Annotated in this window: 102 protein-coding genes, 1 tRNA gene and 2 pseudogenes; 64 read left to right on the top strand and 41 right to left on the bottom strand. The window is 71.0% G+C overall.

Going from position 1 to position 113,899, the window contains the following annotated elements:
* Positions 1-252: 252 nt before the first annotated feature.
* The 5 genes from ACIRQ7_RS01980 (at position 253) to ACIRQ7_RS01960 (ending at position 5,933) form a co-directional block, all read left to right on the top strand.
* Positions 253-3,063, top strand: a complete 2,811-nt coding sequence (locus ACIRQ7_RS01980) for a nitrate- and nitrite sensing domain-containing protein (protein WP_404259147.1) — start codon at positions 253-255, stop codon at positions 3,061-3,063.
* Positions 3,060-3,554 (top strand): roadblock/LC7 domain-containing protein, encoded by a 495-nt coding sequence (locus ACIRQ7_RS01975; RefSeq protein ID WP_404259145.1) that lies wholly within the window; start codon positions 3,060-3,062, stop codon positions 3,552-3,554. Before ACIRQ7_RS01980 ends, ACIRQ7_RS01975 begins: the two co-directional genes overlap by 4 nt.
* Positions 3,551-3,949, top strand: a complete 399-nt coding sequence (locus ACIRQ7_RS01970) for a DUF742 domain-containing protein (RefSeq protein WP_401462973.1) — start codon at positions 3,551-3,553, stop codon at positions 3,947-3,949. Before ACIRQ7_RS01975 ends, ACIRQ7_RS01970 begins: the two co-directional genes overlap by 4 nt.
* Positions 3,950-4,043: 94 nt before the next feature.
* A complete protein-coding gene (locus ACIRQ7_RS01965) occupies positions 4,044-4,604 on the top strand; it encodes a GTP-binding protein (RefSeq protein WP_401463777.1) in 561 nt (186 codons plus the stop codon).
* 96 nt (positions 4,605-4,700) lie between these two features.
* A complete protein-coding gene (locus tag ACIRQ7_RS01960) occupies positions 4,701-5,933 on the top strand; it encodes a styrene monooxygenase/indole monooxygenase family protein (protein WP_401462975.1) in 1,233 nt (410 codons plus the stop codon).
* Here ACIRQ7_RS01960 and ACIRQ7_RS01955 read toward each other — a convergent pair.
* From ACIRQ7_RS01955 to ACIRQ7_RS01935, 5 genes and pseudogenes are all read right to left on the bottom strand, one after another.
* Positions 5,854-7,086: a coiled-coil domain-containing protein gene (locus ACIRQ7_RS01955; RefSeq protein WP_404259144.1), complete on the bottom strand. Its 1,233-nt coding sequence runs from the start codon at positions 7,084-7,086 to the stop codon at positions 5,854-5,856. The genes ACIRQ7_RS01960 and ACIRQ7_RS01955 overlap by 80 nt on opposite strands.
* Before the next feature lie 100 nt (positions 7,087-7,186).
* Positions 7,187-8,203 (bottom strand): annotated as a pseudogene (locus ACIRQ7_RS01950) (chitinase); the annotation flags it as partial.
* A gap of 405 nt (positions 8,204-8,608) precedes the next feature.
* Positions 8,609-8,872, bottom strand: a complete 264-nt coding sequence (locus tag ACIRQ7_RS01945; RefSeq protein ID WP_401462979.1) for a hypothetical protein — start codon at positions 8,870-8,872, stop codon at positions 8,609-8,611.
* A 10-nt stretch (positions 8,873-8,882) separates the two neighbouring features.
* A complete protein-coding gene (locus ACIRQ7_RS01940) occupies positions 8,883-9,623 on the bottom strand; it encodes a TetR/AcrR family transcriptional regulator (protein WP_401462981.1) in 741 nt (246 codons plus the stop codon).
* Between the two features lie 96 nt (positions 9,624-9,719).
* Positions 9,720-10,667, bottom strand: coding sequence for a diiron oxygenase (locus ACIRQ7_RS01935; RefSeq protein WP_404259142.1), 948 nt, complete (start codon positions 10,665-10,667; stop codon positions 9,720-9,722).
* Positions 10,668-10,837: 170 nt separating this feature from the next.
* On the opposite strand from ACIRQ7_RS01935, the gene ACIRQ7_RS01930 reads away from it, so the two are divergent.
* Complete coding sequence (locus ACIRQ7_RS01930; RefSeq protein WP_401462985.1) at positions 10,838-11,947, top strand: ferritin-like domain-containing protein; 1,110 nt, start codon at positions 10,838-10,840, stop codon at positions 11,945-11,947.
* Positions 11,948-12,027: 80 nt separating this feature from the next.
* Here the strand turns inward: ACIRQ7_RS01930 and ACIRQ7_RS01925 are convergent, their stop codons facing one another.
* From ACIRQ7_RS01925 to ACIRQ7_RS01915, 3 genes are all read right to left on the bottom strand, one after another.
* On the bottom strand, positions 12,028-13,296 hold the full coding sequence (locus ACIRQ7_RS01925) for a mannosyltransferase family protein (RefSeq protein WP_404259141.1): 1,269 nt from the start codon (positions 13,294-13,296) through the stop codon (positions 12,028-12,030).
* A 97-nt stretch (positions 13,297-13,393) separates the two neighbouring features.
* The gene (locus ACIRQ7_RS01920; RefSeq protein WP_404259140.1) at positions 13,394-13,843 is read right to left on the bottom strand and encodes a hypothetical protein; all 450 of its coding nucleotides are present in this window, start codon (positions 13,841-13,843) and stop codon (positions 13,394-13,396) included.
* Positions 13,836-14,333 (bottom strand): SigE family RNA polymerase sigma factor, encoded by a 498-nt coding sequence (locus ACIRQ7_RS01915; RefSeq protein WP_401463779.1) that lies wholly within the window; start codon positions 14,331-14,333, stop codon positions 13,836-13,838. The genes ACIRQ7_RS01920 and ACIRQ7_RS01915 overlap by 8 nt, the downstream gene beginning before the upstream one ends.
* 197 nt (positions 14,334-14,530) lie before the next feature.
* On the opposite strand from ACIRQ7_RS01915, the gene ACIRQ7_RS01910 reads away from it, so the two are divergent.
* Positions 14,531-15,094, top strand: coding sequence for a GNAT family N-acetyltransferase (locus ACIRQ7_RS01910; protein WP_404259138.1), 564 nt, complete (start codon positions 14,531-14,533; stop codon positions 15,092-15,094).
* A gap of 26 nt (positions 15,095-15,120) precedes the next feature.
* On the opposite strand, the gene ACIRQ7_RS01905 is transcribed toward ACIRQ7_RS01910, so the two are convergent.
* The 4 genes from ACIRQ7_RS01905 to ACIRQ7_RS01890 all read right to left on the bottom strand — a co-directional run bounded on the left by ACIRQ7_RS01905 (position 15,121) and on the right by ACIRQ7_RS01890 (position 19,538).
* Positions 15,121-15,903, bottom strand: a complete 783-nt coding sequence (locus ACIRQ7_RS01905; protein WP_404260056.1) for an ABC transporter ATP-binding protein — start codon at positions 15,901-15,903, stop codon at positions 15,121-15,123.
* 189 nt (positions 15,904-16,092) lie between these two features.
* Complete coding sequence (locus tag ACIRQ7_RS01900) at positions 16,093-16,596, bottom strand: HD domain-containing protein (RefSeq protein ID WP_404259136.1); 504 nt, start codon at positions 16,594-16,596, stop codon at positions 16,093-16,095.
* Between the two features lie 48 nt (positions 16,597-16,644).
* Positions 16,645-18,099: a penicillin-binding transpeptidase domain-containing protein gene (locus ACIRQ7_RS01895; protein ID WP_404259134.1), complete on the bottom strand. Its 1,455-nt coding sequence runs from the start codon at positions 18,097-18,099 to the stop codon at positions 16,645-16,647.
* Entirely contained in the window at positions 18,096-19,538 is a 1,443-nt protein-coding gene (locus ACIRQ7_RS01890) for an FtsW/RodA/SpoVE family cell cycle protein (RefSeq protein ID WP_404259132.1), read from the bottom strand. The genes ACIRQ7_RS01895 and ACIRQ7_RS01890 overlap by 4 nt, the downstream gene beginning before the upstream one ends.
* Before the next feature lie 447 nt (positions 19,539-19,985).
* Between ACIRQ7_RS01890 and ACIRQ7_RS01885 the strand changes: the two genes are divergently transcribed.
* The 5 genes from ACIRQ7_RS01885 to ACIRQ7_RS01865 all read left to right on the top strand — a co-directional run bounded on the left by ACIRQ7_RS01885 (position 19,986) and on the right by ACIRQ7_RS01865 (position 27,583).
* Positions 19,986-21,272 (top strand): cytochrome P450, encoded by a 1,287-nt coding sequence (locus ACIRQ7_RS01885; protein WP_404259130.1) that lies wholly within the window; start codon positions 19,986-19,988, stop codon positions 21,270-21,272.
* A 306-nt stretch (positions 21,273-21,578) separates the two neighbouring features.
* Complete coding sequence (locus ACIRQ7_RS01880; RefSeq protein WP_404259129.1) at positions 21,579-22,892, top strand: M64 family metallopeptidase; 1,314 nt, start codon at positions 21,579-21,581, stop codon at positions 22,890-22,892.
* 79 nt (positions 22,893-22,971) lie between these two features.
* Positions 22,972-23,475 carry a MarR family winged helix-turn-helix transcriptional regulator gene (locus ACIRQ7_RS01875; RefSeq protein ID WP_404259127.1) on the top strand — a complete coding sequence of 168 codons (504 nt, stop codon included), beginning with the start codon at positions 22,972-22,974 and terminating at the stop codon, positions 23,473-23,475.
* Positions 23,472-26,288, top strand: a complete 2,817-nt coding sequence (locus ACIRQ7_RS01870; protein ID WP_404259126.1) for an FUSC family protein — start codon at positions 23,472-23,474, stop codon at positions 26,286-26,288. Before ACIRQ7_RS01875 ends, ACIRQ7_RS01870 begins: the two co-directional genes overlap by 4 nt.
* Before the next feature lie 245 nt (positions 26,289-26,533).
* Positions 26,534-27,583, top strand: a complete 1,050-nt coding sequence (locus ACIRQ7_RS01865; protein ID WP_404259124.1) for a beta family protein — start codon at positions 26,534-26,536, stop codon at positions 27,581-27,583.
* Between the two features lie 249 nt (positions 27,584-27,832).
* Here the strand turns inward: ACIRQ7_RS01865 and ACIRQ7_RS01860 are convergent.
* Positions 27,833-27,904: transfer RNA gene (locus tag ACIRQ7_RS01860), tRNA-Arg, on the bottom strand.
* A gap of 221 nt (positions 27,905-28,125) precedes the next feature.
* On the opposite strand from ACIRQ7_RS01860, the pseudogene ACIRQ7_RS01855 reads away from it, so the two are divergent.
* The 25 genes and pseudogenes from ACIRQ7_RS01855 to ACIRQ7_RS01735 all read left to right on the top strand — a co-directional run.
* A pseudogene (locus ACIRQ7_RS01855) lies at positions 28,126-28,620 on the top strand (PleD family two-component system response regulator); the annotation flags it as partial.
* 239 nt (positions 28,621-28,859) lie between these two features.
* On the top strand, positions 28,860-29,951 hold the full coding sequence (gene nrtL, locus ACIRQ7_RS01850) for an ArgS-related anticodon-binding protein NrtL (protein ID WP_404259123.1): 1,092 nt from the start codon (positions 28,860-28,862) through the stop codon (positions 29,949-29,951).
* 26 nt (positions 29,952-29,977) lie between these two features.
* Entirely contained in the window at positions 29,978-31,369 is a 1,392-nt protein-coding gene (gene lysA, locus ACIRQ7_RS01845; protein WP_404259121.1) for a diaminopimelate decarboxylase, read from the top strand.
* A 140-nt stretch (positions 31,370-31,509) separates the two neighbouring features.
* Complete coding sequence (locus tag ACIRQ7_RS01840; RefSeq protein WP_401463013.1) at positions 31,510-32,802, top strand: homoserine dehydrogenase; 1,293 nt, start codon at positions 31,510-31,512, stop codon at positions 32,800-32,802.
* A gap of 8 nt (positions 32,803-32,810) precedes the next feature.
* Positions 32,811-33,896, top strand: a complete 1,086-nt coding sequence (thrC, locus tag ACIRQ7_RS01835; RefSeq protein ID WP_403666748.1) for a threonine synthase — start codon at positions 32,811-32,813, stop codon at positions 33,894-33,896.
* A 341-nt stretch (positions 33,897-34,237) separates the two neighbouring features.
* Positions 34,238-35,155 carry a homoserine kinase gene (gene thrB, locus ACIRQ7_RS01830; RefSeq protein WP_403666745.1) on the top strand — a complete coding sequence of 306 codons (918 nt, stop codon included), beginning with the start codon at positions 34,238-34,240 and terminating at the stop codon, positions 35,153-35,155.
* A gap of 371 nt (positions 35,156-35,526) precedes the next feature.
* Positions 35,527-37,662, top strand: a complete 2,136-nt coding sequence (gene rho / locus ACIRQ7_RS01825) for a transcription termination factor Rho (RefSeq protein WP_404259118.1) — start codon at positions 35,527-35,529, stop codon at positions 37,660-37,662.
* A 363-nt stretch (positions 37,663-38,025) separates the two neighbouring features.
* On the top strand, positions 38,026-39,150 hold the full coding sequence (locus ACIRQ7_RS01820; protein ID WP_404259117.1) for an LCP family protein: 1,125 nt from the start codon (positions 38,026-38,028) through the stop codon (positions 39,148-39,150).
* Between the two features lie 165 nt (positions 39,151-39,315).
* Positions 39,316-39,534: a 50S ribosomal protein L31 gene (gene rpmE / locus ACIRQ7_RS01815; RefSeq protein WP_404259115.1), complete on the top strand. Its 219-nt coding sequence runs from the start codon at positions 39,316-39,318 to the stop codon at positions 39,532-39,534.
* 159 nt (positions 39,535-39,693) lie between these two features.
* Positions 39,694-40,773: a peptide chain release factor 1 gene (prfA, locus tag ACIRQ7_RS01810; protein ID WP_404259113.1), complete on the top strand. Its 1,080-nt coding sequence runs from the start codon at positions 39,694-39,696 to the stop codon at positions 40,771-40,773.
* A gap of 108 nt (positions 40,774-40,881) precedes the next feature.
* The gene (gene prmC / locus ACIRQ7_RS01805) at positions 40,882-41,727 is read left to right on the top strand and encodes a peptide chain release factor N(5)-glutamine methyltransferase (RefSeq protein WP_404259112.1); all 846 of its coding nucleotides are present in this window, start codon (positions 40,882-40,884) and stop codon (positions 41,725-41,727) included.
* A gap of 70 nt (positions 41,728-41,797) precedes the next feature.
* Positions 41,798-42,445: an L-threonylcarbamoyladenylate synthase gene (locus tag ACIRQ7_RS01800; protein ID WP_401463029.1), complete on the top strand. Its 648-nt coding sequence runs from the start codon at positions 41,798-41,800 to the stop codon at positions 42,443-42,445.
* Entirely contained in the window at positions 42,442-43,119 is a 678-nt protein-coding gene (locus ACIRQ7_RS01795; RefSeq protein WP_404259110.1) for a protein-tyrosine-phosphatase, read from the top strand. The genes ACIRQ7_RS01800 and ACIRQ7_RS01795 overlap by 4 nt, the downstream gene beginning before the upstream one ends.
* A 106-nt stretch (positions 43,120-43,225) precedes the next feature.
* A complete protein-coding gene (gene glyA, locus ACIRQ7_RS01790) occupies positions 43,226-44,602 on the top strand; it encodes a serine hydroxymethyltransferase (RefSeq protein WP_404259108.1) in 1,377 nt (458 codons plus the stop codon).
* A gap of 110 nt (positions 44,603-44,712) precedes the next feature.
* Positions 44,713-46,050: an MraY family glycosyltransferase gene (locus tag ACIRQ7_RS01785; RefSeq protein ID WP_401463035.1), complete on the top strand. Its 1,338-nt coding sequence runs from the start codon at positions 44,713-44,715 to the stop codon at positions 46,048-46,050.
* Between the two features lie 289 nt (positions 46,051-46,339).
* Complete coding sequence (locus ACIRQ7_RS01780) at positions 46,340-46,777, top strand: hypothetical protein (RefSeq protein ID WP_401463037.1); 438 nt, start codon at positions 46,340-46,342, stop codon at positions 46,775-46,777.
* A 279-nt stretch (positions 46,778-47,056) separates the two neighbouring features.
* A complete protein-coding gene (gene atpB / locus ACIRQ7_RS01775; protein WP_401463783.1) occupies positions 47,057-47,854 on the top strand; it encodes a F0F1 ATP synthase subunit A in 798 nt (265 codons plus the stop codon).
* A 77-nt stretch (positions 47,855-47,931) separates the two neighbouring features.
* Positions 47,932-48,192, top strand: a complete 261-nt coding sequence (gene atpE, locus ACIRQ7_RS01770; RefSeq protein ID WP_227049434.1) for an ATP synthase F0 subunit C — start codon at positions 47,932-47,934, stop codon at positions 48,190-48,192.
* Positions 48,193-48,232: 40 nt separating this feature from the next.
* On the top strand, positions 48,233-48,799 hold the full coding sequence (locus ACIRQ7_RS01765; RefSeq protein WP_401463039.1) for a F0F1 ATP synthase subunit B: 567 nt from the start codon (positions 48,233-48,235) through the stop codon (positions 48,797-48,799).
* The gene (locus ACIRQ7_RS01760; RefSeq protein ID WP_404259105.1) at positions 48,796-49,611 is read left to right on the top strand and encodes a F0F1 ATP synthase subunit delta; all 816 of its coding nucleotides are present in this window, start codon (positions 48,796-48,798) and stop codon (positions 49,609-49,611) included. The genes ACIRQ7_RS01765 and ACIRQ7_RS01760 overlap by 4 nt, the downstream gene beginning before the upstream one ends.
* A gap of 209 nt (positions 49,612-49,820) precedes the next feature.
* On the top strand, positions 49,821-51,413 hold the full coding sequence (atpA, locus tag ACIRQ7_RS01755; protein WP_404259103.1) for a F0F1 ATP synthase subunit alpha: 1,593 nt from the start codon (positions 49,821-49,823) through the stop codon (positions 51,411-51,413).
* 20 nt (positions 51,414-51,433) lie between these two features.
* Positions 51,434-52,360, top strand: coding sequence for a F0F1 ATP synthase subunit gamma (locus ACIRQ7_RS01750; protein WP_404259102.1), 927 nt, complete (start codon positions 51,434-51,436; stop codon positions 52,358-52,360).
* 5 nt (positions 52,361-52,365) lie between these two features.
* Positions 52,366-53,808 (top strand): F0F1 ATP synthase subunit beta, encoded by a 1,443-nt coding sequence (gene atpD, locus ACIRQ7_RS01745; protein ID WP_404259100.1) that lies wholly within the window; start codon positions 52,366-52,368, stop codon positions 53,806-53,808.
* 108 nt (positions 53,809-53,916) lie between these two features.
* On the top strand, positions 53,917-54,300 hold the full coding sequence (locus tag ACIRQ7_RS01740) for a F0F1 ATP synthase subunit epsilon (protein ID WP_393896960.1): 384 nt from the start codon (positions 53,917-53,919) through the stop codon (positions 54,298-54,300).
* A 148-nt stretch (positions 54,301-54,448) separates the two neighbouring features.
* Positions 54,449-54,898, top strand: coding sequence for a DUF2550 domain-containing protein (locus ACIRQ7_RS01735; protein WP_401463051.1), 450 nt, complete (start codon positions 54,449-54,451; stop codon positions 54,896-54,898).
* 24 nt (positions 54,899-54,922) lie between these two features.
* Here the strand turns inward: ACIRQ7_RS01735 and ACIRQ7_RS01730 are convergent, their stop codons facing one another.
* Both ACIRQ7_RS01730 and ACIRQ7_RS01725 read right to left on the bottom strand, forming a co-directional pair.
* Positions 54,923-55,606 carry a response regulator gene (locus ACIRQ7_RS01730; protein ID WP_404259098.1) on the bottom strand — a complete coding sequence of 228 codons (684 nt, stop codon included), beginning with the start codon at positions 55,604-55,606 and terminating at the stop codon, positions 54,923-54,925.
* Positions 55,603-56,853 carry a sensor histidine kinase gene (locus ACIRQ7_RS01725; protein ID WP_404259097.1) on the bottom strand — a complete coding sequence of 417 codons (1,251 nt, stop codon included), beginning with the start codon at positions 56,851-56,853 and terminating at the stop codon, positions 55,603-55,605. Before ACIRQ7_RS01725 ends, ACIRQ7_RS01730 begins: the two co-directional genes overlap by 4 nt.
* Before the next feature lie 162 nt (positions 56,854-57,015).
* Between ACIRQ7_RS01725 and ACIRQ7_RS01720 the strand changes: the two genes are divergently transcribed.
* Positions 57,016-57,603, top strand: coding sequence for a hypothetical protein (locus tag ACIRQ7_RS01720; protein ID WP_404259095.1), 588 nt, complete (start codon positions 57,016-57,018; stop codon positions 57,601-57,603).
* Between the two features lie 18 nt (positions 57,604-57,621).
* Here ACIRQ7_RS01720 and ACIRQ7_RS01715 read toward each other — a convergent pair whose 3' ends face one another.
* The 3 genes from ACIRQ7_RS01715 to ACIRQ7_RS01705 are packed head-to-tail and all read right to left on the bottom strand — an operon-like array spanning position 57,622 to position 59,783.
* The gene (locus ACIRQ7_RS01715) at positions 57,622-58,194 is read right to left on the bottom strand and encodes a cob(I)yrinic acid a,c-diamide adenosyltransferase (protein WP_404259093.1); all 573 of its coding nucleotides are present in this window, start codon (positions 58,192-58,194) and stop codon (positions 57,622-57,624) included.
* Positions 58,195-58,204: 10 nt separating this feature from the next.
* Positions 58,205-58,960 (bottom strand): ABC transporter permease, encoded by a 756-nt coding sequence (locus ACIRQ7_RS01710; protein ID WP_404260054.1) that lies wholly within the window; start codon positions 58,958-58,960, stop codon positions 58,205-58,207.
* Positions 58,961-59,000: 40 nt separating this feature from the next.
* Positions 59,001-59,783 carry an ABC transporter ATP-binding protein gene (locus ACIRQ7_RS01705; protein WP_404259091.1) on the bottom strand — a complete coding sequence of 261 codons (783 nt, stop codon included), beginning with the start codon at positions 59,781-59,783 and terminating at the stop codon, positions 59,001-59,003.
* A gap of 97 nt (positions 59,784-59,880) precedes the next feature.
* Between ACIRQ7_RS01705 and ACIRQ7_RS01700 the strand changes: the two genes are divergently transcribed.
* The 4 genes from ACIRQ7_RS01700 to ACIRQ7_RS01685 all read left to right on the top strand — a co-directional run bounded on the left by ACIRQ7_RS01700 (position 59,881) and on the right by ACIRQ7_RS01685 (position 65,003).
* Entirely contained in the window at positions 59,881-60,522 is a 642-nt protein-coding gene (locus tag ACIRQ7_RS01700; RefSeq protein ID WP_404259090.1) for a TetR/AcrR family transcriptional regulator, read from the top strand.
* A 206-nt stretch (positions 60,523-60,728) separates the two neighbouring features.
* Positions 60,729-61,577 (top strand): 3-hydroxyacyl-CoA dehydrogenase family protein, encoded by an 849-nt coding sequence (locus ACIRQ7_RS01695; protein ID WP_401463066.1) that lies wholly within the window; start codon positions 60,729-60,731, stop codon positions 61,575-61,577.
* A gap of 158 nt (positions 61,578-61,735) precedes the next feature.
* On the top strand, positions 61,736-62,059 hold the full coding sequence (locus ACIRQ7_RS01690; RefSeq protein WP_401463068.1) for an STAS domain-containing protein: 324 nt from the start codon (positions 61,736-61,738) through the stop codon (positions 62,057-62,059).
* A gap of 298 nt (positions 62,060-62,357) precedes the next feature.
* Positions 62,358-65,003 carry an ATP-binding protein gene (locus tag ACIRQ7_RS01685; RefSeq protein ID WP_404259089.1) on the top strand — a complete coding sequence of 882 codons (2,646 nt, stop codon included), beginning with the start codon at positions 62,358-62,360 and terminating at the stop codon, positions 65,001-65,003.
* A 154-nt stretch (positions 65,004-65,157) separates the two neighbouring features.
* Here the strand turns inward: ACIRQ7_RS01685 and nucS are convergent, their stop codons facing one another.
* Positions 65,158-65,820, bottom strand: coding sequence for an endonuclease NucS (gene nucS, locus ACIRQ7_RS01680; protein ID WP_401463072.1), 663 nt, complete (start codon positions 65,818-65,820; stop codon positions 65,158-65,160).
* Positions 65,821-66,037: 217 nt separating this feature from the next.
* Here nucS and ACIRQ7_RS01675 point away from each other — a divergent pair, with 217 nt between their 5' ends.
* On the top strand, positions 66,038-66,430 hold the full coding sequence (locus tag ACIRQ7_RS01675) for an SCO5389 family protein (RefSeq protein ID WP_401463074.1): 393 nt from the start codon (positions 66,038-66,040) through the stop codon (positions 66,428-66,430).
* Between the two features lie 168 nt (positions 66,431-66,598).
* Here ACIRQ7_RS01675 and ACIRQ7_RS01670 read toward each other — a convergent pair whose 3' ends face one another.
* On the bottom strand, positions 66,599-67,648 hold the full coding sequence (locus tag ACIRQ7_RS01670; protein ID WP_404259087.1) for an LLM class flavin-dependent oxidoreductase: 1,050 nt from the start codon (positions 67,646-67,648) through the stop codon (positions 66,599-66,601).
* Positions 67,649-67,836: 188 nt separating this feature from the next.
* Here ACIRQ7_RS01670 and ACIRQ7_RS01665 point away from each other — a divergent pair, with 188 nt between their 5' ends.
* On the top strand, positions 67,837-68,154 hold the full coding sequence (locus ACIRQ7_RS01665; protein WP_401463078.1) for an ATP/GTP-binding protein: 318 nt from the start codon (positions 67,837-67,839) through the stop codon (positions 68,152-68,154).
* 18 nt (positions 68,155-68,172) lie between these two features.
* On the opposite strand, the gene ACIRQ7_RS01660 is transcribed toward ACIRQ7_RS01665, so the two are convergent.
* The 7 genes from ACIRQ7_RS01660 to mce all read right to left on the bottom strand — a co-directional run bounded on the left by ACIRQ7_RS01660 (position 68,173) and on the right by mce (position 78,985).
* Complete coding sequence (locus ACIRQ7_RS01660; protein WP_404260052.1) at positions 68,173-69,021, bottom strand: ABC transporter permease; 849 nt, start codon at positions 69,019-69,021, stop codon at positions 68,173-68,175.
* A 446-nt stretch (positions 69,022-69,467) separates the two neighbouring features.
* A complete protein-coding gene (locus ACIRQ7_RS01655) occupies positions 69,468-70,757 on the bottom strand; it encodes an ATP-binding cassette domain-containing protein (protein ID WP_404259085.1) in 1,290 nt (429 codons plus the stop codon).
* A gap of 142 nt (positions 70,758-70,899) precedes the next feature.
* On the bottom strand, positions 70,900-71,673 hold the full coding sequence (locus ACIRQ7_RS01650; protein WP_404259084.1) for an ABC transporter permease: 774 nt from the start codon (positions 71,671-71,673) through the stop codon (positions 70,900-70,902).
* A 2-nt stretch (positions 71,674-71,675) separates the two neighbouring features.
* On the bottom strand, positions 71,676-72,695 hold the full coding sequence (locus ACIRQ7_RS01645) for an ABC transporter ATP-binding protein (RefSeq protein WP_404259083.1): 1,020 nt from the start codon (positions 72,693-72,695) through the stop codon (positions 71,676-71,678).
* A 179-nt stretch (positions 72,696-72,874) separates the two neighbouring features.
* A complete protein-coding gene (locus tag ACIRQ7_RS01640) occupies positions 72,875-73,813 on the bottom strand; it encodes a cellulose-binding protein (protein ID WP_401463086.1) in 939 nt (312 codons plus the stop codon).
* 114 nt (positions 73,814-73,927) lie between these two features.
* Positions 73,928-78,118: a polarized growth protein Scy gene (scy, locus tag ACIRQ7_RS01635; RefSeq protein WP_404260050.1), complete on the bottom strand. Its 4,191-nt coding sequence runs from the start codon at positions 78,116-78,118 to the stop codon at positions 73,928-73,930.
* A 426-nt stretch (positions 78,119-78,544) separates the two neighbouring features.
* Positions 78,545-78,985: a methylmalonyl-CoA epimerase gene (gene mce, locus ACIRQ7_RS01630; RefSeq protein WP_404259082.1), complete on the bottom strand. Its 441-nt coding sequence runs from the start codon at positions 78,983-78,985 to the stop codon at positions 78,545-78,547.
* Positions 78,986-79,158: 173 nt separating this feature from the next.
* Between mce and ACIRQ7_RS01625 the strand changes: the two genes are divergently transcribed.
* Positions 79,159-80,334, top strand: coding sequence for an acetyl-CoA C-acetyltransferase (locus ACIRQ7_RS01625; protein ID WP_404260048.1), 1,176 nt, complete (start codon positions 79,159-79,161; stop codon positions 80,332-80,334).
* Between the two features lie 35 nt (positions 80,335-80,369).
* On the top strand, positions 80,370-81,329 hold the full coding sequence (meaB, locus tag ACIRQ7_RS01620) for a methylmalonyl Co-A mutase-associated GTPase MeaB (RefSeq protein ID WP_401463092.1): 960 nt from the start codon (positions 80,370-80,372) through the stop codon (positions 81,327-81,329).
* Positions 81,330-81,948: 619 nt separating this feature from the next.
* Here the strand turns inward: meaB and ACIRQ7_RS01615 are convergent.
* On the bottom strand, positions 81,949-82,674 hold the full coding sequence (locus tag ACIRQ7_RS01615; protein ID WP_404259080.1) for a PepSY domain-containing protein: 726 nt from the start codon (positions 82,672-82,674) through the stop codon (positions 81,949-81,951).
* Positions 82,675-82,784: 110 nt separating this feature from the next.
* Here ACIRQ7_RS01615 and ACIRQ7_RS01610 point away from each other — a divergent pair, with 110 nt between their 5' ends.
* Together ACIRQ7_RS01610 and ACIRQ7_RS01605 are read left to right on the top strand one after the other, a co-directional pair.
* On the top strand, positions 82,785-83,447 hold the full coding sequence (locus ACIRQ7_RS01610; protein WP_401463096.1) for a response regulator transcription factor: 663 nt from the start codon (positions 82,785-82,787) through the stop codon (positions 83,445-83,447).
* Between the two features lie 4 nt (positions 83,448-83,451).
* Complete coding sequence (locus ACIRQ7_RS01605) at positions 83,452-84,891, top strand: ATP-binding protein (RefSeq protein WP_404260046.1); 1,440 nt, start codon at positions 83,452-83,454, stop codon at positions 84,889-84,891.
* A 68-nt stretch (positions 84,892-84,959) separates the two neighbouring features.
* Here ACIRQ7_RS01605 and ACIRQ7_RS01600 read toward each other — a convergent pair whose 3' ends face one another.
* From ACIRQ7_RS01600 to ACIRQ7_RS01585, 4 genes are all read right to left on the bottom strand, one after another.
* The gene (locus ACIRQ7_RS01600) at positions 84,960-85,436 is read right to left on the bottom strand and encodes a MarR family winged helix-turn-helix transcriptional regulator (RefSeq protein WP_401463098.1); all 477 of its coding nucleotides are present in this window, start codon (positions 85,434-85,436) and stop codon (positions 84,960-84,962) included.
* A gap of 122 nt (positions 85,437-85,558) precedes the next feature.
* Positions 85,559-86,338 carry an AIM24 family protein gene (locus ACIRQ7_RS01595; RefSeq protein ID WP_401463100.1) on the bottom strand — a complete coding sequence of 260 codons (780 nt, stop codon included), beginning with the start codon at positions 86,336-86,338 and terminating at the stop codon, positions 85,559-85,561.
* Complete coding sequence (locus tag ACIRQ7_RS01590) at positions 86,335-87,000, bottom strand: AIM24 family protein (RefSeq protein ID WP_401463102.1); 666 nt, start codon at positions 86,998-87,000, stop codon at positions 86,335-86,337. The genes ACIRQ7_RS01595 and ACIRQ7_RS01590 overlap by 4 nt, the downstream gene beginning before the upstream one ends.
* Positions 87,000-87,638 carry an AIM24 family protein gene (locus ACIRQ7_RS01585; protein ID WP_401463104.1) on the bottom strand — a complete coding sequence of 213 codons (639 nt, stop codon included), beginning with the start codon at positions 87,636-87,638 and terminating at the stop codon, positions 87,000-87,002. Before ACIRQ7_RS01585 ends, ACIRQ7_RS01590 begins: the two co-directional genes overlap by 1 nt.
* 227 nt (positions 87,639-87,865) lie before the next feature.
* Between ACIRQ7_RS01585 and ACIRQ7_RS01580 the strand changes: the two genes are divergently transcribed.
* A complete protein-coding gene (locus ACIRQ7_RS01580; protein ID WP_401463106.1) occupies positions 87,866-88,210 on the top strand; it encodes a DUF3817 domain-containing protein in 345 nt (114 codons plus the stop codon).
* Entirely contained in the window at positions 88,207-88,515 is a 309-nt protein-coding gene (locus ACIRQ7_RS01575) for an MTH1187 family thiamine-binding protein (RefSeq protein ID WP_404259077.1), read from the top strand. The genes ACIRQ7_RS01580 and ACIRQ7_RS01575 overlap by 4 nt, the downstream gene beginning before the upstream one ends.
* A 48-nt stretch (positions 88,516-88,563) precedes the next feature.
* On the opposite strand, the gene ACIRQ7_RS01570 is transcribed toward ACIRQ7_RS01575, so the two are convergent.
* On the bottom strand, positions 88,564-89,550 hold the full coding sequence (locus tag ACIRQ7_RS01570; protein ID WP_404259076.1) for a DUF5937 family protein: 987 nt from the start codon (positions 89,548-89,550) through the stop codon (positions 88,564-88,566).
* A 232-nt stretch (positions 89,551-89,782) separates the two neighbouring features.
* Between ACIRQ7_RS01570 and ACIRQ7_RS01565 the strand changes: the two genes are divergently transcribed.
* From ACIRQ7_RS01565 to ACIRQ7_RS01550, 4 genes are all read left to right on the top strand, one after another.
* Positions 89,783-91,135, top strand: coding sequence for an MFS transporter (locus ACIRQ7_RS01565; protein WP_404259075.1), 1,353 nt, complete (start codon positions 89,783-89,785; stop codon positions 91,133-91,135).
* 43 nt (positions 91,136-91,178) lie between these two features.
* Positions 91,179-91,688, top strand: coding sequence for a MarR family winged helix-turn-helix transcriptional regulator (locus ACIRQ7_RS01560; protein ID WP_404259074.1), 510 nt, complete (start codon positions 91,179-91,181; stop codon positions 91,686-91,688).
* Between the two features lie 95 nt (positions 91,689-91,783).
* The gene (locus tag ACIRQ7_RS01555; RefSeq protein ID WP_404259073.1) at positions 91,784-92,116 is read left to right on the top strand and encodes a DUF3817 domain-containing protein; all 333 of its coding nucleotides are present in this window, start codon (positions 91,784-91,786) and stop codon (positions 92,114-92,116) included.
* Positions 92,117-92,597: 481 nt separating this feature from the next.
* Positions 92,598-94,298 carry a methylmalonyl-CoA mutase gene (locus ACIRQ7_RS01550; protein ID WP_403666687.1) on the top strand — a complete coding sequence of 567 codons (1,701 nt, stop codon included), beginning with the start codon at positions 92,598-92,600 and terminating at the stop codon, positions 94,296-94,298.
* Between the two features lie 67 nt (positions 94,299-94,365).
* On the opposite strand, the gene ACIRQ7_RS01545 is transcribed toward ACIRQ7_RS01550, so the two are convergent.
* Both ACIRQ7_RS01545 and ACIRQ7_RS01540 read right to left on the bottom strand, forming a co-directional pair.
* Complete coding sequence (locus ACIRQ7_RS01545) at positions 94,366-94,812, bottom strand: hypothetical protein (protein ID WP_404259071.1); 447 nt, start codon at positions 94,810-94,812, stop codon at positions 94,366-94,368.
* Between the two features lie 286 nt (positions 94,813-95,098).
* Complete coding sequence (locus tag ACIRQ7_RS01540; RefSeq protein WP_404259069.1) at positions 95,099-95,722, bottom strand: hypothetical protein; 624 nt, start codon at positions 95,720-95,722, stop codon at positions 95,099-95,101.
* 158 nt (positions 95,723-95,880) lie between these two features.
* Here ACIRQ7_RS01540 and ACIRQ7_RS01535 point away from each other — a divergent pair, with 158 nt between their 5' ends.
* From ACIRQ7_RS01535 to ACIRQ7_RS01525, 3 genes are all read left to right on the top strand, one after another.
* Positions 95,881-96,225: a hypothetical protein gene (locus ACIRQ7_RS01535; RefSeq protein ID WP_401463124.1), complete on the top strand. Its 345-nt coding sequence runs from the start codon at positions 95,881-95,883 to the stop codon at positions 96,223-96,225.
* A 79-nt stretch (positions 96,226-96,304) separates the two neighbouring features.
* On the top strand, positions 96,305-97,459 hold the full coding sequence (locus ACIRQ7_RS01530) for a hypothetical protein (protein WP_401463126.1): 1,155 nt from the start codon (positions 96,305-96,307) through the stop codon (positions 97,457-97,459).
* Positions 97,460-97,474: 15 nt separating this feature from the next.
* Positions 97,475-97,834, top strand: a complete 360-nt coding sequence (locus ACIRQ7_RS01525; RefSeq protein WP_404259068.1) for a hypothetical protein — start codon at positions 97,475-97,477, stop codon at positions 97,832-97,834.
* On the opposite strand, the gene ACIRQ7_RS01520 is transcribed toward ACIRQ7_RS01525, so the two are convergent.
* Together ACIRQ7_RS01520 and ACIRQ7_RS01515 are read right to left on the bottom strand one after the other, a co-directional pair.
* Entirely contained in the window at positions 97,831-99,231 is a 1,401-nt protein-coding gene (locus ACIRQ7_RS01520; protein ID WP_404259066.1) for a sensor histidine kinase, read from the bottom strand. The genes ACIRQ7_RS01525 and ACIRQ7_RS01520 overlap by 4 nt on opposite strands.
* Positions 99,228-99,992 (bottom strand): response regulator transcription factor, encoded by a 765-nt coding sequence (locus ACIRQ7_RS01515; RefSeq protein WP_404259064.1) that lies wholly within the window; start codon positions 99,990-99,992, stop codon positions 99,228-99,230. The genes ACIRQ7_RS01520 and ACIRQ7_RS01515 overlap by 4 nt, the downstream gene beginning before the upstream one ends.
* Positions 99,993-100,055: 63 nt before the next feature.
* Between ACIRQ7_RS01515 and ACIRQ7_RS01510 the strand changes: the two genes are divergently transcribed.
* Both ACIRQ7_RS01510 and ACIRQ7_RS01505 read left to right on the top strand, forming a co-directional pair.
* Positions 100,056-101,213, top strand: coding sequence for a UDP-N-acetylglucosamine--N-acetylmuramyl-(pentapeptide) pyrophosphoryl-undecaprenol N-acetylglucosamine transferase (locus tag ACIRQ7_RS01510; protein WP_404259063.1), 1,158 nt, complete (start codon positions 100,056-100,058; stop codon positions 101,211-101,213).
* 16 nt (positions 101,214-101,229) lie between these two features.
* Positions 101,230-102,273, top strand: a complete 1,044-nt coding sequence (locus ACIRQ7_RS01505) for a GDP-mannose 4,6-dehydratase (RefSeq protein WP_404259061.1) — start codon at positions 101,230-101,232, stop codon at positions 102,271-102,273.
* 47 nt (positions 102,274-102,320) lie between these two features.
* Here ACIRQ7_RS01505 and ACIRQ7_RS01500 read toward each other — a convergent pair whose 3' ends face one another.
* Positions 102,321-102,968 (bottom strand): TetR/AcrR family transcriptional regulator, encoded by a 648-nt coding sequence (locus ACIRQ7_RS01500; RefSeq protein ID WP_404259059.1) that lies wholly within the window; start codon positions 102,966-102,968, stop codon positions 102,321-102,323.
* A 398-nt stretch (positions 102,969-103,366) separates the two neighbouring features.
* Here ACIRQ7_RS01500 and ACIRQ7_RS01495 point away from each other — a divergent pair, with 398 nt between their 5' ends.
* From ACIRQ7_RS01495 to ACIRQ7_RS01480, 4 genes are all read left to right on the top strand, one after another.
* The gene (locus ACIRQ7_RS01495) at positions 103,367-104,335 is read left to right on the top strand and encodes a tetratricopeptide repeat protein (protein ID WP_404259058.1); all 969 of its coding nucleotides are present in this window, start codon (positions 103,367-103,369) and stop codon (positions 104,333-104,335) included.
* A gap of 600 nt (positions 104,336-104,935) precedes the next feature.
* Complete coding sequence (locus tag ACIRQ7_RS01490; protein ID WP_401463142.1) at positions 104,936-105,553, top strand: DUF6230 family protein; 618 nt, start codon at positions 104,936-104,938, stop codon at positions 105,551-105,553.
* Between the two features lie 135 nt (positions 105,554-105,688).
* Positions 105,689-106,264 (top strand): DUF6114 domain-containing protein, encoded by a 576-nt coding sequence (locus tag ACIRQ7_RS01485; protein WP_401463144.1) that lies wholly within the window; start codon positions 105,689-105,691, stop codon positions 106,262-106,264.
* A 67-nt stretch (positions 106,265-106,331) separates the two neighbouring features.
* Complete coding sequence (locus ACIRQ7_RS01480; RefSeq protein ID WP_404259057.1) at positions 106,332-107,567, top strand: hypothetical protein; 1,236 nt, start codon at positions 106,332-106,334, stop codon at positions 107,565-107,567.
* Positions 107,568-107,672: 105 nt separating this feature from the next.
* Here the strand turns inward: ACIRQ7_RS01480 and pyk are convergent, their stop codons facing one another.
* The 3 genes from pyk to pta all read right to left on the bottom strand — a co-directional run bounded on the left by pyk (position 107,673) and on the right by pta (position 112,521).
* On the bottom strand, positions 107,673-109,100 hold the full coding sequence (gene pyk / locus ACIRQ7_RS01475; RefSeq protein ID WP_401463148.1) for a pyruvate kinase: 1,428 nt from the start codon (positions 109,098-109,100) through the stop codon (positions 107,673-107,675).
* Positions 109,101-109,172: 72 nt separating this feature from the next.
* The gene (locus ACIRQ7_RS01470) at positions 109,173-110,393 is read right to left on the bottom strand and encodes an acetate kinase (RefSeq protein WP_404259055.1); all 1,221 of its coding nucleotides are present in this window, start codon (positions 110,391-110,393) and stop codon (positions 109,173-109,175) included.
* 34 nt (positions 110,394-110,427) lie between these two features.
* Positions 110,428-112,521 carry a phosphate acetyltransferase gene (pta, locus tag ACIRQ7_RS01465; protein WP_404259054.1) on the bottom strand — a complete coding sequence of 698 codons (2,094 nt, stop codon included), beginning with the start codon at positions 112,519-112,521 and terminating at the stop codon, positions 110,428-110,430.
* Positions 112,522-112,750: 229 nt separating this feature from the next.
* On the opposite strand from pta, the gene ACIRQ7_RS01460 reads away from it, so the two are divergent.
* Positions 112,751-113,776, top strand: coding sequence for an ATP-dependent 6-phosphofructokinase (locus ACIRQ7_RS01460; RefSeq protein ID WP_404259053.1), 1,026 nt, complete (start codon positions 112,751-112,753; stop codon positions 113,774-113,776).
* Positions 113,777-113,899: the final 123 nt, after the last annotated feature.

Raw genomic sequence — 113,899 nt, 5'->3', positions numbered from 1 at the left:
CGGAATTGTGCGCTGCTGCGGTCTTCGCGCAGGTCCGCCCCGCGAGCGGAGAGCGAGCCGGGTCCGCGACGCCGGATGGCGTGGGCAGGCGAGACAGGAATGCGAGCAGCGGTGCGGATGAAGCGGCTTCGGGGCGGCGCAGGGAAGCCGGGTACACCGGCCCGTTCGGTCTCGGGACCGGGTGCGGGCACCGGTGCGGGTCCGGGTACTTCGGACAGTGGTGACGGCAGCGCGGGACGGCACTCCGCACGGGTGCGCAACCGCCTCGTCGGGGCCGTGGCGGTCGTGGCCGCCGCCGTCCTCGGCGCCGGAACGCCCGCCGTCTTCACGGCGGCGGACCACGCACAGCAGACCCAGCAGCTGGTCGACCTCGCCGAGTTGAACGCGCGGGCCGTCGCCCTCGCGCACTCCCTCGCCGACGAGCGCGACGCCATGACCGAATACGTCGCCGCCGGGCGGGGCCGCCAGGGCGGTGCCGGGGCCGTGCAGCCGCCGCGCGCCCGGGTGGACCGGCAGGCCTCGGAGCTGCGCTCGGAGGCCCGGGACGCCGCCGGCGAGGCCGCCGTGTTCGGCGCCGCCGACAAGCTCCTCGCCGCGCTGCCGCAGACCCGTCAGAAGGCGCTGTCCGGGCCCGGAACGGCCGAGGACACCTTCGACGACTACACCCAGGTCGTGCAGTCGCTCGGTGCGATCAGCGACGACATCGCCCGCGGTCTGCCCGCGCGCGCCGACGCAGCCGACGCCGACACCCGCGCGCTGCCCGCCCTGGGCCGCGCCGCCGACCAGGCGGCCGGCACCCGCGCGCTGCTGCTCGCCGCCCTCAACGCCGGCGGCAGCCAGCCCAAGCTGACCGCCGCCGCCCAACTGGCGCATCTGCGCGAGCAGGGCGCGCTGGGCGACTTCGCGCAGTCCGCGAGCGAGACCGGACGGGACCGCTACGACCGCACCGTCAACGGCACCGACGTCACCACGGCCGAGCGCTATCTGACCCGCCTCACCGACCAGCCGCGCCTGGACGCCGCCGATCTGCGGCTGAACCGCGAGCGCGTCCGGTCCACCCTCACCTCCCGCGTCGGGCTGATGCGCGGTGTGGAATCCGCCATGGCCACCGCCGACATCCAGCGGCTCGGCGCCCTGCGCGACGACGATGTGACGGCGCTGGAGATCAGCATCGGGCTCGCCGGGCTCTGCCTGCTGCTCGCCGTCGGCGCCGGTGTCTCCGCGGCCCGTTCCCTGACCCGGCCGCTGGCCGTCCTGCGGATCGGCGCCCGGCGCGTCGCCGCCGACCCGGCCCACGAAGAAGCCATCACCTTCACCGGCCGCGACGACGAATTCGCCGCCGCCGTACGCTCCGTCAACGCGCTGCACGCCCAGGTCGCCCAGCTGGCGAAGAAGACCGCCGAACTGGAGGGCGAGCGCAAGCGGCTGGTCTCCGGACGGCAGCGGCTGGTCGCCGAGCGCGAGGTCCTCCAGGACCAGGGGGAATCGCTCAAGGAGGAGGTCGCCGACCTCACCGAGCGGCTCGCCGCGCTGCGTGCCGGTGTGCACGGCCGGTTCGTCAACCTCTCGGTGCGCACCCTCGGCCTGGTGGAGCGCCAGCTCGGCGTCATCGAGTCGCTGGAGGAGAGCGAGCAGGACCCGGAGCGGCTGGAAACGCTCTTCAAGCTGGACCACTTCGCCGCCCGGATGCGCCGCAACAGCGAGAACCTCCTCGTCCTCGCGGGCGCCGAGCACAGCGGCGGGCACGGCGGGCCGGTACCCCTGCTGGACGTGCTGCGCGCCTCGATCAGCGAGATCGAGCGCTATCAGCGGGTCCGTATCCAGTCGCTGCCGCCGCACTCCCAGCTCGCCGGGTTCGCCGCCGACGACATCAGCCATCTCGTCGCCGAACTCCTGGAGAACGCCACCGCGTTCTCGCCGCCGGACGCCCATGTCGAGCTGTCCGGCTGGCTGCTGGAGAGCGGCGAACTGATGCTCTCCGTCCAGGACGAGGGCATAGGGATGACCACCGACCGCCTGGAGGAGCTCAACGACCGGCTGTCGGACGCCGAGGCCGCCTCGTCGTCGGAGACGGTCGACGAGGCGCTGGGCCTCGGTCTGTACGTCGTGGTGCGGCTGGCCGCCCGGCACGGCGTACGGGTCCAGCTCCGGGCCCAGAAGCAGGGCGGCGTCACCGCCGTCGTCGTGCTCCCCCGCTCGATCCTGCCCACCCGCCCGGCGCCGTCCGCCGCGCCGACGGCGTCGTCGGACGAGCTGCCGCACACCCCGAGCCTGCCGGGCTCGGTGGCCGAGGCGAACTCCAACGCCCTGCCGAGCCGGGTCCCGAGGAGCCGCCCGGCGCCGGTGGCCGATGCCGTTGCCGACGCCCGTGGCCGCGCCGAATCCGACGCCGGCGTCGACGAGGCGCCGGCTCCCGTCACGCCCGGTACCGACCGGTTCGTCGCCGCCGCCGAGCGGGCGATCGACGCGGCCGGGCTCGGCGCGCCGGATGACGACGCGCACGCGCTCGCCGAGGACCGGCCCGCCGAGGACCGTCCCGCCGGGCACGAACCCGCCGAGGAGCCCGCCGGCCCCACCACGTTCACGACAGGCACCACGGCCGACCCGGCCGCCCCCGCCGCCGACCCGGTCGCCCCGCCCGCCGCGAGCCCGTACGGCCCGGCGTCGTCCGGCCCGTACGCCGTCGGCCCGGACGAGCACGCGCGGGCCGACGGCCCCGCCGCACCGGCGGACGCGTCCCCGGAGGCCGACCCGGCCGCCGGCACACCGACCCCCGCCGCGCCGCCTTCGGCGAAGCGGCGGACGACCGTCACCGGGCTGCCCAAGCGCACGCCCAAGGTGGTGGAGCAGCAGGCACCCGCCGGGCCGCGCAAGAGCGGAGCGGTCAACGCCGAGGCGCTGCGGCGCCGGCTCGGAGGGTTCCAGCAAGGGGCGCGAGACGGCCGCCGCGAGATCGAGGCCGAAATCGCGGAGACCACGGCGGAGCAGACCATCCCAGTGAAGGACACCGACGGAGCGGGGGCCCCGGGAGAGAGCCACGTTGTCGAGGAGGCACGCGATTGAACGCGCAAGCGCCCACTGCTGAAGGACACGGACTGAGCAGTCAGGCACGCAATCTGCACTGGCTGTTGACCAACCTGGTCGACGAGGTGCCCGGCGTCCGTTCGGTCGCGGTGGTCTCCTCCGACGGGCTGCTCCTGCTGTCCTCCGACCCGGACCGGACGGACGGGAGTGCAGAACCCGGCCGGAACGACGGCCCGAAGGGATCGAGCGCCGATCTCGCCACCATCGTCTCGGGGCTCGGCAGCCTCACCCAGGGCGCCGCGAAGCTGATGGACGGCGGCTCCGTCAAGCAGACGATGGTCGCGATGGACGAGGGCAGCCTGTTCGTCATGTCGATCAGCGACGGTTCGCTGCTCGGCGTGCACGCCACCCCCGACTGCGACATGAGCGTCGTCGCCTACCACATGGCGCTGTTCGTCGGCCGGGCCGGCCATGTCCTCACCCCCGAACTCCGCAGCGAGCTGCGCAAGTCGATGGAGAGCGCCCAGTGAGCAACCCCAAACTCCCCGTACGCGGCGGGGGCCGGAAACCCGCGCGCGTACGACCGTATTCGCTCACCGGCGGCCGGACCCGGTTCGGCCATGTGCTGCTCGTCGAGACGTTCGTGGCCGCGCTGGACGCCCCCGACGAACGGCGTGAGCTGACGTCCGGCGGCTGGGGCGACCGGGTGATGCCGGAGATGCGCGCGATCGTCGAGCTGTGCCGCCGTATGCGCTCGGTCGCGGAGATCTCCGCATTGCTCAAAATGCCGCTGGGTGTGGTCCGTGTACTGCTCAGCGACCTCGCCGACCAGGGAAAGATTCGCGTGTACGGGACCGGGCACGGCATCGGCCGTCCGGACCGCGCACTGCTCGAAAGGGTGCTGAGTGGACTTCGCAGGCTCTGACACGACAGCGGCCGGGCCGAGGGCGACCGCCGACTCCGTGGGACAGGCCGACGCCGTGGCACCGGGCGTCGACGCGGGGCTGCAGAGCTGGCAGATGGACCGTACGCGGGCGCCGGTCGCCACCAAGATCGTGGTGGCGGGCGGCTTCGGCGTCGGCAAGACGACGTTCGTCAGCTCGGTCTCGGAGATCACTCCGCTCCAGACCGAGGCGGTGATGACGCAGGCCAGCGAGGACACCGACGATCTGTCCGCCACCCCGGAGAAGACCACGACGACGGTCGCGCTGGACTTCGGGCGGATCACCCTCGACCAGGACCTGGTGCTCTACGTGTTCGGCACGCCCGGACAGCAGCGCTTCTGGTTCATGTGGGACGACCTGATCCGCGGGGCGATCGGCGCGGTCGTGATGGCCGACACCCGGCGGCTGGAGGACTGCTTCCCCGCTCTGGACTACTTCGAGAGCTGCGGGCTTCCCTACGTCGTCGCGGTCAACCACTTCGAGGGGACCGACGAGTACGCCGTGGAGGACGTGCGTGACGCGCTGACCGTGCCGCTGCACGTACCCGTCGTGATCATGGACGCGCGCAAGCGGATCACGGTGACCGAGGCGCTGCTCACCCTGGTCGGGCACGCCCTGGAGACCACGCCGGAATAGCCGGACCGGGCGGCCGGCGACGCCCGGCCGCCCACCGACACCGCCCCCCACGCCCCCCCCGTGAAGCAAGCAGCAGTAACAGAGAAGAGCACCGCCATGCGGAAGATACTCATCGTCGGAGCCGGTCAGTCCGGTCTCCAACTCGCCCTCGGTCTGCAGTCCCAGGGCTACGAGGTCACCCTCATGTCCAACCGCACCGCCGACGAGATCCGCTCCGGCCGGGTCATGTCGACGCAGTGCATGTTCGACACCGCCCTCCAGCACGAGCGCGACCTCCAGATCAACTTCTGGGAGAGCCAGGCCCCCCGCATCGAGGGCCTCGGCGTCTCCGTGGCCGCCCCGGACTCCTCGCGCGCCATCGACTGGGTGGGCAAGCTCGACGGCTACGCCCAGTCCGTCGACCAGCGGGTCAAGATGGCCGGCTGGATGGAGACCTTCGCGCAGCGCGGCGGCCAGCTCGTCATCCACGGCGCCGCCGTCTCCGACCTCGACTTCTTCGCGAGCCGCTACGACCTCACGCTGGTCTCCGCCGGCAAGGGCGAGCTGGTGTCCATGTTCGGCCGGGACGCCGCCCGTTCCCCGTACGACGCCCCGCAGCGCGCGCTCGCCGTCGCGTACGTCCACGGCATGGGCCCGCGGCCCGAGCACCCCGAGTTCGACGCGGTGCGCTGCAACCTCGTCCCCGGCGTCGGCGAGCTCTTCGTCATGCCGACGCTGACCACCTCCGGCCGCGCCGACATCCTCTTCTGGGAGGGCATTCCCGGCGGCCCGCTGGACGCCTTCCAGGGCATCAAGGACCCCAACGAGCACCTCGCCAAGACGCTGGAGCTGATGGAGACCTACCTGCCCTGGGAGTACTCCCGCGCCACCAAGGTCGAACTCACCGACGCGGGCGGCACCCTGGCCGGCCGCTACGCCCCGACCGTGCGCAAGCCCATCGGCCGGCTGCCCTCCGGCGGCCTGGTGCTCGGCGTCGCCGATGTCGTCGTCGCCAACGACCCGATCACCGGCCAGGGCTCCAACTCGGCCTCCAAGTGCGCCGCCGCGTACCTCTCCGCCATCGTCGAGCACGGCGACGCGCCGTTCGACGCGGAGTGGATGCAGGCCGCCTTCGACCGCTACTGGGAGACCGCCCAGCACGTCACGAAGTGGACCAACACGATGCTGGCGCCGCCGCCCGAGCACGTGCTGAACGTCCTGGGCGCGGCCGGCCTCCTCCAGCCGATCGCCGACCGGTTCGCCAACGGCTTCAACGACCCGTCCGACTTCGAGAACTTCTTCTACGACCCGGACAAGGCCAACGCCTACCTCGCCTCGCTGACGCAGTAGCGGGCAGGGCACGTCCCGCGGTGACCAGGCCCCTCCAGCCGGGCTGCTCGGCCTGCCCGGTCCGGCCCGGCGGCCCGGCCTGCGCGGCCTGGTGGGTCTGCCCGGCCTGCCCGAGGCCGTAGGCGGGGGCCGGGCCGCCGTCGGCCGGCCGGTCGCCGCGCGCGGTGTCCAGCCGGCTGAGCGCGGTGAGCTGCTCGGCGGAGAGCGAGGCGAGGAGCTTCTCGACCTCTTCGAGCCGGCGCCGCACGATGACGTACTGGGTCCTGGTCCTGACGGTGAGCCGCTGCTGCGTGCCGAGCGCGGCGCGGTCGCGCGCGGCCAGCGCGGCCGCCTGTTTCTCGGCGGTGGCGAGCCGGGCGACGGTGGCGGCCTGGTCCCCGGACGCCTCCCGGAGGTAGTGGGCCCGGTCCATCGCCTGCCGGGGGTTCTTCGCCAGCAACACCCAGAGCGAGGGGGACAGCTGGGCCGATGTCCTGCCCTGGTACTGGAGCCGCGCCAGCCGCCCGGCGTCGGCCCGCCCGCCGGCCAGCTCCGCACGGGCCCGCGCCAGCTGCACGGTGACGGTCCTGGCCTGCGTCCGGGCACGGCGGAGGTCCGCCAGCGTCGCCTTGTACGCCGCGGTGGACTTCTCGGTCTCGCGGTAGAGGGTCTGCAGCTTCTTGAGGAGCGCGGCCGGGCCGGGGCCGGCGGCGGTATCCGTTCCGGTGCCGCCGGTCGGGGGGCCGACGGACCGGACCGCCGTCCCGCCGTCAGGCGTCGGCCCGCCGCTGCTTTGGGCCGGCGGGCGGCTGGGCGTGGGGCGGCCCGTCGTCCGCGCACCTGCCTCGGCGCCGCCCGTATCGGCTCCCTCGGTGACCCGTGCCAGCTCCCCCTCACCGGTGTCCTTCGAGCCGGTGTCGGAAGTGCCGGTGTCGGAAGTGCCGGTGTCGGAGGTGCCGGTGTCCGTGGTGCCCGGAGACGGGGTTCCGGTGGGGGGTACCCCCGTGGCGGGATTCCCCGTGTGGGGTGTCCCCTCCCCGGGCGTCCCTCTACCGGACGCCCCCGGAGGCGGTTCCGGCCCCGGATCGGCCAGGACCGACGGTGCGCGCAGGGTCAGGGCCAGGGCGCCGGCGAGCGCCGCCGTGCAGGCCGACCGCAGAAACCGTCCGGACACCCATCCACCTCCGAAGCCGACGTCCGATGGATTCGGATCGTGTCACGCCGGTCCGGCAAATAGGATTAATGAGATGACGCGTGGCGGTCGGCTCACCCGTTCAGCCGCCGAAATAGGCGTCGAAGTTCTTCTGGAACTCCCCGTTGTTGTAGCGGTCCCAGTTGATCGACCAGGCCATCAGGCCGCGGAGACCCGGCCAGGCGCCGTGCGTCGTGTAGCTGCCGCAGTCGGTGGTCTTGGTCAGGCAGTTGAGCGCCTTGGTCACCTCGGCGGGCGAGGTGTGGCCGTTGCCCGCGTTCGGTGAGGCGGGCAGGCCGATGGCGACCTGGGACGGCTTCAGCGCCGGGAAGACGTGGTCCTTGTTGCCGGCCACCGGGAAGCCGGCCAGCAGCATGTCGGTCATCGCGATGTGGAAGTCCGCGCCGCCCATGGTGTGGTACTGCCCGTCCAGGCCCATGATCGGGCCCGAGTTGTAGTCCTGGACGTGCAGCAGGGTGAGGTCGTCGCGCAGTGCGTGGATGACCGGGAGGTAGGCCCCGGCCCGCGGGTCCTGGCCGCCGAAGGGCCCCGAGCCGTAGTACTGGTGGCCGAGCTGCACGAAGAAGGTCTCCGGCGCCATGGTGAGGGTGAACTTCTCGCCGTACGTGGCCTTGAGGCTCTTCACCGCCGAGATGAGGTGGACGATCGAGGGCGTGGTGGGCTTCGTGAAGTCGGTGTCGCCGTCGTCGAGGGAGAGCGAGTGCCCCTCGAAGTCGATGTCCAGGCCGTCCAGGCCGTAGCGGTCGATGATCGCGCCGACCGACTTCACGAAGGCGTCGCGGGCCGCGGTGGTGGTCAGCTGGACCTGTCCGTTCTGCCCGCCGATGGAGATCAGCACCTTCTTGCCGGCCGCCTGCTTGGCCTCGACCGCGGCCTTGAACTCGTCCTCGGACTCCACCCCCGGACACTCGGTGCGCGGGCAGAGCGAGAAGCGGATGTCGCCCGAGGTGGCCGAGGTGGGCTCGCCGAAGGCCAGGTCGATGATGTCCCAGCTCTCGGGGACGTCGGCGAGCCTGGTGTAGCCGGAGCCGTTGGCGAAGCTGCTGTGGAGGTAGCCGACGAGGGCGTGCGAGGGCAGCTCGGCTGCGGCCCGGGAGCGGGGGCCGGTGGCCGCGGCCTCGGCGCTGCCGGTGGCGTGCGCGGTGCTCGCCTGGGCGGTGATCCCCAGGACCGCCGCGGCGGTGACGGCGGCGAGGGCCGCGGCCGCCGCCCGGTGGCGTCGTTCGGCCGCGCGCCGGACGTGGTGGGCGGGGACGGGGCGGGGCGGACGGAGGCGCATGGGCTGCTCCTTGGGTCGACGGCGCGGCGTACGGGGGCGTACGCATGCGTGAGGCCGAGCGGGGGAGAGGCCGCCCCTGCGGGTCGGGCCGTGCCGGGGAGGCGCGGGGCGGGCCCCTGGGCAGGCAGCCAACAGGGCTGGACCACCACTGTCAATGGTCCGTACCAGACTCCGCCCGCGCGGGAAGCCGCACCGGCGAACAGCTCAACCCGACTTCGTCCAGGGCCACTTCGGGCCGCGCCGGGTCTCGCCCTCCGGGTCGTACGCGTACCTCCAGCCGCGCGGCAGACCCAGGCGGCCGACGGGGCCGGGGGTGCGGCGGTAGACGTACAGCGTCGGCGGGGTGCCGTCGTCGTGCGGCACCGGGACCTTGTACGTCTTCGGTGGCCTGCCGGTCGCGCCGACGAGCACGGGCAGGACCCGGCCGTCCAGGGGCCCGCCGACGAAGGGGGTGTTCTCGCTTCTCACGCCCTCAGTGTCACAGCAGGTGCGCGGCGTCGGCCACGACGGGGAGGATGCGGCGGGCCAGATCGCCCACCGGGCCGTCCGAGGTCTCCAGCCCGAGCGCCGCCCGCGCCACCGCGGCGGACTGCGGGTCCCGGGCCGCGGTCGCGGTCAGCAGCGCGATGAAGTGGTCGACGAGCCAGTCGCGCAGCTCGTCCAGGTCGGGCTGCTTGTCCTCGTCGAGCCAGATCAGCGAGGCGGCCTCGACGGCGGTGATCCACATCCGGACCGTCATCCGCAGTCGCAGGCCCGGCTCCGGCTCGCCCAGATGCCGCAGGATCTGGTCGGCGGCATTGCGCCGCACCTCGTCCACGATCGCGGACGTACGGGTGGTCTCCACGACGCTGCCGCCCTGCATCAGCGCGCTGAACCCGGCGTCGTGCTCATCGACGAACGCCAGATAGCGGTCCAGGGCGCGGGACAGCCGCCGGGTGAGCGGGCCGGTCTCCGGCTCGGCGAAGCAGCGTTCGAGGATGTCGGCGGCGCTGCGCAGCGCCGCTTCGTACAACTGCTGCTTGCCGCCGGGGAAGTAGCGGTAGACGAGCGGGCGGGAGACCTCGGCGGCGGTCGCGACATCGTCCAGGGAGACGTCCTCGGGCGCGTGCTGCGCGAACAGGCCCAGCGCGGCGGTGAGGAGTTGGCTGCGGCGCTGCTCGACGCTCAGCCTGCGGTAGGCGGGTCGGGGTACTGCTGGGGCGGTGCCGCTGCCGTTCATGAACAGCAGCGTAACCGCCCCGGATGCGCGCTCGCACAGGTGCGCGTACGCGGACGGGCGCGCCCCGGGAGGCGCGGCCGCCTGCGACCGCACTGTTCAGGCCAGCAGCCCCGAGCTCTTCCACAACTTGCGGCCCACGCCCCGCATCACGCCGATCTCGTCGAGGAAATCGGTCAGCCGCCGGGCGCCGTTCTGCATCACCTCGCGGCGGTGCCCGCTGGCCTTCACCTGGGCGAGCGCCTCGCGCCTGTCCAGCCCGACGTTGGAGTAGACGTCCGGGTTGACGAAGGCGATGGAGAAGACGCGGGCCGCCTCGCCGGAGCTGATCCGGGTCAGCTCCTGCTCCCAGCGGGGCGCCGTGACCATCTGGCGGCGCAGTTCCTCGCGGGCGTAGCGGACGTGCCGGGCCTCCTCGACGACATGGATGCGGGTCACCCCGCGCACGATGGTCTGCACCCGCTCGTCCGGGAAGGTCAGCCGCTGCATCCAGTCGAGGATCTCCTCGCCGAGCAGCGTGCAGGCGAACGAACCGGGTGTGGTGGAGACCGTCTTGAGGACGCGGGCGAGATTGTGGTTGAGGCGGGAGACGGGGTAGGTGGGCGCGCCGCCCTTCTGGATCATGCGCGCGAACATCTTGGAGTGCCGGCACTCGTCGGCGATCTCGGTGAGGGCGTAGCGCACATGCGCGCTGGTGACCGGCTTGTCGTAGATGTGCCGCACCAGGAGCTGCATCAGGATGATCTCGAACCAGATGCCCAGGGAGGCGAGCGAGGCAGCCTCGTGCCGGGAGAGGTCGCGCTGCTGCTCCTCGGACATCCGCTTCCACAGCGGTGTGCCGTAGAGGGAGACCAGCTCCGGGGGCCAGAACCACTTGCCCTCGTCGAGGGGTGCGTCCCAGTCGAGTTCGGTGTCGGGGTCGTAGGAGTGCTTGGCGGACGATTCGAGAAGCCGCTCGGCGACCTGCTCCCGGTCCTTGAGCAGTCCGAGGGCGTCCCGCAGGACTTCGGTATCCGTCACGGTCATTGCGGTGGGCGCGCTCGTCATGGCTGTGGCTACCTCGCTCGTGGGGTTACCGGCGGTCAGGGTTTTATGAGACTGCGTGTCAGTAAGCTCGTCAATCCCCCGTGCACGACTTATTGACCCGTCGGTAAGAAGCGTGTGAGCCTGCCAACCACCGCCCAGGACACAGCGTTTGGCGAACCGAGGAGGCGTCCGTGTCGACCAGAGATCTGTATGTCCAGGACCCAGGCGATCCCTTGTGGAAGGTGCCCGCCGCCGGATCCGCGCGATTCAGCTGGGAGTACGACGACGGACGCGACCGGCTGCTCGCCCTCTACCAGAAGGGCAAGGACAAGCAGTGGGACGCCACCCTGCGGATCGACTGGGATCTGGAGGTCGACCCCAAGGACCCGCTCGGCACCCCGGATGAATCCATGTCCCTGTACGGCACCAAGTACTGGGACAAAATGACGGAGAAGGACCGCGGGGACCTGCGCCAGCACTACACCTCCTGGCAGTTCAGCCAGTTCCTGCACGGCGAACAGGGCGCCATGGTGTGCGCGGCACGGATCGTCGAATCCGTCCCCGACCTCGACGCGAAGTTCTACTCCGCCACCCAGACCATGGACGAGGCCCGGCACGCCGAGATCTACAGCCGGTTCCTCCAGGACAAGATCCAGATGCTCTACCCGATCAACGACAATCTCCAGGCGCTGCTCGGTGACACCCTCAAGGACTCCCGCTGGGACATGCCCTACCTCGGCATGCAGGTGCTGATCGAGGGCCTCGCGCTGGCCGCGTTCGGCATGATCCGCGACACCACGACCAAGCCGCTGCCCAAACAGATCCTCGCCTACGTGATGCAGGACGAGGCCCGCCATGTCGCCTTCGGCCGGATGGCGCTGCGCGACTACTACCGGCAGCTCAGCGACGCGGAACTGCGCGAACGCGAGGAATTCGTCATCGAGGGCTGCTACTTGATGCGCGACCGGCTGCGCGGCCTGGAGGTGCTGGAGAACTTCGGCATACCCAAGCAGGAGGCCGCCGAGATCACCGAGCGCTCGGAATTCCTGCACCTGTTCCGCAAGCTGCTCTTCAGCCGCATCGTGCCCTGCGTCAAGGACATCGGGCTGTGGGGCGAGCGACTCCAGCGCGCCTACGTCGACATGGGCGTCTTCGACATGGGCGACTCCAACCTCGACCTGCTGATGGCCCAGGACGAGGAACTCGCCGAGAAGCTGGACGCGGACCGCTTCGCGGCCGAGGAGGAGGCGCGTACGGCGGAGGTCGCGGCGGCGATCGCGGACGGGGCGGCGGAGGCCTGACCGCCGGGGGGGGGCGGGGCTGACCGCCGGCCCGTCACCCCGTCCCCCGGCCGCCCGTCATCCCGTCGACCGTCCGTCCGTCACCCCGTCCACCGGCCGGACAGGAAGGTCAGGGCGAAGACGGTCGTCAGGGGGCCGGCGAGGCTCAGGTAGAGGGTGGTGAACCGTGGGCGGCGCAGGCTCCAGGCCGCCAGGCAGATCCACAGCGGCCACCACAGGAGGGTGGCGCGGGGGATCGAGGTGTACCAGTACGAGGTGCCCAGCGCCCAGAGGGTGAGGCCGATGTAGAGGGCCTCGGCCCATCGTCGTTGCCGTATCAGCAGCGCCACCAGCAGCAATCCGACCAGCATGGCGACGAGTTCCGCCTGGAACATGGCGGCGTACCCGGTGGTCTGGGTGTGGGTGAACGCGCCCTGCCAGGTGTGCTGCCAGGCCTCCCAGGGCGCGTGGAAGTCGCGATACCAGCCGCGTTCCTCCGCGTGTTTCCACGCCATCCAGTCACCGGTGTGCGCCTGCAGATACCAGCTGTGGAGGACCGGCGGCGCGGCAGGCAGGAACAGCCAGGGCAAGGAACGCCAGGTGCGGTGGGTGCGCACGGTGAGCAGGAAGTGCAGGGCGATCGCGGCAGCGAGGAAGAGGCCGCTGACGCGGACGGTGGTGGCCAGGGCGGTCAGGGCCGCGGCGAGGGGCCAGTGGTGGCGCCGGGCGGCGAGCCAGGCGGGCAGCGCGAAGGCGAGGAACAGCGCCTCGGTGTAGCCGGCGGCGAGGAAGACGGCGCAGGGCGAGACCAGCAGGAACAGCACGGCACGCCGGCCCGCGTCACTGTCGGGCAGGTGCAGCCGGGTGATCCGGGCCAGCGCCAGGACGGCGACGGCGCCGGCGACGAAGGAGATCAGCAGTCCGGCCGCCGTCCAGTGCGGGATGACGGCGTGGGTGGCGCGCAGCAGCAGCGGGAAGCCGGGGAAGAACGCCTCCCTGTTGTCCCAGCCGGTGTCCCAGGGCCCTGCCAGGCCGGGGAAGTAGCCGTCACGCGCGATGTGCAGGTAGTGGCCCCAGTCCCACTGTTCGAAGGGCGCGAGGACGGAGGCGGCGTTGCGGGTGGCGTGGTCGGCGGGGAAGAGCCATCTGGCGCAGTAGGCGGTGATCCATATACCGGCGCGGCTGAACAGGTAGAGCCACAGCACCTCCCGGTCGCCGGGCGCGAGGAGCCGGGGCCTGCGGAGTCCGGGCGTGCGGCCCAGCGGTGCGCGGCGCGACGTTCCGGTGGGCCTCGGGGTGAGGCGCCGGGGCGCGGGCGGCCGGGGGCCGGGGCGTTGCGGCGCCACGGAACGTTGCACGGGCAGCGGCATCTCCGCACCCAACCGCGATGATATATGGGGCATTTCGCTCTCTCTCGGGTGTGCGGAACCACCCGGCGGCGGTCGCCGGGACACGAGGCGGGTGAGATCAGCCCGGTGGGGAGGTGCTGTGCGGTGCCGAGGGCGGCCGGGCCGTCGAGGTGCCGGGCGGCTGCGTGGACGTGGCGGACGCACCACCGTCGGCGCCCCGGGTGGAAGGCGGGGTCGGGACGGTTGTCCCCGGCTCCGTCCGGGTCGCGCCGGGGGACGGGGTGCCCGCCGGCGGTGAGGTGCGGGCCGGCGGAGGAGGCGGCGCGGACGGCGCGGGTGTGCCGGCGGGCGGCGCCGGACGAGGGCTGCCGGGCAGCAGCGTCGCCGCCGCGGCACCGCCGCAGGCGAGGACCAGACAGGCCCCGGCCGCCACCACGGCCATCCGGCGCCGGTGCGCCCGCGTTCCGCGCTCCGCGATGGACGCCACCGGAACGCCGCGCGCCCGGGACTGCCCGGCGGCTGCCGCCTCCTGGAACAGCGACCGCAGCGGGTCGTGGGGCTCAGGCACCGGGGGCCTCCTCAATGCGCGGGTCCTGCAGACGGTGGGCGAGCGCGGTCCGTCCCCGGACCAGATGCGTTTTGACGGTGCTGGCGGACAGGCCCGTCTCCCCGGCGATCTGCTCGACGGTGAGGTCGCACACGTAGTGCAGGGTCATCGTGCGGCGCTGCTTGGCCGGCAGCTCACCCAGCGCCTCGACCAGCGCGACCTGCTCCGGCCCGGGGCCCTCGACATGAGGTGGGGCGCCACTGCGCTGCCAGGCGTCCGCCGTACGTCCCCGGAGCCGCCACCGGCTCACGGCCAACCGCCAGGCGACCGTGCGGATCCACGCTTCGGGCCGGCCGTCCCGGTCCAGCTGCCGCCGCCGGCTCCAGCCCTTCACGAACGCCTCCTGCACGACGTCCTGCGCCTCGTGCAGGTCGCCGATCATCACGTACAACTGCCCCGTGAGCCGCGCGACCGCCTGGGCGTAGAACTCTTCGAACTCCTCGACGGTCAACAGCCACTCCCGGATCTCTCGCTTCACTCCGTATACGCCCGGCACGGCGCATCCGGTCGACACCGGCCGCGAGAATTCAGCGTGACGGTCCTCACGGAAGGGGACGCGTACGGCACGGAACCGGACGCGGCCGGCGCGCATCAGGCGCCGGGGCCCGCGGAGGAGAGGGGACCGGTGGCGGCTGCGACACTCCTCGCATGCCGCGCCTGATCTTCCGCACCGCCACGCACAGTGATCTGCCCCAACTCCTCGCCCTGTTGGCCGAGGAGGGCCGGGCGAACGCGGAGGACCCCGTGACCGCACCCGTGCCCGCCGCCGTCGACCCGGCACGAGAGCGGGCCTTTTGGGACATCGCGGCCGACCCCAGGAACGAGCTGCTCGTCCTGGCGGAGCGCGAGGGCGGGGGTGAGGGAGAGGCCCAGAGCGAGCCCGACGGGGAGGACTTCGAGGGCGACGGGGCGGCCGGAGACACCGAGCCGGAGACGGTGCTCGGCTTCCTCCAGATCACCTACATCCCCGGGCTGGGGCGCGGCGGCGCGGAGCGTGCGCTGCTGGAGGCCGTACGCGTCCGTGCGGACCGGCGCGGGGCAGGTCTCGGGCGGCGGTTGATCGGCGAGGCGGTCGAGCGGGCCCGCCGACGCGGCTGCGGGCTGGTCCAGTTGACCAGCGACAAGCGGCGCACCGATGCGCACCGCTTCTACGCGTCACTGGGCTTCGCGCGCAGCCATGACGGCTTCAAGCTGACCCTGCCGGAGCGGTGAGGGCCCGGCGGCGCACGCGCCCTCGCTCAGCGCTTCCCGGACCGTGCCAGCCAGCGGCCCTCGTGCCGGGACACCTCGATGGGGCGGCCGAAGCAGGCCGTCATCCGCTCGCCGGTGAGCACGTCGTCCACCGGGCCGTGTGCCTGTACCCGGCCGTCCCGCAGCAGCAGGGCGTGGCCGATGGCGGGGGAGAGCTCCTCCAGGTGATGGGTGACCGTGACGGTCGCCAGCTCGGGCCGCCCCTCGGCGAGCCGGTGCAGCGCGTCGATCAGATCCTCGCGGGACGGCAGGTCGAGCGCGTTGAACGGCTCGTCGAGCAGCAGCAGCGAGGGCTCGGCCATCAGCGCGCGGGCGATCAGGATCCGGGCCCGCTGCCCGCCGGAGCACACGCCGTACGGCCGGTCCGCCAGCTCCTTGCAGTCCAGTTCGGCGAGCAGTTCATGGGCGCGCTCGCGGGTGGCGTCGTCGTACTTCCGCCACAGCGGCTGCACGGTGCCGGTGGCCCCGGTGAGCACGACGGTGTGGCCCTTCGCGTCCTGGGGGACCTTCTGTGCGCTGGAGACGAGGCCGATGGCGGCGCGCAGTTCGCGGACGTCCACCGAGCCGAGCCGGTGGCCGAGCACCTCGACGCTGCCGACGGTGGGGAACATCAGCGCGCCGACCAGGCGCAGGATGGTGGTCTTGCCCGCGCCGTTCGCGCCGAGCAGTGCCCAGTGCTCACCGGCGCGTACGGTCCAGTCGATCGCGTCGAGGATGGCCTGGCCGGTGGTGTGGCGGCGGACGCCCACCCCCTCCAGCTCGGCGATCACCCGCGCCGCCGACGGGCCCGGCGACGGCGACGGTGAAGACTGCGGCGACGGTGAGGGCCGTGGCGTCCGTTGCGTCCGCGGCGTCTGCGAAGGAGTCATCGCGGCAGGTTAGCTGTGCATGCCACCTTTCTGCCCGGGTGTCCGATGTGTGGACCCCGCGGACCGGGCGGGCGGCGGCACCGGGCGGCCTCAGCCGTCGTCGCGCCGCCCGTCCCCGGTCAGCCCCAACAGGCCCCGCACCCGTGCGTACTTCGCCGTCAGCCGCTCCCGCGTCGGCGCGTCCAGGACGGCGAGCCGGCCGGGGTCGGCGTTGTGCGCGAGGTCGGACTCCTTGACCAGCAGCGCGCCGGGGGTGGCCAGGATGCGGGCGGTGTAGTCCTCCAGGGGTTCGCCCGCGCGCTTGGTGACGGCCAGGATCATGTCCTTGGTGGCGTGGGTGAGGGCCGCCCCGTCCAGCCACTCACGGGACAGCGCGGCGTCCTCGACGGCGTCGTGCAGCCAGGCCGCAGCGATCTGCTCGTCGCTGCCGCCCCGCTCGCGTACCCCCGCGGCGACCGCGGCCAGATGCTCGGCGTACGGGCGGCCCGCCTTGTCGGTCTGCCCCGAGTGCGCGCGCCGGGCCAGTGCCTCCACCTCGGCGAGCGAGAGGAGCGGGGCCCGTGCGGGGTCCATGGACGGAGTGGTGTCTGCCATACGGCCATTGTCACCGCCCTCGCCCCCTCGCACCCTAAGGGGACCAGCTCACCGCAACGCCTCGCGCAGCACCGCGCGGGCGATCGGCGCCGCGCTGCCGCCGCCGCTGATGTCCGCACGGTCGGCCGCCGCGTCCTCGACGACCACGGCCACCGCGGCGGCCGGTTCGCTGCTGTTCTCGGGCCGCGCCCAGGAGATGAACCAGGCATACGGGGTGCCCTCGTTGTGCGCCCCGTGCTGGGCGGTGCCGGTCTTGCCCCCGACCGTGGCGCCCTTGATGGCGGCGTGCCGGCCGCTGCCGTGCGTGACGACGTCGATCATCATCTCCTGGAGCTGTTCGGCCACGTAGGGACTCATCGCCTGGTGCGAGGGAAGCTGCGGCCCGGTGGAGACCGTCGTCCCCCGGGCGTCGGTCACCTTGTCGACGAGGTACGGCCGGGCCAGCCGGCCGCCGTTGGCGACCGCCGCCGCGACCATGGCCATCTGGAGGGGCGTGGCCGTGGTGTCGTACTGACCGATCGCGGACAGTGCGAGCTGCGCGGGGTCCATCCGGGTGTCGAAGTTGCTGGGCACGACGGAGGAGGGGATGCGCAGCCGCCGGTCGTTGAAGCCGAACTTCTCGGCCGCCCCGACCATGCCGCGCAGCCCGATCCGGTTCCCCAGACGTGCGAAGACGGTGTTGCAGGAGACCCGGAACGCGTCCTTGAGGCCGGCGTCCTCACAACCGGTCGCCTCATTGCCGAGCCGGGTGCCGGTCCCGGGCAGGGTGTAGGGGTCGGGGGCGTTGGTGGGGGCGTCGATGTCGGTCACCAGGCCGCTCTCCAGCGCGGCGGCCGCGGTGACCACCTTGAAGGCGGAGCCGGGCGGATAGGTCTGCCGGAGGGCCCGGTTGAGCATCGGGCGCTGCTCCGCGTGGTTCAGCCGCCGCCAGGCCGCGGTGACCGAAGTGCCGTTGCCGGACAGCGTGTTGGGGTCGTACGACGGTGTGCTGGCCAACGCCAGGATCTTCCCCGTACGCGGCTCGATCGCGGCCACCGCGCCCTTCTTGCGGCCCAGCCCGTGGAACGCGGCGCGCTGCATACGGGGGTCGATGGTGGTGGCGACCTTGCCGCCGCGCCGGTGCGTGCGGGTCAGCTCGTCCCACCAGGGGAAGGTGCCGAGCCGCTCGTCGGTGCCGGAGAGGATGCCGTCCTCGGCGTGCTCGAGGAACGAGGTGCCGTAGACCTGCGAGGAGTAGCCGGTGACCGGGGCGTAGAGCGGGCCGTCGGTGTATGTGCGCTCGTAGCGCAGCCGGCCGCCGCTGTCCCGGGACCCGGTGACGGGCCGCCCGCCGACCAGGACGGTGCCCCGCGGCTGCTCGTAGCGGGCCATCACCGCCCGCCGGTCGGCCGGATTGCCGGCCAGCCCGTCCGCCTCGATGAGCTGCACCCGGGTGGCGTTGGCCAGCAGCGCGCCGAGCAGCAGCACGGAGAAGACGGCGGTGTGCCGGATGCCGCGGATCACCGCCGGCCGCCTCTTTCGGGGACCGGGTCCTCCCCGGCGGGCAGGTCCGGGCCCCGGCCTCCGCTGCCCTCCGGGCGGGGCGCCCGCCCCCGGTCGCTGATGCGCAGCAGCAGCGCGACGATGATCCAGTTGGTGACGACGGACGAACCGCCCTGCGCGAGGAACGGCATCGCCATCCCGGTCAGCGGGATCAGCCCCATCACCCCGCCCGCGATGACGAAGACCTGGATGGCCGGAAGGGTGGCGAGTCCGACGGCGAGCAGGCTCCCGAAGGGGTCGCGCAGACCGGGGGCGTGCTGCAGCGCCGCGCGATAGCCGCCGGCCACCAGGAGTGCGTAGAGCAGGAAGAGGGCCGTCAGCCCGGCCAGTCCCAGCTCCTCGCCGAAGGTCGCCAGGATGAAGTCGGACTTCATGGCGAAGCCGATCAGGGCCGAGTCACCCTGGCCGAGGCCGGTGCCGAGCACCCCGCCGGCCGCGAAGGCGAACAGCGACTGGGCGAGCTGGCCCGGCCCTTCGCCTGCCGCGATACCGGCGAAGGGGTGCAGCCAGTCCGCCACCCGGCTGTGGACATGGGGCTCCAGCGTGCTGACGGCCGCCGCGCCGATTCCCGCGAGCAGCAGACCGATCGCGATCCACCCGGTCCGCCCGGTGGCCACGTACAGCAGCACCACGAAGATGCCGAAGAAGAGGAGCGAGGTGCCCAGGTCGCGTTCCAGGATCAGCACGGCGACGCTGCCCAGCCAGATCGCGAGGACCGGCCCGAGCACCCGGCCGGCCGGGAGCCGCAGTCTGCCCACCGTGCGCCCGGTGTGGGCCAGCACGCTGCGGTTGGCGGCGAGGTAGGCGGCGAAGAAGACGGTGATCAGCACCTTGGCGAACTCGCCGGGCTGCAGCGAGAAGCCGGCGATCCGGATCCAGATCTTGGCGCCGTTGATGGCGGGGAAGAGAATCGGAACGATCATGAGGAGCAGGGCCAGCGCCGCGCACACGTAGGCGTACCGCTGGAGCAGGCGGTGGTCCCGCAGCAGCGCCACCACCCCCGTGAAGAGCGCGACGCCGACCGCGGACCACATCAGCTGGGCGGGCGCCGCCCGGTTGCCGGGCGTCTCCAGATCCAGCCGGAAGATCAGTACGAGCCCGAGCCCGTTGAGCAGGACGGCGATGGGCAGCAGCAGCGGATCGGCGTACGGGGCGCAGAAGCGGACGGCGAGATGGGCCAGCAGCGCGAGGCCGCCGAGCCCGGCTCCGTAGCCGGCCGCCCCGCTGGGAAGGGCCTGCCCCCTGGCCAGGCCGACGGTCAGGTAGCCGCAGACACTGATCAGGACGGCACCTACGAGCAGGGCGAGTTCGACGCCGCGCCGTTTGGGGACCTGCGGCACGGGTGGGGGAGTGCCCGCCGGGCGCGCGGGGCCCGCCGTCGCCGTTGCCGTTGCCGTCATGACTGGCAACGTAGCAAGCGGTGCACCATATTTCCGTTATGCCGGATATAGCGTTCGGGGGCGTGCGGGACAGCGGGCGGGGACGGTGACGTCCCGAACCGGCTCCGGGTTGCTTCCGGGTCGGTTCCGTTGCTGTCCCAAGGGTGACTCAGGGTTGTTCCAGGGGTGAGCCAGGGGCACCCCAGGGTTGTTCCGTCAGTGAGTCCAATGGCAGTTTGTAAACTCGGGTGCAACGAAAAGAAGAAGGCCGAGCTCGTCACGCAGATGCGGGCGACCGAACACACCGGTCGACGGCATGGACCGGACCCGGTCCATGGCCGCCGCGAGCGAGGGGCTATGGCGTCCGACACACCCGTGTACGCCGAGTGGAGGTCCCTGTCGTCTCGGCCACCTGGGGGCGCCGAGCGCGGGTGACCGCACCCCTCGACGAAAGGCAGTATTAGCGTCATGACGACTCTCCGTTCCCGGATCATCGCCTGGGCCGGCCGTATGTATCTGACGAGAACACAGAAGAAAGGCTTCGACCTGTCTCGAATGTCTTTCTTGCCCGAGTCTGTCCTGATGCCGCTGCGGCGCGATGGACTCGACCCCGTGGGCGATTTGGCCACGGTCCGTGAGAAGGAGCCCATCAGCAAGCTGCCGGTCCCGATAGCCGCCAACGTCTGGCTGGTCACCGGCTATGACGAGATCAAGGCGGTGCTCGGCAAGGCCAACGCCTTCAGCTCCGACTTCACCAATCTCGTGGGCCAGGCCGGTGCCGGGGCCGACCAGAATCCCGGCGGCCTCGGATTCGCCGACCCACCGGTGCACACCCGGCTGCGCCGACTGCTCACCCCGGAATTCACCATGCGCCGGCTCGGCCGGCTCACACCCCGCATCCACGAGATCGTCGAGGAGCGCCTCGACGCCATGGAGGAAGCGGGTAAGAACGGCGATCCGGTGGATGTCGTCCATTCCTTCGCCCTCCCCATTCCCTCCCTGGTTATTTGTGAACTCCTCGGCGTTCCTTATGAGGACCGGGCCGACTTCGAGCGGCTGAGCGCCGCCCGTTTCGACCTTTTCAGCGGCGCGAATGCCTCCTTCGGCGCCATATCGGAATCTCTTTCCTATTTCCGGGACATCGTCAAGAAGCAGCGCCAGGATCCGGGCGACGGCCTGCTCGGCATGATCGTGAAGGAGCACGGCGACTCGGTCACCGACGAGGAACTGGCCGGCCTGGCCGACGGCGTGCTGACCGGCGGCTTCGAGACCACCGCCAGCATGCTGGCGCTCGGCGCCCTGGTCCTCCTCCAGGACCCGAAGCACTTCGCGGCCCTCAACGACGGCGACGACGTCGTCGACCGCTATGTCGAGGAGCTGCTCCGCTACCTCACCGTCGTCCAGGTCGCCTTCCCGCGCTTCGCCCGCGAGGACATGGAAATCGGCGGTGTCCAGATCGCCTCCGGAGATGTGGTCCTGTGCTCTCTCAGCGGCGCCGACCGGGACGGCAAACTCGGCCCGGAAATGGAACAGTTCGACCCTTCTCGCAACGTTCCCTCCCATCTTGCTTTCGGGTACGGAATCCACCGCTGCGTCGGCGCCGAACTGGCCCGGATGGAACTCCGTGCCGCGTACCCCGCACTTGTACGCCGCTTCCCCAACATGCGCCTGGCTGTCGAACCGGAGGATCTGGCATTCCGAAAGCTGTCGATCGTCTACGGAATCGAGTCCCTGCCGGTCCGCCTCGACAACTGAACCCACCGCCCCACGGCACCTTGTGACCGGGCACCTGGCCAACGGCTGAGTGTCCGGTCTTCGCTTTGCCGCCACCTCGCCACCTCGCCAACTGGCCACCCCACCCGCCCGCGCGGGGAGCGCGGCCGGCCGGCGCGGCGCGCCCTGCCCCAGGCAGGCGTGAACCGTCGATGGCGTGAACCACCCAGCTCCACAGGCAACTTGAGCACCTTCCGTTGTTTGCCGCCTCCCCAGCCCATACATTGAGCCGCGCCGAGATCCGGCTCAACCCGCCGCCGTCGCGGCGGGCTTCGGGAGGACCCCCACATGCGCAGACGCACCTCCATATCCGCACGCACCGCAGCGGCCATCGGGACGGCCCTCGCGGCCGTCGTCGCCGCCACGGCCGCCGCCCAGGGCGCGACCGCGGCGCCGACCCCGAAACCCCCTCGGACCCCGCAGTCGGTCGAGTACTTCACCGGCCCGGACAGTCACCCCCGGCAGACCACGGTCCCGGCCCCCGAGCCGCTGTCGCCGGTGGACAAGGCCGGCATCGCCGCCGACGGAGACGTCACCCCGATCGTGCAGAGCGGCCCCGTCGACAGCAAGCTCGACGTCGTCTTCGTCGGTGACGGGTACACCGAGGCCCAGCAGGAGGACTTCCACGCCGCCATCCGCGCCAAGTGGGCCAAGATGACCGAGGTCGAGCCGTACGCCTCGTACACCGGCCTGTTCAATGTCTGGGCCGTCGACGCCGTCTCCCGCGACTCCGGCGTCTCCGGCGACCCGACCCAGGACATCGTCCGCGACACCGCCCTCGGCTCGGCGTTCTTCTGCGACGGCACCGAGCGGCTGCTCTGCGTCGACACCAACAAGGTCGAGTCGTACGCCGCCAAGGCCCCGGCCGCCGACCTCGTCGTCGTGCTGTCCCACTCCACCAAATACGGCGGCGCGGGCTACAACGACGTCTCCTCGCAGGTCGGTTACGAGGGCATCGCCACCGCCTCGTCCGACAACGACCAGTCCGACCAGATAGCGGTGCACGAGACGGGCCACTCGCTCGGCAAGCTCGCCGACGAGTACGACTACGGGCAGCCGGGAACGTACACCGGCCCCGAGCCCGCCGAGACCAACCTCTCCACCCTCTCCGCCGACGAGATGACCGGCCGGCAGCAGAAGTGGTACCGCTGGATCGGGCAGGAGTCGCCGGACGGCGGCACCGTCGGCGCGTACGAGGGCGGCGGCTACTACCAGTTCGGCCTCAACCGCCCCACCGAGAACTCGATCATGCGCACGCTCGGCCGTGAGTTCAACCTCCCCGGCCGCGAAGCCATGATCGCCGGCTTCTACCGCCATGCGAGCGTGCTGACCAGCTCCGTCGACTCCGCGCGCGGCCTGAGCCGCGACCAGCGGATCCGCGTCACACCGGCCGCGCGCGCCGAGGTGTGGTGGTACGTCGACGGCCATGAGGTCACCGCCGCCCGCGGCCGCACCACGGTCGAGCCCGGCTCCCTCGGCGTCCCCGCCGACGGCCGCACCCACACCGTCACCGCCAAGGCCGCCGACCGCACGCACGCGGTCCGCACACCGGCCCTGCGCAAGGCGCTGTCCGCGTCCCTGACCTGGCACGTCACCGGCTGACCGCAGCCTGCCGGACGGGCGGGGCCCAGCCAGGGGCCCCGCCCGCACGCGCGCACCCCCCTCCCTATATAATTGCGGTATGCATCTATCGTCGCCGCGGGCAGAGCACACGACTCCGCCGGCGCCGGTACCGGCACCGCCATCCGACGAGCAGGGCCTCGAAGCCGCCGCCCGAGGGCTCCTCCGCGGTATCGGAAAGCTCTCCCGCGCCCTCTTCCGGGCCGGCGAATTCGGGCTTCCGCGCGGCCATGTGTCCGTACTGGACGCGCTGGCGGACCATTCGCGACGGGTCACCGAACTCGCGGCCCGCACCGGACTCACCCAGCCGCGCGTCACCGTCGTCCTCCAGGAGCTGGAGGGGCGCGGCCTGGTCGAGCGGGCCCGCTGCGCGCGGGACCGGCGCGCCGTCGAGACCTCGCTCACGCCCGCCGGCCGCGAGCTGCTGGAGCGGGCCCGGCAGCGGATGGCCGCCGCCCTGCTCGAAGGGCTCCGCGCACACGTCGGCGACCCGGAACACACCGCGGGCCAGGCCCGCGACGCCGTATCCACCCTGCTGAACGCCATCGAACCGGAGGTCAGTTGACCACCCCAGCCACCCCGCCCACCGCCCCAGGGGCCGCGCCCGGAACCCTGGGCGCGACCGACGCCGACCCGACGAAACGGGAGCAGCCCCGCGGGGCTGCGGGCAGCTTCGCCCCGCACCGCGTCGGAGGGCCGAGACGCTGGTGGGACTGGGTGCTCGCCGCGGACCCCGGGCTCGGTCAGCTGCAGGCGGGGTGGCGCTCACTGGTCTCCATGATCACCGCGCTGGCGGTCGGCTACGGGATGTCCGTCGCACTGGACCTGCCCGCCATGCTCGGCATGATGGTCGGCGGCATGATGGGCCTGATGAGCGCCTTCGTGGTCGCCGAGAACACCCCGTTCCGGCTGGCGCGCGCCATCCTGTGGATGCCGTTCCCGTACTCCGCCGTCCTGCCCGTCGCCGCCTGGCTGCACCAGGACCGGGTGCTGGAGATGAGCCTGATGGTGGTGGCCCTGGCGGCGGCGTTCTTCCTCGCCCGCTTCGGCGCCCTCGCCCTGCTCACCGGCATGATGCTGTTCAACGCCTTCATGGTCGGCATGATGGCCAACGTCCCGCTGAACCTCTGCGGCGAGCTGTTCGTCGTCGCCCTGGTGTCGTCCGCCGCGGTCCTCCTCGCCCGCCTGGTGTTCTGCTACCCGATGCCGCGCGAGGACCTGCTGCGTACGCAGCGCGCCTTCGTCGTCGAGGCCCGCCGGGTCGCCGACGCCGCCTGCGCCGCCCTGGACCCGGACGCCGACCACCGCAGCGCCGTCCACCGCATGCGGCGCAGCCTGCGCCGGCTCAACGTCACCACGGTCACCATCGACGGCCGCCTCGCCCAGCCCGAGGTCGCCGCCGACCCCGACACCGCCGAACTCCTCCACCGGCACCTCTTCGACGCCGAACTCGCCCTGCGCGGCATCGGCCAGGCGGTGCAGCAGCTCACCGCCCTCCAGGTGCCCGCACGGCTGCGCGAAGCGATGGTCGTGGGACTCGTCATCGCCCGGGACACCCCGCTCGGCCGCGCCGACGCCCTGCACGCCGCCGCCCAACTCATCCGCCAACAGGCCGAGTTCGCCCTCCAGGACACGCACGCGACCCCCGCCGGGGCCGAGGCCGCCGCCCTCGCCCGCCGCGTGGGCCACCTCCTGGACTCGCTCGCCGACAGCCTCGCCCACTGGCTCGACCTCGGCCGGCAGGCGCCGGCGTCGCGCGCCGACGTGCCGTTCCAGCCCACCGTCGCACTGGAGCAGAACCGGCCGGCCGGCACCGGAGCCGTCGCCCGCCGCCTCGCCGCCGCCCAGGACGTCCAGGGCTGGCGCCGCGCCATCCCCTACCTGCGCGTCCCGCTGCACGCCGCGGTCGCCGCCGCCCTCGTCTGCCCGATCACCGACGCCATCGACCCGCAGCGCTTCTACTGGGGCCTGGTCGGCGTCATGATCACGCTGTTCGGCACCAACACCACCAACGAACGCCTGCGCAAGCTCGCCCACCGCATGGCCGGCACCGTCGCCGGCGCGGTCCTCGGCATCCTCCTGCTCCACCTGATCGGCCACGGCCACGTCTACTGGACCCTGGCCGTCATCGTCGCCGGCCTCGCCCTCGGCGCCTGGGGCATGCAACGCCAGTACGCGTACTGGGTCGTCGGCCTCGTCACCGCCCTGACCCAGCTGTACGGCATGTCCACCCCGTACGGCGGCATGGACCACCTGCTGACCGAGCGCCTGCTGGACAACGGCATCGGCATTCTCGTCGCCACCGCCTGCGCCGCGCTGATCTTCCCCGTCTCCAGCACAAAGATCGCCCGCGAGGCCGAACGCGGCTACCTGTCCGCCCTGGAACACCTCATCTCCCAGATCGTGCTGCGCTGGGAGAACCCGGAAACACCGGTCCGGCTGCGCGGCGCCGCTCGCGGCATCGACGCCGCCCTCTTCCAGGTACGCGGCGTGCTCCGCCCCCTGGTCCGCATGCCCCTCGGCATCCGCGGCCGCGGCCCCGAGAACCGCCTCGCCCTGCTCGCCACCGCCACCGGCCACGCCCGCGCCCTCGCCGCGGCCGCCGACATCGACATCGACCTCGCCCCGCACCTGACCGCACGGGTCCGGTACATCACCGCCACCTTCACCGCCTCCCTGCACGCCCTCGACCACCACACCGCGAGCGGCACCACCACCGCCAGCACCGGCACCTGGACCCGCGTCAGCCCCCTCATCCGCGCACTCGAATCCCACCTCCAGCCCCCGCCCGGCCCCCGCGCCACCCGCCTGCACACCGCGCTCCACGAACTCGCCGCCCTCGACGAGGCGTTGGCCGCCTACGCCGAACAGCGCGGCCTGACCCTGACATCGGCGGCCCCGGCCCCACCCGCCACACAGGAGACCGCACCCGCCCGCACCCCGCTGGACCGCCGCACCCAGACGGCACTGGCGGCCTGGGCGGCCCGCAACCAACAGCCCGTACCGCAGGCCCCCACACACCGTCCCGCACCCGCCCAGCCGCCCACGCCCCCACAGCCCGCCACCCTCACCCCCCACCAGGCCCCGGCACAGGAACCCAAGGTCACCGTCACCGGCACCCTCCACTGCCCCGACGGCCACCCCGGCGGCTGCGACGCCTGGATCACCCTCGTCAACGCCCGCGGCAAACGCCGCGCCGCCGGCCGCGCCACCGGCGGCCGCTACCGCATCCTGGACCTGCCCCCCGGCAGCTACACCGTCATCGCCTCCGGCTCGGCCCACCCACCCCGCGCCGAATTCCTCTCCATCCGACAGACAACGGGCGAACTGCGCCACGACATCGAACTGGACCGGGCGAACAGAGCAGAACGGGGGTGACCTGGGGGCCGGACGTCCCGTGACGGGAACCGCCCCGTGCGCCGTACGCGGCGCGGGCCGCGGCAAGCCCGGGGTGCCGCTGTACCGGGCCGCCGAGCACCGCAACGGCTTCCCTCCCCCTTGGGCGAGAACCAGCCTCGCGGCCGATTCGCGCACCTACCCGGGGATGGCGGGTTCTGGGCACACTCAGGTGGGAGTGAGCGAGACATCCATGGGCTTGGTGCCGAGTGTGCTGGGGGAAGCCGTTGGCCTACGTTCCGATACTCAAGGGCAAGGCGGGGGAGTTCTCGGCCCTTGAGCACGTCACGCCGGCGGTTCGCTCATACATCCGCCCCGTCCTGGAGCTGGTCCCTGACCCGGACGTGCGCGATGTCCTGGAGACGTTCTGCGACCGCGCGATGGACGCGGTGCCCCACGGCACCGTCCTGACCGTCGACAGCGGAGCCCTACCGACAGCACGAGTCCTTGAGGGCGACGCAGGCGGCCCCATGGCCCGCCTCAGCGAGTCCCTCGGCCTCCGCGACGTAGCCATGTGCCCAGTCGTCCGGCACACAGATCAAGGGGCTGCCCTGACCGAAGCAGTCCGGGCGGCCAGGGCACATCAGCGCGGCGCCTGCCTACGGGTCTCTCTTGCTGCCGACTCTCCTGAGGGCCTTCCGCATCACGCACAGATCCGCCGCCTCCTCAAGGCCCTACGCCTTGAACCGGAGGAGGTTGACCTCCTCATCGACACCGGTGCTGTGGATTCCACGACCGCGAGGGATCGCCTGGCCGACCGTGCCGTCGTCGCGTTGCAAGCCCTGGCCCCGTGGCACTGGCGGCATGAGTGTGTCGCCGCCGGCGCCTTCCCGGTCAACTTGAGCGGGTTCCCGAGGGGGCAGGCAACGCCGGTGACCCGGCGTGACGCGCAGCTCTGGCAACGCGTCGTGAAGGGATACGGCGGAAGGTCCCCCGACTTCGGAGATTTCGGCGTGACGCATCCCCGGATGCCTGTGAGATCTAGGGGGACGCCGGACCCCAACATGCGCTACACGACACCGGACGACTGGCAAGTCTTCGTCTATCCGCGCGTCCGTTCCGGCAACGACGACTTCTTCGTACTGAGTGCCGACTTGGTCGACTCCCCCTACTGGCCGGCCACCGGCGCGCGCACGTCGTGGGGCGACGCCCGGCTCCATGAGTGCGCGCATCGACAACGGCCCAAGGCCGGAGGCGGCACGCAGTGGCGCGCATGGGCGACCTCGCACCACCTGGCGGTGGTTTCCTCCAACCTCGCCCACTTCGGCCGTCCTTGAGGTACACCGCCGGTGGGAGGGTGCACCGATGGGGCACGATGAGCTGAGCAAGAAGAAGATCGAAAAGAGGTGGGTGCGGGGTCGGACGGTCAGTGACCGTCGGCGGAACTCACTCGCCCCACACCCGCCACTCACTCCCCGATCAGCGACGTACAACGACAAAGAGCCGGACCCAGTGAGACTGGGTCCGGCTCTTGAAGTCTGGCACTTCAGCAGGTCAGCGGGATGATTACGCTGGTCTGGCTGGAGTGCCCCCGGCAGGATTCGAACCTGCGCACACGGCTCCGGAGGCCGTTGCTCTATCCCCTGAGCTACGGGGGCGTTTCGCCGTGTTGTGCGGCGACGGGTAGAACCCTACCAGCTCTGATGGGGTGTTCATGAACAGGTTTTGCGGGGTGCTGGGTGGGGGTCGTGGCGGTGGGGGAGGGGGCTTTAGCGCATCCCGCGGCCCGGTCGTCGGCGGTCGGGGAAAGGTCCCTCGCACGGGGGCGGAAGTGGGCAAAACCGGGACGCAGCCGCAGCGGGGCCCCTAGTCTCATGGTGTGCCTGGCTTGTCCGGTCGGATCCTTGTTGTCGATGACAACAAGGTGATCCGGCAGTTGATCAGGGTCAATCTCGAGCTGGAGGGCTTCGAGGTCGTGACCGCGGCTGATGGTGCCGAATGTCTGGATGTCGTGCACCACGTGAGACCTGATGTGGTGACCCTGGATGTCGTGATGCCGCGGCTCAACGGTCTGCACACGGCGGCCCGCCTGCGGGCCGATCCACGGACCTGGGACATCCCCATCGCCATCGTCAGTGCCTGCACCCAAGGTGAGGTCGACAACGGCGAGTCGGTGGGCGTGGACGCCTTCCTGGCGAAGCCCTTCGAGCCGACGGAGCTGGTGCGGACGGTGGGCGTGCTGGCCCGCGAGGGACGGCAGCGGGAGGGGGAGCGTGGGCCCGAGAGCGGGCCCGGACGCGGCGCCCCGGGCGGCGGGATCCGGATCGGGATCGGCAGCGGGGCTACGCCATCGGCGAGTGGCGCCGGGGCCGAGGGTGCGGGTGAGGTCGCTGTGGCGGGTGCCGGTGAGGGTGCCGTGGCCGAGGAGGCGGCGGGCCGGGCGCCGGACGGGCCGCAGGACATGGCGGCGCCTCCCGGCGAGTCCGGTGGTGGGTCGGAGCCCGCGGCGCGGCCCGCGGGCTGAACCCGGGGGAGCCCCCGGAGGCCCCGGAGGATGTCCACAGGGCGAAACCGGGTCGCGTGTCCGCCCCCCTTCTCCCATACGCTTGTCCTGTGACCCCCGCTGAGCTCTCCCGTACCGTCCTGCGCTCCGTGCGTGGTGCGGTGGAGGAGAAGGAACTGTCCGTGCCCGTGCCGGCGCGGATCGTGGTGCGGCCGGCGCCGCGGGCGGGGCGCGGGGATTTCGCCTCCAACGTCGCGCTGCAGCTCGCCGGGCCGGCGGGCCGGCCGGCCCGCGAGGTCGCCGAGATTCTGCGGAAGCGGCTCGTCGGGAGCGCCGGGATCACCCGGGTCGAGATCGCCGGGCCGGGTTTCTTGAATTTCACGCTGGGTGACGCTGCGCAGGCCGCCCTGGTGCGCGAGGTGCTGGCGCAGGGTGATGCGTACGGGGCGCCAAGTGGGAGCGCGGGGGCGTCGGCCGGGGAGCACCGGCAAGGGCCGGAGCGCCCCGAGGCACCCGGCCCGGCTGACGCGGCCGCCCCGTGCCCGCTGGCCGCCGCCCGGAGTGTGGTCGTCCGTGCCGCGATGAGCCGCATCCTCGCCGACACCGACACCGACACCGCCAGTGCCATTACTGCCGGCGCTGCCCCTGCCGCCTCTACCGCCGCTGCCGGGTGGTCGGATCCGGACCCGGTGGACGTCGGCGACCGCGAGCTCGCCCGTCTGGGTGCCCGGCTCGGGGCCGACGAAGCCCGCTGGGCCCTGTTGCGGCCGGCGGCGCGTGACGCGGTGCGGTTGCCGGAGCGGCCGGTGCAGCGGGAGAGCAATCCGCGGTTCCGGGTGCAGTACGCGTACGCCAGGACGCGGGCGCTGCTGCGTAATGCCGCTGATCTGGGGTTCGAGAGCGAGCCGGGGGAGGTGGGCGCCGCGGGTGCGGAAGCCGCCGCCCTCCATACCGCCCTCGCCACCTATCCGGCCGTCGTCGATGCCGCGGCCCGGCACCGGGCGCCGGATCGATTGGTGCGCCATCTGGAGACGACGGCGGATGCGTTCTTCCGTTGGCATGACGGGTGTCCGCCGCTGCCCGTCGGAGAGCAGAAACCCTTGGCCGTGCACCGCGCCCGGCTGGCCCTCGCCGAGGCCACCGGGACGGTGCTCGCCAACGGCCTGCGCCTGCTCGGCATCTCCGCACCCGAACACGTCTGAACGAATTCGATGGGATCTTCACCGCTATGAGCCGTTCCGCCCACCCCGCCGGGCCCCGCCATGCCGATGTCCTGCCCGAGGGCCACTACGCCGGGCCGCCCGCCGATCTGAACACCCTCGACCCGCACGTCTGGTCCCGTACCGTCCGGCGCAACGCCGATGGTGTGGTGACCGTCGGCGGGCTCGATGTCACCGCGCTCGCCGAGGAGTTCGGGACGCCGGCGTACTTCCTCGACGAGGACGACTTCCGGGAGCGCTGCCGCGCCTGGAAGGACGCCTTCGGGCCGGGTGCCGATGTGTTCTACGCGGGCAAGGCGTTCCTCTCCCGTGCCATCGTGCGGTGGCTGCACGAGGAGGGGCTGAACCTCGATGTGTGTTCGGCGGGTGAGCTGACGACGGCGCTCGCGGCCGGGATGCCCGCCGAGCGGATCGCGCTGCACGGCAACAACAAGACCACCGACGAGATCACCCGGGCCATCGAGGCCGGGGTGGGGCGGATCGTGCTGGACTCCTTCCAGGAGATCGTGCGGGTCGCGCACATCGCGGAGCGGCTGGGCAAGCGCCAGCGGGTGCAGATCCGGGTCACGGTCGGTGTCGAGGCGCATACGCACGAATTCATCGCCACCGCGCACGAGGACCAGAAGTTCGGCATCGCGCTGGCCGGCGGGCAGGCCGCGGAGGCCGTGCGCCGGGCGCTCAAGCTGGACGGCCTCGAACTCATCGGGATCCATTCGCACATCGGCTCGCAGATCTTCGACATGGCCGGTTTCGAGGTCTCGGCCCGCCGCGTCGTCCAGCTGCTGACCGAGGTGCGCGACGAGCACGGCGTCGAACTGCCGGAGATCGACCTGGGCGGCGGCCTCGGCATCGCCTACACCTCCGAGGACGACCCGAGCGAGCCGCACCAGATCGCCAAGGCCCTCGGCGACATCGTGACGCGGGAGTGCGAGTCGGCGGGGCTGGCCGTGCCGCGGCTGTCCGTCGAGCCGGGCCGGGCCATCGTCGGGCCGACCGCGTTCACGCTGTACGAGGTCGGCACGATCAAGGAGCTGGAGGGGCTGCGGACGTATGTGTCCGTCGACGGCGGGATGTCGGACAACATCCGGACCGCGCTGTACGACGCGGAGTACAGCGTCGCGCTGGTCTCCCGGGTCTCCGACGCCGAGCCGATGCTCTCGCGCGTGGTCGGCAAGCACTGCGAGAGTGGCGACATCGTCGTACGCGATGCCTTCCTGCCGTCCGACGTGGCGCCCGGTGACCTGCTCGCGGTGCCGGCCACCGGGGCGTACTGCCGCTCGATGGCGAGCAACTACAACCACGCGCTCCGGCCGCCGGTCGTGGCGGTGAGGAACGGTGCGGCCCGGGTGATCGTCCGGCGCGAGACGGAGGAAGATCTCCTGCGTCTGGACGTCGGCTAGGGCCCGATCCACGGTGCGACCCCGGGGATGAAATAAATGTCTCGGCATCTGGACCGGTGGCGGAAAGCGCCGACCCGTGCGTGAGACTGGTGCATGAGCAAGCAGGATCAACGGCAGTATCGATGAAAAGCAGAGGTCGAATGATGCGTACGCGTCCGCTGAAGGTGGCGCTGCTGGGCTGTGGTGTTGTCGGCTCAGAGGTGGCGCGCATCATGACGACGCACGCCGACGACCTCACGGCGCGCATCGGTGCACCCGTGGAGCTCGCCGGGATCGCCGTACGCCGCCCCGACAAGGTGCGCGACGGCGTCCCGGCAGAGCTGGTCACCACCGACGCCACCGCGCTGGTCAAACGCGGCGACATCGACGTCGTCATCGAGGTCATCGGCGGCATCGAGCCGGCCCGCGGCCTGATCACCACCGCCTTCGAGCACGGCGCGAGCGTCGTCTCCGCCAACAAGGCGCTGGTCGCCGCCGACGGCGCCGCGCTGCACGCCGCGGCGCAGCAGCACAACGCCGATCTCTACTACGAGGCCGCGGTGGCCGGCGCGATCCCGCTGGTACGCCCGCTGCGTGAATCGCTGGCCGGCGACAAGGTCAACCGCGTCCTCGGCATCGTCAACGGCACCACCAACTTCATCCTCGACAAGATGGACACCAGTGGCGCCGGGTACAGCGAGGCGCTGGACGAGGCCACCGCCCTCGGTTACGCCGAGGCCGACCCGACCGCCGACGTCGAGGGCTTCGACGCCGCCGCCAAGGCCGCCATCCTGGCCGGCATCGCGTTCCACACCCGGGTGCGCCTCGACGATGTGCACCGCGAGGGCATCACCGAGGTCACCGCCGCCGACATCGCCTCCGCCAAACGGATGGGCTGCACCGTCAAGCTGCTCGCCATCTGCGAGCGGGCCGCGGACGGCGCGTCGGTCACCGCCCGGGTGCACCCCGCGATGATCCCGCTGACGCATCCGCTCGCCTCCGTGCGCGAGGCCTACAACGCGGTCTTCATCGAGTCCGACGCGGCCGGTCAGCTGATGTTCTACGGACCCGGCGCCGGCGGTTCACCGACCGCTTCGGCGGTCCTCGGCGACCTCGTCGCGGTCTGCCGCAACAAGCTGGCCGGCGCCACCGGGCCGGGTGAGTCGGCGTACGCGCGGCTGCCCGTCAGTCCGATGGGCGATGTCGTCACGCGCTACCACATCAGTCTCGACGTGGCCGACAAGCCCGGCGTTCTCGCGCAGGTGGCGACGGTCTTCGCCGAAAACGGCGTATCGATCGATACGGTCCGTCAAACGGGCAAGGACGGCGAGGCCTCTCTCGTCGTCGTCACCCACCGAGCGGCGGACGCGGCCCTGTCGTCGACCGTCGGGGCGCTGCGCGAGCTGGACACCGTTCGTGGTGTCGCCAGCATCATGCGGGTCGAAGGGGAGTAAAGGAACCCATGTCTGCCAATTCCACTGTGACCATGGCGAGCCGCCAATGGCGCGGCATCATCGAGGAATATCGCGGCCGTCTGCCGGTCAGCGACACGACCGAGGCGGTCACCCTCCGGGAGGGCGGCACTCCCCTCGTACCGGCCCAGGTGCTCTCCGAGCGCACCGGCTGTGAGGTGCACCTCAAGGTCGAGGGCGCGAACCCCACCGGGTCCTTCAAGGACCGCGGGATGACGATGGCCATCACCCGGGCGAAGGAGGAGGGCGCCAAGGCGGTCATCTGCGCCTCCACCGGCAACACCTCCGCCTCCGCCGCCGCGTACGCGGTGCGGGCCGGCATGGTCTGCGCCGTTCTCGTCCCGCAGGGCAAGATCGCGCTCGGCAAGATGGGCCAGGCGCTGGTCCACGGCGCGAAGATCCTGCAGATCGACGGAAATTTCGACGACTGCCTGACGCTCGCCCGCGGCCTCTCCGAGAAGTACCCGGTCGCACTTGTGAACTCCGTCAACCCGGTGCGCATCGAGGGGCAGAAGACCGCCGCCTTCGAAATCGTCGACATGCTCGACGACGCGCCCGACATCCACGTGCTTCCGGTCGGCAACGCCGGCAACATCACGGCGTACTGGAAGGGCTACCAGGAGTACGCCGCTGACGGCATCGCCTCGCGCACCCCGCGGATGTGGGGCTTCCAGGCGTCCGGCAGCGCACCGATCGTGCGCGGCGAGGTCGTCAAGGACCCGCACACCATCGCCACCGCGATCCGGATCGGCAACCCCGCTTCGTGGTCGTTCGCCGAGCGGGCGCGGGACGAGTCCGGCGGCTTCATCGACGAGGTGACCGACCGTCAAATCCTGGCCGCCTACCGCCTGTTGGCCGCCCAGGAGGGCGTGTTCGTCGAGCCCGCGTCGGCCGCTTCGGTAGCCGGTCTGCTCAAGGCCGCCGAGCAGGGCAAGGTCGACCCGGGCCAGCGCATCGTCTGCACGGTCACCGGCAACGGCCTCAAGGACCCGGACTGGGCGGTGGCCGGCGCCCCGCAGCCGGTCACGGTCCCGATCGACGCCGACGCCGCGGCCGAGCGCCTCGGCCTCGCTTAGCCCGCACGCCCCACCCGCCGAATCTGCGCGTACGGCACGGGGTGGCGGGACGGTCACCGTCCCGTCACCCCCCGTACAGCAAATTGTGCAAACGCTGCAAAGCCTGGTCGAGGTGACTCCGAGGCACGGGATGGCGCGCGACACGCATCGTGCGCCTCCTGTGCGCCCTATGTCGCCACAGAACCTTCCTTCGATAGGCTGGCAGCCAACTCCCCTCCCCACGGCATAACGCAGTGGTGTGCAGGGCAGATCAGAACAGACCCCACGAGCCGGCCGGGCGCTTCGGTGCCACGGTGGCGCGGGGTAGTACCGCAGCATCAATCAAGGAGAGTCATCGAGCGATGGCCGGTCCCGCGTTCCGCGCCGCCGCCGTCCGGGTGCGCACCCCCGCTTCCAGCGCCAACCTCGGTCCCGGCTATGACGCCCTGGGTCTCTCCCTGGGTCTGTACGACGATGTGGTGGTGCGCGTCGCCGACTCCGGTCTGCACGTCGACATCGCAGGTGAGGGGGCCGAGAGCCTCCCCCGTGACGAGAGCCACCTGCTCGTACGCTCCATGCGTACCGCCTTCGACCTGCTCGGCGGACAACCCCGCGGGCTGGAAATCGTCTGCGCCAACCGCATCCCGCACGGCCGTGGCCTGGGGTCCTCCTCGGCTGCGATCTGCGCCGGCATCGTCGCCGCCCGTGCGGTGACGACCGGCGGCGAGCAGAAGCTCGACGATGCGGCGCTGCTGGAGCTGGCCACCGAGATCGAGGGCCACCCCGACAATGTCGCCGCGTGCCTGCTGGGCGGATTCACCCTCGCCTGGATGGACACCGGAACCGCGCGGGCGATCAGAATGGATCCCGCCGATTCCATCGTTCCGGTGGTCTTCGTGCCCGGAAAGCCGGTGCTGACCGAGACCGCCCGTGGACTGATTCCGCGTACCGTCCCGCATGTGGACGCCGCGGCCAACGCCGGCCGTGCCGCACTGCTCGTCGAGGCCCTGACCAGGCGCCCCGAGCTGCTGCTTGCCGCGACCGAGGACCGACTTCACCAGGAATACCGCGCCCCCGCGATGCCGGAGAGTGTGGCCCTGGTGAACCGACTGCGCGCGGACGGCGTCCCCGCAGTTGTCTCCGGTGCGGGCCCGACGGTCCTTGCGCTGGTGGACGAGGCGGCGGCCGACAAGGTCGCCGCGCTGGCGGGCGAGGGGTGGGCGGCCAACCGGCTGACCCTCGACGCGGTGGGCACCTGTGTGCTGCCGCTCGCCGGGTGATCACGCGAGTGATCGACGATTGCCGGTCTTTGAGAGGGGGAATGTTTGTTGGATCCGGTAGTGTTAACCTCAAGTCAGTACTCGACGCCTGAGTGGCGCGGTGCTTCGTGTCCCCCATCGGGACCACTTTCTTCCGGGAGCCTCCCAAACTGCTTGGAGCAATGGCCTGAGCAGAAGTGAGCACGCTCCGGAATCGGCGTGACGTCATGAGTCACTCTGCATCTCTTCGCGCCGGAACCATGAACTGATCTTTCCGCCGTTTCCGGCGGGACCACCGCCCCGGCCCGGTCCGCACATCCAAGGACAGCCGGACAGCACAACCGGTCGCCGAGCCAGACAGGCCGACGCCCGCTCCAGGGAAGGACCCCTTCGTGAGCGACACCACCGATCTGATGGGCGTGCGCACCGATGGCAGTGCCACCGCGCCCGCCACGGACGCTCCCGCGCCTGCCACCGGTGCTGCCACAGCCCCTGCCTCGCGGCGACGCCGTTCGGGCACCGGCCTTGACGGCATGGTCCTGGCAGAGCTGCAGCAGGTTGCCTCCGGCCTCGGCATCAAGGGCACCGCGCGGATGCGCAAGAGCCAGCTGATCGAGGTCATCAAGGAGAAGCAGGCCGGCGGCTCCGGCTCCGCGGCCAAGGCCGACGCGCCCGCCGACACCGAGAGCAAGCCCAAGCGCCGTACGACCTCCAAGGCCCGTACCGGCGACGACGCTGCCGAGAAGACCGCTGCCGCCAAGACCGACAAGGCCGAGAAGGCCGGCGACAAGTCCGCGGCCCAGCAGCAGATCGACATCCCGGGCCAGCCGTTGAGCGACGAGCAGCCGGCCGGCGAGCGCCGTCGGCGCCGGGCCACCGCCGCCGCGGGCAGCCCCGACACCGCCGCCGGCGACGTCAAGATCGAGGCCCGGCCCGAGACGGCCACGGCCAGGACGGACGCCAAGGCCGAGGCCGCGGTGTCCACCGACACCGCTGACGGCCGCCAGAACAAGGGCGGCGACCGCCAGGACCGCGGCGACCGTCAGGACCGCGGCCAGAAGGGTGACCGCGAGGGCCGCGGCCAGCGCGGTCAGCGCGACCGTGGTGAGCGTGGGGACCGCGGCGACCGCCAGGACCGTGGCGACCGTCAGGACCGCGGTGACCGTCAGGACCGTGGCGACCGCCGCAAGAACGACGCGGGAGACGGCGGCAACCAGGGCGGCAACCGTCAGCGGGACAACCGCGACAACCGCCGTCAGGACGATGACGACGACTTCGAGGGCGGCCGCCGTGGCCGTCGCGGCCGCTACCGCGACCGCCGTGGCCGTCGCGGCGGCCGCGAGGACTTCGGCAACGAGCCGCAGGTGACCGAGGATGACGTCCTGATCCCCGTCGCGGGCATCCTGGACATCCTCGACAACTACGCGTTCATCCGGACCTCCGGCTACCTGCCCGGTCCGAACGACGTGTACGTCTCGCTCGCCCAGGTCCGCAAGAACGGTCTGCGCAAGGGTGACCACGTCACCGGCGCGGTCCGCCAGCCCAAGGACGGCGAGCGCCGCGAGAAGTTCAACGCGCTGGTCCGTATCGACACCGTCAACAGCGTGGCGCCCGAACAGGGCCGCAACCGGGCGGAGTTCGGGAAGCTGACGCCCCTTTACCCGCAGGAGCGACTGCGCCTGGAGGGTGAGTCGGGCAGCCTGACGACCCGGATCATCGACCTCGTCACGCCCATCGGCAAGGGCCAGCGTGGTCTGATCGTGGCCCCGCCGAAGACCGGCAAGACCATGATCATGCAGGCGATCGCCAACTCGATCACCCGCAACAACCCCGAGTGCCACCTGATGGTCGTCCTGGTCGACGAGCGTCCGGAAGAGGTCACCGACATGCAGCGGTCGGTGAAGGGCGAGGTCATCTCCTCGACCTTCGACCGCCCGGCCGAGGACCACACCACCGTCGCCGAACTGGCCATCGAGCGCGCCAAGCGTCTCGTCGAGCTGGGTCACGACGTGGTCGTCCTGCTGGACTCCATCACCCGCCTGGGACGCGCGTACAACCTCGCCGCCCCGGCCTCCGGCCGCATCCTGTCCGGTGGTGTCGACTCGACCGCGCTGTACCCGCCGAAGCGCTTCTTCGGTGCCGCGCGCAACATCGAGGACGGCGGTTCGCTGACCATCCTGGCCACCGCGCTGGTCGAGACCGGTTCGCGGATGGACGAGGTGATCTTCGAGGAGTTCAAGGGCACCGGCAACCTGGAGCTCAAGCTCGACCGCAAGCTCTCCGACAAGCGCATCTTCCCGGCGGTGGACGTGGACGCGTCCAGCACCCGTAAGGAAGAGATCCTGATGGGTGCCGACGAGCTCTCCGTCGTCTGGAAGCTGCGCCGGGTGCTGCACGCCCTGGACCAGCAGCAGGCCATCGAGCTGCTGCTGGACAAGATGAAGCAGACGAAGTCCAACGCGGAGTTCCTGCTGCAGATTCAGAAGACGACGCCGGGTATGGGCAACAACGGCAACGGCAACGACTGACGCCACCCCGACGCACCCGAGGCCCTTCTCGCCCCTTGTGGGGGAGGAGGGCCTCGTGCTGTCCCGGGTCCGAACAGCGCGCCTCACAGGGCGTCGCGCGCATTTCCGCTTGAGACGTTCCGCACAGGATCAGCCATTTCCCACCGGTTCCAAAGACGGCAGAAAACGTATCGAAACCCCAGGTGAGAAGGGTGCGTGCGGAACGCCGTCGGGCGCCGGCGGAGCGCTTTTCTAAGAAAGCGCTCATATGGCGCTGTGCAACCCTTCCGGTCTGCCTCCCGTCTGACAAGGAGCAACAGGCCGTGACGCACGGAGCGCTGTGCCGGGCGAGGGGCAGTCGAGCGAGCAAGGACTGAGGAGCAGATGGCGGACAGCAACGGGACCGCGAAGACGGCCGAAAGCCGTGCCCGCGGCATACGTGCCACGGGCCGCCGGCGGAAAGGGCCGACCCGGCGCCGTCGGGTGCTGACCATCACGCTGTGCGCGCTGGTCAGCGTCGTGCTGCTCGGCGGAGCCGGTCTCGGCTACGTCTACTTCAAGCTCAACGGCAACCTCAAGGGCGTCGACATCAACGCCGCCCTCGGCCAGGACCGGCCGAAGAACGTCGACAACGGCTCGATGGACATCCTCGTCATGGGGTCGGACTCGCGCGCCGGCAAGAACAGTGAATACGGCACGGACGAGGGCGCCGCGCGGTCCGACACGGCGATGGTCGTGCACGTCTACAAGGGCCACAAGAAGGCCAGCGTGGTGAGCATCCCGCGCGACACCATGATCAAGCGCCCGTCGTGCACCAAGGACGGCAAGGACGTCCCCGGCCAGCAGCGCGCGATGTTCAACACCGCGTTCGAGGTGGGCGGTCCGGCCTGTGCCGTCAAGACCGTCGAGTCGATCAGCGGAATCCGCATGGATCACTTCGTCGAGGTCGACTTCACCGGCTTCAAGAAGCTCATCGACGCCCTGGGCGGCGTGGAGATCACCACCAAGAAGGCCATCAACGACAACAGCAGCCACCTGCACCTCCAGGCCGGCAAGCACACGCTCAATGGCGAGGACTCGCTCGGCCTCGTACGGACCCGGCACGGCGTCCCCGGGGGCGACGGCAGCGACCTGGGCCGCATCCAGCTCCAGCAGACGTTCATCAAGGCCCTGATGAACCAGGTCAAGAACGTCGGGGTGCTCACCAACCCCACGAAGCTGTATGACGTCGCGGACACGGCGACCAAGGCCATCACCACCGACACCGACCTCAACTCGGTCAGCGAACTGTCGGGACTGGCCAAGAGCCTGGGCTCGATCGGCTCCGACAAGATCGACATGGTCACGCTGCCGGTGGCGTACGACAAGGTCGACCCCGACCGGGTCGAGCCGCTCACCAAGCAGAGCAAGCAGGTCTGGGACGCGCTCCACCAGGACCGGGACATCCCGAAGTCCGCGATCAAGGACTCGGCCGGCGACAAGGGCGGCACGGACAGTTACGTCCGGTAGTGGGACCGGCCGGGACCGGGGCGCCGGGCCCGGCCGGGGAATAGTTGCGCTCCGACCCCGGTTTTGGGAGATACGGCGAGTCCTGGCAGACTGGACCGTCGGCCCCGGTTCACGTGACGCAACCCGCAGCACGACCCGGAGCACTCCCGAACCTAGGAGAACCCCTTGAAGCGCGACATCCACCCGGAGTACGTCGAGACCCAGGTCAGCTGCACCTGTGGCGCGTCCTTCACCACCCGTAGCACCGTTGCCAACGGCAGCATCCGCGCCGACGTCTGCAGCGAGTGCCACCCCTTCTACACCGGCAAGCAGAAGATCATGGACACGGGCGGCCGCGTGGCCCGCTTCGAGGCCCGCTTCGGCAAGGCCAAGGCCGCCAAGTAGCGACCCGCAAGGCGCCGGTCTCCGGTCGCCCCTGCTCAGGGGTGACCGGACCGGCGTTTTGTCGTCCAGGCCACGGACCCGGCCGGGGGTCCGGGATGCCGCGGCCCCGCCGCACCGCTGCCGGCCCCCGGAACACCAGTCAGCTAAGGAACCCCAACGATGTTCGAGGCGGTCGAGGAACTGATCGGCGAGCACGCCGATCTTGAGAAGCGGCTGGCCGACCCCGCGGTCCACTCCGACCAGCGCGAGGCCATGCGGCTCAACAAGCGCTACTCCGAGCTGACCCCGATCATCACGACCTACCGTTCCTGGAAGCAGACCGGCGAGGACATGGAGACCGCGCGCGAACTCGCCGCGGACGACCCGGACTTCGCCGACGAGGTCAAGGAACTCGACGCCCAGCGCGAGACCCTCACCGAAAAGCTGCGGCTGCTGCTGGTTCCGCGTGACCCCAGCGACGACAAGGACGTCATCCTCGAGGTCAAGGCCGGCGAGGGCGGCGAGGAATCCGCCCTGTTCGCCGGCGACCTGCTGCGGATGTACCTGCGCTACGCCGAGCGGGCCGGCTGGAAGACCGAGATCCTCGAGGCCAACGAGTCCGACCTCGGCGGCTACAAGGACGTCCAGGTCGCCGTGAAGACCAAGGGCGGGGGCGGCGCCACCGAGCCCGGCCAGGGCGTCTGGGCACGGCTGAAGTACGAGGGCGGGGTGCACCGCGTCCAGCGGGTGCCCGCCACCGAGTCGCAGGGCCGCATCCACACCTCCGCCGCCGGCGTGCTCGTCACGCCCGAGGCCGAGGAGGTCGAGGTCGAGATCGGCCCCAACGACCTGCGGATCGACGTCTACCGCTCCTCCGGCCCCGGCGGCCAGTCCGTCAACACCACCGACTCCGCCGTGCGCATCACCCACCTGCCCACCGGCATCGTCGTCTCCTGCCAGAACGAGAAGAGCCAGCTCCAGAACAAGGAGCAGGCCATGCGCATCCTGCGCTCCCGGCTGCTGGCCGCCGCCCAGGAAGAGGCCGAGAAGGAAGCGTCGGACGCCCGCCGCAGCCAGGTCCGAACGGTTGACCGCTCCGAGCGCATCCGTACGTACAACTTCCCGGAAAACCGCATCTCGGACCACCGGGTCGGCTTCAAGGCGTACAACTTGGACCAGGTGCTCGACGGTGAGCTCGATGCGGTCATCCAGGCCTGCGTGGATGCCGACTCGGCCGCCAAGCTCGCCGCCGCCCAGTAAGACCCTGTACGTACCGGCCACGGACGCATCCGGGGACTCGCTCCCCGGGCCCCGGCCGATCGACGGCGACCCGCACAACGAAGACGCAGCGCATCAGGAGGAAGGCCCGTGAATCTGCTGCTCGCCGAGGTGGCCCAGGCCACCCAGCGGCTGGCCGACGCCGACGTGCCCTCACCGCGTTTCGACGCCGAGGAGCTCGCCGCTCATGTGCACGGCGTCAAGCGGAGCCAGCTGCACACGGTCCCCGACACGGACTTCGACGCCCGCTACTGGGAGGCCATCGCCCGCCGTGAGGCCCGCGAACCACTCCAGCACATCACCGGCCGCGCCTTCTTCCGCTACCTCGAACTCCACGTCGGGCCAGGGGTGTTCGTGCCCCGCCCGGAGACCGAATCGGTCGTCGGCTGGGCGATAGACGCAGTGCGCGCCATGGACGTCGTCGAACCGCTGATCGTCGACCTGTGCACCGGCTCGGGGGCCATCGCCCTCGCCCTGGCGCAGGAAGTGCCCCGCTCGCGCGTACACGCCGTCGAGCTGTCCGAGGAAGCTCTCCAGTACGCCCGCAAGAACGTCGAGGGGTCCCGCGTCGTTCTTCAGCACGGTGATGCGCTGACCGCGTTTCCCGAACTGGACGGGCAGGTCGACCTGGTCGTCTCCAACCCGCCGTACATCCCGCTGACCGAGTGGGAGTACGTCGCACCCGAGGCACGCGACCACGACCCCGAGCTCGCGCTGTTCTCGGGCGAGGACGGCCTGGACACCATCCGTGGCATCGAGCGGACCGCCAACCGCCTGCTGCGGCCCGGCGGTCTGGTCGTCGTCGAGCATGCCGACACCCAGGGTGGGCAGGTGCCCTGGATCTTCACGGAGGAGAAGGGGTGGGCGGATGCGGCAGATCACCCCGATCTCAACAACCGGCCCCGCTTCGCCACCGCGCGCCGGGCGACGCCATGACGCGCCCCGCATCGACGACGGATGCGCGCCCCGCACCCGAGGTAACCGTTCCGCACGAGGGAGACAGCTGATGGCACGGCGATACGACTGCAGCGACGCGACCGACCGCGCGACCGGTCTGCGTGAGGCCGCGTCGGCCGTCCGCCGCGGCGAGCTGGTCGTCCTGCCGACCGACACCGTCTACGGCATCGGGGCGGACGCCTTCAGCGCCGAGGCCGTCGGCGACCTCCTGGAAGCCAAGGGCCGCGGCCGCGGAATGCCTTCCCCGGTCCTCGTCGGATCCCCGAACACCCTGCACGGCCTGGTCACCGACTTCTCCGAGCAGGCCTGGGAGCTGGTCGACGCCTTCTGGCCCGGCGCACTCACCCTCGTCGCCACCCACCAGCCGTCGCTGACCTGGGACCTCGGCGAGACCCGCGGCACGGTCGCGGTCCGGATGCCGCTGCACCCCGTCGCCATCGAGCTGCTCACCGACTTCGGCCCGATGGCCGTCTCCAGCGCCAACCTCACCGGCCACCCCTCCCCGCAGGACTGCGACGCCGCCCAGGAGATGCTCGGCGACTCGGTCTCCGTCTACCTGGACGGCGGCCCCACGCCCGCCGCCGTACCGTCCTCGATCGTCGATGTCACCGGCAAGACCCCGGTGCTGCTGCGTGAGGGCGCGATCAGCGCGGAAGAGCTGCGCAAGGTCGTACCCGAGCTCGAGGTGGCCAATTGATGGCGCCCCTGGGGCGTGGCATAGCGGGAGCGGGCGACGACACCCTTTTCCCCCCAGCACCCCCTTTTCGGATCCTCCACGTCAGCACCGGCAACGTGTGCCGCTCGCCGATCACCGAGCGGCTGCACCGCCGTGCCCTGGAGGTGCGCCTCGGCGAGGCGTGCAGCGGCGGGCTGCTCGTGGAGAGCGCCGGCACCTGGGGGCACGAAGGCGCCCCCATGGAGGCGCACGCCGCGACCGTCCTCGGCGACTACGGCGCGGACCCGGCCGGCTTCCTCGGCCGTGAGCTGCTCGACGAGCACGTCATCCGCGCCGACCTGGTGCTGACCGCTACCCGCGACCACCGCGCCCAGGTCATCTCCATGGGCCACTCCGCGGGACTGCGCACCTTCACGCTCAAGGAATTCAACCGGCTGGTGCGTGCGATAGACCCCGCCACGCTGCCCGAGCCCGACCCGGGCCTGCCGGACGGCGGGCTCGTCGAGCGTGCCCGCGCGCTGGTCGGCGCCGCCGCCGCGCTGCGCGGCTGGCTGCTGGCGCCCAACCCCGAGTCCGACGAGGTCTACGACCCCTACGGCGCCCCCATCACGTTCTTCCGCTCCATCGGCGACGAGATCAACCAGGCGCTCGACCCGGTCGTCACGGCCCTCACCGGTCTGCCCGCCCGCGCCTGACGCCCGCCTCCGGGCGCCCGCCGCCCGACCGGCCCGCACACCGCGCCCGATCGCCACGCCGCGCCTACATTGGGACTACGTCCCCGTACGAGGCCCGGAGCCAGCGATGCCCGCCATCACCGCGTCACCCCGCAGCGACACTCCCGCCACCCGTGTCCCGGCCACCGGCCCCGGCGGTGAGCTGACCGTCGAGGAATGGGCCCAGGCCGCCGCCCGCGACGGCGCCACCCGCCCGCCCGGCGCCCCCGACTTCGCCGCGCTGCTGCGCGAGGACCCCGAGATCGCCGGCGTCCTGCTGGGGGAGAGCGCCCGGCAGAGCGACGGACTCCAGCTGATCGCCGCGGAGAACTTCACCTCGCCCGCCGTGCTCGCCGCCCTCGGCTCCCCGCTCGGCAACAAATACGCCGAGGGATACCCGGGCGCCCGCCACCACGGCGGCTGCGAAATCGTGGACCTCGCCGAGCGGATCTCCGTCGAACGCGCCAAGGCCCTGTTCGGCGCCGAACACGCCAACGTCCAGGCCCACTCCGGGTCTTCGGCCGTGCTGGCCTCCTACGCCGCCCTGCTGCGCCCCGGGGACACCGTCCTGGCCATGTCCCTCCCGCACGGCGGACACCTCACCCACGGGTCGCCTGCCAACTTCTCCGGCCGCTGGTTCGACTTCGTCGGCTACGGCGTCGACGAGGACACCGGACTCCTCGACTACGACGCGATCCGCGCACTGGCCCGCGCACGCCGCCCCAAGGCCATCGTCTGCGGCTCGATCTCCTACCCCCGGCACATCGACTACGCCGCGTTCCGCGACATCGCCGACGAGACCGGCGCCTATCTGATCGCGGACGTCGCCCATCCGACCGGGCTGATCGCCGGGGGAGCGGCGCCCAGCCCCGTTCCGTACGCGGACGTGGTGTGCGCCACCACCCACAAGGTGCTGCGCGGGCCGCGTGGCGGGCTGATCCTGTGCGGCGCGAAGCTCGCCGAACGCATCGACCGCGCGGTGTTCCCCTTCACCCAGGGCGGCGCCCAGATGAACGCGGTCGCCGCCAAGGCCGTCGCCTTCGGTGAGGCCGCCACCCCGGCCTTCGGCGCGTACGCCCACCAGGTCACCGCCAACGCCGCCGTACTCGCCGACGAGCTGGCCGGACACGGGCTGACGATCACCACCGGGGGCACCGACACCCACCTGATCACCGCCGACACCGCCCCGCTCGACCTGGACGCCCGCACCGCACGGGGCCGGCTGGCCGCCGCCGGGATCGTCCTGGACACCTGCGCCCTGCCGTGCGCCGAGGCGCCCGGGGACACGGTACGCCGGACGGGTGTCCGCCTGGGCACCGCGGCGCTGACGACCCAGGGCATGCGCGAGGACGAGATGCGCGAGGTCGCCGAGCTGATCGCGGGGGCGCTGCGCGAGGACGGCGCCACCCGGGCGCGGACCGTCGCATTGGTCCACCGTTTTCCGCCTTATCCCGATCACGACTGACGGCCAAAAACCGCTGGGAACCCTGCGCGGCCCGGCTGCGTCTCCCCCTGTATTCACGGACAAGGGGCTGACGCGCATATGGTGTGTGGCTGTGATGGCCAGCGAAACCAATGGGGCAGCCCGTGCGTGAATACCTGCTGACGCTGTGCGTCACGGCCGCGGTGACCTACCTGCTGACCGGGCCGGTGCGGAAGTTCGCGATCGCGGCCGGGGCGATGCCGGAGATCCGCGCCCGCGATGTGCACCGCGAGCCGACACCGAGACTCGGCGGCATCGCGATGTTCGGCGGGCTGTGCGCGGGGCTGCTGGTCGCCTCGCACCTGACCAACCTCAAGAGCGTCTTCGCCAACTCCAACGAGCCGCGGGCGCTGCTCTCCGGCGCCGCGCTGATCTGGATCCTCGGCGTCCTGGACGACAAGTGGGGCGTGGACGCGCTGGTCAAGCTCGGCGGCCAGATGATCGCCGCGGGCGTGATGGTCCTCCAGGGCCTGACGATCCTGTGGATCCCGATCCCCGGCGTCGGCACCGTCTCGCTGACCCCGATGCAGGGCACGCTGCTCACCGTCGCACTGGTCGTGATCACCATCAACGCGGTGAACTTCGTCGACGGTCTGGACGGCCTGGCCTCCGGCATGGTGTGCATCGCCGCCGCGGCGTTCTTCATGTACGCGTACCGGATGTGGTTCGGCTACGGCATCGAGGCGGCCGCGCCCGCAACGCTGTTCTCGGTCGTTCTGATGGGCATGTGCCTGGGCTTCCTGCCGCACAACATGCACCCGGCGCGGATCTTCATGGGCGACTCCGGATCGATGCTGATCGGCCTCGTGATGGCCGCCGGCGCGGTTTCGGTCACCGGCCAGGTCGACCCGGACCTGCTCAACCTGAAGGCGGGCGGTCTGCGTGAGGCGACGCACGCGATGGTGCCGGTCTACATCCCGCTGCTGCTGCCGCTGACGATCATCGCGGTCCCGGTCGCCGACCTCATCCTGGCGATCGTCCGGCGTACGTGGCACGGCCAGTCGCCGTTCGCGGCCGACCGCGGGCACCTCCACCACCGGCTGCTGGAGATCGGGCACTCGCACAGCCGCGCCGTGTTGATCATGTACTTCTGGTCGGCGCTGATCGCCTTCGGCGCGGTCGCGTACTCGGTGAACAACGCCAGCATGTGGATCGTGCTCGGCATCGTGCTGCTGAGCGCGGTCGGCCTGGTGCTGCTCCTGCTGCCGCGCTTCACTCCGCGTGCCCCGCGCTGGGCGGAGCGGTTGGTGCCGCCGCGCTACCGCCGGGTCGTCCTGGGGTCCGACGAGGAGGCCTTGATGGCGGACGGTGTGGACACCGGAGTGCCCGACGAGGAGCCCGAACCGGTGCCCGCGGGCATCCACGGCGCCACCGCGATCGGTGACCGGTCACGCTTCGTCGGCCGCCGGCGGGCGGACAGTCACCGCTGATCCACGTTTCCGGTCGCTCCAACGGGCGTCAGAAAACGGGTCGGTTGACCCTATAGCAGACAAAAGCCCGGCCGTCAGTGCACCAACGCGCAGGTTCACGCTCAGGTGTGACAGGGTCCACACGAACAGGTAAAGACCTCATCAAATAGTTTGTGATACCGTTCACGAAACCCGGCGATAGAGCCGAAGGGCCGTTGTGCGACGGTCTTTTGGCCTCAGGCTCCGCCTCAGGCCGGGACTACGCTCGTCCCTGACGACAGAAACCCCCACCCCTTGCCGGAGCGCCGCCATGCAGTCGAATGACGCCCGACTTCTCCTTCACGCCGTTGTGCCCACGCTCGCCATCGGCGCCATCGCCGTTGCCGTCAGCGCTGTGGTCGCGGGCGGGACGGGAGCGATCGGCGCCGTCATCGGCACCGCGCTGGTGATCCTGGTGATGGGCGCAGGGCTCGTCGTCCTGCAAAGCACCGCGCGGAATCACCCGCAGCTGTTCCAGATGATGGGACTCATGCTGTACACGGTGCAGATTCTGCTCGTCCTTGTCTTCCTTCTGACGTTCAAGGACACAACGCTCTTCGATACAAAGGCTTTTGCGTTCACGTTGCTCGGCGCCACTCTCGTGTGGATCGCGGCACAGACCCGCGGTCACATGAAGGCGAAGATCCTGTACGTCGACCCCGACTCCGCGGAAGCGAAGAAGGCGGAGACGGCGGGGTCGCCGACGTGACACGTAGGGCCGGAATAAAAGCCCCCATGCGGGCCTGCTATCGTCCGGTGCCAACTGCGGCACAGTTGGCGCAGGCGGCTGAGCGCACCGGTTCCACGGGATGGAACGGGCAGTCCTCACGGCCCATGCCTGTGATCCGACCCGGCCCAGCGCCGACCAGCCGCCCCCACATCCGCAAGACCAGTCCAGTGCCGCACCGTGGCTCAACGCCGCGCCGACACAACGAGGTTGCCGTACCCATGCGCCACGCTGAAGGAGCCCGCGGTGAGTGCTGAAACGATGCTCGCCTTCGACACGGAGTGCCACCTCTTTATTCCGGGGTGTGGCTTCGAGGCCCCGGGTCTTCATTCGTTCGTCTTCGAACCCCTCTTCACGGTCGGTGGCTTCGAGTTCAACAAGCCGATGCTGCTGGCTTTCCTCAGCACCGTCGTCGTTGTGTGGTTCTTCTGGGCCGCGTTCGGCAAGGCGAAGATCGTCCCCGGAAAGCTGCAAATGGTCGGCGAAGCGGGGTACGACTTCGTGCGCCGCGGCCTCGTCTATGACGCGCTGGGGAAGAAGGAGGGCGAGAAATACGTCCCCTTCATGGTCGCGCTGTTCTTCTTCGTATGGATCATGAACCTGTGGTCGGTGATCCCGCTCTTCGCCTTCCCGGTGACGTCGGTGATCGCCTTCCCCGTGGGCCTCGCCCTCGTGGTCTACGTCCTCTGGCTGTTCCTGACCTTCAAGAAGCAGGGCTTCGTCGGCGGCCTGAAGAACATCAGCGGCTACGACAAGTCGCTCGGTTGGGTGCTGCCGCTGATCATGGTCCTGGAGCTGCTCCAGCACCTGATCATCCGCCCCTTCACGCACGCGGTCCGGCTCTTCGCGAACATGTTCGCGGGGCACCTGCTGATCCTGCTGTTCACCATCGCCAGCTGGTACATGCTGAACGGCATCGGAATCGTCTACGCGGGGGCGTCCTTCGTGATGACCCTTGTGATGACCGCGTTCGAGCTCTTCATCCAGGCCGTCCAGGCGTATGTCTTCGTCCTCCTGGCCTGCAACTACGTCCAGGGCGCGCTCGCCAAGCAGCACTGAGCACCCTCGTCTCCCAGCCCAACAGCTGTCCGGTGGCCAACCCCCACCGGTCCGTGAAATGAGAAGGAAGTAACGGCATGTCCGCTGCTCTCGAAATGGTCAACCTCGCCGCCGGCTCTGCCAAGACCAACGTCGTCGGCAACGTCGCCTCGATCGGTTACGGTCTCGCCGCGATCGGCCCCGGCGTCGGCGTCGGCATCATCTTCGGTAACGGCACCCAGGCCCTGGCCCGTCAGCCCGAGGCTGCCGGCCTGATCCGCACCAACCAGATCATGGGTTTCGCCTTCTGTGAGGCGCTCGCCCTGATCGGCATCGTCATGGGCTTCGTTTACAAGTAAACGAAACCATCGACATTCGATTCAGACGGAAGGCACTGATGTGAACGCCCTGGTGAACATGGCGGCGGAGGTTCCTGAGAACCCCCTGGTCCCGCCGATTCCAGAGCTGGTCATCGGCCTGATCGCCTTCTTCATCGTCTTCGGCTTCCTCGCCAAGAAGCTCCTCCCGAACATCAACAAGGTTCTGGACGAGCGTCGGGCGTCGATCGAAGGCCGCATGGAGGACGCCGAGGCGAAGCAGGCCGAGGCTCAGCAGGTGCTCGAGGACTACCGGGCACAGCTTGCCGACGCCCGCCACGAGGCCGCGCGTCTGCGCCAGGAGGCGCAGGAGCAGGGCGCGACGCTCATCACCGAGATGCGCGCCGAGGGCCAGCGGCAGCGTGAGGAAATCATCGCTGCCGGTCACGCCCAGATCGAGGCGGACCGCAAGCAGGCCGCGCAGTCGCTGCGTCAGGACGTGGGCAAGCTTGCCACCGACCTGGCCGGCAAGCTCGTCGGCGAGTCCCTCGAGGACCACGCCCGGCAGAGCCGGACCATCGACCGCTTCCTCGACGAGATCGAGGCCAAGGCGGCGTCGGACGCGACGAAGGCTGAGGCCGGCCGATGAACGGAGCGAGCCGCGAGGCACTCGCCTCCGCACGCGAGCGACTCAACGCGCTGACGGACAGCAGCTCCGTCGACGCCGCGAAGCTCGCCGAGGAGCTGGCTGCCGTCACCGCTCTGCTCGACCGCGAGGTGTCGCTGCGTCGGGTCCTGACCGACCCGGCGCAGACCGGCGAGGCGCGAGCCGAGCTGGCACGGCGACTGCTCGGCAACCAGGTCGGCGAGCCGACTGCCGATCTCGTCGCCGGCATGGTCCGGTCCCGCTGGTCGCGCTCGCGTGACCTGGCGGACGGGGTCGAGGAGCTGGCCTACAGCGCCGACCTGATCGCCGCACAGCGGGCCGGTCAGCTCGACGACGTCGAGGACGAGCTGTTCCGGTTCGGCCGGATCGTCACCTCGACCTCCGAGCTGCGCAGCGCGCTGACCGACCAGAACGCGCAGGGCTCGGCCAAGGCCGCGCTGCTGCACTCGCTGCTGGGCGGCCGGGCCAACCCGGTCACCGAGCGACTGGTGACGCGTCTTGTCGGAGCGCCGCGAGGTCGTAGCCTGGAAGCGGGGCTCGACGCCCTCTCCAAGCTGGCGGCGAGCCGTCGCGGCCGGATGATCGCGGTCGTCACCTCCGCGGTGCCCCTCAGCGATGTACAGCGGCAGCGCCTCGGCGCCTCGCTCGCGAAGGTGTACGGACGGCAGATCCACCTGAACCTCGACGTGGACCCCGAGGTCCTCGGCGGCATCCAGGTGCGGATCGGCGAAGAGGTCATCAACGGCACCATCGCGGATCGCCTCGACGAGGCGGCCCGGCGGATGGCCGGCTGACCCAGCCACCAACTCAAGAGCTGCACAGCCGGCGGAGTGCCGGGCCGGCCGGACCGAGAGGTCCGGCTGCGGTCCGGAAGCACCACCGGGGACACAGCACAAGCACGACGGCGGCCCGAGTTGGGCCGTAGGCGGAAACCCCCTGGGGGGACGGCCCCCCAGACACCCGCAAGTAACTTCGGGCCCAACAAGGAGAGCAGGGAACCCAGATGGCGGAGCTCACGATCCGGCCGGAGGAGATCCGGGACGCGCTGGAGAACTTCGTCCAGGCGTACAAGCCGGACGCGGCCTCGCGCGAAGAGGTCGGCACGGTCAGTGATGCCGGTGACGGCATCGCGCATGTCGAGGGCCTCCCCTCGGCGATGGCGAACGAACTGCTGAAGTTCGAGGACGGCACGCTCGGTCTCGCACTGAACCTGGACGAGCGCGAGATCGGTGCGGTCGTCCTCGGCGAGTACAGCGGTATCGAGCAGGGCCAGCCGGTGCAGCGCACCGGTGAGGTGCTCTCGGTCGCCGTGGGCGAGGGCTACCTCGGCCGCGTCGTCGACCCGCTGGGCAACCCGATCGACGGCCTCGGCGAGATCGAGTCCGAGGGCCGCCGCGCCCTGGAGCTGCAGGCTCCGGGCGTCATGGTCCGTAAGTCGGTCCACGAGCCGATGCAGACCGGCTACAAGGCCGTCGACTCGATGGTGCCGATCGGCCGCGGCCAGCGTCAGCTGATCATTGGTGACCGCCAGACCGGCAAGACTGCCCTGGCCGTCGACACGATCATCAACCAGCGCGACAACTGGCGCTCGGGCGACCCGAAGAAGCAGGTCCGCTGCATCTACGTCGCCATCGGCCAGAAGGGCTCCACCATCGCGTCCGTGCGCGGTGCGCTGGAGGAGGCCGGCGCCCTGGAGTACACCACCATCGTCGCCGCCCCGGCGTCCGACCCGGCGGGCTTCAAGTACCTGGCGCCCTACACCGGTTCGGCCATCGGCCAGCACTGGATGTACGCCGGCAAGCACGTCCTGATCATCTTCGATGACCTCTCGAAGCAGGCCGACGCCTACCGCGCCGTGTCCCTGCTGCTGCGCCGTCCGCCGGGCCGCGAGGCCTACCCGGGCGACGTCTTCTACCTGCACTCGCGTCTGCTGGAGCGCTGCGCGAAGCTCTCCGACGAGCTCGGTGCCGGTTCGATGACCGGTCTGCCGATCGTCGAGACCAAGGCGAACGACGTGTCGGCGTTCATTCCGACCAACGTCATCTCCATCACCGACGGTCAGTGCTTCCTTGAGTCCGACCTGTTCAACGCGGGCCAGCGCCCGGCGCTGAACGTCGGTATCTCGGTCTCCCGTGTCGGTGGCTCCGCCCAGCACAAGGCCATGAAGCAGGTCTCCGGCCGGCTTCGTGTGGACCTTGCCCAGTTCCGTGAGCTGGAGGCGTTCGCCGCCTTCGGTTCCGACCTGGACGCGGCGTCCAAGGCACAGCTGGGCCGCGGTCAGCGCATGACCGAGCTGCTCAAGCAGGGCCAGTACGCCCCGATGCCCGTCGAGGAGCAGGTCGTCTCCGTCTGGGCCGGTACCACCGGCAAGATGGACGACGTCCCGGTCGAGGACATCCGCCGCTTCGAGCGGGAGTTGCTCGACTACCTCAACCGGGAGAAGAAGGAGCTGCTGACCAGCATCGTCGAGGGCGGGAAGATGTCCGACGACACCATCCAGGTCCTCTCCGACTCCGTCGCCACCTTCAAGCAGCAGTTCGAGACCTCGGACGGCAAGCTGCTCGGTGAGGACGCTCCGGTCAGCACCACCAAGTGACGACGGAAGGGACCTGATCCATGGGAGCCAAGCTCCGGGTCTACAAGCGTCGCATCCGCTCCGTCACCGCGACCAAGAAGATCACCAAGGCGATGGAGATGATCGCCGCCTCGCGCATCGTCAAGGCGCAGCGCCAGGTGGCGGCATCGACGCCGTACGCGAGTGAACTGACCCGCGCGGTGACAGCGGTTGCCACCGGCTCGAACACGCAGCACGCCCTGACCACCGAGGTGGACAAGCCGGCGCGCGCCGCGGTGCTGCTCATCACGAGCGACCGCGGCCTGGCCGGCGGCTACTCCTCGAACGCCATCAAGGCCGCCGAGAAGCTCACCGAGCGTCTCAAGGCCGAGGGCAAAGAGGTCGACAGCTTCATCGTCGGCCGCAAGGGTGTGTCGTACTACGCCTTCCGTGAGCGCGAGGTCGCGGAGTCGTGGACCGGCTTCACCGACAGTCCGACGTACGCGGACGCCAAGGCCGTGGCCGGACCGCTGATCGCTGCGGTCCAGAAGGACACGGCCGAGGGCGGCGTGGACGAGCTGCACATCGTCTTCACCGAATTCGTGTCGATGATGACGCAGACGCCGGTCGACGACCGGCTGCTGCCGCTCAGCCTCGACAAGCAGGACGAGACGGACGAGGCGGAGAAGTCCACCAAGGACGAGATCCTTCCGCTCTTCGAGTTCGAGCCGTCGCCCGAGGACGTTCTCGACGCGCTGCTGCCGCGGTACGTCGAGTCGCGGATCTACAACGCGCTCCTGCAGGCCGCCGCCTCCAAGCACGCCGCCACGCGTCGTGCGATGAAGTCGGCGACCGACAACGCAGAAGACCTCATCAAGTCGCTCTCGCGGCTTGCCAACGCGGCCCGACAGGCCGAAATCACCCAGGAAATCAGCGAGATCGTCGGTGGTGCCAGTGCTCTGGCCGACGCGACCGCGGGGAGTGACTGACCACTATGACCACCACTGTTGAAACGGCCACGGCTACGGGCCGCGTCGCGCGGGTCATCGGCCCGGTCGTCGACGTGGAGTTCCCCGTCGACGCGATGCCCGAGATCTACAACGCGCTGCACGTCGAGGTCGCCGACCCCGCCGAGCAGGGCAAGCTCAAGACGCTGACCCTGGAGGTCGCCCAGCACCTGGGTGACGGCCTGGTCCGCGCCATCTCCATGCAGCCCACCGACGGCCTGGTCCGCCAGGCCCCGGTGGTCGACACCGGCAACGGGATCACCGTCCCCGTGGGCGATGTCACCAAGGGCAAGGTCTTCAACACCCTCGGCGAGATCCTCAACAAGCCCGAGGCCAAGTCGGAGATCACCGAGCGCTGGCCGATCCACCGCAAGGCCCCGAGCTTCGACCAGCTCGAGTCCAAGACCGAGATGTTCGAGACCGGCGTCAAGGTCATCGACCTGCTGACCCCGTACGTCAAGGGCGGCAAGATCGGTCTGTTCGGTGGTGCGGGCGTCGGCAAGACCGTCCTCATCCAGGAAATGATCTACCGCGTGGCCAACAACCACGACGGTGTGTCGGTGTTCGCCGGTGTCGGCGAGCGCACCCGTGAGGGCAACGACCTCATCGAGGAAATGACCGAGTCGGGCGTCATCGACAAGACCGCCCTGGTCTTCGGTCAGATGGACGAGCCGCCGGGCACCCGTCTGCGGGTCGCGCTGGCCGGTCTGACCATGGCGGAGTACTTCCGCGATGTGCAGAAGCAGGACGTGTTGTTCTTCATCGACAACATCTTCCGCTACACCCAGGCGGGTTCTGAGGTCTCCACGCTGCTCGGCCGTATGCCGTCCGCGGTGGGTTACCAGCCGAACCTGGCGGACGAGATGGGCCTCCTCCAGGAGCGCATCACCTCGACCCGTGGTCACTCGATCACCTCGATGCAGGCGATCTACGTCCCCGCGGACGACCTGACCGACCCGGCGCCGGCCACCACCTTCGCCCACCTGGACGCGACGACCGTTCTGTCGCGCCCGATCTCGGAGAAGGGCATCTACCCGGCGGTCGACCCGCTGGACTCGGTGTCCCGGATCCTGGACCCCCGCTACATCTCGCAGGACCACTACGACTGCGCTTCGCGCGTCAAGACGATCCTGCAGAAGTACAAGGACCTCCAGGACATCATCTCGATTCTGGGTATCGACGAGCTCGGCGAGGAAGACAAGCTCACCGTCTACCGCGCCCGTCGTATCGAGCGGTTCCTGTCGCAGAACACCCACGTGGCGAAGCAGTTCACCGGTGTCGACGGCTCGGACGTCTCGCTCGACGAGTCGATCACCGCGTTCAACGCGATCGCGGACGGCGACTACGACCACTTCCCCGAGCAGGCGTTCTTCATGTGCGGTGGCATCGAGGACCTCGAGGCCAACGCGAAGCGGCTCGGCGTCTCCTGACCCGTGCTCCCGTCCCGGGGGTGGCCCTGGCCGCCCCCGGGACGTACGACCACTAGTATTTGACCCAGCATCTGCCGAGCCAGGCAGGTGGAGACCCGAGGAGCCATCGTGGCTGAGCTGCACGTCGAGTTGGTCGCAGCCGACCGTCAGGTCTGGTCCGGCGAGGCCAGCCTTGTCGTCGCGCGCACCCCGTCGGGCGACATCGGCGTCATGCCCGGACATCAGCCGCTGCTCGGCGTGCTGCAGTCGGGCCCGGTGACGATTCGTACGACCGGCGAAAGCGGGGACGGCACCGTCGTCGCCGCCGTGCACGGCGGCTTCATCTCGTTCGCCGACAACAAGCTGTCTCTGCTCGCGGAGATCGCCGAACTGTCGGACGAGATCGATGTCCAGCGCGCGGAGCGGGCACTGGAGCGGGCGAAGTCGGAGGCCGACGCGGCCGCCGAGCGCCGCGCCGATGTCCGTCTGCGTGCGGTGACGGGCGTTCACTGAACCCCGTCCCGACGAGATCGATCCTCAGCCGCGGGCTGCCCCGGAACACTCCGGAGCGGCCCGCGGCTGAGGCAATGCAGGTGCGATTCCTCCCCCACGCCCGAACGGCGGCGGGGGTACCCCCACCGAGGCGAGGAGGTCGGTCGAGATGGTCCTCGCTCTGCTTGTGAGCGGCGCGGTCGTGGTACTGGTGCTGCTGGGACTGTTCGTCTTCGGACTACGGCGACGGCTCATCCAACGGTCCGGCGGCACCTTCGACTGCAGCCTGCGCTGGGACGTACCCGAGCACGAGAGCGACCCCAGCGGCAAGGGCTGGATCTACGGTGTGGCGCGCTACAACGGCGACCGCATCGAATGGTTCCGGGTCTTCTCCTACGCCCCCCGGCCCCGCCGCGTCCTGGAGCGCTCCGCCATCGAGGTGGTGCAGCGCCGCACCCCCCAGGGTGAGGAAGAACTGGCGCTGCTCTCCGACTCCACCGTCCTCGCCTGCAGCCACCGCGGCACCCGCCTGGAACTCGCCATGAGCGAGGACGCCCTCACCGGCTTCCTGGCCTGGCTGGAGGCGGCACCTCCGGGGCAACGCGTCAACGTGGCCTGACCAAGAGGCTCCCGCCGCGTCGTCCTACGGCGCCTCCACGCCCAACTCCTGGGCGAGCACTGCCGCTTGGACCCTGCTGCGCAGCTCCAGTTTGGCCAGCAGCCGGCTGACGTGCGTCTTCACGGTGGCCTCGGCCATCGCCAGGCGGGTCGCGATATCGGCGTTCGACAGCCCTCGCCCCAGACAGCCCAGTACCTCGCGCTCGCGGCGGGTCAGCGCGTCCAGCACGGCCGGATCCGGGCCGTCCCCCTCCGGTGTCTGCCGCGCCGCCGTACCGGCGAACTCCGCGATCAGACGGCGGGTCACCGCGGGGGCGATCAGGCCCTCGCCGGCGGCCACGGTGCGCACCGCGGTCAGCAGGGCGGCCGCGTCGGTGTCCTTGAGCAGAAAGCCGGCCGCCCCCGCGCGCAGCGCCCCGAAGACGTACTCGTCCAGGTCGAACGTGGTCAGTACGAGGACGTCCGCCAGGTGCTCGGCGACGATCCGGCGGGTGGCGGAGACACCGTCGAGCCGGGGCATCTGGACGTCCATGAGGACGAGAGCGGGCCGCAGCTCGCGCGCGAGCCGTACCGCCTCCTCGCCGTCCACCGCCTCGCCGACGACCTCGATGTCGGGGGCGGAGCGCAGGATGAGCACCAGGCCGGCCCGCACGGCGGACTGGTCCTCGGCGACGAGGACCCGGATCGGCTGTGCCGGTGCGCCTGTCATGGTCGTTTCTCCTCCGGTCGCCGTTCCTCCTCGGGGACGGGCATCTCCGCCCGCACCAGCCAGACCCGGCCGTCCGGGCCGTTGCCCGGACCGGCCTCGAACGCGCCGCCCAGCAGGGCGATCCGCTCCCGCATCCCGACCAGGCCGGCGCCGGAGCCGGGCGCGCGCGGTCCGGGCCGTTCGCCGAACGGGCTGATGACGGTGACGGTGAGCGCCACCCCGTGGTCGTGGTCGATGCGTACCCGGACCTCGCCGGGTGCCGCGTGCTTGAGGGCGTTGGTGAGTGACTCCTGGACGATGCGGTACGCGGCGAGCTCGACGGGGGCGGCCATCCTGGGGCTCAGCTCCGCCCCGTCCGCGCGCCGGGTGTCGTCCAGGGTGAAGGTCAGGCCGCTGCTCGCGCCGCTGGCGCGGGCCTGGGTGATCAGCGTGTCGAGCCCGTCGAGGGTGGGCGTGGCGGCCGGCTCGTCGCCACCGCCCGGCGCCTTCGGATCCCGCAACAGCCCGATGAGGCGGCGCATTTCGGCCAGACCCTGCACGCTGTTCTCCCGGATCACCCCGAGTGCCTCACGGGTCGCCGCCGGGTCGTCGATGGACTGCGCCGCCGTGGAGTGGATGGCGATGGCGGACAGGTGGTTGGCGACCATGTCGTGCAGTTCGCGCGCCATCCTGGTCCGCTCGCCGGTCACCGCCTGCCTGCGGTCCATCTCGGCCAGCAGCGCGGTCTGCTCGGCCCGCAGCCGGGCGGCCTGCGCGGCGTCCCGGTGGTTGCGGATGATCACGCCGGTCCAGGCCGGGGTGAGGGTGCCCACGGCGATGGCGATGCACAGCATCAGGACCTGCGGATCGTGCCACAGCGCGGTGAGCACGATCGTGGACAGCACCGTGAGCAGCACGCAGTGGAACGGGATGCGGCGGGCCGCCGCCGGGCTGCCGTAGAGAACCGCCGCGTAGATCAGGTCGGTGAACATCAGGACCGTGGCGACCAGGGTGCCCGTGCAGATGTCCAGCGCCAGCGCCGGGATCCCCAGCACCAGCGCCGCCACCGGGGCGGTACGGCGCAGCAGCTCCGCCGCGGACATCACCGTCAGCGAGACCAGCGTCAGCGCCGACGGGAGGCCGAAGAGCGGCGGGCCGCCCTGCAGACCCAGCAGCCACAGCAGCAGGCCGCCGGCCAGCCCGCCGCCCGCGATCAGCGCGTCGGCGCGGTGCGGTCGGCCGAGGGCGGCGAGGGGGTGGGCGGTCACCTCTCCATCAAACACGCCGCGGCGGGCCGGCGCCTCCACGTACGGACGGTTCCGCGGGGCCGCCGCTACATCGAAAGATGCAGCGCGGATCGTCTGGTGCGACGACGTTCCGGCAGCTCGCCGCTGGAAGGCTGGAGGTGTCCGCTCGGAAAGGAGACGGCCGTGGTCGTCACGTTGATCATCATCTGCGAGGTCGGATTCTGGGTGCTGCTCGCCGGCGGCCTGGCCCTCCGCTACCTGGCGCGGATGCCGCGCACCGGTGCCGCGGTCCTCCTCATGGAGCCCCTGCTGGAGGTGGTCCTGCTGGCCGTCACCGCCATCGACCTGAAGAACGGTGCCGCCGCTGACTGGAAACACGGCCTGGCCGCCGTCTACATCGGCTACACCGTCGCCTACGGCCACTACACGATCAAGTGGGTCGACGGGCACGTCGCACACCGCTTCGCCGGCGGGCCCCCGCCTGCCAAGCCCCCGCGCCACGGCCTGGCCCGCGCCCGGCACGAGGGGAAGCTGTGGCTGCGTACGGTGCTGATGGTGGCCGTCGCGGCGGGCCTGCTGCAGATCGCGATCTGGTACGTCGGCGACGGCGGCAACACCGCGTCGCTGCGCGGCTGGCAGGCCACCACCCTGCGCATCCTCGTGATCCACGGCCTGATCGCGCTCACCTACCTCATCTGGCAGAAGAAGGATCCGCGCCCGGACGGGGCCGCCGGGGAAGCACCCCGGCGGCAGCAGAAGTCGCTGCGCTGACGGCGCCCCGGCGGGTGGTCAGCGCTCGCCGCCCGGCACCCACAGCACGTCCCCGACCTCCTTGTTGGCGCAGCGCGCCAGGATGAACAGCAGGTCGGAGAGGCGGTTGAGGTACGTCGCGGTCAGCGGGTTCATGGTCTCGCCGTGCTCCTCGAACGCCGTCCAGGTCGAACGCTCCGCGCGCCGTACGACCGTGCACGCCTGGTGGAGCAGCGCCGCGCCCGCCGTACCGCCCGGGAGGATGAAGCTGCGCAGCTTCTCCACCTCTTCCAGGAAGCGGTCGCAGTCGGCCTCCAGCTTGTCGATATAGCTCTGTTCGACGCGCAGCGGCGGGAATTCGGGGTTCTCCACCACCGGCGTGGCGAGGTCGGCGCCGACGTCGAAGAGGTCGTTCTGCACGCGCAGCAGCACGGTGGTGATCTCGTCCGGCAGGGAACCGAGCGCCAGGGCCACACCGAGTGCCGCGTTGGCCTCGTTGGCGTCCGCGTAGGCCGAGATCCGCGAATCGGTCTTGGCGGTACGGCTCATGTCGCCGAGGGCGGTGGTGCCCTTGTCGCCGGTGCGGGTGTAGATGCGCGTCAGATTCACCATACGGGCGAGCCTACGCCGCGGACCTGCGGAAGGCCCGTGTGCAAAGGGTCACGGAGGCGGCGGCCAGGGCGAGCGCCACGAGGCTGCCGTGGAGCACGGACGCCGAGGCGTAGTCACCGGTGAACGCGGACCGCACGGCGTCCACGAGGTAGCGGAACGGCATGAAGTGCGAGAGCACATCGAGCCATCCGGGCCCCAGTGTCATCGGCAGCATCAGCCCCGACAGCAGCATCGAGGGCATGGTGACGGCGTTGATGACCGGTCCGAACTCCTGCGGCGCGGTGACCTTGACGGCCAGTGCGTATGACAGCGAGGCGAGCGCGACGGTCAGCACGGCGACGAAGGCGAAGCCGACGAGGATGCCGGGCAGCGGGGCGCGCAGCCCCATGGCCAGCGCCGCGAGCACCAGCAGCACGGACTGGAAGACGAAGAGCGCGGCATCCCGCAGCACCCTCCCCAGCAGCAGCGCCAGCCGGCTGACCGGGGTCACCCGCATCCGCTCCAGCACGCCGTACTGCTTCTCGACGATGATCCCGAAACCGCAGAACGAGGCGCCGAACAGGCTGAGTTGGAGCAGCAGGCCGGGCACCAGAACCTGCCAGGAGCTGCCGGCCGAGCCCAGCGGCAGATCGGTCAGCAGCGGGCCGAAGAAGAGCAGATACAGCAGCGGCATCAGCACGCCGAAGAGCATCTGGACCTTGGAGCGCAGGGTCTGGCGGGCGTAGCGCCCGAAGATCAGCCCGGTGTCGGAGAGGAAGTCGGACAGGGAAGGGGACAAGGGGTGCTCCTGGGGGGGGCTGGAGGGGTCAGACGGCGACGGGGGCGGAGTCCTGGGGTGTCGCGCCGCGTCCGGTGATGGCGAGGAAGGTGTCCTGGAGGGACGAGCCGGCCGATCCGGTGTGGGTGCGCTTGAGGGTGTCCGGCGTGCCGTCCGCGACGACCACTCCCTTGTCGACGATCACCAGCCGGTCGGCGAGCGCATCGGCCTCGTCGAGGTAGTGGGTGGTCAGGAAGACCGTGGTGCCGTGGTCGGTGCGGATACGGCGGACCAGGTCCCACAGGTCGGCCCGGCTGCCCGGGTCGAGGCCCGTCGTCGGCTCGTCCAGGAAGAGCACCTCGGGGCGGTGCAGCAGCCCCATCGCGAGGTCCAGCCGCCGTCGCTGACCGCCCGACAGGGTCCCGCAGGTGCGGTCCAGCAGCCCGGCGAGGCCGAGATCGACCGCCAATTCCTCGGCGCGCAGCACCGCTTCTCGCTTGCCGAGGTGGTAGAGCCGCGCCTGGGTGACGAGTTCCTCGCGTACCGGGACATGCGGGTCGACGCCGCCGGACTGGGCGACATAACCGGCTCCGGCGCGCACCCCGGCCGGGTCGCGGGCGAGGTCGCAGCCCGCGACGGTCGCACTGCCGCCGGTGGGGGCGAGGAGCGTGCAGAGCATCCGCAGGGTGGTGGTCTTGCCGGCGCCGTTGGGGCCGAGGAAGCCGAGGATCTCGCCGCGTTCGACGGTCAGGTCGATACCGCGTACGGCCTCGACGGGGCCGCTCTTGGTGGTGAACGTCCGGGTCAGCCCGGTCGTGGTGATGACTGCCATGTCCTCAGAAAAACAGAGCCAGTTAAATTTTGCAATGGCACCAAAAATATCTTGCCCCCAACTTTGGCCCGCACCCAACCGCGCCTACGATGAGTGCATGGCAGAGGGACTCAGGGAGCGCAAAAAGCGGCAGACCCGCCAGTACATCTCCGACGTGGCCACCGGCCTCTTCCTGGAGCGCGGCTTCGACGCCGTGACGGTCGCGGAGATCGCCGAGGCCTGTGAGGTCTCCGTGAACACCGTCTACAACTACTTCCCGGCGAAGGAAGACCTCTTCTTCGACCGCAGCAAGGGTGTCGTCGAGCGGCTGTCGCGCTGCGTACGCGGCCGCGCGGTGGGGGAGTCCGCGGCCGCCGCCGTGCTGCGTGAGCTGCGCGAGGAGGTCGAGGCGGTCTCGCCGCGGGTCGGGCTGATGGAGGGCTACGACCGCTTCATGCGCGTCATCCACGGTGCCGCCACCCTCAAGGCCCGCCTCTGGTATCTCCAGCAGGAGCAGCAGGACAACCTCGAAGAGACCCTCCGCGAGGAGACCGGCGCCCCGGACGGGGACCCGATGCCGACGCTGGTGGCCGGGCAGCTCAACTGGCTGCACGGAACCCTCTTCAGCGCCATCGGGCGGCAGATGGCCGCCGGCCGCAAACCGGCCGAGGTCTCCCGGGAAATGCTCGTCCTGCTCGACGAGATGGCGGACCTGCTCGGCGAGAAGGTGCTCAACTACGCCGTACGGGCGGGCGAATGACGGCCGCCTGACGGGTTTCCGGCCGTTGTCCGCACTCCGTCGGTGTGACGTCCGTCATGTGAGACGTGACGCGCATCTCTAACCCCCCAAAGGATCGCTCACGACCGCTAACGTCACCCTGAGAGCCAGAGCCTGGCACGCCACCCCGAGCCGATCGGCCGGGCCCGTGACGGGTTCTCAAATGCACAGGGTGTGAGGGGACAGCAGTGGCAAAGAAGCTCGCCGTCATCGGAGCCGGACTCATGGGGTCCGGTATCGCGCAGGTCTCGGCCCAGGCGGGCTGGGACGTCGTCCTTCGCGATGTGACGGACGAGGCGCTGGCCCGCGGCAGGGGCGGCATCGAGGCCTCGTACGAGAAGTTCGTCGCCAAGGGCAAGCTGGAGGCGGCCGCCGCCGAGCAGGCGCTGGCGCGCATCACCACCACGACCGACATGGAAGCCGTCGCCGACGCCGATATCGTTGTCGAGGCCGTCTTCGAGAAGGTCGAGGTCAAGCGGGAGATCTTCCAGACGCTGGACAAGATCGCCAAGGACGACGCGGTGCTGGCCTCCAACACCTCCGCCATCCCGATCACCAAGATCGCCGCGGCCACCTCCCGCCCCGAGCGGGTCGTCGGCACGCACTTCTTCTCGCCGGTGCCGATGATGCAGCTGTGTGAGCTGGTGCGCGGCTACAAGACCAGCGACGAAGCCCTCGCCACCGCGCGGGAGTTCGCCGAGTCCGTCGGCAAGACCTGCATCGTCGTCAACCGCGACGTCGCCGGTTTCGTCACCACCCGCCTGATCTCGGCGCTGGTCGTCGAGGCCGCGAAGCTGCACGAATCGGGCGTGGCGAGTGCCGAGGACATCGACATCGCCTGCAAGTTGGGCTTCGGTCACGCGATGGGGCCGCTGGCCACCGCCGACCTGACGGGCATCGACATCCTGATGCACGCCACCGAGAACATCTACACCGAGTCCCAGGACGAGAAGTTCGCACCGCCGGAGAGCATGCGCCGGATGGTCGATGCGGGCGATATCGGTCGCAAGAGTGGGCAGGGCTTCTACGAGCACTGATGCCGCGTCAGGGGCCCCGTCGCCGGACGGGGCCCGATGGGCTCACCCGCCAGGGTGAATTCGGTATCGGTTCGCTTACAGGCGGCAACTTCGCCGTGCGAGAGGCAGTCAGTTCTGTAGACCTGAAGACACGAGTACCCACACTCCGGGGAGCGCATATGCACATCAGGGGCGATCACGTCGAGCTGGTCGTCGGGGGCCGCCTCGATGTCCGCAGCGCGGCGGACGCCCGTACGGCTCTGCATGCCGCCGTCGACTCCGGTCGGGGCGATCTGGTGCTGGATCTGACCGAGCTGGACTCCTGGGACGCCACCGGCCTCGGCGTGATCATGGGCGCGCACCGCCGCGCGGGCCGGGTCAACCGCCGCCTCGTGCTGCGCGGCGTGCCGCCCCAGATGCAGCGGCTGCTGGTCGCCACCCGGCTGCACCGCATCCTCGCCATCGAGGGCGGCATCGAAGCGGAATCGCTTCCGCGGGTCTGAGTCTCCGCCGGCCCGAACCGCCGCTGCCGGCGAAGGTTCGGAGCCCGTCCGGTCAAGATCACAGACCGGACAAGTCGTAAAACGACAGGAACTGCATTACATCGGGATCATCCGGTCAGGAATCGACCCCAGTGGTGTGCCGGTCCGTTCTCCCGGTCTATGGTTCGGTTCCCCGTCGTATGCCATCATCCGCGGCGGGCACCGGACCAGACGCGACGGCTGAGGGCAACCCGCCGGAGCCGGGGGAGTGCGGACGGCCGGAAGCGCATTCGGCACGCCACACCTGGGAGCTTGCAGCATGGACCCGAACCCCCACCGGGGACCCGAGGAGTACGGCGAGCAGGACCGCCCCGCCGAACCGCCGGCCCCCGTATTCGGCGGGACGCAGGGCGGATCCGGCGGCCCCGCCCGCGTCGTCCAGCTCGTCGCCGGCACCTACCTCGTCACCGTCAACCCCGTCGACGGCAGCGAGATAGAACCCTGCCCGCCCGGCGAACGCCCCGCCGCCCCCGGCAAGCTCGGCCCCCAGGAACGCGTCGAGGCCGCCCGCGCCGCGGCACCCCCGCTGCCCCCGGGCCCGCCCGGATTCGCCGGGCACGAGATCGCCCTCGAAGAGCGCGACGAAGACACCCGGCGCCTGGTACGGCTCCTCTCCCGCGGCCGCTCCGTACGCGTCACCGGCCCCTCCGGATCCGGCCGCACCCGCCTCCTGGACGCCGTCGCCACCGCCTGCGCCGACCTCGCCCCCGACGGCGTCGTCCGGCTCTCCGGCTACCACCGCACCCCCACCGACGTGCTGTACGCGCTGTTCGCCGCCGTCCACCGCGCCCCGCAGCACCGCCCCGACCGCCCCGAGCTTCTGCGGTACCTCGGCGGCATCGGCGCGATCGTCGTCCTCGACGACCTGGAATTCGGCGGCGCCGCCCTCGACGAGCTGCTGGAAGCCACCCCCGAGTGCGCCTTCCTCGTCGCCGCCACCCCCGACGTCGCAGCCCCCAGCCCCGCATCGCACCTCGAAGAGGTCTTCATCGGCGGCATCGGCCGCGGCGCCTGCGTGCGGCTGCTGGAGCGTGCCGTCGACCGGCCGCTCACCGACGACGAAGAGTCCTGGGCCGCCGACCTGTGGTTCGAGTCCGAGGGCCTGCCCCTGCGCTTCGTCCAGGCCGCCGCGCTGCTGCGCCAGCGCGACCGGCTGCGGGCCGGCGCCGGCGCCCTCGATGACGGCTACGGCCTCTTCCCCGACGATTCGAAGGACCCCGCCGCGGAGCCCGGCGACCGGCCCGAGGAGCGGCTGCCGTCTCTCGGCGAAGCCGCCGCGCCCGCACCCCTGCTCGCCGCCCGCCTCGGCGCCGCAGCACAGGAGACGCTGCGCTTCGCGGTCGCGCTCGGCGGCGAACTGCCGCACCAGGCCCATCTGCCGGCGCTCACCCAGGACACCCACGCCGACGCCGCCCTCGGCGACCTGCTGGGCTGCGGGCTGATCACCCCCGCCGGAACCCACTACCGGCTCGCCGTGACCGTCCAGGACCAGCTGGAGGCCGCCGGATACGCCGAGGGCGCCGCCGCCCGCGCGCACACCACCGCCCAGCACTACGCCTGGTGGGCCGGCCACCCCTCGGTCGTCCCCGAGCGGGCCGCCGCCGAGGCCGACGCCGTCCTGGCCGCGATGGCCGTCCTGACCGGAAGCCGGGAGAGCGGACACCCCAGCGCGGCCGTCCTGCTCGCCCGTACGGCGGCGCCCGCCTTCGCCGCGGCGCTGCACTGGAGCGCCTGGGAGCGGAGCCTGCGGCACGGCCAGGAGGCTGCGCGGCTGGCCGGCCAGGTCGCGGAGGAGGCCTACTTCCACCACGAGCTGGGCGTCCTCGCCCTGTGTACCGGCAGCGTCGACCGTGCGCGCGCCGAACTGGAGGCGTCCATCGGGCTGCGCGGGGTGCTCTCCGACCGCGACGGCGCGGTCGCCGGACGACGGGCGCTCGCCCTGGTCACCGACCGTTCGCGGGCCGCCTCGGCACCCACGTCGAAGACCGGCTTCCCGAAGGTCACTCCCGGCACGCAGACCGCTGCGACACCGCCCGGAACGGCGTCCGACGGACCGGCGACCGCCAAGCTGCGGGTCCCGCCGCGCGCCAAGGACACACCGGCACCGGCCGTCCTGGCTCTCGGCGCCACGGCGTTGGGCGCCGGCGCCACCGTGGCTGCGACGGCCCCGACCGCCACCGCGGACACGGGCCCGAGCGGCAGCCACAAGGGACAGCGGCGGGCCGTCTTCGGCGGCGCCCGCCGCAACCTCGTCGCCGCGGGCGCCGGAGCGCTGCTGGCCGCGGTCCTCGGCACCGTCGTCACCCTCGGTGCGACCTCCGACGGGGACGACGCCAAGGGCGACAAGGTCACCACGGAACAGAGCACGGACGACGACGGAAGCGCGGACCTGCCGGCCGACCAGCCCGCCACCGGGTCGAGCCTGCCGCCCGCCCCGGGCACGTCCGGGCCCGGCTCGCCCAGCCACAAGGACAGCCCCTCCGCGTCGACCGGCGGTCCCGCCACCAGTGGCTCGCCCAGCGACCCCGGCACCCCCACCGATCCGTCGACGGACCCGACCAGGCCGACGGACAAGCCCACCACGCCCACCGGCAAGCCGACCCGGCCGACCCACCCGCCGACGGGCAGGCCCACCGACCCGACGCCGACGGACAAGCCCACCGACGGGCCCACCGACCCGACGCCGACCGGCGAGCCGACCTCTGAAAGCCCGTCACAGACGACCAGCAGCCCGTCGGGTGCGAGCCCCAGCGGCGGGGAGTCGGCCACCTCCGGCGCCCCGTCCTCGTCGTCGCCTGCTTCCTCCTCGACCTCGTCCGACGCGAACACCCCGGCCACCGAGGACACCCCCTCCGACGACGCGTCGGGCACCGGGGACGGCACCTCCGCGACGCCCGGCGGCTGACGGCCGCGCTCCACCGCGTACGGCACCCGCACAGCACGACGGCCCGGTACAGGCGTACCGGGCCGTCGTGCTGCCGGCGGCGCCCTCAGGCGGCCGGCGTGGGTCAGCGAGCGATCGGAGGCCGTGAGCGCGGAAGCTCACGGACGCCCAGGGCTCAGAAGAGGCGCAGCTTGTCGTCCTCGATGCCGCGCAGTGCGTTGTAGTCGAGCACCACACAGCCGATACCGCGGTCGGTCGCCAGCACCCGCGCCTGCGGCTTGATCTCCTGAGCTGCGAAGATGCCCTTGACGGGCGCCAAGTGCGGGTCGCGGTTGAGGAGTTCGAGATAGCGGGTGAGCTGCTCGACACCGTCGATCTCGCCGCGCCGCTTGATCTCGACGGCGACGGTCTGCCCATCGGCGTCCCGGCACAAGATATCCACCGGGCCGATGGCGGTGGGGTATTCACGCCGAATCAGTGAATAGCCCTCGCCGAGGGTTTCGATACGGTCGGCCAGCAGCTCCTGGAGGTGCGCCTCCACACCGTCCTTGATGAGGCCCGGGTCGACGCCGAGTTCGTGCGAGGAGTCGTGGATGACCTCCTCCAGGGTGATGATGAGCTTCTCGCCGCCCTTGTTCTCGACCGTCCACACATCGCCGTCCCCCTCCTTGAGGGAGCAGGGCGGGGACATCCAGTTGAGCGGTTTGTAGGCGCGGTCGTCCGCGTGAATCGAGACGGAGCCGTCCGCTTTCACCAGGATGAGGCGGGGGGCCGAGGGGAGGTGGGCAGTGAGCCGGCCCGCGTAGTCCACGGAGCAGCGGGCGATGACGAGACGCATGGGGCGTCACGCTACTCGACTTGGGGCCACCCACGCGATTCGCCCCTGGATCGACCTGTTCGCCAATGGCCGGTTGTATGTGCAATCTCCTGGTGCGGGCCCCTTGCGCGGCATACCGTTGAAGCAGGGGGTCGCGAATCGAACACGCTCCGTCGCAGTTCCCCCTAGTCCCATCCCTGAGGCCCCGTCCCCGGCGGGGCCGCGAGAGGAGAACCTCATGTCGCTCGACGTCTCACCGGCCCTCCTCGAACAGGCCGAGCGAGGCGAGGTCGACGAAGCCGCGTTTGTCGACTGCGTCCGGACCTCCCTGCCCTACGCATGGGGGATGATCAGCTCTCTGGTGGCTCAGCTGAAGGTGGACGGCGGACAGTTCGCCGACAATCAGACGCCGCCGCCGGACGAGCAGGCGCGTGGCCAATTGCTGCGTGCACTGGCGAGTGACGCCATACGCGGGTCGTTGGAGCGCCACTTCGGTGTGCGTCTCGCCTTCCAGAACTGCCACCGGGTCGCGGTCTTCCCGCTCGACCCGACGGTGGACGACCGCCTGGCCCGCTTCACCTCCATTCGGGGTCAGCTGCTGAATCAGTCGCCCGAACTGCGCGACTGCTGATCGGAGTTGCTGCCGCTGCGCATCCGGTGTGAGACACACACATACCGGTGCGCAAGCGGCAGCACCACCGCGGCCGTATGACTCCCTCGGAGCACGGCGCCCTCGTAGGACCGCACGATGAACGGCTACCGCAGCCTGCCGTACGCCACCCCGCCGAAGCGGACGAGGTCACCCCAACTGCGGCAGCACCTCGGCGCCGAGCCGCCGGACGTTCTCCTCGGTGGCCGCGAGATCGCCGGAGCCCTCGACGAGCAGAGCGAACCTCTTGATGCCCGTACGCTCCGCCGACGCCGCGAGCCGGTCCGCGCACAGCTGCGGCGGCCCGACGGGATGCAGGCCGCACAGCAACTCCGTATAGGCCAGCGGATCACGCATCGTGCGATACCGGCCGTCGACCGTCACATGGGCGCCCAGACCCTGCCGCAGCCAGCCGGGCATCGCCTTCGTCAGGGTCTCCGCGGCGTCCCTGCGGGCGTCGGCGATCTGCACCACCCCCGCCGAGACATGCTCGACCGCGGCGACCTCGTCACCGTCCCGGCCGGCCTCCAGCGCGGCGGTGCGCCACAGCGCGGTCATCTCCGCCTTCTCCTCGTCACCGCAGTGCATGCCGAGCAGCATCGGCAGTCCGCGCCCGGCCGCCAGCCGGACGGACTTGGGAGAGGTGCAGGCGACCACCACCGGCGGTCCGGCGGGCGCGCCGGACGTCCCGCCCGGCGGCGGCAGCGCCTCGTCCGGCCGGGGCACGACGGCCACCTCCCGGAACGAATAACGCTCGCCGGCCGCACCGACCCGGGGCTCGCGCAGCCAGCGCAGCAGCAGATCGAGTGCCTCGGGGAAGCCGTGGTCGTACGCCGCGAGCCCGGACCCGAAGACCTCCAGGTCCACCCACGGACCGCCCCGGCCGACGCCGAGGGTGAAGCGGCCGTCGGAGGTGAGATGCAGCAGCGCCGCCTGCTCACCCAGCGCGACCGGATGCTGGGTCGGCAGCACACTGATCGCCGTCCCGACCCCGATCCTGCGGGTCCGCCCCAGCAGCAGCGCGGCCAGCGTCACCGCATTCGGGCAGACGCCGTACGGTACGAAGTGATGTTCGGCCAGCCAGACGTCGTCGAGCCCGGCCTCCTCCGCGATCTCCGCGGAGCGCACCGCGCGGTGCAGTGCTTCCCCCTGTCCCTGACCGGGAAATTGAGCGGCCAGGATGAAAGCTCCCACACGCATCGCTCTCTGCCTCCTCGCAGCCGACGCGACTTCCCCCTTACAGGCAACAACGTCTGACACGTGCCAAGGGCACGGCCTGACGCGAAATTTCCCGATGATCGCAGAAACTCACCGGGCCGCGCCTACCCATGACCGAGCCGCGTACGCTGGTGACAACCCGTGACTCCACAGATCTCCCGAGGTGCCCAGTGTCTCCGCGTCGAAACCGCCAGCGTGGCGGTGTGAAGCCCACCGAGCACGCGGGCGGGGACCGCTACGGCATGGAACGCAAGGAGGAGTGGCGCGGCGAGGAGTGGGTCGTCCGGCAGATCGGGGGCGGCGGCGGGGGCAAGCGCTACCGCTGCCCCGGCTGCGACCAGGAGATCCCGCCCGGCGTCCCGCATGTCGTCGCCTGGCCCCAGGACGGCGACGTCGACGACCGGCGGCACTGGCACAAGGCGTGCTGGAACGCACGGGACCGCCGGAGCGCGCGGCTCCAGCGGTCCCGTAACGCGCCCAGGTACTGAAGCACCCGGTCCTGATCCCTACACGTCGCGCTGCGACTGCGCGGCGAACGCCCCGCCCAGCACCACCGCGGTCACACCCGCGAGGATCAAGAGCGGGGTCCAGCCCTGCGGACCGGAATCCGTCCCGAGGAACGGGCTGCCGTACATCGACGCCAGCGCGTTGGGGACCGAGTACTCGATCAGGGACTGGCTGACCGACTTCAGGCTGTCCGAGCCGAGCATGAAGACCGCCAGCAGCATCGGCAGCAGCACGACCCCCAGCATGGCGCTGATGGCGCCCGCCGAGTGCCGCAGCAGCGAGCCGACGGACAGCGCCAGCAGACCGAGCGTCGACACATAGAGGCCGGCGCCCACGGTGGCCCGCATCCACTCACCCGTCGTCGGATCCGGGCCGTTCAGCATTCCGGAGCCGATGAGCGCGACGAGGCTGGTGGCGATCGTCGTGATGACGAAGGACAGCCCGAAGAAGACGATCGCCTTGGCCGCGAGCACCCGGCCCCGGCTGGGGCAGGCCGTCATCGTCGTGCGGATCATCCCCGTCCCGTACTCGGAGGAGATCACCAGCACGCCGAGCGGGATGATGCACAGCGTGCCCAGCAGGACGCCGATGAACGACAGTCCGAGCTTCGGCGCGACCACGCGTTCCGAGCCCAGGGCGAGCGCGATCATCAGGCCGAGACCGACGATCAGCACGACCAGGGCGCTGAGCGTCCAGATAGTCGAGCGCACCGAGCGGATCTTCGTCCACTCCGAGGCCAGCGCATGGCCGAGATGCGTACGGCGCACCGGGATCGGAGAGACATAACCGCCCTGACCGCCCTGCCAGTTGGCGCCGGGGTGCTGCTGGGGGTGACCCTGCGGGGGCATTCCCTGGTGCGGCGCCTGGGGCTGACCCTGACCCTGCGGCGGGCCGGCGTACGGCTGCTGCTGCGGGGCCGGGGGCTGCTGCGGGGGCGGGGCCTGGGCCTGCAGCATCATCGTGCCGGCCTCCTTGCCCGGCCCGTGGGCGGCGAGCGGCTGCGGCGCCTGGGCGTCCGGGAGCGGCTGCGCCTGGAGCATCATCGTGCCCGCCTCCCTGGGGGCGGGCTGCTCCGGTGGCTGCTGGGCCTGCAGCATCATCGTGCCGGCCTCGGGCTGCTGCTCGGGCTGCGCCTGCGGTGCCTGCTGCTCCGGCTGACCCTGCGGGGGCGGCGGCGGGCCCTGCGGCGCGGTGGGCGGCATCGGCGGCGCGGGCGGCATCGGCCGGCCCTGGCCACCGGTGTCGTTCGGTCCGCGCTCAGGCTGCGGCTGGGGCTGCGGCTGCTGAGGGCTGGTCATCGGGCTTCCTCGTTGTGCGGCGTGGGCATGTCGGCGGACGGCATCGGCGCGGCGGGCGGCGGCTGCTGCCCGTAGGGGTTCGGCGCGCCGTACGGATCGGGTGCCCCGTACGGGACGCCATGACCCTGGCTCTGGCCGGGGCCGGGCTGCGGGTATCCCTGCACCGGGGCCCCGCCGGGCGCCTGCTGGGCGTACGGGTCCTGCTGCGCGTACGGGTTCGGCTGCCCCGGACCGGGGACGCCGGGCTGCCCGGGGGCGTACCCCGGTGCGGGCTGCCCGTGCGGCGGCTGTCCCATCGGCGGGTAGCCGGCCGGAGCGCCCTGCGGTGCGAATCCGGGTTGGGCCTGCTGGAAGCCGGCCCGCTGGTCGGCCGTCGAGCGGTAGTCCACGGCGCCCTGCGTCAGCTGCATGTAAGCCTCCTCCAGGGACGCCTGGTGCGGCGACAGCTCCCAGAGGCGGACACCGGCGTCATGGGCGAGGTCGCTGATACGGGGGAGCGGCAGGCCGGTCACCCGCAGCGCGCCGTCCTTCTCGGGAGTGGCCTGCCCGCCCGCCTCGCCGACCGCGACGGACAGCTTCTCGCGCTGCTCCGGCTCGGTGTCCGGCGTACGCACCCGGGCGAAATCGGCGGAGTTGGCCGAGATGAACTCCTTGACCGACATGTCTGCCATGAGCTGGCCGCGACCGATCACGATCAAATGCTCGGCGGTCAGCGCCATTTCGCTCATCAGGTGCGACGAGACGAAGACCGTACGGCCCTCGGAGGCCAGCTGCTTCATCAGGTTGCGCACCCACAGGATGCCCTCGGGGTCGAGGCCGTTGACCGGCTCGTCGAAGAGCAGCACCTGCGGATCGCCGAGCAGCGCGGCGGCGATGCCCAGCCGCTGCCCCATACCGAGCGAGAAGCCCTTGGAGCGGCGCCTGGCGACGTCCTGCAGCCCGACCACGCCGAGCACCTCGTCGACCCTGCGGGCCGGGATGCCGGACAGCTGGGCGAGCGACAGCAGATGCTGACGCGCGCTGCGGCCGCCGTGCACCGCCTTGGCGTCGAGCAGCGCGCCCACCTGGCGGGGGGCGTTGGGGAGCTTGCGGAAGGGGTGGCCGCCGATGGTGGCGTGCCCGGAGGTCGGTGCGTCCAGGCCAAGGATCATGCGCATCGTCGTCGACTTGCCGGAGCCGTTGGGCCCCAGGAAGCCGGTGACCGTGCCCGGCCGTACCTGGAACGACAGGTTGTGCACGGCCGTCTTGGCGCCGTAGCGCTTCGTCAGGCCGACTGCCTCGATCATTCTCCGCCCCTCGCGAGATGGTCGGGGCAGAGGCGCCCTCGTGCCCCCGTGAGGGTTAGGAGGCTATCCGCACATTGACGGTTCCCGTCAATCGGAAGCGAAGTGCAACCACCGGGGCCGTCGGCCGCGGTCGGCGCAGCGGCTACGCGTCGCGCTTCTTCAGCAGGACGAATCCGCAGATCAGTGCGACCGCCACCCAGGCAATCATGATCCCCAGGCCGCCCCAGGGCCCGTACGGGACGTCGTTGTCGGCCGGCGCGACCACCTGCATGACCTTCTGGCCCGCCTGGTCGGGGAGATAGCGGCCGACCTTCCGGGTCGCGGAGACATTGCCGAGGATGTTGGAGATCAGGAAGAAGAACGGCATCAGGATGCCCAGCGACAGCATCGGACTGCGCAGCATCGCGGCCACCGCCATCGAGAACAGCGCGATCAGCGTCATGTAGAGCCCGCCGCCGATGACGGCGCGCAGCACCCCCGGATCGCCGAGGTGCGCCCGGTGATCGCCCAGCACCGCCTGCCCCGCGAAGAACGTCACGAAGCTCGTCGCCATGCCGACGACGAAGACGAGCAGGGTGGCCACCAGCAGCTTGCAGAAGAGAAAGGTGACGCGCTGCGGGACGGCGGCGAGCGAGGTGCGGATCATGCCGGTGCTGTACTCGTTGGAGACGACCAGCACCCCGAAGACGATCATCGCGAGCTGGCCCAGGCCCATGCCCGCGAAGCTGACGTTGGTGGCGTCGAAGGTGAGCCGGTCCCGGACCGACATCGAGTCGAAGTCATTGCTGACCAGGATGCAGATCAGCACCCCCAGGCCGACGGTGACCACCACCGCGATGCCCAGCGTCCACACCGTCGACCGCACCGACTTGATCTTCGTCCACTCCGAGCGCAGGACCTGGGTGACCGCCGCCATCGTCAGCTCCCCTTCTTCTGCTGCCAGTCCGCACCCCAGCCGCCCGGCGGCCCCGGCAGCGGGCCGGCCCCGACCGGGGCGTTCGCCGCACCGTCCGGCCGCACCGCCACCGGCTCGCCGTCGTGCGCGTGATACTCCACCGACTCCGCCGTGAGCTGCATGAAGGCGTCCTCCAGGGAAGCCTGCTGAGGGCTCAGCTCATGCAGGACGAACTGCTTTCGGGCCGCCAGCTCGCCCAACCGGTCCGCCGGCACCCCGTCGATCTCCAGCGAACCGTTGCCGACCGCCACCGCCTTGATGCCCTCGCCGTGCAGCACATCCAGCAGCCGCTCCTGCTCGGGCGACCGCATCCGCACATACGACCGCGAGTTCTGGTGGATGAAATCCGCCATCGACGTATCCGCCATCAGCCGGCCCTGCCCGATCACCACCAAATGCTCGGCGGTCAGCGCCATCTCGCTCATCAGATGCGAGGACACGAAGACCGTACGGCCCTGACCTGCGAGGTTCTTCATGAGATTGCGGATCCAGTGGATGCCCTCCGGGTCGAGGCCGTTCACCGGCTCGTCGAACATCAGGATTTCCGGGTCGCCCAGCAGCGCCGCGGCGATACCCAGCCGCTGGCCCATACCGAGCGAGAACCCCTTCGACCGCTTCTTGGCGACCGGCGTCAGCCCGACGGTGTCCAGCACCTCACCGACCCGGGCGCGCGGGATGCCGTTGCTCTGCGCCAGACACAGCAGATGGTTGAACGCGCTCCGGCCGCCGTGCATCGCCTTCGCGTCCAGCAGCGCCCCGATGTACGTCAGCGGATCGCGCAGCTGCCGGTAGTGCTTGCCGTCGATCCGGACGGTGCCCGCCGTCGGGTTGTCCAGGTCGAGCATCATCCGCATGGTGGTGGACTTGCCCGCTCCGTTGGGACCGAGGAAGCCGGTGACGACACCGGGCCGCACCGTGAACGTGAGGTGGTCCACGGCGACCTTGTCGCCATAATGCTTGGTCAGCCCCTCGAGCTCGATCATGTACAGCACGCTAGGCGCGCCCCGAAGCCCCCGCCACCGGGGCACAGCCGCCCGGACGAGTCCCGGCACGACCGCGCCCCCGCACCGCAAGGAAGCGGTACGGGGGCGCATCGAGCCGCTGGAACGCGGCCCGCCGACGGGGGATCAGCGGGACCGACTGCCGACGGTTGAGGCGGGTCTCAGCGGGACTGCTGGGCGGGCACGCCGCGGGTGGCGGGCTCCTCCTCGCCGGGGGTGCCGGCCGCGGCCACGGCCGCACCGGTCAGCGTCGCCAGCATCTCGCGGACGTTCGTCAGCTGCGCGTTGATCGAGTCGCGGCGGTTCGTCAGAGCGGCCAGCTCGCGCTCCGATTCGCTGCGGATCCGGTCGGCCTTGGCATTGGCGTCCGCCACGATGTCCTCGGCCTGGCGCTGCGCGGTCTCCACCGTCTGGCGGGCCCGGCGCTCCGCGTCCGTACGCAGCTTCTCGGCCTCCAGGCGCAGCTGCTCGGCACGGTGCTCGATCTCGGCGAGACGCTTCTCGGCCTTGGCCTGACGCGAGGCCAGGTCGCGCTCGGACTGCTCACGGCGCTTGGCGAGATTGGTCTCGAAGTCGGCGGCGGCCTGCGCGGCCTTGGCGCGGGTCTCCTCGAAGAGGGAGTCGGCCTCCTCGCGCTTGGACTGCGCGTCCTTCTGCGCCTCGGCACGCAGCGTGGACGCCTCGCCCTTGGCCTTCTCGACGATCCGGGCGCCCTCGTCCTCCGCCTTCGACTTGCGCTCGGCGGCGAACGACTCGGCGTCGTTACGGACCTGCTGGGCGGCCGACTCGGCCAGCTCACGGTGCTGCTCGGCGGCCCGACGGGCCTCCTCGCGCAGGTCCTTGGCCTCCTCCTCGGCGAGACGGAGGATCTTCTCCACGCGCGCACCGAGGCCCGCGTACGAAGGTTCGGCGTCATTGACCTGGGCCTGGGCGTTCTGCGTTTCGAGGTGCAGTTCCTCGATGCGCTTCTCGAGCGAGGTGATACGGGCCAGCGCGCTGTCACGGTCGGCGACGAGCTTAGTAATGCGGTCGTCCACCTGACCGCGGTCGTACCCACGCCGCACGAGCTCGAAGCCGAATGGGGAGGATGTGTCGCTCATGGGGTTCCTGTCGAAAGAGACCGGTGAGGTGATAAGGGGAATCCTAGGGGCCACAACGGCGTGTCATCGAGTCAATGCCCGTTTGAAGTGGAGAATGACCCCTCGTTTGAGTGGCTACCCCTCAGACTGCTTGCCACTCGAACGAGTTGCGCCCGCTCCCGCGGCCGCCTTGACGCCGCCCTTGCCCTCGGCGCCCCCCGCGGGTGTCTCGAACGACTCCAGCGCCTCCAGCACATCCTGGACCCGGGAGATCTCGGTATTGATGTCCTCGCGCCGGCGCACCAGGACCTCCAGCTCGTGCTTGCCCTCGTCGACGATACGGGCGGCCTCGGCCTCGGCCTCGCTCCGCATCCGCTCCGCGTCGCGCACCGCCTCGGCCTTCTTGTTCTCGGCCTCCTTGATCAGGCCCTCGGCCTTCTTCACCGCCGAGATCCGGACCTTGCTCGCCTCGCTGTTCGCGTTCGAGACCAGCTCCTCGGCCTTCTCCTGCGCCTCCACCTGCTGGGCGGTGGCCTGCGCGATGAGCTTGTCGACGCGCTCGCCGGCGTTCTTCATCGTCTCCGACGACTCGCGGCGGGCCCGGTCGTGCAGCTCCTCGACCTCGGCCTCGATCCGCACCCGCAGCTCCTCGGCACGCTCCCTGATGGCCGTGGCGTCGCCACGGGCCTCGCCCAGCAGCGTGTTCGCGTCCGTACGCGCCTTCTCCACCCGGGCGTTGCCGTCCGAGGTCGCTTCCGTGACGATCCGGTCCGCCTCCTTGCGGGCCGCACCGACCATCACGTCGGCCTGCTCCTCCGCGGCGGTGGCCGCCTTCAGCGCCTCTTCCTGCGCCTTCGCGACGAGCTGGTCGGCCTGCTCCGCGGCATCCCCGCGACGCTTCGCGGCGTCCTTGCGGGCCTCGTCCAGCAGCTCGTCCGCCTCCTGCTGAGCCTGCGCCCGCAGCTGCTCCGCCGCCGCCTCCGCGTCCTCCTTGACCTTCGCGGATTCGCTACGCGTGCGCGTGGCGTGCTCCTGCGCGGACGTGACGGTCTCGGCCGCCTCCGACCGCAGCCGGTCCGCCTCGGCCGTCGCCGTGGCGATCATCCGGTCCGCCTGCTCACGGGCATCGGCGCGGGTACGGTCCGCGTCCCGCTCGGCGCCCGCGGTGGTCTCCGCCGCCTCCGACCGCAGCCGCTCCGCCTCGGAAGCGGCCTCCGTCATCAGCTCGTCGGCCTGCTCGGCGGCGTCCGAACGCGTCTTGTTGGCCGCCTCCCGCGCCTGGTCGCCGGTCTGCTCGGCGTCCGTCCGCGCCTTCTCCAGCACCTCGGCTGCCTCGGACCGCAGCCGCTCCGAGGTCTCCGTGGCGTCCGCGACCAGCGTGTGCGCCCGCTGCTCGCCCTCGACCCGCAACCGGTCCGCGGTCTGCTGCGCCTCGCGGATCGTACGGTCCGCGTCGTCCTGCGCCGAGGACGTCAGCTCGCTGGCCTCGGTGACGATCCGTTCGGCTTCCGTGCGCGCCTCGGTGATCAGCCGGTCGGCCTGCTCCGCGGCGTCCGACCGCATCCGGTTGGCGTCGTCCCGCGCCTCCGCGCGCGCCCGCGCCGCGTCCTGCTCGCCGGACGCCAGCGCGTCCGACGCGTCCGTACGCAGCTGCTGCGCCTTCGCCGTGGCGTCCGCGACCAGCCCCTCGGCCTGCGCCCTCGCCTCCGACACCAGCTGGTCGGCCTGCTCGGCGGCCTCCGCACGCGCGGTATCGACGTCCTTGCGCGCCGCGTCGAGGACACCGGCCGCCTCCGCGCGCAGCCCCTCGGCCTCCTCGATGGCCTCCGAAACCGCCCGCTCCGCGAGGGACTTCGCGGCCTCCGACGCCTCCTGCGACTCCTGGCGCACCCGCGCCGCGTCCACCGAGGCGCGCTCGCGCTCGTCGTAGGCGTCCGAGCGGACCCGGTCCGCCTCCTCCTGCGCCTCGGACTTCGTGCGCTCCGCGGCGTGTTCGGCCGCCGACCGCAGCCCGGCGATCTCCTCGTCGGCCTGCTCGTGCAGCCCCGCGACGGCGTCCCGCACCTGCTGCGCGGTCTGCTCGGCCGCGGCCACCAGCTCACCCGAACGCCGGTCCGCCTCCTCGACCAGCCGCTCCGCCTCGGTCTGCGCCTCACTCACCCGCGTACGGGCCGACGCCAGCAGCTCCTCGCTCTGCTCGCGGGCCGCGGTGCGCTCCTGGTGGGCCTCCTCGCGGGCCTCGCCCAGCAGCTGCTCGGCCTCCCGGCGGCGGCGCGCGGCCTCCTCCTGGGCGGCGGCCAGCGCCTCCGCGGCCTCCGTACCCGTACGCTCGGCGGCCGTCGCGGCCTCCGCGCGCACCCGGTCGGCGGTCTCCGCCGCCTCCGCCTTCAGCCGCTCCGCCTCGGCCGCGGCCTCACTGCGCAGCCGCACCGCCACCGACTCGCCCTCGGAGCGCGCGGTCGCGGCGTCCGAAGCGGCCTCCGAGCGCACCCGCTCGGCCTCTTCCTCGGCCTGCTGCTGCAGCGTCCGCAGCCGCTCGGCGGCCTCCGCCTTGAGCCGGGCCGCCTCCTCCTGCGTCTCCCGGCGCAGCCGCTCCGCCTCCGCGCGGGCGTCGCGCAGCGCCTCCTCGGCGGCGGCGACCTTCTCCTCGGCCTCCGTACGCAGCCGGGTCAGTTCGCCCTGCGCCTCTTCCCGGCGCTCCTCGACGGCCTGCTCGGCCTCCGCGCGCAGCAGACGGGCGGACTCCTCCGCCTCCGAGGCCACCATCTCGGCGGCCTGCGCACCCTCCGTCAGCAGCTCCTCGGCCTCGGAACGTGACCGCTCCAACGCCTCCTCGGCCTGCCGGCGCAGCGCCGTGGCGCGCTCGATGGCCTCCGTACGGACCCGCTCGCTCTCCGCGACCGCACCCGAACGGGTCTCCTCCGCATCGGACTTCGCCTTGGCCAGCAGGTCCTCGGCGGAACCGGCCGCCTCCTCGATCTGCTGGACGGCCTCCCGGCGCGCCTCGCTGCGGATCCGCTCGCCCTCGGCGACCGCGTCCGCCCGCAGCTGCTCCGCCTCGCCGCGCAGCCGCCGCGCCTCCTCCTGGAGTTCGACGGTCTTGGCGCGGTACTCCTTGGTGTCGTCCTTCGCCGCGCCCTTCAACTGCGCCGCGGTGTCATGCGCCTGCTCACGCAGCCGGTCCGCCTCGGACTCGGCGTCGCTGCGCAGCCGTTCGGCCTCCTCGGCGGCCGCCTTGGTGGTGGCCTTGGCGTCCTCCGACGCCTTGGTCAGCACCTCCTCCGCGGTCCGCGCGGCCTTCGCCAGCTGCGCCGCGGAGTCCTCCGCCGCCTGGGACCGGGCACTCTCCTGCGCCTCGGCGATCAGCCGCTCGGACTCCGTACGGGCATCCGCGCGCAGTTGCTCGGCCTCGGCCTTGAGCGCCTCGGCCTCCTTGGTGGCCTCGCCCACCAGGCGGGCGATCTCCGCCTTGGCCGTACGGGTGCGCTGTTCGTTCTCCGACTCGGTGGCCGACAGCCGCTTCGTGGCGCTCGACTGTGCCTCGTCGACCAGCTTCTCCGCCTCGGCGCGCGCCTCGCGCAGCGCCGTATCGGCCTCCTGGATGCGGGCCTCGGCGGTCCGTGTCAGCTCGGCCGCGGTGCGGCGCGCCTCCTCGGACTCGCTGCCGGCGCTGGTCCGCAGCTGCTCGGCCTGATCCGTGGCCTCCTGGGCCTGGTTGGAGGCGGCGTTCAGCAGCCGTTCGGCGTCCGTACGCGCCCGGCGCAGGATGCTTTCCGCTTCGGCACGGGCCTCCTCGGCCTCGGTGCCCATCCGCTCCCGGGCCCGCTCGGCCAGCCGCTGCGCCTCGGCGCGTGCCGACGCCAGGGCCTGCTCGGCCTCCGCCCGGGACTCCTCCATGAGCCGACGCGCCTGCGACTCCGTACGGGCGCGCAGCTGTTCGGCCCAGGCGACGTTCTCGTTGACGTGCGATTCGACGGTCTGCCGGCGCTCGTTGAGCTCCTCGTCGAGCCGCTGGCGGCGGGTGACGGCCTCCGAGTGCAGCTCGGCCTCCAGCCGCGACTGCCGCTCGGCCTGGTCCTGCAGCAGCCGCTGAGTCTGCGCACGGGCATCGCGCAGCTCCCGCTCGGCGTCCGAACGCAGCTGGTCGGCCTGGATCTGCGCGTTGCGCAGCAGCTGTTCGGCCTGGTGGCTGAGGTTGTCGTAGGCAGGGCGGGTCGCGAGGTTGCGGCGCGCCTCGTGGAGCTTGGCGCGCAGCACCTCGACCTGATAGCCGAGATCGTCGGCGTGCTGTACGGCCTTGTCCCGCTCGGTCTTCAGCCGCTCCATCTCGGCTTCGAACTGCGAGAGGTGGTCGTCAGCCTCGTAGCGGTCGTTGCCCCGCACTGCGCGGTCCCATCCGTCCCCTGGTCATGGTGGCGGCCGGCTCCATCCTTCTGCCCTCGTCCCGTACACGTCACGTCGTACCGGATTCCGGACCCTGGAGCTGACCCTTCCGAAGAAATGGTGTCAGATCATCGGCAGAGTATGGACCGAGCCCCACCCCCGTGGAGTCCGAATCTCGCACTCCGGCCGGGCTCGGAACGCCTGGTACGCGCACTCGCGGTGTGGCCGGAGCGTCCGGATGGCCGCGCCACCTGAACGTTCCGCCTTGCGATTGCACACACCAGCCGCCCCGAGCTGATCCGGCCAGGAGACAAAGACAGGCTCTGACCCCGGCCGAGGCTGCACTCTACCGGCCGGGGAACGCGAAGGTCAGTGGTCCGTCGAGGCGGGGGGCGCGGCGGTGACCAGTTCGGTGAGCACGCCGTGACAATCCTTGGGGTGCAGGAAGGTGATCCGGGACCCCATCGAACCCGTCCTGGGCTCGTCGTAGAGCACCCGGACACCCTTGTCGCGGATGGCGGCGGAGTCGGTGTCCACGTCCGCCGTACCGAAGGCGATGTGATGGACGCCCTCGCCGTTCTTGGCCAGCCACTTGCCCACCGCGGAGTCCTCCCGGGTCGGCTCCAGGAGCTGGAGGTACGAGGCGCCGCCGTCCGACGTCTCATTGATCTTGAGCATCGCCTCCCGGACTCCCTGCTCTTCGTTGACCTCGGAGTGGAACACCTCGAACCCGTAGGTGGCACGGTAGAACTCGACGGTCTTGTCGAGGTCGAAACAGGCGATTCCGATGTGATCGATTCGCGTCAGCATGGTTCCAGTGCACCGCTCACACAGCTGGTTACGCAACGTGCGCGCCATCACACCCGCTTCCCGGTGACCCGGGACGTACCGCTCAGTACATTGACGGGAACCCTCGTTAACTTCCCTGCAAAGGAAGGCCGCACCGCATGTCTGCAAAGAACGGCACGAACGGCACCACCTCAGTGATCGTGGCCGGAGCGCGAACGCCCATGGGCCGCCTCCTGGGGTCCCTGCGGACCTTCTCCGGCGCCGACCTGGGCGGTGTGGCCATCAAGGCGGCGCTCGATCGGGCGGGCATCGGCGGCGACCAGGTCCAGTACGTGATCATGGGCCAGGTCCTGCAGGCCGGCGCCGGCCAGATCCCGGCCCGCCAGGCCGCGATCAAGGCCGGCATCCCCATGAACGTCCCCGCCCTGACCGTCAACAAGGTCTGTCTTTCGGGCCTCGACGCCATCGCGCTCGCCGACCAGCTGATCCGCGCCGGGGAGTTCGACGTCGTCGTCGCGGGCGGCCAGGAATCCATGACCAACGCCCCGCACCTGCTGCCCAAGTCCCGCGAGGGCTACAAGTACGGCGCCGTGCAGATGCTCGACGCGATGGCCCACGACGGCCTCACCGACGCCTACGAAGGCGTCGCCATGGGCGAGTCCACCGAGAAGCACAACACCCGTCTCGGCATCGCCCGCCCCGAGCAGGACGAGATCGCCGCGCAGTCCCACCAGCGCGCCGCCGCCGCCCAGAAGAACGGGCTCTTCGAGGCCGAGATCACCCCGGTCGAGATCCCGCAGCGCAAGGGTGACCCGGTCATCTTCAGCCAGGACGAAGGCATCCGCGGCGAGACCACCACCGAGTCCCTCGGCAACCTGCGCCCCGCCTTCGCCAAGGACGGCACCATCACCGCCGGCACCTCCTCGCAGATCTCCGACGGCGCGGCCGCGGTGGTCGTGATGAGCAAGGCCAAGGCCGAGGAACTGGGCCTCGAATGGATCGCGGAGATCGGCGCGCACGGCAATGTCGCCGGCCCCGACAACTCCCTCCAGTCGCAGCCGTCCAACGCCATCAACCACGCACTCGGCAAGGACGGCCTGGCCGTCGAGGATCTTGACCTGATCGAGATCAACGAGGCGTTCGCGGCGGTCGCCGTGCAGTCAATGAAGGACCTCGGGGTGTCCCCGGAAAAGGTGAATGTCAACGGCGGCGCGATCGCCCTGGGACACCCGATCGGCATGTCCGGAGCCCGGATCGTGCTGCACCTCGCGCTGGAACTGCGCCGGCGGGGCGGCGGCGTCGGCGCCGCGGCCCTGTGCGGTGGCGGCGGTCAGGGCGATGCGCTGATCATCCGGGTTCCGGGTAAGTAACCGCGTACGAGGCGAGCCGAAGGAGCCGTACAGCGATGGTGGACGTCCCGCAGCTGGTCGAACAGGCGCGGCAGGGCAGGCCCCGGGCCGTGGCCCGGCTGATCTCCCTTGTGGAGGGGGCGTCACCGGAGCTGCGCGAAGTGATGGCGGCCCTGGCGCCGCTCACCGGCAATGCCTACGTGGTCGGGCTGACCGGTTCCCCCGGCGTCGGGAAGTCCACCACCACCTCGGCCCTGGTGACGGCCTACCGCAAGACGGGCAAGCGGGTCGGCGTCCTTGCCGTCGACCCGTCCTCCCCGTTCTCCGGCGGTGCGTTGCTCGGCGACCGCGTCCGCATGAGCGACCACGCCTCGGACCCCGGCGTCTACATCCGCTCGATGGCCACCCGCGGCCACCTGGGCGGCCTCGCCTGGTCCGCGCCGCAGGCGATCCGGGTACTGGACGCCGCGGGCTGCGACGTGGTCCTCGTCGAAACGGTCGGTGTCGGCCAGTCCGAGGTGGAGATCGCCTCACAGGCCGACACCAGCGTGGTGCTGCTGGCTCCCGGCATGGGTGACGGCATCCAGGCGGCCAAGGCCGGAATCCTGGAGATCGGCGATGTCTACGTCGTCAACAAGGCCGACCGGGACGGCGCGGACGCCACCGCCCGCGAGCTCAACCACATGCTGGGCCTGGGCGAATCGCGGTCGCCGGGGGACTGGCGGCCGCCCATCGTCAAGACGGTCGCGGCGCGGGCCGAGGGCGTGGACGAGGTCGTCGAGGCGCTGGAGAAGCACCGGGCCTGGATGGAGGAGCGGGGCGTGCTGGCGCAGCGGCGGCGGGCGCGGGCGGCCCGCGAGGTCGAGACCATCGCGGTCACGGCCCTGCGCGAGCGCATCGGGGACCTGAGCGGCGACAAGCGCCTGGATGCTCTGGCCGAACGGATCGTGACCGGCGAGACGGACCCGTACCGCGCCGCGGACGAACTCGTGGAGGGCCTCACGTCGGGAGGCTGAGCCTCAGATCCAGCGGCGTCGGCTGCGGGTGCGGCGTGGCCGGGGGCGGTTGGGCCGTGTGGGTGGGGGCCGGAGGGTCCGCACCGGGGCGTCTCCTCGACGCATGTGCCCCCGGGTACGTGCAGAAGTCGCCCCCCGTCCGGCACCTGTCGCTGCGGGGACTCCCCGGTACGGCCCCTCCGGCCCTACGTACACTCCCGGCTGCCCCGCCGCTCCACGAAGGCACACGACACAACAGCCCCCCGCACGGGTGAACGACAGGCCCGACGTACGTCTGTCGTGGCGCTGTTTCTGGACGGTCATGGGTACGGCGGGAGAGTCGGCGACGGCGGACGGCCGGAGGGGGGCCGCCCCGGGGTGTCCCCGCAGCGACAGGTGCCAGACGCGGCCCCGTCTAAACCACGTACCCGAGGGCACATGCGTCGAGGAGACACCCCGGGGCGGGCCCCCCCCCCGCCCCCCCCCCCCCCACCCCAACCCCCCCCCCCCCCCCCCCCCCCCCCCCCCCCCCGGCCCCACCACCCACCAACCGAACCCACCCGACCCACGGACAGGGCGTACGACGAAAGACGGCGGAGGCCCGAAGGCCCCCGCCGCACCCGCCTCGTACCCGACGGCGTCAGTCGTCCGCGCCGTCGTTGTCGTCGTCATCCTGGTCCTGCGCCGGCGCAGCCGTCAGCTCGCCGGACTGCGGGTCCACGAGGACCTTGTGCTCCTTGCCGTCCTTGGTGAGGGTCTCGACCTCCCAGACGGCCTCGGCCCGGTGGTCGTCGTCGAGGTCGACCGAGGTGACCGTGCCGTACGCGGCAGAGGCCGTGCGAGCCGCCGCGGCGGCGTCGGTCCTGGCGCCCTTCAGCTCGTTGCGGACATACCCCTGGCCGTGATCGTCGTCGTCCTCGTGGTCGATGTGCTGGTTCAGGACCCGGGCGTTGCCGGCGTCGAGGGTGACCTCGTGCCACCTGCCGTCCTTGCCGAGCACATCCGCTTCCCAGACCAGGCCCGGACGGTCCGCGTCCAGATCGAGACCGGTCACGGTGCCGGGGACGGCCTTCAGCGCGGCGGCCGCGGCGTCCGGGGCGCTCACCTTGGCGGCGTCGGCCTCGCGGATGTCCTCCTGGCCGTTGTCGTCGTCGTCCTGCATCCGGATGCTGGAACGGCCGTCCTGCGACGTGGACGTACCCGCGTGGTCCGTCCCCGCGTTCTGCGCCGCGAGCTGCGCGGAGGTCTGCGCGCCGGACTGGGTGCTGCCGGGACCGCTGTTGCCGTTGACGGCGACCGCGGTGGCCGTGCCGCCCGCGATGAGGGCGGCGGCCGCGGCGGTGGCGATGACGATGTGGCGCTTCATGAGTGGACCCCTTTTCGATCGGCTGTGACCACACAGTGGCCGAACGAAGCTGAAGGGGACCTGAAGCCACCTGAAGAGGTCTTCAGGTAGGGAATGGCAAGGTGGACCGCATGCGCCTGTTGATCGTGGAGGATGAGAAGCGGCTCGCGTTGTCGCTGGCCAAGGGCTTGACGGCCGAGGGGTTCGCCGTCGATGTCGTGCACGACGGCCGCGAGGGGCTGCACCGCGCGAGCGAGGGCGCGTACGACCTGATCGTGCTGGACATCATGCTGCCGGGCATGAACGGCTACCGCGTCTGCGGGGCCCTGCGAGCCGCGGGCGACGAGGTGCCGATCCTGATGCTGACGGCCAAGGACGGCGAGTACGACGAGGCCGAGGGGCTGGACACCGGCGCCGACGACTATCTGACCAAGCCGTTCTCGTACGTGGTGCTGGTGGCCCGGGTGAAGGCGCTGCTGCGCCGGCGCGGCCGGACGGCTCAGCCCGTGCTGCGGGTGGGGCCGCTCACGGTCGACCAGGGGTCGCGGAAGGTGGAGCGGGACGGCGAGGAAGTGACCTTGACCGCGAAGGAGTTCGCCGTGCTGGAGCAGTTGGCGCTGCGGGCCGGGGACGTGGTGTCCAAGGCCGAGATTCTGGAGCACGTCTGGGACTTCGCCTACGAGGGCGATCTCAACATCATCGAGGTGTATGTGAGCGCGCTGCGGCGCAAGCTCGGCGCGGGTCACATCGTGACCGTGCGCGGCGCCGGATACCGGCTGGTGGCCGGTGCGTAGGGCGCTGGGGTCCGTACGGGCCAAGGCGGCGGCGGGCGCGACCGCCGTGGTGGCGGTGGCACTGATCGCGGCCGGGATCGCGGTGCTCCTGGTGCTGCGGAGCAATCTCCACGACCAGGCGGGGCTACAGGCGGAGGTCGCGGCGCGGGAGGTCGCCTCGCAGATCGCGACGGGCACGGCGTACGGAAAACTGGATCTGCCCGACGGCGACGAGCATCCGGTGGTGGTCGTCAATGACGACGGGCGGGTGCTGGCGGTCGGTGACGAGGTGCGCGCCATCGACGGGAAGGCGGTGAGCGCGGGGAAGCAGGGCTCGGGGAGCGGTCAGTCGGGGTCGTCGGACGAGGACAGTGATGACAGGGATGACGACGTCAGCGGGCCCAAGCCCGGTGAGGTCGACGACGACGCGACGTACCGGGACGGGACGGCCACGGTCGACGGCACGGTGGCCGACTACCGCTTCGCCTCGGTGGAGGCCAAGGACACCGCGGGCAAGAAGGCCACGGTGCGGGCCGGCGGGGCGCTGGCGTCGGAGCAGGACGCCGTCGGCACGGTGCGCAGCGCCATGCTGATCGGGCTGCCGCTGCTGCTCGTGGTGGTGGCGGGCGTGACGTGGCTGATGACCCGGCGGGCGCTGCGGCCGGTGGAGGGGATCCGCGGGGAGATGGCCGCGATCACCGCGAGTACGGATCTGAGCCGGCGGGTGCCGGTGCCCGCCGCGCAGGACGAGATCGGCCGCCTGGCGCGTACGACGAATGAGACGCTGGCGGCGCTGGAGACGTCCGTGGAGCGGCAGCGGCGGTTCGTCGCGGATGCCTCGCACGAGCTGCGCAGCCCGATCGCGAGTCTGCGTACCCAGCTCGAAGTGGGCGTGGCGCATCCGGAGTTGCTGGATGTGCAGGGGGCGGTGGAGGACACCGTGCGCCTGCAGCGGCTGGCCGCCGACCTTTTGCTGCTGGCCCGGCTGGACGCGGGGGAGCGGCCGTCGGACGCGCGGGTCGATCTGGCGGCGCTGGTGCGCGAGGAGAGTTCGCAGCGGGTCGCCGACCGGATTCCGGTACGGGTGGGCGAGCTGGCGAGCGTGGAAGTGGCGGGGTCCAGGAGCCAGTTGGGGCGGGTGCTGGGCAATCTGCTGGACAACGCGCAGCGCCATGCCGACGCGTCGGTGCGGGTCGCGGTGGTGCGCGACGGCGCGTGGGTGGTGCTGCGGGTCGACGACGACGGGCCCGGGGTGCCGGCGGCGGAGCGGGAGCGGATCTTCGAGCGGTTCGTACGGCTCGACGACGCGCGGGCGCGGGACGACGGCGGGGCCGGGCTCGGGCTCGCCATCGCCCGGGACGTGGCGGTGCGGCACGGTGGTTCGCTGGCCGTCCGGGAGGGGTCGGTCTTCGAGCTGCGGCTGCCCGTTCCGGAGCACGGCTCGGGGGCCTCGGCCGACGGCTAGCGGGCGGCCGGGGGCGGCGGGCGGCCCGGGGCGGCGCCGCGGCCCGGTGGTGGGCCGCGGCGGCTGCGTCAGAGGCTGCCGCGCTCTTCCCTGAGGTGCTCGGCCACGGGGGCGAGGGAGGCGCGGAGCGCTTCGAGGGTGTCCGGGGAGAAGAGGTCGATGAAGTGCTTGCGCACCGACGCGACGTGGTGCGGGGCGACCCGGCGCATGGTGTCCCAGCCTTCGTCCGTCAGGACGGCGAAGAGGCCGCGGCGGTCCGACTCGCAGCTTTCGCGGCGGACCAGCCCGGCATTCTCCATGCGGGTGATCTGGTGCGAGAGACGGCTCTTGGACTGCAGGGTGCCGGCCGCCAGGTCGCTCATCCGCAGGCGGCGGTCGTCGGCCTCGGAGAGGTTGACGAGGATCTCGTAGTCGTTGTTGGTCAGCCCGAACGGCTGGAGATCGCGCTCCAGTTGGTGCATCAGCAGTCTGCTGACGTCCAGGTGGGTGCGCCAGGCACGCTGTTCCTGGTTGGTCAGCCAGGGGGTGTCACTGTCGGTCGTCATGGAAGAATTCTACCCGTGAAAGTTGAATAATGAATTAATCATGGCTGTGATGCGGGGAACCCCGGCCGGCCGGTGGCCGGAGGTTGGTCAGACGTTCGAGGTCACCGTCCGCAGACTACCGCTCACAGCCCGAAGCGCCGCTGGAGGCCCCCGAGGCTGCCGGGCAGCTGAGGCGTTTGTGAGCCACTTTGCGCGCCGTGGCCACCCCCGCCGCCACCCGGAACGCCCGCCTCGTTCGGCACCCCGCCGGTCGCCAGCTCCGGCATCAGCTGCTCCGACGACTGCAGCAGGACCGTGCCCGCCCCGATGAACTCGAATTGGTGCTCCTCGCCGGAAGCACCGCCGATACCGGTGTGCGCCCGCAGGCCGCCCAGGAATCCCTGCAGGTACTGGTGGTCGTAATGGTGGCAGGGGGAGGGGCAGTCGGCCCAGCCGACGAGGGCCTGCGGGTCCACCCGGATGGGCGGCTCGACGAACACCACCGGGCCGTTGGAAGCCGCCACGAACTTGCCCGTACCGATCAGGGTCAGGAAGCCCGGGATGATCGACTGCTTCAGCGACAGAGATGGCTGGAAAGCGAGCAGATTGCCCGAGCGAATGGTGAGGTTGCCCTCGTCCAGGTCGAAGGAGTTCACATCGAAGGCCCGGTCGGCGAGCAGCATCTTGCCCTGACCCTCGGCCACGACCCAGTCCGCGGCGTGCAGTGGCGAATGGAAACTGCCGGCGATCAGCCGGTCCAGCCGGCCGTGCCCGATGCCCTGGAAGTCGATCCGCCCGTAATAGGCGATCATCTTCCCCTTCTGCAGGAACCACTGGCCGTTCAGATCCACGCTGAAGGCGTAGGGATTGACGTTGTCGTCGGCGGGGAGCGTCTGGACGTCGTGGATGACGGGACCGGTCACAGCTTTTCCTCCGACGCCTGTACGTAGACGGTGCCCTGGCCCGACAGCTCCAGCTGGAAGGCCTCGCCCGAGCCGCGGCCGACCATGTCGCGCCAGCCGAGCGCCGTGGACAGTTTGTTGCGGACGTCGCCGCGGTGCGCGACATACGCCTGTGGGTCGACATGGACCGAGCGCTGTGGCGTGATCGGCAGCTCGATGACGCCGCCGTGCGCCATCACCGCGGCCGAGCCCTGCCCCTTGAGCGTCGTGGTGAACAGGCCCTGGCCGGTGACCTGGCCGCGCACCATGCCCATCACGCCGCCCTGCGAGCCCATGAACATCGTGCCCTGCTGGAGCGAGCCGTCGAACGCCAGCAGGCGGTCTGCCTCGACGTACAGCGTCTCGCCGGTCAGGTCGACGACGTGGACGTGATGGCCGCCGTGGCCGAACATCACGGTGGCGGGGACCCTGCCCTGGCCGCCCTCGACCGTCATCAGCGGCGTCGCCTCGCCGGCGATCCGGCGGCCGATCATCGAGCCGACGCCGCCCTGGCCGCCCTGGATGTTCGGGGTGAAGGTGACCTCGCCGCGGTAGGCGAGCATCGCACCGCGCTGGCTGTACATCCGCTGGCCCGGCGCGATCCGGGCCTCGACCATGCGGGAGTTGAGGACCGTGAACGGCATCAGACCTCACCGCCCACGGTGTTGCGCTCGCTGGGCTGCACGTACACCAGGCCCTCGCCCTCGAAGCGGATCTGGAAGGCCTCGCCGGAGCCCTCACCGATGAACGTGCGGAAGTTCACCCCGGATTGGAAGTGCTGCTTGAGGTCGCCGGTGTGCGCGACGTACGCGCCCGGGTCGACCTGGAGCGGATACTGCTTGGTGACGCGCAGCACCATCGCCGGCCCGTCGGAGGTGAGCGCCGCCTGGCCGCTGCCCTCGACGGTCGTCGTGAACAGGCCGTTGCCCTGCGAGGCGCCCCGCAGGCCGGTGAAGGTCGTGCCGGTCCGCAGCGCGGCGTCCGTGCACAGCAGATTGCTGGCCTCGACGAACAGCTTCTCGCCGTGCAGCTGCACCAGATTGATCTCGCTGGCACGATCGGCGAAATAGCAGGTGCCGTGCCCCTTCACCTCCATCACGGCCATCTGCTCACCCGTGAGACGCCGGGTGACCATGCCGCGCAGACCCTCACCGCCTCCGCTCATCTTCTTGAACGCCATCTGGCCGTCGTACGCGACCATCGCACCGTTTTTCGCCTTGACGGCATCGCCCGTCATATCGACGGCGAGCACCTTGCTCCCCTGGAGCCGAAACTGAGCCACGCCTCAGACGGTAGTCGGCGAACGGCGTGCGGGGCAGGCCCTTCGCCCCCGATCCACCCCTGACCGGACCCCGACGCACCCCGGACCGTGTCCCGGCGCGCCCCCGGCCGTGCCCTCGGACCCGCCCCCGACGCGGTGATCGCGAAGCGCGGCTGTAACAATGGGGCGAAGCTTGTGAACTCTTGCACAAGCAGTGCTGCCTCCCCTGCCACCCGAACGAGGTTCCCGTGGACATCACCACCGCATCCGCCCTGCGCCGGCTCCGCCTGGTCTCCGCCCCCGAAGCGGTGTCCTTCCTGCTGCTGCTGTGCTGCTCCGTCCTCAAGCGCACCACCAGCTTCGATGGCGTGATGGTCATGGGCATGGTGCACGGCGTGCTGTTCATCCTCTACGTCGTCTTCTGGCTGGACGCCTGGAACCGCACCAAGTGGCCGCTGAAGACCGCCGCGCTCTACTTCCTCCTCTCCGTGCTGCCCACCGGCGGCTTCTTCGCCGAGCGCAAGCTCAAGCGCGAGACCGAAGCCGGCCTGATCGCCGCCCGCGCCCGCCAGGAAGGCGTCGTGAACGCATGATCGTCGCCTTCTCGGTGAGCCCGCTCGGTGTCGGTGAGGACGTCGGCTCCTATGTCGCCGACGCCGTCCGGGTCGTCCGCGAATCGGGGCTTCCGCACCGCACGGACGCGATGTTCACGTCCATCGAGGGTGAGTGGGACGAGGTCATGGACGTCGTCAAGCGCGCCGTCGCCGCCGTCGAGGCGCGCGCCGGGCGTGTGTCGCTCGTCCTCAAGGCCGACATCCGGCCCGGCGTCACCGACGGGCTGACCTCCAAGGTCGAGACCGTCGAACGGCACCTCGCCGACGGCGGCCCGGCCGCCTGACGGCCCCGCACGCAGGACCCTGACGGGCCCGCCCGGAGCGCGGCCGGCTCAGTGCCCGGCCGCCAGCGCGCCGCCCAGCGGCGTGCGCGCGTACAGCACCTGATGTCCGTGCCGGCGCGACGCCAGCAGACCGGCGTCGCGCAGCACGGACAGATGCGCCGACACGGACGAGGGGGCGAGCCCCAGCCGGTGTGCCAGCGCGGACGTCGAGGCCGGCTCGTCCAGCGCGGCCAGCACCGCGGCCCGGTTCGCGCCCAGCAGCCGCACCAGCGCCGCGTCCGCCTCCGGCTCCGCCCACAGACCGCCGATGCCGCGCGCCGGATAGATCACGGTCGGCTGCCACGGCGGATCGAAGCCGCTGACCACATCGGGCCACACGAACACGCTCGGCAGCAGCAGCACCCCGCGCCCGTCCAGATCCTGCAGCTGCGCGAACTCGGCCGACGTACGGACCGTCAGGGTGCCCCCCGACCACGACAGCCGGGGATCCAGACCGGCGAACAGCCGCTGCAGCCCGCCGCCCGCCAACTGGCGTGACCGGTAGGCGATCTCGGCCTCCAGCAGCGCCCGCAGCCGCGGCCAGTACGGCGCCAGCAGCGCATGCCAGGCCCGCTCGGTGACATCGGCCAGCTCCTGCACGGCGCGCGCCGGATCCGCCAGCGCCGCCCGGCCCGCCGGGGACCCGGCGGCCCCCGGCGTACACGCCAGCGACTTGGCCATCTCCGCCCGCGCCACCCCCGGATCGGTCGCCCGCAGCCGCGCCAGCTCCTCGTCGAAACCCGCCAGCGGGGAGCCCGGCGGGCGGCCCAGGAAATCCGGCGTATAGCCCGGTGACGGATACGGCATGAACAGCCACAGCTGCGAGAGGTCGAGCCCCGCCACCGTCTCGCGCATCCGCCGCAACCACGGCAGGTGATACGCGTGCCGGTGCGCGCGCCGCAGCGTACGCAGCGCCTCGTGGGTCTCGCACAGCGGCGAGATCGCGAACCGGATCCGCAGCAGGTCGTCGGCCCCGAAACGTAAGTCCAGCGGCACCGGGCGGCCCCCTTCCTCCCCGAACCCGAACCGAGTCCGAACCCCAGACGAACGCGAACCTCGGCCGAACGCGAACCCCGGCCGACCCGGACCCGAGCCGAGCCGGACCCGAACCGACCCGGACCCGAGCCGGACCCGAGCCACCCCGGACCCGAACCGAAGCCCGTACGCCCAGGATTCGGCCGGAGGCGAAAGACTACGGCGCGGCCGGCCGCCCCGGGAGGCTGCCGCCATGAGCTCGCCCGCAGGGCCCGCGCAGCCGGGCCGCACACCGGTGCCACCCCCGCACGCCGCAGCGCGCACCGGGCCGGACGCCCCCGCCGGCTACCGCGCCGTCTTCGCCGTCCCCGAATTCCGGGCCGTCTTCGCCGCCCACCTCCTGGCGTCACTCGGCGTGGTCGTCTGCGAACTGGCCCTCTCCGTCCTGGTCTTCCGCCTCACCGCCTCACCGCTCCTGAGCGCGCTCACCTTCGCCCTCGGCCTGCTCCCGTACCTCGTCGGCGGCACCCTGTTGTCGGCCGTCGCCGACCGCTACCCGGCCCGCCGCGTGCTCGTCGTCTGCGACCTGCTGTGCGCGCTCGCCGCAGCGGGCATGATGCTGCCGGGCGTCCCGGTCGCGGCACTGCTCGGGCTGCGCTGCGTGATCGCCGCCATCGCCCCGGTCTTCGCCGGCACCCGTGCCGCGACACTCGGCGAGGTGCTCGGCGAGGGCGACCTGTTCGTCCTGGGCCGCTCGGTGATCCGCATCGTCAACCAGAGCGCGCAGCTCGCCGGCTTCGCCGCCGCCGGTCTGCTGCTGGCCGCCGTCACCCCGCATGCGGTGCTGGCCGTCACCGCCGCGACCTTTCTCGGCTCGGCCCTGCTGCTCCGGCTGGGTACCCGCGTCCGCCCGGCCCGCCGCGCGACCCGTGGCGCCCTGCTGCGGGCCTCCCTGACCGGCGCCCGGCAGCTGCTCGCCGACCGCAGGATCCGGGCGCTCCTGCTCCTGTGCTGGCTGCCGCCCACGTGCGTCGTCGTCCCCGAGGCGCTGCTGGTCGCGTACGCGGGGACGCTCGGCGTCGGCCCGGCCGGGCTGGGGCTGCTCATGTGCAGCATGCCCATCGGTGCGGTCGTCGCCGAGACCCTGGTCGGCTCGTTCCTCGGTCCGGTCGCCCGCGAGCGCCTCACCTTCCCCATGGGCCTGTGCGCCGTACTCCCGTCCCTCGGTTTCGCCGCCCGGCCCTCGCTGGGCTGGGCCGTGCTGCTGCTGGTCCTCACCGGCACCGGGATCTCGTACAACTTCGGTGTGGACCGGTGGTTCGTCGCCGCGGTGCCCGACGCGCTGCTGGGGCAGGCGATGACGGTGATGCAGGCGGGGCGGATGACGATCATGGGCTTGGGGATGGGGCTGGCCGGAGCCGCCGCCGAATTCGTACCCCTTCGAGTGGTCATGCCGGCCGGCGGAGCGATCGGCGTGCTCGGCGTCCTGGCGGTGATCGTCGAGGTACGGCGAACGGGCGGCGACGCCCCGGGAGCCGTCGCTCCCCATGGGCCGAGCCCGGAGCCTGGGTGCGGGCCGCGCCCGGATCGTGAGCCCGAAAGCTGAGACGCGGCTGACCACAATATGACCGGCGGGTAGGGTCGGGGCCGTGCCGAAGCCGCTCAGCCTTGCTTTCGATCCCATCGCGCGCGCCGACGAATTGTGGCAGCAGCGATGGGGCGCCGTGCCCTCGATGGCCGCCATCACCTCGATCATGCGTGCCCACCAGATCCTGCTGGCCGAGGTGGACGCGGTGGTCAAGCCGTACGGCCTGACCTTCGCCCGCTACGAGGCGCTGGTGCTGCTGACCTTCTCCAAGGCCGGCGAGCTGCCGATGTCGAAGATCGGCGAGCGGCTCATGGTGCATCCCACGTCCGTGACCAACACCGTCGACCGCCTGGTGCGGTCCGGCCTGGTGGCCAAGCGCCCCAACCCCAACGACGGGCGCGGCACGCTCGCCTCCATCACCGACAAGGGGCGCGAGGTGTGCGACGCGGCCACCCGCGAGCTGATGTCGATGGACTTCGGGCTCGGCGCGTACGACGACGAGGAGTGCGGGGAGATCTTCGCGATGCTGCGGCCGTTGCGGGTCGCGGCGGCGGACTTCTCGGAGGACTGAGCTCGGAGGGCTGAGCTCGCAGGGCTTGCGAGGTCCGTTCCGGCCGGGCCGGGGGCGGCGAAGATCGCCCCGGAACGGGCGGTTACGCTCGGGGCATGAAGCGAAGCGTCCTGACCCGTTACCGGGTGATGGCCTACATCACCGCCGTGATGCTGCTCGTGCTGTGCGCCTGCATGGTGTTCAAGTACGGCTTCGAGATGGGCAAGGACCTGACCCTCGTCGTATCCCAGATCCACGGCGTGCTCTACATCATCTACCTGGTGTTCGCGTTCGACCTGGGCTCCAAGGCGAAGTGGAAGTTCGGGAAGCTGCTCTGGGTGCTGATCGCGGGCACGATTCCCACGGCGGCGTTCTTCGTCGAGCGCAAGGTTGCCGCCGAGATCGGGCCCCTGGTCGCGGACGCGGCGCCGGAGCCGGTCAAGGCCTGACCGCACACCCCCTGCTTATCGCGCCCTGCCGGTTCGGTGGGGCGCGTTTTTGTGTGCGGGTGCGGGTGCGGGTGCGGGTGCGGGTGCGGGTGCGGGTGGCGGGATGGCGGAGTGGCCTCCGCCGTCTTTCGTCGTGCGCCCTGTCCGTGGGTCGGGTGGGTTCGGTGTGTGGGTGGTGGGGCCGGAGGGGGGCCGCCCCGGGGTGTCTCCTCGACGCATGTGCCCTCGGGTACGTGGTTTAGACGGGGCCCCGTCTGGCACCTGTCGCTGCGGGGACACCCCGGGGCGGCCCCCCTCCGGCCGTCCGCCGTTGCCGACTCTCCCGCCGTACCGGTGAGCGTGCAGAGATGCGACAGACGTACGTCGACCCCGCCCGCACACCTTGGCCGATGCTGCAAGCCACGTGCCATCCTTGCCTGTCAGGGGCACTGCCGACCTGCAGCCATCGACAATTACTAGGACGTCCTAGTAAATTTGAGGGATGGACGCTGACGCGATTGATGAGGGCCGCCGCCGCTGGCAGGCCCGGTACGACTCCGCACGGAAGCGTGACGCGGACTTCACCACGTTGTCGGGCGATCCCGTCGAGCCCGCGTACGGGCCCAGGCCGGGTGACTCGGTCGAGGGGTTCGAGCGGATCGGCTGGCCGGGGGAGTACCCCTTCACGCGTGGGCTCTATCCGACCGGCTACCGCGGCCGGACCTGGACCATCCGCCAGTTCGCCGGCTTCGGCAATGCCGAGCAGACCAACGAGCGCTACAAGATGATCCTGAAGGCGGGCGGCGGCGGTCTCTCCGTCGCGTTCGACATGCCGACCCTGATGGGGCGGGACTCCGACGATCCGCGTTCGCTCGGCGAGGTCGGTCACTGCGGTGTGGCCATCGACTCCGCGGCCGACATGGAGGTGCTGTTCAAGGACATCCCGCTGGGGGACGTCACGACGTCGATGACGATCAGCGGGCCTGCCGTGCCCGTGTTCTGCATGTACCTGGTGGCGGCGGAACGGCAGGGCATCGACCCGGGCGTCCTCAACGGCACGTTGCAGACGGACATCTTCAAGGAGTACATCGCGCAGAAGGAGTGGCTCTTCCAGCCGGAGCCGCATCTGCGGCTGATCGGCGACCTGATGGAGCACTGCGCGAAGGGCATCCCCGCGTACAAGCCGCTCTCGGTCTCCGGCTATCACATCCGTGAGGCGGGGGCGACGGCCGCGCAGGAGCTGGCGTACACGCTCGCCGACGGCTTCGGGTACGTGGAGCTCGGGCTGTCCCGCGGGCTCGACGTGGACACCTTCGCGCCGGGGCTGTCGTTCTTCTTCGACGCGCATCTCGACTTCTTCGAGGAGATCGCCAAGTTCCGTGCGGCGCGCAGGATCTGGGCCCGCTGGATGCGCGACGTGTACGGCGCGAGCAGCGAGAAGGCGCAGTGGCTGCGGTTCCACACGCAGACCGCGGGCGTCTCGCTGACCGCTCAGCAGCCGTACAACAACGTGGTGCGGACGGCCGTGGAGGCGCTGGCGGCGGTGCTCGGCGGGACGAACTCGCTGCACACCAACGCCCTGGACGAGACGCTGGCGCTGCCCAGCGAGCAGGCCGCCGAGATCGCGCTGCGTACGCAGCAGGTGCTGATGGAGGAGACCGGGGTCGCCAATGTCGCGGACCCGTTGGGTGGTTCGTGGTTCATCGAGTCGCTGACCGACCGGATCGAGGCGGACGCCGAGAAGATCTTCGAGCAGATCAAGGAGCGGGGTGTGCGGGCGGTGCCGAACGGGCAGCACCCGATCGGCCCGATGACGTCCGGGATTCTGCGCGGCATCGAGGACGGCTGGTTCACCGGTGAGATCGCCGAATCCGCCTTCCAGTACCAGCAGTCGCTGGAGAAGGGCGACAAGCGGGTCGTCGGCGTCAACTGTCACCACGGTTCGGTCACCGGCGATCTGGAGATCCTTCGGGTCAGCCATGAGGTGGAGCGGGACCAGGTGCAGGTGCTCGGTGACCGCAAGGCGGCCCGTGACGACGCCCGCGTGCAGGCCTCGCTGAAGGCGATGCTGGAGTCCGCGCGGGACGGCGGCAACATGATCGAGCCGATGCTGGAGGCGGTCCGGGCGGAGGCCACGCTCGGTGAGATCTGCGGGGTGCTGCGGGACGAGTGGGGCGTCTATACGGAGCCGGCCGGGTTCTGAGCGCTGCTTGAGGGGGCGGGGCCGTCAGCGCGACGGCTTCGCCCCCTCAGGCAGTTCCGCAGCCGGCTCAACTGCCGGAAGTGAGGGCGGATCCGAGGACCGGGCCGACGACGATCGCGCCGAAGGGGGCTGCCGCGGCGGCGCTGAGCACGATCTTGCGGGTTCGGGTGCCGGCTGTCGCACGCCAGGCCGCCCAATGCTGGGGGAGGGTGCGAGTGGGTTCGCTGAAGCGCTTGAGCCAGAAGAAGAGCTGCACCGGGATGATGAAGAGGAGAAAGATGAAGCCGGTGGAGAAGTTGCTCATGGCAGCATCGCGACCGGCGATGGTGTAGGTCGCGGCGGACAGGACGCTGAGGACGGTGCTGTCGCTGTGCCCCTGGGGCGCGAATTTGACGCCCGGGTCGTACCCGGTGTCGAGGCTGCCCATGGACGCCTCGTTGTCCACAACCTTCCCGTCGTCCGAGCGGAAGGTGCCGACACAGTCGTCATGGTGCTGTGTTACCGGTGCTTTCACGGGAGCACTCCTTGACCGTGAATGCTCCGTGTGTGCCCGTGAGGCCCGCCGCAGTCAGCCCTTTGACGAAGAAGACGGTAAATAGCGCCACGGCGACAGCCAGGAAGAAAATGTGGACGTATAGCGTCTTCAAAGGTGTCTTGCCGGACATCTGCGAAGAGTTGGGCATGGCGGTTTCGCTTTCGTGGTCGTCGGCCGGGAATCCGGCAGGCGCAGATGTCGATCGCTGATCGAACTTCCGCCGCGGCGCACCACGGGCTCGGCCCGTGGTGCGCCGCCGTCCGTTTCAGCCGGCGGCCACGAGGGCCCACACCGAGCTGCCGAGCAAACCGGCGACCGCCACCGTTGCGACGCAGACCACGGCAACACGGCCCACCGTCCCCTTGGTCGACCGCCAGGTCTCCTTCATGGTCAGGCCGTTCTTGTCGAGGCGCGTGATGAACCAGAAGAGCACAAAGGCGTCGAGGAGAAGAATGCCGGAGGCGATGATGAACTTCACCGCGCCGGCCTGAGTGTTCCGAGGCATGACCTCATTGCCGCTGAGCTGGGTGGAGAAGTGGTAGCCCTTCGGGTACGACTTGCCCAAATTGCTCATATGGGATTCGCTCTCCGCGGCCTTGCCGTCGTCGGAGCGGAAAGCCCCCGTGCACGTGTAGTCGGTGGTGGAACCTCCTGACCCGTGCTTTCCGGAGTGGCGATGCGTGACGCTGTGGCACTCCTCGACGGTAAAGGTTCCGTGTGTGCCCGCAAGGCCCGCCTGGGTCAGTCCCATCCATACGAAAACCGCGCTGGCCGCCAGGGCCATCACCATGGCGCCCGCGTGAAGAAAACGACCCCACATTCGTTTCACTTCGGGTATCGATGGCAATTGGGGCATGGTGAACAATTCCTTCCCGGCGTTCTGGTTCATGTCATCAAGGCTGCGTGGTGATGACGGTTCGCTGCGGAGGCGGAGTGTGCTGAATGTGAAATGGATCTTCACGTTCCTCGCTCCTGCTCTTTGATAGCGTCGGACACCGTACGGCATAAGATTTGTACGATCCTTAATCGCAAAACCGAGGGGGACCCGTGGCAGGCTCCGGCTATGACGTGGATCCGGCTGTACTCAAGACGCAGGGTGGCGCCTTCGAGGAGATCGGCTCAGGATTCAGCAAGGACGCCAAGACGCTGAAGGCCGCTGTCGGGGGCGATCCCGGTGACGCGTGGGGCAAGGACGACTTCCTCAGTATCTTCAACGACCTCTACGGACCGGTGGCCGAGGGGATCTGCGAGTCGATGCCGCATCTCGGCGAGGAGCTCTCCAAGATCGGCAGCAAGCTCAAGGCCATGGGGGCGCACTACGACTCCACCGAGCAGGAGCAGCACGATCACCTCGCGAAGTACGCGGCCGGCCGCCCCGACATCGTGACCTGACGCCCTCTCGGTTCGGCGGGCCCGTCCCGCACACATCCAACTCACCATCACCACCGCGCTTTACGGGGGAATGACACACGTGGTCGCCATCAAGCTTCCTGGAGAGGTCGACTGGGTCCTCGATCTGCTGGGCTTTCAGTGGCCCAACGTCGACGAGGACAAGATGCGGGAGGCGGCAGAGGCCTGGAGCAGCTTCGCCGTCGCGGTTCGCCAGCACCAGTCGGATGGCACGACGGCCGCGAACGCGGTGCACGGCGCCAACTCCGGTAAAGCCGTCGAGGCCTTCGACGACACCTGGAGGAAGTTCGCGGGTGATGGCTATCTCGATGACGCGGCTGACGCGGCAGAGGTGCTCGCCATCGTGCTCCAGGTGGTCGCCACGATCGTCATGGTGATGAAGATCGCGGTGATTGCCCAACTCATCGCACTGGCCATCGAGTTCGCGATGGCGCAGGCGGCCGCACCGGTCACCCTGGGCGCCTCGGAGGCCGGCGCGGCCGCGGCCACGGTGACGACCAGGGTCATCGTCCGCAGGCTCATCAACGAGGCGAAGCAGAAGGTCGTCCAAGCCGTCACCGAGGCCGTCGAGAAGAAGGTGGTGCGCAGCGCCAAGGAGATGGCGCTTGAGGTGCTCAAGGGCCTCGGTACGGACGCGGCGAAGGGGATCGGGCAGAACATCGCCACGCAGGGCATCAAGAGCCACTTCGGGGCGCAGAAGGACTTCTCCTTCAGTGACGCCGTGAAGGCGGGTGCCAAGCCGCTCGTGGAGTTCGAGGACGACGGTTGGGGCGTCGCCGGCGCCGGCGACAAGGTCAAGGATGTCGGCAAAGTTGCCACCGGCGCCTACCACACGGCCCAAGGGGTCGGGGCGGTCGCTCAGGGCGATTTCGCCGAGGGCGGCAAGAAGATCTGGGAAGGGCAGCAGGAGCAGTTCGCCGGGGTCAAGGAGGTCGCCGACATCGCCACCAAGGACAAGACGCCGGCCTCCGAAGGTGACGGCACGGGAGGGAGTGGCGCGTCCGACGGCGAGTCCGGCTCGTCTTCCTCCGCGTCGGAGTCCGGATCCGGCGGGACGTCCTCCGCGGGCGGCGGTGGCGACGGCTCGGCCTCGTCGGGATCGTCCGCGTCACCGAGCGGTACGACCACCCGGGCCGCCACCCCGACGCCTCCCCCCGCCCCCACCACCGCGAGTGGTCAAGCCGAGTCCGACCGCGCGCGCAATGCCTTCGGCTGAGAGGAGCTGCACCCCATGAGCGGCAACAACCACATCACCGACCCCGGTGAGCGGGACTACCCCGTCGAGGAGAAGGACCTCTCCGAGGAGCAGAACGAGCACCTCACCAAGGCCCTTCGGGCGGTGCGCGGTAACCCTTCCGCCCCGCCCGCCATGCAGGACCTCGCCCGCAAGATGCTCAGCGGCCGTCTGGAGCTCAAGGATGTCCTGGACGATCCGTCCGGGCATCGTGCGCTGACCGAGGGGATCTCGGGGATGCGGGAGAGCTGGCGGTCGATGGCGCCGCAGGACCGGCAGGCGGTGCGGGCCAAGGTCGAGGAGAACGCGGCGCAGGCGGAGGCCGACGGGGTGTCCGGTCCTCGCTCGGACCGCTAAGGCGCCGGTACCCGTAGCCGGAACAGTGCGCCGCCGCCCGGCGCGCGTTCCGCTGTGAGGTCGGCGCCGTGGGCGCGGGCGATCTGGCGGGCCATGGCCAGGCCGAGGCCGGAGCCGGGGAGGGCGCGGGCCGCCTGGGCGCGGTAGAAGCGGTCGAATACGTGCGGGAGGTCGGCGGCGGCGATCCCGGGGCCGTGGTCGCGTACGGTCAGGTCCAACTGCCCGGCGGCCAGGGCGAGTTCGGTTTCGACGGGGCCTCCCGGTGGGGAGAATTTCGCGGCGTTGTCGAGCAGGTTGGACAGCAGCCGGGCCAGGCGCGGCGGTACGCCGGGGATGGTGGCCTCGGCCGCCGCCGGGTCGGTGCGGGTGGTGAAGGTGATCTCCGGCCAGTGTTCGCGGGCCGCGCCGACCGCGTGCTCCAGGAGGGCGGCCGGGCGCACCTGTTCCACCAGGGGCTGGGGTTCCTCGTCGCGGGCCAGCTCGATCAGGTCGTTGACGAGGGTGGTGACCTCGCGCAGCTGACGGCCCAGGGCGGACGACGCGCGGTCGCGCTGCGTATCGGTCAACCGGTCGGCGCGGGCGAGGAGTTCGGCGTTGGTCCGGAGCGCGGTCAGCGGCGTGCGCAGCTCGTGGGAGGCGTCCGCGACCAGGCGTTTCTGTGCGGCGACGGACTGTTCCAGCTCGCCGAGCATGATGTTGAAGCTGGTGGCGAGGCGGGTGACCTCGTCCTCGCGGGCCGGTGAACCGGTGGGAAGTTCGATGCGGTGCCGGGCGTCGCGGGTGGCCGCGATCCGTTCGGCGGTCGCGGTGAGCCGGGCGACGGGGGCCAGGCCGGTGCGGGAGACCCAGTAGCCGAGGGCCGCGGCCAGCAGGACGCCCGCGCCGCCGACCGCGGACAGGGCCCAGGCTGCCTGCCGTACGCCCCGTTCCACGGAGTCCGAGCGCAGCGCGACCTGCAGCGCCTCGCTCCGCCCGCCCTGGAGGTGGCTGGTGAACATCCGGACCGGTTGTCCGGCGACGCTCAGCTTGGTGTAGTACGCCGGGTGCCGGCCCGCGGCGACCTGGCGGGTGGCCTCGCCCACGGGCAGGGTGTAGTGCTGACGGGGGTCCTTGGCAGGGTCGGACGGCACGATCTGGACGCACGGCGCGGCCTGGTAGCGGCAGGAGTCGTCGCTCGCGGTCGGGCCCCAGTCGTGGCGTTGCCTGGTGACCTCGGTGGCGGTCTGGGAGAGGTTCAGGTCGAGCTGGCGGGTCATCTGGACGCGGATGATGACGAACGCGGCGGCGCAGACCCCGACGGCGACCAGCGCGACCGCGGCGGACGCGGCGATCGCGAGCCGGGCGCGCAGCGGGCGCCGCCGCCGCCAGCGGGCACCCAGACCGCGTCGGCCGCTCATGCCCCGTCCGCCCGGTCCAGCCGGTAGCCGACGCCGTGCACGGTGTGCACCAGCCGGGTCTCGCCGCCCGCTTCCAGTTTGCGGCGCAGATAACCGATGTATACGGCCAGGGAGTTGGAGTCCGGCCCGAAGTCGCGTCCCCAGACCCGCTCCAGGATCACCTCACGCGGCATCACCTGTCCGGGGTGCAACAGCAGCAGCTCCAGGAGCGCCCATTCGGTGCGGCTGAACTCCAGCGGCCTGCCCGCCCGGTGGCCGGTGCGGGTCAGCGGGTCGACGACCAGGTCGCCGAAGGCGAGGGCGGTGTCGTCGGCGGCGGTGGCCGAGGCGCGGCGCAGCAGCGCGCGGATCCGGGCGACCAGCTCGTCCAGCGCGAAGGGTTTGACGAGGTAGTCGTCGGCGCCGGCGTCCAGACCGTCGACCCGTTCGCTGACGGAGCCGAGGGCGGTCAGTACGAGGATCGGGGTGCGGTCGTCGAGCGCGCGCAGCCGGCGGCAGACCGCCAGCCCGTCCAGGACAGGCATCATCACGTCCAGGACGAGGGCGTCCGGCTGCCAGGTGGCGACCTCCGAGAGGGCCGCGAGGCCGTCGGCCGCGCCGCGTACCGCATAGCCCTCGACGGCGAGGCCGTCCTCCAGGGCGGCGCGCACCTCGGGTTCGTCGTCGACGACGAGGATCTTCGGTGCGGGCGGGGCGGGGGCGTCGCCGGGGGAGGCGGACGGCGCCGGTGTTCGGGAGGGGCCCTGGGGCGTGGACGGCATGCCCCTAGGCTGCCAAACACCTCTCTTAGAAGCTTCTTAGGGCACTTGGCGAGCGTGGCGGCCATGCGCACACCACTCTCAGTCGTGATCGGTGCGGGCGGCACCGGGGGCCACATCTACCCCGGACTCGCCCTCGCCGACGCGCTCCGCCGGGCCGAGCCCGATGCGGTGATCTCCTTCGTCGGGACCGAACGCGGGCTGGAGACGCGGATCATCCCCCGGGCCGGATACCGGCTGCACACCGTCGACATGATCCCCTTCGATCCGTCGCTGGGCGCCCGCCGCTTCCTGCTGCCGGCCGCGCTGCTGCGGTCCGGCGCGCAGTGCCGCGCCATCCTGAAGGCGCAGGGTGCCCAGGTCGCGGTCGGTATGGGCGGCTATCCGAGCGCGCCGGTCATCGTCGGGGCGCGGATGGCGGGGCTGCCGAGCCTGATCCACGAGTCCAACGCGGTGCCGGGCCGGGCCAACAGGTTCGCGGCCCGGCTCACCCCGCATGTCGCCCTCGCCTTCGACCGCAGCCGCGCACACCTGACGGGCGGCGAGGGCGCCGAGACCGTGGGGATGCCGCTGGTCGGGCCGCTGGCCGAGCTGGACCGGGCGGCGCTGCGGCCGGCCGCCCGGCGGGAGCTGGGTGTCCCGGACGGGGCCCGGCTGCTGCTGGTCAACGGCGGGAGCCTGGGCGCGGCCCGGCTCACCGAGGCCGCGGTGGGCCTCGCCGCCCGCTACCGCTCGCGTACGGATCTGCGGCTGCTGATCAAGACCGGTCCGGCGGCCCTGGACGCGACGCGGGCGCTGCTGGCGGCGAACGGCGGGGCGGCGGTCGCGGAGGCGGTGCCGTATCTGGACCGGATGGACCTGGCGTACGCGGCGGCCGATCTGGTGGTGTGCCGGGCCGGTTCGGCGACCGTCGCCGAGCTGGCCACCATCGGGATGCCGGCCGTCCTGGTGCCGTATCCGCACGCGCCGGGCGATCACCAGACCCATAACGCGCGGGTGCTCTCCGACGCCGGGGCGGCGCTGCTGCTTCCCGACGGGGAGACGTCGGCGGAGCGCCTGGACGCGCTGCTGACGCCGCTGCTCGGCGATCCCGCCCGGCTCGCCGCGATGGGCGCGGCCGCCGACCCGGGCACTCACGCGGCGGCCGCCGACCTGCTGGCGGCGAAGGCCCTGGCGCTCGCCGGGCGGCCGCAGCCCGCTTACCCCTGCCTCGTCCGTCCCTGAACACGAAGGAATCAGCATGAGCAGCAAGAGCAGCAAGAGCAGCAAGAACAGTCACAGCAGCAGCGGCACGCGGCCGTGGGAGGGCCGGAAGGTCCTGGTCACGGGCGCCGAGGGGTTCATCGGCTCGACGCTGGTCGACATGCTGGTCGAGCGCGGTGCGCAGGTGCGCGCCTTCGTGCACTACAAGCCGTATGCGGAGAAGGGCAATCTGGCGCGCTATCTGGTGCCCGGCAGCCCCGTCGAGATGGTCGCGGGCGATGTGCGGGACGCGGGCCGGGTGATGGACGCCGTCGACGGCTGCGACACCGTCTTCCATCTCGCCGCGCTGATCGGCATCCCGTACAGCTATGACGCGCCGGGCGCGTACGTCCAGACGAATGTCGTGGGTACCGAGAACATCGCGGAGGCGTGCCGCCGGCACGCCGTGCGGCGGCTGGTGCACACCTCGACCAGCGAGGTCTACGGGACGGCACTGACCGCCCCGATCTCCGAGGACCACCCGCTGCAGCCGCAGTCGCCGTACTCCGCCTCGAAGATCGGCGCCGACATGATGGCGCTGTCCCACCGGCACGCCTTCGACCTGCCGGTGACGGTCGTTCGGCCCTTCAACACCTACGGTCCGCGGCAGTCGGCGCGTGCGGTGATCCCCACGATCCTGGCCCAACTCCACTCCGGCGCCCGGCAGATCAAGCTCGGCTCGCTGACCCCGACCCGGGACTTCACCTATGTCACGGACACCGCGGCGGGCTTCCTTGCCGTGGCGGACTGCGACCGGGCGCTGGGTGAGGTGGTCAATCTGGGGACCGGCCGGGAGATCAGCATCGGCGCGCTGGCCGAGGCGCTGATCGCGGCGTCCGGACGGGAGGCGGAGGTGGTGGTCGACGCGGAGCGGCTGCGGCCCTCGGGCAGCGAGGTCGAGCGGCTCCTCTCGGACAACTCCCGGGCGCGTCAGTGGGCTTCATGGGAGCCGGCGGTGTCCTTGCAGGAGGGGCTGGAGCGGACGTCGGCGTGGGTGGCGGAGCATCTGCATCTCTTCCGTGCGGAGCGCTACCAGGTCTGAGGCGGCGCCGGCATCCCGCGGCGCCCTGCCCCGCGGGATGCCGGCCGTCAGCCCAGTCCGCCCAGGCCGGTCATCAGCACCGTCGAGAACTGGTGGGCCCACGCGCCGTCCACCGGTTCGGCGCTGACCAGGGTCCGGTGCACGATCGCGCCCGCGATGACGTCGAAGATCAGGCCCACGGTCTGGGCCGCCGCCGCCTCGCCGTCGTGGCCCGGTGCGTCCGGCGGCAGTTCGCCGCGGCCCTGGGCGCGTTCGCGGCCGAGGGTGACCAGCCGCTTCTGGCGGTCGACGATGGCCGAGCGGATCCGCTCGCGCAGCGCCTCATCGGTGGTGGACTCGGCCACCACGGCCATCAGGGCCGTCTTGGTCTCCGGCCGTGCCAGCAGCGCCCCGAACTGCAGCACCACGCCCTCGATGTCGGACTGCAGGCAGCCACGGTCGGGGAGTTCGAGCTCGTCGAAGAGGACCGCCACGGCGTCCACGACGAGCTCGTTCTTGTTGGCCCAGCGGCGGTAGAGCGTCGTCTTGGCGACGCCGGCGCGGGCGGCGACGTCCCCCATGGTGAGTTTTCCCCAGCCCAGGTCGACCAGCGCGGCACGGGTCGCGTCGAGGATCGCGCGGTCGGTCTCGACGTTGCGCGGGCGGCCCGTGCGGCCTTTCCGGGGACAAGGGGAGTGCGGCATGCGGGCGACCATACCGGGCAGTACGCAGCCGGGCGGCGCGGCTCGTGAGGGAGATCACGGAGCACGGGGCCGGAAGTGGTTGCCCATGGAGGGCGAGATCCAGTTACGCTACGGGTCGTAGCGTAAGAGCGATAACCACTGGCCGTGGGTGGGGACCCATGGCCATGCGCTCCGGCCCTTTGGGGGGTCCGGGGCGTCAGTCCTCCTCGGGACTGGACAACCGGTCCTGCTGGGACCGGAGCGGGTAACCGACCCCGGACGTACGCCGGCATTCCGGCGGGGCGTACGCACGGGCGGGGGTGCCCGGGGCGCGTCCTTCGGGGCGTGCCGGCGAAGGGCCCGGCGCACTGCCGGGTGGGGATTTCGGCATCGCTTTCCGGAACGGACCGCCCAGGGGGGAGGATGGACTCATGCAGCCACGCAACATGTCCATGAGCGGAGTCGTCGACCTCGGTGCGGTGAAGGCGGCCGGGGAAGCGAAGCAGAAGGCGGAGCAGGCGCGTGCCGAGGCCGCCCGTACCGGCGAGGCGCCCGTGAGCGGCGCCCGTCTGGTGTTCGACGTCGACGAGGCAGGTTTTCAGCAGGACATCCTGCAGCGGTCCAACGAGGTCCCGGTCGTCATCGACTTCTGGGCCGAGTGGTGCGAGCCGTGCAAGCAGCTGAGTCCGCTGCTGGAGCGCCTCGCCGGGGAGTACGCCGGCAAGTTCGTGCTGGCCAAGATCGACGTCGACGCCAACCAGATGCTGTTCCAGCAGTTCGGGGTGCAGGGCATCCCGGCGGTCTTCGCGGTCGTCGCGGGCCAGCCCATCCCGCTGTTCCAGGGTTCGGCGCCGGAGGCGCAGATCCGGGAGGTGCTGGACCAGCTGGTGCAGGCCGCCGAGCAGCAGTTCGGCATCGTCGGTGCCCCCCTCGCCCCGGAGGCGGCGGCGCAGGAGCCGGCCGAGGTGCCCGAGCCGGTCGGCCCGTATGACGCGCTGCTGGAGGCCGCGAACCAGGCGCTGGACTCCGGCGATCTGGGCGGCGCGATCCAGGCCTACCGGAACGTGCTCTCCGACGACCCGGCCAACCCGGAGGCCAAGCTCGGTCTCGCGCAGGCGGAACTCCTCGCCCGGGTGCAGGACCTGGATGTGCAGACCGTGCGCAAGGAGGCCGCGGAGAACCCGGCCGATGTGCCGGCGCAGATCCGTGCCGCCGACCTCGAGCTCGTCGGCGGGCATGTCGAGGACGCCTTCGGGCGGCTGGTCGACGCCGTGAAGCGGACGGCGGGTGACGACCGCGAGGCGGCCCGGGTGCGGCTGCTGGAGCTCTTCGAGGTGATCGGTGCGGATGATCCGCGGGTGACCGCGGCACGCACCGCGCTGGCGCGCGTGCTGTTCTGACCCGGCCTCTCTTTTCCCCTCCCACCTCCCGTGAGCCGTCTCGGCAAACGGAACGGCGGCCACGTTTTACCAAAACTTGGTAAACGTGGCCGCTGTTACTTGAAGTAAGTCCGAGAGGGGTTCTTGCGGTGCTGTGCCCGCAATTGCCCAATGTTCTCTCGGCGTGAGTGACGACCCTCTGTGCCTGGTTGATATCAGCCGGTCGCGACGTGGTTATCGGCCCGTTACCCGCAAGTAACGAGCCCCTTGTGCGGCGGCCTCGAATGCACCACGATCGGCCACGCTCGGTCCATTCCCGCAGCCCGGCATCCGGTCGGCGTCGCGGGGTACTTGGGTCCCCACCGAGTGGTCGGCGGCATCGTTGCCGGCCTTGGACAGGGGGGTTCCTGCCCCAATCCGGCAGGGCCTGTCCAGGAGGTTGCGCGAGAGCGTGGCCAGTGGTTGTCGCTCGGGGGTGATCGCCGGTAATCGGAACGCACTTCGCCTCCGAGGACAGGCGCTCTCCTTCCCGAGGACGTAGCACTTCTCCCATCCCAGGTGCGGCTGATCTCACGAGAGACGGCCGGTACCGGAGATGTACGTCCGAGAAGGAGGAAAGTCATGGAGTCCCTGGCTCGTGGCGGGACCAGATGGAAGCGGTTCGCCGTCGTCATGGTGCCGAGCGTCGCGGCGACTGCCGCGATCGGCGTAGCCCTCTCGCAGGGTGCGCTCGCGGCGTCTTTCAGCGTGTCCGGCCAGCAGTTCAAGGTCAGTACTGACCGTCTGGACGGCACCGGATTCGTGCAGTACGGAGCCGTTGACGCCCAAAAGGGCGGCAAGCAGGTCCCGGTGGCGGTCTCGGGGTTCTCGAACGCCAAGATCAAGAACCTGTGCCAGTCCGTCGTCGTGCCGGTTCCGGTGTTCGGCGATGTGTCGATGAAGCTGTCCGCCGGTGGCGGAGCCACTCCGGTGGAGGCGAAGAACCTCTACATCGACCTGGACCAGCTGGACGCGGACGCGACCTTCAACAACATCGACATCGGTGTTGCTGCGGGCTCGACGACCAAGGGTCCGGGCATGCACAAGGGCGACAAGGCCGACCCGGGCTCTTTCGCCCAGCAGGCCGACTCTGCCGTGCTGACCGGCGTCAAGCAGCGTGCCTGGGCCACGACGGCCGGCACGTTCAAGCTCAGCGGCCTGAAGATGAGCGTCGCCAAGGGCAAGAACGAGTGCTACTGACGCACTGAGCGTGCGGGCGCGGGGTGTGAGCTGTACGGCGACCCATGCCGTGCCCCGTGCCCGTACGCCGGCTGCGACCGGTAGCACACACCAGCTCAGAACCACCGATTTGCCAGTCCCGAGGAGCTGTACGACATGAGCGCCGATACGCGACCACGGCTGATCGAGACCATCGGCCGGAAGCGGATTTCGTTCCGGGAGTGGCGCGGACACCGCCCCTACTGGGGCGGTTTGCTGACTCTGCTGGCCGGCATCCCGATCATGTACATCCCTTACGCGAATCTCACGATCGGTTCCCTGACCGTCCGCATGGCGACCACCGCCGGCGCCGGCTCGCTGATCATCGGCGTATTGCTGGTCGTGCTCGGTCTGACCATGTGGTTCCAGCCCGCCTCGCGCGTCTTCGCGGGCGTGGCGGCGATTCTGCTCTCCCTGGTCTCCCTGGTCGTCTCGAACTTCGGCGCCTTTCTGATCGGCTTCCTGCTGGGGCTGATCGGTGGTGCGCTGGCGGTCTCCTGGGCGCCGGGCAAGGCCACGCAGGACAAGGGCGAGACGGATGCCGGCGAACCGGCCCGCAAGACCGTTGCCGGGCCGGTGGTCGACGCGCAGGCAGCGCCGGCCGGAGCGGGTTCCGGGTTGGGCAACGGACTGGACGACCTGTCAGGAACCAGCCCGACCAACGGAACGAACGGGAGGCACCGTGCCGGGTGACGAGCTGCACGACAACGCAGCCGCCGGGGCGAGATCCGGGCCGAGGCACGCGGCGCCGAGGAAGCCGTTGCTGACTCGGCTCCACGTGCCCGCGGGCAAGGCGATAGCCATTGCCGCGATGCCGTCCGCCGTGCTGATGGGGATCGGCATCACGCCCCAGCTGGCGGTGGCCAAGCCCGCACCTGAAAACCCCTTCAAGGACGGTCCGTGTGTGACCGCTCCGGACAAGCAGGATCAGGAGCAGGCAAAGGAAGAGAAGGCGGCCAAGGAAGCCAAGGCCGCCAAGGACAAGGCCGCGAAGGAAAAGGCGGCCAAGGCCAAGGACGAGGCCGCCAAGCCTTCCGCCTCGTCGTCGGCCGGCAAGGACGCGGACGCCACGCCCGAGCCGTCCGCCACCGAGAAGACCGACGAGCCCTCGGGCTCCGCGACCCCGTCGCCGTCGGCCTCCGAGGAGAAGAAGGACGACGGAGGTGTGCTGGGCGGCATCGGCGATGCGCTCGGCGGTCTGTTCGGCGGCAAGGAGTCCGAGGAGCCGTCGGCTTCCGCGAGCCCCTCGCCCTCCGGGTCCGCGTCCGAGTCCGCATCCCCCTCGACCTCCGCCTCCGCGTCCAAGGACACGGCGTCCAAGGATGCCGCGCCCAAGGACACCGGGTCCGCGACCGACAAGCTCACCAAGCCGGTCACGGACACGGTTGACGGCCTCAAGGACGGCGCGGACAAGGCCGGCAAGACGGCCAACGACACCGTCCACGGCGCCATCGGAACGGCGGACAACGCGCTGCCCGGTGGCGGTCTCGACGGGAAGGACGCCAGCGGCAAGAAGGCGTTCCCCTGCGTCGTCGAGAACAAGCAGAAGGGCAAGGACGAGCAGACGCCCGCCACCCTGCCCGATGCCCCGTGGCACCTGGAGTCCAGCGGGCTCACCCTGCGCGGTCTGGACTACGCGGGCGTCGTCAACGTCACGACGCAGGGCGGCCATGCCAAGCAGGTGCTGAAGTTCACGGCCGACAGCATCGACATCGGTGATCTGCACCAGATCGTCGACGATCCGGCGTCCGGCAAGAAGTACCACGTCCGGTCGACGCCGGGGTCCACGTCCAAGATCACCGGTGGCAAGGTGACGATGTACACGGAGCGGTTGCAGGGCAACCTCTTCGGCCTGATCCCGATCGTGTTCGACCCCGAGCACCCGCCGCCCATCAACGTCCCGTTCGCCTACTTCAACAAGGTGAAGCTCGACCAGGCGGGCCAGTTCGGCGGCAACCTCCATGTCCCCGGTATGCACGTGACGATCGAGGACTGACCGGGAGCACCACCCCGGCCGGAGCTTTTCCGGGAGCCGCGAAAACGGCGGTGGGCCGTCCCTCCTCGGAGGGGCGGCCCACCGCCGTTTCGTGTGCCGGGCGCGTCAGGCGCTCTGGCCGCCGAGGTGGTGCACCCGGACCATGTTGGTGGTGCCGGGGACGCCGGGGGGCGAACCAGCGGTGATGATCATGATGTCGCCCTTGCTGTGGCGCTGGAGCTTGAGCAGCTCGGCGTCCACCAGGTCGACCATCGCGTCGGTGTTGTCGACGTGCGGCACGACGTACGTCTCCACGCCCCAGCTGAGCGCCAGTTGGGCGCGGGTGGAGGCTTCGGTGGTGAAGGCCAGGATCGGCTGGGCGGCGCGGTAGCGCGACAGCCGGCGGGCGGTGTCACCGGACTTGGTGAAGGCGATCAGCGCCTTGCCGTCCAGGAAGTCTGCCATCTCGCAGGCCGCGCGGGCCACCGCTCCACCCTGCGTACGCGGCTTCTTGCCGGGCACCAGCGGCTGCAGGCCCTTGGACAGCAGCTCTTCCTCGGCCGCCTCGACGATCTTCGACATCGTCTTGACGGTCTCGATCGGATACTGGCCGACGGAGGACTCCGCGGAGAGCATGACCGCGTCGGCGCCGTCGAGGATGGCGTTGGCGACGTCGGACGCCTCGGCGCGGGTGGGCCGCGAGTTGGTGATCATCGACTCCATCATCTGGGTCGCGACGATCACCGGCTTGGCGTTCCTGCGGCACATCTCCACCAGGCGCTTCTGCACCATCGGGACCTTCTCCAGCGGGTACTCCACCGCCAGGTCACCACGGGCGACCATGATGGCGTCGAACGCCATCACGACCTCTTCCATGTTGTTGACCGCCTGCGGCTTCTCGACCTTGGCGATGACCGGGACCCGGCGGCCCACCTCGTCCATGACGCGGTGCACGTCCTGGACGTCCTTGGCGTCCCGGACGAAGGACAGCGCGACCATGTCGCAGCCCATGTTCAGGGCGAATTTCAGATCGTCGATGTCCTTCCCGGACAGCGCGGGGACGTTGACCGCGGCACCGGGAAGGTTGATGCCCTTGTGGTCGGAGATGACCCCGCCCTCGATGACGATGGTGCGCACGTGCGGGCCGTCGACCTCGACGACCTGGAGCGCGACATTGCCGTCGTTGATCAGGACCGGGTCGCCCTTGGAGACGTCGCCGGGCAGGCCCTTGTAGGTGGTGCCGCAGATGGTGCGGTCACCGGGGACGTCCTCGGTGGTGATGACGAACTCGTCACCGCGCACCAGCTCGACGGGGCCGTCGGCGAAGGTCTCCAGGCGGATCTTGGGGCCCTGGAGGTCGGCCAGCACGCCGATGGCGCGGCCGGTCTCCTCGGAGGCCTTGCGGACGCGGTGGTACCGCTCCTCGTGCTCCGAGTGGGTCCCGTGGCTCATGTTGAAACGGGCCACGTTCATACCGGCCTCGATCAGCGTCTTCAGCTGGTCGTAGGAGTCGACGGCGGGGCCCAGGGTGCAGACGATTTTGGAACGGCGCATGGGCTGAATCCTATCGGTTTGTTTCGGAGCGGAATATTCCGGCTGGTGGAAACGCCAAGTTCTCGCCGGGGCTCAGGCGCTGACCAGGGCGTATGTCTGCGATGCGATCTCCAGCTCTTCGTCCGTCGGCACCACGGCCACCGCGACCCGGGCGTATTCGGGGGAGATCAGCCGGGGCGCGTCGCCGCGTACGGCGTTGAGATCGGCGTCCACCGCCATGCCCATCTCCTCCAGGCCGGCGATCGCCGCCTCGCGCACCGGGGCGGCGTTCTCGCCGACACCCGCGGTGAACGCCACCGCGTCGACCCGGCCCAGCACCGCGCTGTAGGCGCCGATGTACTTCTTCAGACGGTGGATGTAGATGTCGAAGGCCAGCTTCGCGCGTGCCCCGTCCTCCCCGCCCGCGTCGATCCGGCGGCGGATCTCCCGCATGTCGTTGTCGCCGCACAGCCCGATCAGACCGCTCTTCTTGTTGAGCAGCTCATCGATCTCGTCCGTCGACATCCCGGCCACCCGCTGGAGGTGGAAGGTCACCGCCGGGTCGATGTCACCGGAGCGGGTGCCCATGACCAGGCCCTCCAGCGGCGTCAGACCCATCGAGGTGTCCACACAGCGGCCGCCGGCGACCGCCGAGGCCGAGGCGCCGTTGCCCAGGTGCAGCACGATGACATTGACCTCGGAGGGGTCCTTGCCCAGCAGCTGCGCCGTCTTGCGCGAGACGTACGCGTGCGAGGTGCCGTGGAAGCCGTAGCGGCGGATGCGGTGCGCGTCGGCGGTCTCGACGTCGATGGCGTAGCGGGCCGCGTGCTCCGGCATCGTGGTGTGGAACGCGGTGTCGAAGACGGCGACCTGCGGCAGGTCGGGGCGCAGCGCCTGCGCGGTCCGGATCCCGGTGAGGTTCGCCGGGTTGTGCAGCGGAGCGACCGGGACCAGCCGCTCGATCTCCTCGAGCACCGCATCGTCGATCACGGTCGGGGCGCTGAACTTCAGCCCGCCGTGCACGACCCGGTGGCCGATCGCGGCCAGCTCCGGCGAGTCCAGGCCCAGGCCGTCCGCGGCCAGCTCGGCGGCGACGGCCTTCAGGGCGGCGGCGTGGTCGGCTATCGGCCCCTCGGTCTCCCGCTTGGCCCCGTCGGAGGCCAGCGGGGTGTGGACCAGGCGTGAGGTCCCCTCCCCGATCCGCTCGACGAGGCCGACGGCCAGCCGGCTGCCGTCCGTCATGTCGAGCAGCTGGTATTTCACCGACGAGGAGCCGGAGTTGAGGACGAGGACGCGGGTGGCATTGGCAGTCATGGAGCGCTTTCCGATACGGGTGGGGGGTGGGGGCTCAGGCGGTGGGGGCCGCGCCGGGCTGTGCGCCCTGCGCCTGGATCGCGGTGATGGCCACGGTGTTGACGATGTCCTGGACCAGGGCGCCGCGCGAGAGGTCGTTGACGGGCTTGCGCAGGCCCTGCAGCACCGGGCCGACGGCGACGGCTCCCGCCGAACGCTGCACCGCCTTGTAGGTGTTGTTGCCGGTGTTGAGGTCCGGGAAGATCAGCACGGTGGCCTTTCCGGCCACGTCGGAGCCGGGCAGCTTGGTCTGCGCGACCGCCGCGTCGACCGCCGCGTCGTACTGGATCGGGCCCTCGACCAGCAGATCGGGACGGAGTTCGCGGACGATCTCGGTGGCCTTGCGGACCTTGTCGACGTCCGCGCCGGAGCCGGAGGTGCCGGTGGAGTACGACAGCATCGCGATCCGCGGCTCGACGCCGAACTGGGCGGCGGTGGTGGCCGACTGGATGGCGATGTCGGCGAGCTGCTCGGCGTTCGGGTCCGGGTTGACCGCGCAGTCGCCGTAGACCAGGACCCGGTCGGCCAGGCACATGAAGAAGACCGACGAGACGATCTGAGCGCCGGGCTTGGTCTTGATGATCTCGAAGGCCGGCCGGATGGTGGCGGCGGTGGAGTGCACCGCGCCGGAGACCATGCCGTCGGCCAGGCCCTCCTGGACCATCAGGGTGCCGAAGTACGAGACGTCGGCGACCACGTCGAAGGCCAGCTCGTAGCTGACGCCCTTGTGGGCGCGCAGCTTCGCGTACTGCTCGGCGAACCGCTCGCGCAGCGGGGAGGTCTGCGGGTCGGTGACCTGCGCGTGCGCCAGGTCGATGGCCAGGTCGGCGGCCCGCTTGCGGATCGCCTCCTCCTCGCCGAGCAGCGTCAGATCGCAGACGTCGCGGCGCAGCAGCACATCGGCGGCGCGCAGCACCCGCTCCTCGCTGCCTTCGGGGAGGACGACGCGGCGGCGGCCGGAGCGGGAGCGTTCGATCAGCTCGTGCTCGAACATCATCGGGGTGACCCGCTCGGAGCGGGCGACGGAGATACGGTTCGTCAGCTCCGCGGTGTCCACATGCCGCTCGAAGAGGCCGAGGGCGGTCTCCGCCTTGCGCGGCGAGGCGGCGTTCAGCTTGCCCTCGATGGCGAACAGCTCGCCGGCGGTCGGGAACGAGCCGCCGGGCACCGAGATGACCGGGGTGCCGGGGGCGAGCCGGCCGGCCAGCGCCATGATGTCGGGGCCGGGCCGCTCGTCGAGGGTGAGCACCACGCCGGCGATCGGCGGGGCGCCGGCGCTGTGCGCGGCGAGCGAGCCGATGACCAGGTCGGCACGGTCCCCGGGGGTCACCACGAGGCAGCCGGGGGTCAGCGCCTTCAGGAACGTCGGGAGCATGGCGCCGCCGAACACGAAGTCCCGGGCGTCCCTGGCGAGCCCGGAGTCGTCACCGAGCAGCACCTCGGCGCCGAGCGAGTGCACGATCTGGCCGACGGTCGGTGCGGAGAGACTGCCGTCCTCGGGGAGCGCGTAGCAGGGGACAGGGAGGTGGGCGGCGAGCCGTTCGGCGATCGACGCGCGCAGCTCGGGGGCGACCCGGTTGACGATCATGGCGACGACATCGCAGCCCAGCGAGTGGTAGGCGCGGTAGGCGTTGCGGGCCTCGGCGCGTACGGACTCCGCCTCCTGGCCCTGGCCGCCGACGACTGCCAGCACCGAGGCGCCGAATTCGTTGGCGAGCCGGGCGTTGAGGTTCAGCTCGGCCGGCAGGTTGGTGGCGGCGTAGTCCGAGCCGAGGACCAGGACGTACTCGTACTCGCGGGCGACCTGGTGGAAGCGTTCGACGAGCTGGGAGACCAGCTCGTCGGTGCCGCGCTCGGCCTGGAGGGTCGCGGCCTCCTCGTAGCCGATGCCGAAGACGGTGTCCGGGCTCTGGGTGAGGCGGTAGCGGGCCCGCAGCAGGTCGAACAGCCGGTCGGGGCCGTCGTGGATCAGCGGCCGGAAGACCCCCACCCGGTCGACATGGCGGGTCAGGAGCTCCATGACTCCCAGCTCGACGACCTGGCGGCCGTCGCCGCGGTCGATACCGGTCACGTACACGCTGCGCGTCACGCGTGCTCTCCGATCCATTTCCGATGCTCAGAGGGAAAAATACCCGTTATGGTGGGCTTGCCCCTCTTGACAATACCTTCGGGTCTCGATACGTCGCTCGACCAGTTTCCCTTGCGGAGCCGGTGAGGAGACAGTAGGGGTGGCCCGCGGGTAAGGGCAGGCCGGTGGGGCCGTGAAACAATCGGACCGGCTCACCAGATCCCACAGCGAGCACAGGAGACACAGCACGATGCGCATCGGAGTACTCACCGCAGGCGGCGACTGCCCCGGCCTGAACGCTGTGATCCGTTCTGTCGTCCACCGCGCCCTCACCGGCCACGACGACGAGGTCATCGGATTCGAGGACGGCTTCAAGGGACTCCTCGACGGCCGCTTCCGCAAACTCGACCTCGACGCGGTCAGCGGCATCCTCGCCCGCGGCGGCACCATCCTCGGCTCCACCCGCCTGGAGCGGGACCGGCTGCGCGAGGCCTGCGAGAGCGCCAAGGACCTGTCCAAGGACTACGGCATCGATGTGCTGATCCCGATCGGCGGCGAGGGCACGCTCACCGCAGCCCGGATGCTGTCCGATGCCGGGATGCCCGTCGTCGGCGTCCCCAAGACCATCGACAACGACATCTCCTCCACCGACCGCACCTTCGGCTTCGACACCGCCGTCGGCGTCGCGACCGAGGCGATCGACCGCCTCAAGACCACCGCCGAATCGCATCAGCGCGTCATGGTCGTCGAGGTCATGGGCCGGCACGCCGGCTGGATCGCGCTGGAGTCCGGGATGGCGGGCGGCGCCCACGGCATCTGCCTGCCCGAGCGCCCCTTCGACGTCAACGACCTGGTCACGATGGTCGAGGAGCGGTTCGCCCGCGGCAAGAAGTTCGCGGTCGTCTGCGTCGCCGAGGGCGCGCACCCGGCCGAGGAGACGATGGACTACGAGAAGGGCGCGATCGACCAGTTCGGTCACGAGCGCTTCTCGGGGATCGGCACCCACCTCGCTGTCGAGCTGGAGAAGCGCCTGGGCAAGGAGGCCCGCCCGGTCATCCTCGGACACGTCCAGCGCGGCGGCACCCCCACCGCCTACGACCGGGTGCTCGCCACCCGCTTCGGCTGGCACGCCGTCGAGGCCGCGCACCGCGGCGACTACGGCAAGATGACCGCACTGCGCGGCACGGACATCACGATGGTGCCGCTGCACGAGGCCGTCACCGAACTCAAGACGGTTCCCGCAGACCGCATGGACGAGGCCGAGTCGGTCTTCTGAGCCGCGTCGGCCGCCCCCGGGTTTCCTGACGACGGCGGCGGGGGCCCCCCCCCGCCCCGGGGGGGGGGGGCCCGGCCGGGCCCGGGGGGGGGGGGGGCGGCCCGCGCGACGGGCGGCGCCGGG

The organism is Streptomyces sp. NPDC101393, from assembly GCF_044767385.1.
GTDB lineage: Bacteria > Actinomycetota > Actinomycetes > Streptomycetales > Streptomycetaceae > Streptomyces.
Note: the sequence above shows the minus strand (reverse complement) of the source record. Positions and strands in the feature narration are given on the sequence as shown.

Excerpts from the sequence above, each read along its gene's own strand:
- ACIRQ7_RS01965 (WP_401463777.1), top strand. The coding sequence starts at position 4,044 with ATGGACCGTACGCGGGCGCCGGTCGCCACCAAGATCGTGGTGGCGGGC.
- ACIRQ7_RS01960 (WP_401462975.1), top strand. The coding sequence starts at position 4,701 with ATGCGGAAGATACTCATCGTCGGAGCCGGTCAGTCCGGTCTCCAACTC.
- ACIRQ7_RS01940 (WP_401462981.1), bottom strand. The coding sequence starts at position 9,623 with ATGAACGGCAGCGGCACCGCCCCAGCAGTACCCCGACCCGCCTACCGC.
- ACIRQ7_RS01935 (WP_404259142.1), bottom strand. The coding sequence starts at position 10,667 with ATGACGAGCGCGCCCACCGCAATGACCGTGACGGATACCGAAGTCCTG.
- ACIRQ7_RS01925 (WP_404259141.1), bottom strand. The coding sequence starts at position 13,296 with ATGCCGCTGCCCGTGCAACGTTCCGTGGCGCCGCAACGCCCCGGCCCC.
- ACIRQ7_RS01910 (WP_404259138.1), top strand. The coding sequence starts at position 14,531 with ATGCCGCGCCTGATCTTCCGCACCGCCACGCACAGTGATCTGCCCCAA.
- ACIRQ7_RS01900 (WP_404259136.1), bottom strand. The coding sequence starts at position 16,596 with ATGGCAGACACCACTCCGTCCATGGACCCCGCACGGGCCCCGCTCCTC.
- ACIRQ7_RS01890 (WP_404259132.1), bottom strand. The coding sequence starts at position 19,538 with ATGACGGCAACGGCAACGGCGACGGCGGGCCCCGCGCGCCCGGCGGGC.
- ACIRQ7_RS01885 (WP_404259130.1), top strand. The coding sequence starts at position 19,986 with ATGACGACTCTCCGTTCCCGGATCATCGCCTGGGCCGGCCGTATGTAT.
- ACIRQ7_RS01880 (WP_404259129.1), top strand. The coding sequence starts at position 21,579 with ATGCGCAGACGCACCTCCATATCCGCACGCACCGCAGCGGCCATCGGG.
- ACIRQ7_RS01875 (WP_404259127.1), top strand. The coding sequence starts at position 22,972 with ATGCATCTATCGTCGCCGCGGGCAGAGCACACGACTCCGCCGGCGCCG.
- lysA (WP_404259121.1), top strand. The coding sequence starts at position 29,978 with ATGAGCCGTTCCGCCCACCCCGCCGGGCCCCGCCATGCCGATGTCCTG.
- ACIRQ7_RS01840 (WP_401463013.1), top strand. The coding sequence starts at position 31,510 with ATGATGCGTACGCGTCCGCTGAAGGTGGCGCTGCTGGGCTGTGGTGTT.
- thrC (WP_403666748.1), top strand. The coding sequence starts at position 32,811 with ATGTCTGCCAATTCCACTGTGACCATGGCGAGCCGCCAATGGCGCGGC.
- thrB (WP_403666745.1), top strand. The coding sequence starts at position 34,238 with ATGGCCGGTCCCGCGTTCCGCGCCGCCGCCGTCCGGGTGCGCACCCCC.
- ACIRQ7_RS01820 (WP_404259117.1), top strand. The coding sequence starts at position 38,026 with ATGGCGGACAGCAACGGGACCGCGAAGACGGCCGAAAGCCGTGCCCGC.
- prfA (WP_404259113.1), top strand. The coding sequence starts at position 39,694 with ATGTTCGAGGCGGTCGAGGAACTGATCGGCGAGCACGCCGATCTTGAG.
- ACIRQ7_RS01800 (WP_401463029.1), top strand. The coding sequence starts at position 41,798 with ATGGCACGGCGATACGACTGCAGCGACGCGACCGACCGCGCGACCGGT.
- glyA (WP_404259108.1), top strand. The coding sequence starts at position 43,226 with ATGCCCGCCATCACCGCGTCACCCCGCAGCGACACTCCCGCCACCCGT.
- ACIRQ7_RS01785 (WP_401463035.1), top strand. The coding sequence starts at position 44,713 with ATGGGGCAGCCCGTGCGTGAATACCTGCTGACGCTGTGCGTCACGGCC.
- ACIRQ7_RS01780 (WP_401463037.1), top strand. The coding sequence starts at position 46,340 with ATGCAGTCGAATGACGCCCGACTTCTCCTTCACGCCGTTGTGCCCACG.
- atpB (WP_401463783.1), top strand. The coding sequence starts at position 47,057 with ATGCTCGCCTTCGACACGGAGTGCCACCTCTTTATTCCGGGGTGTGGC.
- atpE (WP_227049434.1), top strand. The coding sequence starts at position 47,932 with ATGTCCGCTGCTCTCGAAATGGTCAACCTCGCCGCCGGCTCTGCCAAG.
- ACIRQ7_RS01760 (WP_404259105.1), top strand. The coding sequence starts at position 48,796 with ATGAACGGAGCGAGCCGCGAGGCACTCGCCTCCGCACGCGAGCGACTC.
- atpA (WP_404259103.1), top strand. The coding sequence starts at position 49,821 with ATGGCGGAGCTCACGATCCGGCCGGAGGAGATCCGGGACGCGCTGGAG.
- ACIRQ7_RS01750 (WP_404259102.1), top strand. The coding sequence starts at position 51,434 with ATGGGAGCCAAGCTCCGGGTCTACAAGCGTCGCATCCGCTCCGTCACC.
- atpD (WP_404259100.1), top strand. The coding sequence starts at position 52,366 with ATGACCACCACTGTTGAAACGGCCACGGCTACGGGCCGCGTCGCGCGG.
- ACIRQ7_RS01735 (WP_401463051.1), top strand. The coding sequence starts at position 54,449 with ATGGTCCTCGCTCTGCTTGTGAGCGGCGCGGTCGTGGTACTGGTGCTG.
- ACIRQ7_RS01730 (WP_404259098.1), bottom strand. The coding sequence starts at position 55,606 with ATGACAGGCGCACCGGCACAGCCGATCCGGGTCCTCGTCGCCGAGGAC.
- ACIRQ7_RS01715 (WP_404259093.1), bottom strand. The coding sequence starts at position 58,194 with ATGGTGAATCTGACGCGCATCTACACCCGCACCGGCGACAAGGGCACC.
- ACIRQ7_RS01705 (WP_404259091.1), bottom strand. The coding sequence starts at position 59,783 with ATGGCAGTCATCACCACGACCGGGCTGACCCGGACGTTCACCACCAAG.
- ACIRQ7_RS01700 (WP_404259090.1), top strand. The coding sequence starts at position 59,881 with ATGGCAGAGGGACTCAGGGAGCGCAAAAAGCGGCAGACCCGCCAGTAC.
- ACIRQ7_RS01690 (WP_401463068.1), top strand. The coding sequence starts at position 61,736 with ATGCACATCAGGGGCGATCACGTCGAGCTGGTCGTCGGGGGCCGCCTC.
- ACIRQ7_RS01685 (WP_404259089.1), top strand. The coding sequence starts at position 62,358 with ATGGACCCGAACCCCCACCGGGGACCCGAGGAGTACGGCGAGCAGGAC.
- nucS (WP_401463072.1), bottom strand. The coding sequence starts at position 65,820 with ATGCGTCTCGTCATCGCCCGCTGCTCCGTGGACTACGCGGGCCGGCTC.
- ACIRQ7_RS01675 (WP_401463074.1), top strand. The coding sequence starts at position 66,038 with ATGTCGCTCGACGTCTCACCGGCCCTCCTCGAACAGGCCGAGCGAGGC.
- ACIRQ7_RS01670 (WP_404259087.1), bottom strand. The coding sequence starts at position 67,648 with ATGCGTGTGGGAGCTTTCATCCTGGCCGCTCAATTTCCCGGTCAGGGA.
- ACIRQ7_RS01660 (WP_404260052.1), bottom strand. The coding sequence starts at position 69,021 with ATGCCCCCGCAGGGTCACCCCCAGCAGCACCCCGGCGCCAACTGGCAG.
- ACIRQ7_RS01655 (WP_404259085.1), bottom strand. The coding sequence starts at position 70,757 with ATGATCGAGGCAGTCGGCCTGACGAAGCGCTACGGCGCCAAGACGGCC.
- ACIRQ7_RS01650 (WP_404259084.1), bottom strand. The coding sequence starts at position 71,673 with ATGGCGGCGGTCACCCAGGTCCTGCGCTCGGAGTGGACGAAGATCAAG.
- ACIRQ7_RS01645 (WP_404259083.1), bottom strand. The coding sequence starts at position 72,695 with ATGATCGAGCTCGAGGGGCTGACCAAGCATTATGGCGACAAGGTCGCC.
- ACIRQ7_RS01640 (WP_401463086.1), bottom strand. The coding sequence starts at position 73,813 with ATGAGCGACACATCCTCCCCATTCGGCTTCGAGCTCGTGCGGCGTGGG.
- scy (WP_404260050.1), bottom strand. The coding sequence starts at position 78,118 with ATGGAGCGGCTGAAGACCGAGCGGGACAAGGCCGTACAGCACGCCGAC.
- mce (WP_404259082.1), bottom strand. The coding sequence starts at position 78,985 with ATGCTGACGCGAATCGATCACATCGGAATCGCCTGTTTCGACCTCGAC.
- meaB (WP_401463092.1), top strand. The coding sequence starts at position 80,370 with ATGGTGGACGTCCCGCAGCTGGTCGAACAGGCGCGGCAGGGCAGGCCC.
- ACIRQ7_RS01615 (WP_404259080.1), bottom strand. The coding sequence starts at position 82,674 with ATGAAGCGCCACATCGTCATCGCCACCGCCGCGGCCGCCGCCCTCATC.
- ACIRQ7_RS01610 (WP_401463096.1), top strand. The coding sequence starts at position 82,785 with ATGCGCCTGTTGATCGTGGAGGATGAGAAGCGGCTCGCGTTGTCGCTG.
- ACIRQ7_RS01600 (WP_401463098.1), bottom strand. The coding sequence starts at position 85,436 with ATGACGACCGACAGTGACACCCCCTGGCTGACCAACCAGGAACAGCGT.
- ACIRQ7_RS01590 (WP_401463102.1), bottom strand. The coding sequence starts at position 87,000 with ATGCCGTTCACGGTCCTCAACTCCCGCATGGTCGAGGCCCGGATCGCG.
- ACIRQ7_RS01575 (WP_404259077.1), top strand. The coding sequence starts at position 88,207 with ATGATCGTCGCCTTCTCGGTGAGCCCGCTCGGTGTCGGTGAGGACGTC.
- ACIRQ7_RS01565 (WP_404259075.1), top strand. The coding sequence starts at position 89,783 with ATGAGCTCGCCCGCAGGGCCCGCGCAGCCGGGCCGCACACCGGTGCCA.
- ACIRQ7_RS01555 (WP_404259073.1), top strand. The coding sequence starts at position 91,784 with ATGAAGCGAAGCGTCCTGACCCGTTACCGGGTGATGGCCTACATCACC.
- ACIRQ7_RS01550 (WP_403666687.1), top strand. The coding sequence starts at position 92,598 with ATGGACGCTGACGCGATTGATGAGGGCCGCCGCCGCTGGCAGGCCCGG.
- ACIRQ7_RS01540 (WP_404259069.1), bottom strand. The coding sequence starts at position 95,722 with ATGAACCAGAACGCCGGGAAGGAATTGTTCACCATGCCCCAATTGCCA.
- ACIRQ7_RS01525 (WP_404259068.1), top strand. The coding sequence starts at position 97,475 with ATGAGCGGCAACAACCACATCACCGACCCCGGTGAGCGGGACTACCCC.
- ACIRQ7_RS01520 (WP_404259066.1), bottom strand. The coding sequence starts at position 99,231 with ATGAGCGGCCGACGCGGTCTGGGTGCCCGCTGGCGGCGGCGGCGCCCG.
- ACIRQ7_RS01515 (WP_404259064.1), bottom strand. The coding sequence starts at position 99,992 with ATGCCGTCCACGCCCCAGGGCCCCTCCCGAACACCGGCGCCGTCCGCC.
- ACIRQ7_RS01510 (WP_404259063.1), top strand. The coding sequence starts at position 100,056 with ATGCGCACACCACTCTCAGTCGTGATCGGTGCGGGCGGCACCGGGGGC.
- ACIRQ7_RS01505 (WP_404259061.1), top strand. The coding sequence starts at position 101,230 with ATGAGCAGCAAGAGCAGCAAGAGCAGCAAGAACAGTCACAGCAGCAGC.
- ACIRQ7_RS01500 (WP_404259059.1), bottom strand. The coding sequence starts at position 102,968 with ATGGTCGCCCGCATGCCGCACTCCCCTTGTCCCCGGAAAGGCCGCACG.
- ACIRQ7_RS01495 (WP_404259058.1), top strand. The coding sequence starts at position 103,367 with ATGCAGCCACGCAACATGTCCATGAGCGGAGTCGTCGACCTCGGTGCG.
- ACIRQ7_RS01490 (WP_401463142.1), top strand. The coding sequence starts at position 104,936 with ATGGAGTCCCTGGCTCGTGGCGGGACCAGATGGAAGCGGTTCGCCGTC.
- ACIRQ7_RS01485 (WP_401463144.1), top strand. The coding sequence starts at position 105,689 with ATGAGCGCCGATACGCGACCACGGCTGATCGAGACCATCGGCCGGAAG.
- pyk (WP_401463148.1), bottom strand. The coding sequence starts at position 109,100 with ATGCGCCGTTCCAAAATCGTCTGCACCCTGGGCCCCGCCGTCGACTCC.
- ACIRQ7_RS01470 (WP_404259055.1), bottom strand. The coding sequence starts at position 110,393 with ATGACTGCCAATGCCACCCGCGTCCTCGTCCTCAACTCCGGCTCCTCG.
- ACIRQ7_RS01460 (WP_404259053.1), top strand. The coding sequence starts at position 112,751 with ATGCGCATCGGAGTACTCACCGCAGGCGGCGACTGCCCCGGCCTGAAC.